Below are 114,540 nucleotides of genomic sequence, written 5' to 3'. Positions count from 1 at the left end.
GCTGCGTAAATTCACCTCTGCTGCACGGAGCAACTTCGGTTCGCCGCTTTGGATGATCGCCGTTAATAGGACATACAGCGACCGGTCCATCCGTGATCCGGCGAGAATTCGTTCTGTGACAGGATCAGGGCCAGGGGGGATGGAGCTGTCTGCTTCCTCCGGATCTTCAAATAGAGTGCGAAATGAAGTTGGGTGGTGAAAGAGCCAGGCTGGAGGGATTTTTAGCGTGGCGGCGAGCGATTCCAGCATTGAGGCGGAGGGGTCGGCTTCTTCAGCTTCAATGGCCTCGAGTGCCTGAAGCGAGAGAGACGATTGAGCCGCTAAATAGTCGGTCGAGTGGCCCCGCGAGATGCGCCAGGCCTGAATCTGTTGTCCAAGTGCCATGGCGCGATGATACTGAAGAGGGGCCGTCTTCGCAACCTCACTCCAGACTCCAGCGGCCCTGCGACGAACTTTCCTTGCAAATCAATAACTTATCGTTAATTTCGCCTACTGGAAGATGGGTGGTGAAATCAGGTATAATGCCGCTTCCAGTTTATTCTCGATTCAGTGAGGAGGCGTGCCATGTTAGGAACAGATATTCGCGGAATTCTCGCAGAGGAAGAGGAAGTGCAGCGACGCAAGGAAGCCTTGAAGTCGCTCCTGACCATGCGCTCCAAACAGTTGCGGGAGTCATTGCAGCAGCGGATCAAGCGGGCGCGGACGAGCGGCGACTGGATCCATCTTTCCGAAGAAGAATGCGCCACGCTTCACAAGCGGGAAAAACTTCATCTCAAGTCTCAGTTCGATAAGCTGCAGCATGAGCAGGATCGAACCAGAGGGAAGCTGACGGCACTGAAGCGAGCGAAGCTGCGGGCCCAACGGATTCGGGCTGCCGAAGCCGCGTCCGGGCGGAAACGCCGCTAAGGCCTCGTTGCTCACTGTGACGTATTAGCGTGGCTCTCCCTCTCCTGACGCGTGCGCAAGGCTCGTACATTCGGGAGCTCCTCCACGAGAGACGTGTGCGAGCTGCGGAAGGCGCCTTCGTAGTCGAAGGCGCCCATGCGGTGCGCGATCTCCTGACTCGGCACCCCGAACAGATTCTCACGATCGTAACGACCCAGGGGTACCTGCTCAAAGAAGTGGGGGACGACGGGTTAGCTCGACTCCCTGCCTCGGTACAGCAGTATTCCTGCCCTGATTTTCAATTCTCGAAATTATCTGACCTGGAAGCGCCGCAAGGTATTCTCGCCGTGGTGCGGCAGCCGACATGGGATGAAGCTGCGATTCTTCGGCAGCCGACGGTCCTGGGGATTTTCGGAGAGCAGTTGCAAGATCCTGCCAATGTGGGGGCTATTATCAGAACGGCGGCAGCGCTGAACGTAAGTGCCCTCTGGCTCACGCCTGAATCGGCTGATATCTATCAGCCGAAGGTGGTGCGTTCGACGAGCGGCGTCCTACTAGCGCTGCCGATTTTTTTCACTAAGGATGTGTCCTGGCTGATCCAACAGGGCTGTCAGATCTTCACGGCGGAAGTGGCAGGGGAGGGAACTGTTTCGATCGACGAAATTCACCAGGCGCCACGGAAACTGGTATTCGCGGTCGGCAATGAAAGCCGCGGTTTGTCAGCGCAGATCCGCACCCAGGCCACCACTCGATTTACCATCCCCCTCAGCCGCGACGTGGAATCCTTGAATGTCGCGGCGACCGTGGCCATCGCCACGTTTTATTTCTCGCGACTTCCCAAAGGGGAGTGAGCGCGCGCCTGGCGCAGGTCAAGCACCGTGGCGCCTTATAAACGCCAGTACGTCAAGGAGGGGGGGAGCTTGGCTTGGTCGAGCAAGCACTTCACATCAATGACCACTCCCTCCTGCTGACTCCGGAGGGGCTTGAGCAATTCCTGTAGGCTCATCTCTGCGTAGGAACGGTGGGACACAGCAATAATCAGTCCGTCGACATTCTTCAGATCGTTCCACGACTGCAGCTGAATGCCATATTCCGCGACCGCTTCTTTTGGTTCTGCGATCGGATCATGCACCAACACCTGGACCCCATACTCGCGCAACTCCTGAATGATATCGGGCACCCTACTATTGCGCAGATCCGGCACATTCTCTTTAAAGGTGAGGCCTAAGACTGCCACCTTGAGATCCTTGATTGGCCGGGGCAGTTGACCGAGCAGCTTGATCGTTTGCTCCGCAACGAACTTCCCCATGCCGTTATTGATGCGCCGGCCAGCCAGAATGACTTGCGGATGGTAGCCGACCGATTCAGCCTTGGAGGTCAGGTAGTAGGGGTCCACGCCGATGCAATGGCCGCCCACGAGTCCCGGAGAAAACTTCAGGAAGTTCCATTTGGTTCCTGCCGCATCCAGAACGGATTTTGTATCAATCCCGAGACGGTGAAAGATGAGCGCTAACTCATTCATCAGCGCAATATTCAAATCCCGCTGGGTGTTTTCAATCACCTTTGCTGCTTCCGCCACTTTAATGCTGGAGGCGCGGTAGATTCCCGCCTTGACCACGAGCTCATAGGTGTTCGCGACAATCTCCAGCGACGCGTCATCTTGGGCTGACACGACCTTGATGATCTTTTCGAGGGTATGTTCCTTATCGCCAGGATTGATTCGTTCAGGAGAATAGCCCAGCTTGAAGTCCACGCCGCATTTCATGCCAGAGGCCTGTTCAAGAATCGGCAGGCAGACTTCCTCTGTGGCTCCAGGGTAGACCGTCGATTCGAAGACCACAATCGCGCCTGGCGAGAGGTTGGCCCCGATCAGTTCTGATGATTTCCGTAGAGCCGTCAAGTCAGGCTGAAGGGCTTCATTGATCGGCGTGGGGACGGCCACGATGATGAAATCAGCCGCCTTGAGGTCGCTGGGCTGATAGGTGTATTGGACATCTGACGTCTTCAGCTCAGAAGGAGACACCTCGCCGGTCCGGTCGAGGCCCTTCTGGAGTTCTGCAATCTTGGCCTTGTTGATATCGAAACCGATTACACGCTGCTGTTTTCCGAACGCAACAGCAATGGGGAGGCCCACGTAGCCAAGCCCCACAACGGCAATCTTTCGCTCTTTCGCTTGAGGCATGAACCCCCTCCGTTGATTTTGCTCAGAATGGCAGAACGTTGGGTGTCCGTCAACGAAGTCGTTTTATTTCCTTCATTGCCGTGCCCCTCTGATTCGCCATCATCTGTGGCAGCGCCGTTTCGCTGCATGTGAAGGGTTGCCCTCGTAAGCTTAATGCACTATTCTCTTGACTGAGGAGTTCACGATACGTAACCGATTAATACTATGTACATACTTGGCATTTCTGCCTTTTATCACGACAGTGCCGCGTGCCTGCTGCAGGACGGCGAGATTGTCGCGGCGGCACAAGAAGAGCGGTTTACACGAAAGAAGCACGATCCGGGATTCCCGCGCCGAGCGGTTGAGTATTGTCTGGCTCAGGCCAAGATTGGCATCAAGGATCTGAAATATGTCGTGTTTTATGACAAGCCGTTCATCAAGTTTGAGCGGTTGTTGGAAACATACCTGGGATTCGCCCCCAAAGGCATTCAATCATTCCTGGCCGCGATGCCCGTCTGGTTGAAAGAAAAACTCTTTCTGCGGAACTTGCTGCAAAAAGAAGTGCTGGCCTGTTCGAGCGGCCTCGATAAGTCCGAATTGCCGGAGTTCCTTTTTGGCGAGCATCACGAGTCCCATGCCGCGTCAGCTTTTTATGCCTCCCCCTATGAACGGGCCGCGGTGCTCTGCATGGACGGGGTCGGAGAGTGGGCGACCACATCGGCGTGGCTGGGCGAAGGAAATAAATTGACCCCGCTATGGGACATTCCGTTTCCCCACTCGATCGGTCTGCTGTACTCGGCCTTCACGTATTACACGGGGTTTAAAGTCAACTCCGGTGAATATAAGGTCATGGGGTTGGCTCCGTATGGAGAGCCGAAGTATGTTAAGGCGATTTATGAACATCTGATCGATCTCAAGCCTGACGGCACGTTCAGAATGAACATGGAGTATTTCAACTATTGCACCGGCTTGACCATGACGAGCCGCAAGTTTGACGGCATATTTGGCGGCCGCCCTCGCAAGGCAGAGTCGAAGTTTGGTCAGCGCGAGATGGATTTGGCTCGATCCATTCAGGAAGTCACGGAAGAGGTCATGCTGCGGCTGTCGCGGACGATGCATCGTGAAACGGGAGTGGACTATCTCTGCTTGGCCGGCGGTGTCGCGTTGAATTGTGTCGGAAACGGGAGAGTGCTTCGGGAGGGACCGTTTAAGGGTATTTGGATTCAGCCGGCAGCCGGCGATGCGGGCGGGGCGGTGGGTGCTGCGTTGAGTGCCTGGCACCAGTATGAGAACAAGCCCAGGACCGCAGACAACATCCACGACAAAATGAAGGGGAGCTATCTGGGGCCAGCATTTAGCAATGAGGATGTCGAAGCAAGGCTGAAAACCCTTGGAGCGGTATATCGTCGGCTCGATGAGAAGGATTTGTATGGTCGGGTGGCCGATGAACTGGCGGCGGGAAAAGTCGTGGGCTGGCATCAGGGCCGCATGGAATTTGGGCCGCGATCTCTTGGCGGGCGTAGCATTCTCGGGGATGCTCGAAATACAAAAATGCAGTCCGTGCTGAATCTCAAGATTAAGTATCGTGAGTCGTTCAGACCGTTTGCGCCTTCCGTGTTGAGAGAGCGAGTATCGGACTATTTCCAGATGAACTGTGACAGCCCCTATATGCTGCTCGTGGCTCCGGTTCTTGAAAAGCGGCGCCTTCCATGTGATCCGGGACAGAAAGAGCTCTGGGGGATCGATTTGCTGAATGTGCCACGCTCGGATATCCCATCCGTCACGCACATCGACTACTCTGCCAGAATTCAGACGGTGCACGAAGAGACGAACCCCCGGTACTACCAATTGCTCAAAGCGTTTGAGGCAAAGACAGGGTATGCCACCTGTGTGAATACGTCGTTCAACGTGCGTGGCGAGCCGATTGTCTGCACGCCGGAAGATGCCTATCGCTGCTTTATGCGGACGGAGATGGATGTCCTGGTGATTGAGAATTATGTGCTGAGGAAAGAGGATCAGAAGCCCCTCGAAGGGGATTCCGATTGGAAGAAGGAATTCGAGCTCGACTAGCAGTTTATTGGTAAACTCATTGAGAAGGCTGGGTGGGGGAGTCAGTGCCAACCACGAACCTGCCCAGAATCATGTGCAGGCTGTTCAGAAAGGCTGTCCAGCAAGGCCGCAGCAAGCGAAGAGGCGAAGCGTACTCTCTGCTGTACGTTGAGCATCTGAGCGCCGTGAGAACGCCGCTGGCAGCCTTTATCAACAGCCTGCTAGCTGATCGGGGGATGGGACAATGGATCACGCAGCCACACGTAAAGAGCTACGGCAATTTGGATTGTTGGTCGGAGCGGTTTTTGCCGTGATCGGTCTTTGGCCGATTGTGTTTCGCGGGGAGCCGTTGCGCCTGTGGGCAACCGGAGTCGGAGGCCTGCTCATTATATGTGGTGGCGCTCTTCCCTCTATTTTGGCGCCTATTCATAAAGGGTGGATGTGGGTCGGGCATATTCTGGGGTGGATCAATACCAGGATTCTGCTCGGTATCGTATTCTATGCCCTGGTGACTCCAATCGGATTTATGTTCCGTCTCATGGGGAAGGATACGATGAGGCAGGCATTTTCTGAGTCGAGTACGACCTACAGAGTGGTCCGATCTCCGAGACCCCGTTCCCATATGAAATACCAATTTTGAGCCGAGGCTCGTCAACAGGAGGTGCGTATGGGCGATTTTGTGATGGAACTCTGGGCCTTCATGAAGGAGCGGAAAAAATTCTGGCTCCTTCCGATCATTATCGTGCTCGTACTCCTTGGAAGTCTGATTGTCCTGACCCAGGGATCGGCGGTTGCTCCGTTCATCTATACCCTTTTCTAGCAGGATGCTGAAAACGTCCGTCACCCGGAAAACGATGAACGATGAAACCGCTCGTCATCTCAGCGTTCCGCGTTCATCGTTCACAGTTCGGTTGTTCGCTTGCTGCGGCCTTGCTGGACGGCCTTTTTGAGCATTCTGCGATGATCCCGGCCCCAGCACCATACGGAAGATTTCAGCCATGTTTTCCATTTTAATCGAGTTTTTCCCGCAGCCTGCTAAGGGTGCCTAGCTGGTATCGTGGTTGATCAATGGGGACAGTGACGGACCAGCCCATGTGGGGCTCGGTCAGGTTATCCACAGCTCTCTCCCCACTTAAGAGGAATAGCGTAGTGCCTAGATCTTCACTATTGTTGTCGTTGTCGAGTGGGGCGCTGAGGACGACAGACCTATGAGCGGATTCGAGCACATAGTGCTAGGGGTATTACTCCCCAGTCTGCTGTCGCGCCACTGAAGGCGAGGGCACTTGTCGCTAACTGTTTGAGTAGAGCGCCGAACGAAACCAAATGTGCGTCAGCATTGCCATCCGGTCATCCATCGAGCCCGTGCTTGCCCCGCCATTTTCAAGGTTGGTTCTGCCAACTGAGCCACACAGGCACGGGCGGCACCATCAACATGCTGCGATGGTGCCAAGCGTAGAAACAGGCTGCAACGAAAAGTGAACTCACGATTTTTTGCTCAGTGGACATGTTTAGGTGATACTGTGTGTGAAATGCACCATGGGATGGGTACCTGTAGGAAATAGCGTACATATGATGTAGGGATTCTAGGAGGGGCGTTTCCCTTGCCGAACCTCCACCGGAAATTTTGATTTCGTATCTGTAAGTGAAAGAGCGGAGCTATGCCTCATATAGGCCCTATTGAGGGCACACAGGCGTTGACTCATACTGAAGAGGATAAGAAGGATTCTGCCATTGGCAGAATGAATAGCCGATTGACGCTTCAGCCTGGCAGGAGCCAAAAGCCCTTTCGCATTCTTTTCGTCTGTACGGGAAATGCCTGCCGTAGCCCCATGGCTGAAGGCATCGCTCGCCATTATGGAATGGGGCGGGTGGAGGTGCTCAGTGTCGGTGTGACGCCGGCTACCCTGGACCGGAGGGCCGTGCTTGCGATGGCGGAAATGGGTATCGATATTTCCAATCATGTCCCAAAAGGGGTAGGGGCTGTGGCGATCGGTGAGATGGACCTGGTGGTGACGCTTTGCGACTATGCCCAGGGGCTATTTCCAAGCGGTTCTCCGACCCAACACCGCCTCCATTGGAGCATCAAGGACCCCTATCGATTGTGGGGGCCTGACTGGCTTGTTCTGAAGACCTATCGATCGGTGCGCGATGACTTGACCCTGCGTATCCGTAACTTGCTGCTGGATTCCCGCGAAAAGAGCTCCGCTACTCAATCTTAATGGTGGTTCCTTTCGTGTCTCTTCCCAGTTCCGGCTCAACTGATCGGGCTTCAGCGCGCGTCGGGTTTGCCGGATCATGCTCGAAGTTTTCATGGCGTAGCCCGACGTGATGGAGCAACTCGTGGCCGCAGGTAGCCAAATCATTCATGGAACAGTAGATGGTCTGAGTGACGGGTGTGTAGCAGCCGATGATGGTGCCAAGGGCCACCGCCCCCTTGCAGGCCTGCTGAATCACTGCCAAGTCGTCGGTCAGGATTAACGAGCCCTTGGGGATCTCGTAGGTGCGCGTCTGGTGAGAGGTGCTACATCCCCACAGAGTCAGCAGCAGCACAATGTAGATAATCCTGGACGTCATAGTTGTGAAATCCGAGATCTGTTAGCGCGATCCTCAGTGTGAAAATGGACCTCCGTATCGGCGGCCCATTCCAAATGTAGCAGCCGAAAAAGCCTCTTTTGGCGACCTGGAAAATGGCGCAGCATCATCCACGTCCATCACATTTCAGGCGCGCAGAACCTGCAGTAACAGCGCGCAGCGCGCATGAAATTTTTTTCGATGTGCTGGAAATTGGCGGTACTGTCGTTCTGTTGCGGGAGGCCGTAGATTGATGCAGATTAGTGACGGTTTTTCTGGCTTGCTGGAAGCAGTGGCTGGGATAGGCGCAATACAAATGGGCATGTCTCTTGCCGTGGGTCGTGTGGCAGGGTGTCGGGGGCTGATTTGCGTTGAGAGGCGGAGACAGGCAAGTCTCGACCTCGTTCAGGAGGCGAGGGAGTCGTCGCCGCAGTGAGGCATAATTCTGCCGTCTACTGTCGTCGGGTCTGGTTGCATTTTCTCAATTTTTTGAGTTGTCGGAATGTGGCTGCAATGCAAGCTAGTTTAGCTTAAGTGATTGCGGGTATTTCTGTGGTAGAGATTAATTGTCAAGTAGTTGAAAGTACTCGGGTCTGTCAGTTTTTCCATTGTTTTTCTCTTGTGAATATTTCATAATCCGCGCCTGTTGAATTTGAAGATACTCAGGATGAGTGTGTAGCGGTTTTCGCTAGCCCTACGGAGGGGGCAATTATGCGATCAGTGAAGCAAATAGTCGCGGTGATGGTCATGGCAGCGAGTGTGTGTGTTGTGCAGGGAGCGGGAGCGGCCGACGAGATTACTCCCGTGGCAGCCCCTTTAAATCCTTTCTTGACCCAACAATCCCGCTTTACCAATGTGACATACGACATCTATCCATCTGGCTATGGCTTCGCTGTCCAGGAGCTAACGGAAGGTAATATTAAGGCAGGTCCGCTGAAGGTCCATCCGCATTTCGGCATGGCAGAAAACTACACGAATAACGTCACTCGGACGGATAATACGTTCGGTGGGAAGAAATCGGATTGGTACACGACCTATCAGCCTGGCTTGCAAATTCAACTACCTGTTTTGGGTCGGCATAAGATCATCGTGGATTATCGGGCCTATCTGGAACGATACAGCAGAGATGCCACGATGGATGTGAATGACCAGACTATGTCGCTCAACCCCATATTGATGTTTCCTGGCGGTTTGACCGTCAAGTTATTGGGCGAATTAAAGAACGGCCATGACTACCGAGGTTCTGCGACGTCGGCTTTGGGAGGCGGAACATCCGGAAGCAGCTCGATCAATCAGTTTTACAACAAAGAGTATGGCGGTGAGGTCACACTCAAGAGTCAGACCTATATTCAGGTACAGCATAAATATATCGATTATCAATTCACCGGCCCATTAGCCGGCACACGAGTCCCAGGGGCGGCTGGAGATATCAATACCCGGAATAGACAGGAGAAGTATGATGCTCTTGCGCTAGGAGGGCGTGTTGCTCCCAATACGTACCTGTATGTGAAGGGTCTGTATCAGCATGAAATTTATGAGGTTAACAAGGATTTGGACAGCACGACTTTGACCTTTGCCGGCGGTTCCACATGGGAAGGCCTGGCAAAATCAACCGGTTCGTTCGATATCGGCTGGCAGACGAGAACGATGGATCGTGCCAGCGACAGAGGAACCGGCGCATATGGTACAATGTACTTTAACGGCAATTTTTCATGGAAGCCGCAAGACCAGACCAAGGTGAATTTGAGTGTTTATCGCCGCACAAATGAAACCGTGTTGGCTGCAACCAGATTTTATACGGGGACTGGTACTACGTTCGATGTGAACCATGCCATAACAAAAAAATGGAATGTGACAGGGCAGCTTATGTACGAACATGATACTTATTCTGGGCCGACCACGGCGGATAATATGACGGCCGTCCGTGAAGATAGCTATCTGACATTCGGGGGTGGCCTCTGGTATCAGATTCAACCCTGGCTTGGTGCTCGCTTGAATTATCTCTATACGGAGCGTCTGTCCAACTTTATCAGTACACAATATAATGCCAACCAGATGATGGTGTCGCTGCAGGCACAGTTCTGAGGTGAGATGATGAAGGGGCGGGAATGGATTTTCGGAATGGTGGGTATGCTTATCTGCCTCTCCATTTCCATGGAGGTATTTGCCGCACCTAGAGATGGGTCTGGTGCAAGTAAGCCTGTTCCCAATAGAGACCGGTATCGTGATAGCGCGGTTGCCGAACAGGGGAGTACGCCCAATTCAGGTTATCGGGTGGGGGGCAACGATGTAATCAAGGTTCAAGTATTCGGTGAGGATGCGCTGACCACCGAAACCCGTGTTAGCGGCGACGGCAAGATCGTCCTCTCGTTACTGGGTGTGTTGGATATTCAGGGGCTGACCGTCAAGCAGTTGGAAGAGTTGATCGAAACCCGCCTTGCAGACGGATACCTCAAAGAGCCCCGTGTCAGCGTCTATATTGTCAGGTACCGCAATATCTTCGTGTCCGGTGAAGTGCGATCTCCTGGCGGCTATCCCTACGAAGATGGGCTGACGGTGTTGAAGGCTATCACGTTGGCTGGGGGGTTTACTGACAAGGCTTCGCAGGGGCGGACCAAGATCAAACGCAAGCGCACAAAAGCTGACGAAGAAGAGACCCTCTCGGTCAATCTCGACGATCCCGTCTTGCCTGACGACATCATCGTGGTGCCGCAAAGCTTTTTCTAATGAACAATCATCCCCCCTCTACCGATGGGTTTGTGTCTCCAGCGGAAACGCACCTTCGTGACTACATTCGCCTCATTCTGAAAAGAAAATGGGCCGTCCTTGGTCTGTGTGTATCCGTGGTAACAGGCACAGCCTTATATGTGTCGATGCAACCGCTAGTGTATGAATCGACCGTCAGTGTATTGGTTGAGCCAACGGGCCCCAATGTGATGTCCAAGAGCGTCGAGGAAGTCTACTCCCCGATGAGCATCAATATTGATTATTATAAGACGCAATATGAAATTCTTAAGGGCTATGAGATTTTTCGTATTGTCGCACGGCAATTAAATCTCAAGGACCATCGAGAATATACAGCGAAGCCGTTGGGTCGGCTTGAATCGTGGTATGGGGAGACGAAATCTTTCCTGGTAGACACTTTGGTGTCACTGGTGACCAGTCCGACCGGGCAGGATGTTGGCATACAGCAGGAAAGCCAAAATGAGCGAAAGCTTGTTGCGGCATTCAAAAAACACGTGACAGTAAAGCCGGTCATGAATAGCCGGATCATTCGCATATCCGTTGAGTCAATTGATCCTCAGCTTGCAGCCAATGCAGCCAATGCTATCGCTGCAGTGTATATCACCCGCTCGATGGAGATGAAGAGTGGAGCGGCAGAAGAGGCTACAAAATGGATTACGACACGCGTCGAGGAGCTTCGTAGGAAAGTACAGGAGTCTGAGCAGGCGCTGCAACTGTTTGCCAACCGCTATAGCCTGGTTAATATCGATGAGAAGAAACGGTTAGTGACGCAGAAGCTAGGGGATTTGCAGTCGCAATTGGTCCAAGCGGAAACCAAGCGTGTGGAGGCGGAGGCTCGCTTTAAGCAGATCGAGTCGGTGCTCGACAATCCGAAAGAGTTAGAATCGTCCAGTGAGGTGCTCAGCTCATCGTTGATTGCGAATCTTAGGAGTCAGGAGTCTCAAGTAGGACAAAAGGTTGCAGAACTGAACGAGAAATACGGCCCCAGGCATCCAACGCTCGTGCAGGCAGCCTCGGAACTAAAAGAAATTCAAGCCCGGATCCAGCATGAGATCAAGAAGGTTTACACCTCGGTAAAGGTCGAATACGAAGTGGCGAAGGGCCGTGAGCGCGTGGTGAGAAACGCGTTAGATCAACAGAAGTCTGATGTCATGGCGTCGGGGCAGCATGAGGTGCAATACGGCATTCTCGAACGGGAAGCCCAAAGCAATCGGCAGCTCTATGATATGTTTCTCAAGCGGATGAAAGAAACGGATATTGCCATCGACATCAGATCCAGTAATATTTACATATCCGACCCGGCCATCGTTTCGTTCTCCCCAATTAAGCCAAAGAAAACTACCACTGTGATGCTGGCGGCGCTTGTGGGCATTTTAAGTGGGCTCGCGTTAGCATTTTTCCTCGATTACATGGATAGCTCGTTTAAATCGCCTGACGACATTACTCACTATTTGCCTGGCGTGGCGTTTCTTGGTTTTTTGCCGATTTATCGCCCGGACAAAAAAGCATCTGGTGGGGTCGATTTGGCGGCGCATGAAGCTACCTACTCAATTTTTGCAGAACATGTCCGTTCGGTTAGGACTAGTTTGCTCCTTTCCGCCGCTGATAAGGCGCCGCGGTTGATTCTTGTGACGAGTGCGATGGCCGGAGAAGGTAAGTCGTCCTTTTCCATCAATCTGGCGGTTACCTTTGCGCAATTAGGCCATCCGACTGTGCTGATTGATGGCGACTTACGCAAGCCGCGCATCGCATCATCCTTGGGGCTGCAAGTCACAAAAGGACTGAGTCATTATCTGGTCGGCGAAGTGGGCCTTCAAGAGATTATCAAGCCGACCATGGTGCCGAATCTGAAATGTATTCCTTGCGGAGCGATCCCTCCAAATCCAGCAGAACTGCTCCAATCGAAGCACATGTCTGACCTCCTTGAGAACTTTAGAAAAGAGGGCGTTTATGTCGTCGTAGACTGTTCGCCTGTTTTGGCTGTGACAGACCCGCGAATTTTAGGCCCGCTAGTTGACGGCACGATTTTAGTGGTGGGTGCAACGAAGACACCTCGTCAAGCTGTCCGCATGGCAGCCAAGAGGCTGACCGACGGTCAAACGAGGTTGCTGGGAGTGGTGTTGCAGCGGCTGGCTGCCCGTGACCTTTCAGAGTACAGCGGCTATTACTCGTATTACGGTAAGGCGTACGGAAAGAAACCGTACGGAGAGAAGCCTGATGAGTCGTTGGTGAAACGTTCATAGCTGTCAACATTTCGTATGGCTGTGAATGAAGATAGTCGGTTTGTCTGGCGCGGGCTTCTCCTCCTCCTCCTGTGGTCTCCTATTCCATCAGGTTCGATCGCTCCCTTAGCGCAGGTGCTTCTAACTGGGGCAGTTTTCGTTCTGCTGGTTTATTTGCTCTTGCGCGTCGATTTTTCTTCCAATGATACAGCGAATAAACCCTTCCGTTTGATTCTGGCCTGCTGGATACTGGCTACCCTATTTGCATTTTTTCAAGCGGTCCCCTTGCCGTCTCAAATGGTGGCAGCTCTTTCACCATCCGTGCAGAGTCTCTATAGCTGGACAATTCCTGATTATCACGATGACCTGACTTGGCGGCCCCTCTCGACTACGCCTGGGGCGACGATCCAGACAGGCCTCCTGATCGGTGCTTGTGGGGCTGTATTTTTCCTGGTTGCTCGTCTAGCTAGGACTCGTGAACGGATTCATGCTTTGGCCTTGACCCTAGTTCTGATCGGCATGGGCGAATCCCTGTACGGACTTGCTCAGGTCGGAGGCTCCCTATCCAGACCGGCATCAGGAAGCTTTGTGAACCGGAATCATTTTGCAGCGCTCCTGGCGATGGCTCTGTGCGTGAGCGTTGGTCTACTGCTTTCCCGATGGCAGGTGGGTAAAGAGGGAACTGATGAATCGCGGGCGAAGGTGCAACTTGATCAGTGGGCGCAGGGGAGCCCGCTAGTTATCGCTGCTTTGACCATGTTGGCCGGCATCGTGTTTTCGTTCTCGAGAATAGGGTTGGTTGCCCCCCTTGCGATGTTGGCCTTGTTCGGGAGCCTCTGGCTATCTGGAGCTGTGCCTGGGCGCATTCGTCTTCTTGTAGTGGGAGCGGGGGTTGTTGCCGTTCTCCTCATGTCAGGAGCATGGGCTGCGCTTGAAGTGACAGTCGAGCGGTTTCAAATACTGGAAGTGTCCGATCGTCTAGCAGTAAGGGAAGGAACGTATAGGATTTTTCAATCCTTTCCGGCCGTCGGCATCGGGCTAGGTGGGCTTGTTGATAATTTGCCTCGATTTATACCAAGCCAGTCTGGGGAAGTTGTAGACCATAGTCACAATGAGCCCCTGGAGATCCTTGCTGAAGGTGGCGTGAGTTATGGCCTGCTCTTCATAGTTGGCCTGATGGCATATTGGGGCACATTGATACCGGCTTGGTTGGGCCGTCACGATCCTCTAGCCAGGGGATTAGGATTGGGTTGTCTTGCTGGCATGATGGCGATTCTCCTTCACAGCTTCGTCGAGTTTCCCCTACGAATGCCGTCAAATGCATTATATCTTTCTTCCCTGATGGGGTTGGGCTGGACGGTCATCCAACGACGCTCTGCGTCTTATGCCAGTGAGTCATCGCATAGTTATCCGTGTGGCGTTTCATTCATCCGTATGGTCGTGCTGATTGGTGCGCTAATAGGAGTTGGACTCAGCGCGGTGGCTGGCGTGGCAGATTTATTAGATAGAGCAGGGGACAATTTTATAATCAGAACTTCCAGGGCAGTGGGAGAAGAACGAGAAGCCCTCTTAGCCGAATCGTTAGTCATGTATAACCGGTCGGTTACTATTGAGCCCTGGCAGCCTTCTCATGCCTATCGACTAGGACGGGCCTATGAAATTAATGCGGTATCTGCTTCACCTTTCAGCACTTCAAGCCAAATTTTTTGGGCTTCTGCGGCCCAGGCCTATGGGCAAGCAGTTCAATCGCATCCGGCGAATGGTCGCTTACAAGTAGCTATGGCTTGGGCATCGCTCCAAAACGGTGACATCGATCGAGGTCGTCGCGCTGCTCAAGCAGCGCTCAAGCTGACTCCTGACGATCAAGAGGTGCAATTCGCGGTTGCGCGTTGGTACCTCACGGAGTGGGAGAGTTTGAACGAAGAAGATCGGCGTTTGACTGCGTCGCTGGTACAGCGAGGGGCCAGTGAGTTCCCCGAACGATACGTCGAGGCAGTCTGGCAGTCCATGCGCAGTCCTGGGCAAGTAAGGTCCATTTTACCTGGAGACTTACGAGTTCGACGCCTTCTTTTGAATAGGCTGACGGAGCAACAGTATTTCGCGGATCGATGGGCTGAGCAGGCAGACTATCCGGCTCTACGGTCGTCTTTGCCTGAGACTGGAGTTCGTGTTATGGCGCGTGGGCAAGTAAACAGTTGGCAAGAGCCTCTGGGTGGTGCTACTTCGATCGGCCCTTGGGCTGGGATGGTGGAGGGGTGGCTATCGGGAGGACTGACAGCCTCGTTGGATCTTGAGCTGCCACCGGGAGAGGTCGTCCTTTATATACCGATACAGGGGGAGGCGGCTGGTGGGGTCTGGCCAAGACTTAGTCTGACTCTAGGTGGAAATGAAATATTGGCACCGACAGTTTTAGGGGGAGGCTGGCAAAATTCCTTTGTTTTCTTGTCAACCCAAGGGGGAAAGTTTTCGTTGCAGGCGGTCTTGGGCAATGGTGCAGTCCTTCTTGAAAATGGTCGATTTATTGAACGCCGTGTTCGTCTTGGAGCGATCAAGATCTTAGCACCCGGGCATGCCCTTCGTGGTGGCTCTGTTCCGTTCTTCTTTTGGAAAAAGGCTGCGTGAGAGCAGTTCTGTATTGTGCGAAAAAATCGATCGCACAATAGTTCACATTACAAGGACGAAGTAGCATGTGTGGTATAGCGGGCATCTTCAAGGTGAATGGCCGTGTAACGGTCGATGATGTTTCGGCTGTTTTGAAGATGATGGATACGCAGGTTCACCGTGGGCCGAACGATTGGGGCCTCCTTCTACCTGATGAATCTCTTCACGATCCGCAGATTCGTGGACTGCTCGCCGCGTTTGATAAGACGCATATTCGAACCTACAGAGGGTCGGTCGACGCGCCGTCCGCCGTCCTGGGTGCCCGTCGTCTTTCAATTATCGATCTTTCTCCACGTGGGCGCATGCCGATGGGGAGTGCTGATGGTCGAGTCTGGCTCACCTACAATGGAGAAATTTATAATTATCGAGAGCTTCGGGCTGAGCTCATGCATCGAGGGTACGCGTTCCAATCGGACACCGACACGGAAGTTATCCTCCACGGCTACGAGGAGTGGGGCGCAGATGTCGTACAGCACCTGCAAGGAATGTTCGCGGTGGCTTTCTTCGACATTCGAGCAGTGGATAAGCCGGAACTTTTTCTCGCCAAAGACCGGTTTGGCATGAAGCCTCTTTATTGGGCCAGAAAGAACGGCACGTTTCAGTTTGCCTCGGAGGTGCGCGCGTTGATGGCTGGGGGGCTGATTCCTAATGAGCCAGAACCACGAGGCTTCCATGGATTTCTTGTTTTTGGTTCGGTCCCGACCCCATTTACCACCGTGCGAGATGTCTTTTCTTTGCCTGCTGCCCACTCTCTGCTCATAAATGAGCGGCGATACTCTTTCCCTACACCAAGCCGGTATTGGTCCATCCCGAAAAGTGGAGTCCTCTCGGTAGATTTTGGAGAGGCTGTGGCTGAAACTAGGCGTCTGCTTGCGGAATCAGTTGAGAGTCATCTCGTCAGTGATGTGCCACTTGGCGTGTTTTTATCCGGAGGATTGGACTCCTCGGCCATAACTGCATTTGCTGCAAAAAAAATGGCCAGTCCGCTGACCACACTCTGTGTATCGTTTGAAGAACAGGGGTTCTCCGAGGGGCATCATGCGGAACAAGTTTCCAGGGAATTTGGCTGTAAGCATATAGATGTGCGTCTTCGTGCGCGTGATTTTGTGGAAGAGATCCCCAAGATCTTAGCAGCTATGGACCAACCGACGGTTGACGGAGTGAATACGTATTTTATCGCTAAGGCTGCGCGAGAGGCCGGATTGACCGTAGTACTCTCAGGCTTGGGTGGCGATGAACTTTTTTGGGGGTATCCAGGGTTTCGCTCAGGGCCGCGTCTGTTCAATTGGGCAAAGCTTCCAGGATTGCGATTGGCAGCGGCGGGCGTTGGTGCGCTTAGCGCGAGGCTTGGGCTGGATCGATGGGAGAAGGCGGAATTCTTGCGTGAGGATGGGCCGATCGGAGCGTATTGCGCAATTCGTGGACTGTTTCCACCTCATCGTGCGGCTCGACTCCTAGGTGCTGGCCTGCTTCCTCTTATCGCCCCCGATATGCGTGGGCGATCTTTGTCTATGCCAGAGTATGCCCAGCTGGAGTTTGATTTGTATCTGCAGAATCAGCTGCTTCGTGATACCGATGTGTTTGGCATGGCACACAGTCTAGAAATTAGGGTGCCGTTTCTTGACCATCGTCTCGTTGAATTTGTTTCGGCGTTGCCAGAAGCGATCAAGACATCGAAGGTTTACAGCAAATACTTGCTCATTGCTTCGCTCGGCAAGGATCTCAATGCTTCGGTTTACACGCGCAGTAAAATGGGATTTACATTTCCATTTGAGCAGTGGATGAAGGAATATAGCGCGGACATTGCACGCCATGCTCAGTGTTCTTTTCCGATAGAAAAGTCCCAGGCTCGAGCTGTAGAGAGTGCGTTCAATAGAGGGCAGATGCATTGGTCTCGTCCGTGGGCCGTAGCGGTTCTGAAGGGACTGAGCAGGATTAGTGCATTGCCTGTATGGCGGAATCAAGCGGGCCTCAATCGGATTTTGTTATTGCTTCCAGAGGTATACCGTTCAAAGGGGGGTATACCTGTATTCGGTCAGGATCTGACTCGAGCGCTTGGAGAAGGTTTTCCTCAAAGCGAGCTGCGCGTGATCAGTGTCAATGATGATCTGCTGCCAAGCAACCATCCTGACTATAGTCGAGTCAATTTTATCGGGTGCGGTCCGAAGGGTTCGGTCTTTAGAAAATGGCGCTTTGCCTATAACGTGCTATGCGAAGTCTTGATGCGTCGTCCTAATATTCTTGTGTGTGGTCATATTAATTTCTCTCCCTTGGTCGCGCTCGTTTCATTCGTGAGTAATATTCGTGTAGTGCTTGTTACGTATGGGATAGAAGCATGGAATCCGAATGTGCTTCTTCGTATGGCGTCGAAGTGGATTCAGTATGTAGTCTCGATCAGCCAATACACTGCAACCAGGATGGAGGAGTGGGGCGTTAAGCGTGACCGAATGAGTATTGTTTTTGTTGCCGTTGATGGTGAGATATTTAGGCCTATTCGCAGGGGGAAGCTGCCTGACAGTCCGGTTCTTTTGACCGTTGCTCGGTTAGATGCCAGTGAGCGGTATAAAGGGGTGGATCGTGTCCTCAATGTCTTAGGGAAAGTTCGAGCCAGATCCCCTGGTGTTCGGTATATTATTGCGGGTAAAGGAAATGACTTGCCAAGGCTTGAAGCTCTTGCTCATGAGTATGGCGTCGCAGACTGTGTTGAGTTTCGAGGGTATGTGTCTGATGAAGACTTACCGGAACTATTCAGCGTTGCTGATATTTTCGTGATGCCATCTCAGAAGGAAGGGTTTGGAATCGTTTTTATCGAGGCGTTGGCTTGTGGTGTGCCGGTAATTGCGGGCAACTGTGATGGTTCGGTGGAGGCAGTTTTAAATGGCCGCATCGGTCTCTTGGTGGACCCTGATAAGCCTGCCGATCTTGAGCAGGGGATCCTGAGTTTTCTAGATAGGACGATAACCCCCAGGCTTTTGGATAAAGAGTACCTGAGGCGAGAGTGTTTGGATTCGTACGGTTTTGACCGATTTCGAGAAAATGTTCGCACGTCTTTTGAGAGGTTAAGTTGATCTGCCGCTCAGGTTTGAAAGTAAATGCGTATAACACTGGAATGAGAGAAAATGACGTCTGATCAAAAGTTGGATGTTAAGAGTCTGACGCACATTCGCGATCGGATATATGAAAGGTATCGGTCGAGGGGCGTGGGCGCGTATTTGGCGGATGATCGGGAGTGTCGGGCTCCGTATTTACGCCATCTCATTCGCAAGCATGTGCCTCCTTGCCGAGAGGTGAAAATCCTTGATCTCGGGTGCGGGAGTGGCACGCTTATTTATTTTCTGCGCGAGGCGGGCTATCACTGTGTGTCGGGGGTAGATTGCTCACCGGAACAAGTGGCTGCAGCCAGAGATCTAGGCATTGAAGGTATCCGCGAGGCCGACTTAGGCGAGGTTCTTCGCACTCTCGATGGTGAAGCCGTAGATGTGGTAATTGCTTTTGACGTGATTGAGCACATGACTAAGCCGGAGTTATTAGCGTTCGCGGATGAGGTTTATCGTGTTTTGAGGACTGGAGGCCGCTGGATTCTTCATGCACCAAATGCGGAAGCATTGTTTGGCTCGCGCGTACGTTATGCGGATTGGACCCATGAGCAGGCATTTACCAAGGAAAGCCTTGAGCAGTTGCTTAGGACTGTTGGCTTTAAGGAGATTCATTGCTATGAAGACGAGCCGGTCATCCATGGGTTCAAAAGCTTTATTCGCTGGTTGACATGGAAGGCCGTGCGATCTGTTCTCAGGGTTTGCTGGTTAGCTGAAACTGGGGGTACGGGGCGAGATGGTATTTTTAGTCAGAATTTGCTGGCAGTAGCAGGGAAGGAATAGTTGCAATGAACCAGGCTTTCTTGAGCTGGCCAATAGAGGGGTAGAGGATGTTTGAGGCCTGGTTATGGAAGCGTATTCGGTGGTCCCTTCGAAAGACAAGTTTGCCGATTAAGCCGACAGATCTCGTCCTTGATGTAGGGCAGGCAGTAACCCGCACCCGGCTGCAGATCTATTGCTAGAGTGGCACCTTGATCCTAAATATCGGCATGATGCTTTTGTCGTGGATCGGCCGGCTGTTTTAGCTGGCGCCTGTAAAATAGCATTCCGCGATAAAGCGCTCGATTACGTTATTGGGCCTCATGTTCTTGAGCATATGGGGGATACTGAGACCTTCTTGAAAGAAATGATGAGAGTCGGCCGAGCCGGGTATATCGAAACACCTAATGCGATATTCGAAATGATCGTTCCATAAGATGTTCATCTTTTGGAAATTATGAATGTGATGAAGCGCTTGTCATACATAAGAAACGAGCGGCTAGGCCGGACTCGTTTCTTAACGAGCTGAAGTTAGTTGAGCGATCTTCAGCATGGAGAAAATTTCCCTATGGCAATCCTGAGCTTTCCCATGTCAGTTACTTTTGGAAAGAGGAGATTAAGTTTCAGATAACCAATCCAGATATTTCATGTGACCGGTTTGTGGAGCCTGACTTGCAAGCGGTGGGTGAAAGGTTCGTTGCAAAGCGTTCGCCATTGCACAACCTCAGAAGCCTGGATCTTTTTATTCTGAGGTGGTGGTATCGGCTAAGAAAGAGATGGGCAGTTAATCTGGCAGAGTTGTTTGTCTGCCTGGAATGTCATGGGACGCTTGCAAGTGATCATGATTGGTCCTATTGCTCAGCTTGTGAAGTGCGCTATTCGAGGCGCCCGTTCCCTGATTTCAATTAACCTGTCCATTCGCGATCATCGGGTTAGTAGATTAATGGAGCTTGCGCTACAGTGTTGATCTCGATCTGCATACCTCATTATAACCGAGCCGAGTATTTGTTGGTTGTTCTTGATTCGATTAGGAGACAGGACTATGTGGCGGTTGAGGTCATCATCTCGGATGACGCATCTACCGATGAGTCCGAGCACGTGATTCCGGCGTATATCGCGAGTTTGAAGGGGCAATGTCCGGTCAGATTCCGTTATATCCGTCAGCCCAAGAATCTCGGTTACGATGCAAACCTCCGCGCATCGTGGGGGGCGGCAGAAGGCGAGTATCTCTTCACACTCGGGAACGATGATGCCCTTTCGAGTGAGAACGCGCTTTCACAGCTTGCGACTTTCCTCAAGCAGTTGAACCTCCCTGACGCAGTCTTTGTAAACTGTCACCCTTACGGGGCAGCTGGCCCAGTCGCGCGCCGTGCTCAGCGGACTGCTGTGATCGGGTCTGGTCCGAATGTGGCAGTTCGAACCTTTCGCTCTTTCAGTGTTGTCTGCGGCGTTGTCCTTAAGAATTCGTCGTTTAAGAGATTTGATACGAATAAATGTGATGGCTCAATATATGTCCAGATCTATATCGCTGCCAGGATCATTGCCGCTGGCGGGACTCTCGCGTCAATTGCAGAGCCTCTGGTAGCCATGAACGTGCAGATCCCAGGGAAGACAGTGAACAGTTATCTCGATGTTTTGGAACGAGATAACTGCAAGCTTACGCCAAAGACAGGAGGCCTGGATCAAGTAGGGAGAGTTGCCTGCGACGCGATTCTTCCTTTTGTTCAGGCACATGAGAGAGGACGCTACATTTTCTCAATCTACTGCCAGATTCTATGTTTTTCTTATCCGTATTGGCTTTACGATTATCGAAAGAATGGGGTCTACAAAGCGGCAGTGAATATGGCGTTAGGCTGTTTTCCTCCCCGATTGATTAAAATATCGAGAGTATCTTTGAGTACATGGATAGGCCTTCTTGCTGTCTATCTGGTAACTACATCAGCAGGTCTCCTCGTGCCTACTGGAATTTTAGAGAAACTCAAAATGCCTTTGTATAGATTGTCTAAGGCATTAGGATATTTAGGGAAGAAAAGTCTTTCCCCTTCTTGCGAATGACTAGCAAGAGCGAAAGGTGGGTACATTCCCCCAAGATCCTTTTGGTAGGCTCTAATGCACAGGGCTCACTTGAGAGTGCGTATTTCCGGGCATTAATTAAGGCTGGATTTTGTCAGACCGATTTGTTTGATGTAGGCCGTCTGACGTTTTCTATCCCTGGATCTCGAATCCCTGCACGTGTGTTTAATCGATCTGCACGGCTAATTTCAAGTTGGAGAATTGGAGCTAAACTGATCCAATTTCTATCTGCAAAAGGGAAATTATATGATGTTGTTGTCGTATTTAAAGGCGCAGAGCTCTCACGTTCTGCTCTTGACGCTTGTCGTTCGATTAATCCGAAGGCCCTGTGGGCCAATTATAACCCTGACGACCCGTTGAATGTGGCATCAAGAGGCTCCACAAACTCTCAAATCATCCGTTCGCTTAGCTTTTACGATTTCTATTTCACCTGGTCGCGACATGTTGCCTCCAAACTTGAAAAGCAAGGCTGTAAGAGAGTGGTCTATCTTCCCTTTGGCTACGACTCTGATTTCCATCGCCCCCCATCGGAACCGGTGGCCATTATTCCAGGGCGTGTGACCTTTGTGGGGGCATGGGACCCAGAGCGAGAATCAATTTTAACAGAGCTGGCAGATTACGATCTGCGAATATTTGGAAACAATTGGGATCGGGTTTCAAAAAACTCGCCACTTTTTCAGCGAATCGTGCCCCGCAACATATACGGGGAAGACCTATCAAGGGTGATGTACAGCTCATCGGTGTGCTTGAATTTGTTGCGTGCGCAGAACGTCGGTGCCCATAACATGCGCACGTTTGAAATCCCAGCTATGGGTGGCTTGATGTTGGCAACTCGCTCAGATGAGCAACATGAGTTTTTCCCTGAGGAAGCAGGCAGCTTAATGTTTGCAGACATTAAAGATCTCCGTGGGAAATTAGACAGGGCTATCGGAGATGAATCCTTGGCTCGACGGATACGTGATCGTGGCGCTGAGCTTGTTCAGCGTCATAGCTACACGGAACGTGCAAGGGATTTGATTCACATTATTTCCGCGTCGGCATTTTCATGAATGAACAGCTAAACATCCTTCTGTGGAGGAGCTGGATCCCACTCTATGAATATCCAGTCACTTTTTCTGCCTTGGCTAAGTATTCTATTGGGGGCACGTGCAGTCAACTGCTGTGGCATGCAAGAAACCTGACTCAGATGGGGCATCATGTGCAGGTCCTTGGCGCAACAAAGGAGGATATTGTAGAAGAGGCCGTTGATTTTGTCGGATCCAGTAACCAATCCGATCAGGAGCGATTGCTGGCATCTGGACGCATCCGAAGCCCTGATGTCATATTTCTGGAAGGGGCCTTTGCTGCGGCTGATTTCTTTAGGTCAAAGTTTCCCAAGGCGAAGGTTGTCCATATCGGGCAGAATATTGATCGTTACGGAAGTCACAAGGCATTTCAGGAAGAAACGGCCATTGATATTTATGCACTTGTCGGCCAAGGGCAGCTGGCAGAATACTGTGTCCGGTATCCCAGATTGCGTCATAAGTTTATGCTGATACGAAATGTGGTTCCATGGAACTGGCTGTATCAAGGGCTATCGAGGGTGCCGGTTGAGAATCGCATTGTGTGGGTAGGAGCTTGGACGAAGAAGGGGCTGCGTAGCTGGGCGGAAACGATGCAACGAGTGTTATGGGAGCATCCGTCTTATCGGTGGACGTTATATGGCCCTTGTCACGGGGCTCACATTAAGGCGGAGATTCCACCCTATATACTTAGAGGATTGCGATTCCGAGCAGGGCAGTTGTCAATGCACTCATTGCCCCTTGCCCAGTTGGCCAAAGAAATCAGCTCGGCCCGTGTTGTGTTAGTCAGTTTGGGAATTGAGTGTGGGCCAATTTCAACTCTCGATGCTCATGCAATGGGTCGGCCTGTTCTCTCAGGTAATGATATGGTTTATAAATATTGCAATCCTGAGGGGGCAGGGATTCGCGTGACCACGGCGGCAGAACGATATCAAGCGCTTATCAGGCTGATCAACGATCCTCTGCTAAGTGACGCGCTGGGCACAATGGGACAAGAATTAATTATTTCTGATTATGTGGAGAAGAATCAGAGAAACGATTTAAATCGGACATTGGGCTATTTGCGCGTTGTAGGTGCCTTAGGGGCAGTGAGCGCGTATACTCCACCAATGAAAATCGTTGAAAACGTTAATCACTTGGTAGACAAGATTAAAAGGAAAGTTCTTTCGATTGGGGTCAGTCAATCTCGGTGAAGATCCTTCACGCTCAATTCTCTCCTAAATTCTGCGCCGACAGCTTCTGGTCCCTGGTGGGCAACCTGGCGAGTGCCTCTGTTGGTCTTGTCGCAGTCAAAATTGTTACCAGTCTTGTTGGTGCCGATGAGTATGGGCAGGCAAGTCTCGTTCTAGGTGTACTTGCCTTGCTTAACGGTCTGCTTGTTGGTCCGCTCATGACCGTGCATCTTCGTGTGTACTTTGATTATCTGAAATGTGGAATGGCCAGTTGGTACGCGAGCACCTTCAACTGGGTGCTAGGCATTGCGGGAGGTATCGCACTTTTCATTTATCTGCTGGTGGCTCTGGCAGAGCGATCAAGGGGGGGCAGTGTGTATTTTCAGCTGGTTATTCCAGCTGCTGTGTTGATTCTCGTGCAACCGTTTATGAGTGCGACGACGAATTATCTGGAGGCTCATCGTCTTCAGAGACGACTTGCGATGACAAATATTTTCCTGAAAGGATTCTATCCCTTGGGCCTTGTGCTGTTGCTGGGCATGGCCATGCCAGGAGCAGATGCCGTTATCCTATCCCAGGGGCTTGCCATTCTTATTGTATTAGTTGTTTCGCGTTCGCCAAGTGGCCAGCGTGATCTTAATGAAAGGCCGGTGGATACGTGGAAGGAGTTGAGCAGCCTTAAGAATTCTTTCACCAGCTTTGGCTGGGCTCTCCCGCTCGGATATTTAGTTCACTGGGTGCTATCCACTGGAGACCGGTACTTGATTGAACATTTCATGACTCTGCGAGATGTCGGTATTTATGCAATGAATTATGGATTTTGGTCTCTGCCATATTTGATGCTGAATGGGTGGCTCGAAGTTTTAACCAGGCCGCTTCTGTATGACAAGGCTTCAGTGAATGATTGGCAGGGTGTGAAACGGGTGTTGCTATGGCGTACGGCGTGTGGTTTTCTCGGAAGCGTCTTGGGAACGGTGACTCTGTGTTTCGCAGGAGAAACAATTGCTGCGCTTATGCTCGGGAATAGTTACTGGATCGGTTGGCAGGTAATGATGTGCATTGCTACGGCCCACTGTTTTTATGTCGCGGGCTATTCGATTCTCCCTCTTTTTTTGGCGAGTAAAAGACCAAGGGGAATTCTAGTGGCGACCGCGGTGGCTGCAGTAAGCAATGTTCTGATCAATATCGTGGCTGTTCCTGCCTATGGCATGCTGGGTGCTGCCTTCAGCACGTTGGTGTCATATGTTATTTGGGCAGTAACGATAGCACTAGGCGCGCATTGGCTCATGCGTGGGCTACTCCGTCCAGTTCCTGTGCTGGCCAGTGGAGTGAATCTGTGACTGCATTTTCTCGTAAATGGAGGTTTCCATAGTGCTCACTCGACTATTTCATGCGCTCGCTAACCCGGAAAGTTTTTGGCGAGAACTGTTCCGATACGGGTTTCTCGCTAGGAGGTATGCGCCGCGCGATTGGTTTATTTTTCGGCACGAGGTGGCGAGAGAGTGCGCGATGAGGCGAGAACCGAAAGGTGGTCCTCCCGGGAAATTTGTGGAAGAGATTTTTCCTGATATAGCTAAGGCCGAAAGCCGAGTGAGTCTTGCCCGCCCCAATGCGTACAACCTTTCATGGGAAGAGGTCGTGACAATTTCATCTCTTGTTCAGATGCTTTCTCCAAAAGTCCTATTTGAGTTTGGGACGTTTGATGGTAGGACCACCCTGCATCTTGCGTTGAATTCGCCTGAGGCTGCCATGGTTTACACGATCGACAAAGAGAAAGGGAGATTTGATTTCGGCGCAGACACTCCGTTTTTTAAGGAGGTGCAGGTTGGTGAGTGCTTCTTGTCGACACCTGTGGAGAGTAAAGTCAAAATGCTGATGGGAGATTCCGGGGAGTTTGATCTTGCGCAGTTCAAGCGGAGGGTAGACTTTGTTTTTATAGATGCAGATCATTCTTATGCTGGCGTTATGCACGATACGGAGAAAGCGTTTGACATGATTCGTCCAGGCGGTTTGGTCGTTTGGCATGACTATCTGGTGATTGGCGATGTCACTAAGGCGATCGTACAGATCTGCAAAGGGAAGGCGCTCACGAGCTTGAAAGGGACAAGCTTGGTGGTGTGGCAAATGCCGCCAGTGTCATAATGCATTGTCAGAAAATGCCGCTCGTTACAGGTGTCACTTTTTTGAAATCAATGCCGTCGCTTCGGTTCTCAGTTTTGAGTTTTTTGAGCTGGGTTGCTGTGTTCGCGGTTATTGTCGGCACTGCACGGTGGAGAGGGTGATAAATGTCGTTAACTGCTTCGCAGTCGTGATTTTATTAATGCTTCATTGCCGAAGGATACTGATGTGAATTCGTAAGATCAGTTGTAAATATTTTATCCCATTGCTCCGCTGATAGCGTGAGAAGGTACATCGTGAAGCAATCATTGCATGGCCATGTAGAGCATCGGTATAAGCAGTGGTTTCTGGAAATAGTTTGGAACGATTGGCGCTCCCTGATTCCTCACGCAGGATCCAGGGGATATCGCTATGCAAAGCTTTTATATCAAATACTATTCTTTAGTGGTGTGCATGCGTTACTAGTTGTGCGCATCGGGAATCTTGGTTATCGGTATTACCTGTGGCCCGTGGCATACCTATGCCGGAAAATTCTTTACCATGTGTATCATGTGGATATTTGGGGAGAGACCTCGATAGGCCATGGTCATTGGTGGCCCCATCCTCTTGGAATCGTTTATAGCCGTCATGCCATCATTGGCTGCCGTGTTCGAGTGTTTCATAATGTCAGTATTATTAGTAGTCCATCGGGCATCCCGGTCATAGAGGACTTTGTTACTCTCTATGCAGGATGTTGTGTGGTAGGGAATGTCCGCGTCGGGCGGGGAGCGATCGTGGGAGCTCACGCAGTTGTTGTCAGTGATGTCCCTAAGTATGCCGTAGTTGTTGGCAATCCTGCTCGAGTAGTCCGATCTTGTCGAAGAAATGAAATAGATAGTGAGGATGATAAGTGGGAAGCGGAGTTTGGCTGTGGCGACAACAATAATGAAAATTCATAGGAAGTGTCATTCTGGATGAGAGTCCCATTCCAATGTTGCTATCACTGCTGATAATCACTGCTACGGGCATTTTGATTGTTAAGAGTCACGTGCAATCCTCATCGGGCGTGTGTATCGATATTGCGCGCCCACTGCCATTTTATGGCATTTTCTACTTCATGTATTACCTTCTTCCGTTTCTGATGTTGGCTCTGAGTGGGCAACTCCCCCATGAAAACCAGGTCTTTATAGCGTTGCTCATTTTCATTGGTTATGTAGCTTGCAGCATGGGAATGAAGTATGGCCAGTTTAGTGAAAACAAGATCATCTCTTCGACATGGCTGGGCCAGCGTGAAGCGCAGGTTCTCCTGGTATTCTGCGCTGTGGGCATCGGGTTAGTCGCATACGCGTATGTGTGGCGTGTCTCGGAAGGAATATTTTTCAATCAAGCGCGTTATTACGAGCAGGAGCGCACGATCGCCGCATCAGTTCGTGACGTCTTTGCGATGAATTTACAGTTGCCGATCATTCTTCTCCTTGGTTTTCTGTCCACTGTTTCCTGTCGAAACGTCAGGGTGCTATCTCGCGTACTTTTTTGGAGTTATGGGCTGGGCATTATCATGGTTCTGGTTTTATCTTCCCAGACCCGCCCTGCTATTACTGCGTTAATTTTTTTTCTTGTTGGCCTGAAGCATTACCGTAACATGATCGTCGGAGTCCACCATGCTTTGCTATTGCTGGCATTGTGTTTCTCTGTCGCGCTGGCTGTGCAAATGGTGCGACTTGGTGATGTCGAAGCGTTTGCATCTTCGGAGAATCAGTTCCTTTACGCAGTTAAGAACATTGGCTCGGGCGAGTTGAGCCGAATTGCTGAGTCGATGTCAGATGTTACGGAGCGGGTCAGTGATCGGGCTGGTGGGGGAATAAACTTTTTGTCTGATGTGATCGATGCGATCGATGCAGGTGAATCTCATTTGTATGGCGAGGGCATTGGTGTTTCTCTACATGCATTGATCCCTCGTTTTTTGTGGGAGGATAAACCCTCAGTTACATCCCCCCAACTGGTGGCGCAAGAGCTACTTAATATGCCGGTTTTGTTTGACACGGCACTGGGCCCAGTGACTCAGTTTTATATCGAGTTCGGTTGGCTAGGAGTGGCTATTGGCTATTTTTGTTTTGGTTGGCTCATGGGGAAGCTGACTTCGCGCATGGTGGAATCGCCTGGAGTTGGCATGTGGATCATTTTTTCATTTGTGTGGAGCTATTCGGTCAATTTGGAGCGCGAATTGGTTATAGGAATAATCGATATGTTTCGAAATGCTCTTTTTGTTTATGTGCCATACAGATGCATTATGTTTTTTTCTTCAGCGGGAAGTTCGACGCGATAAGCGAGGTTGTGTCGTGACCATGTTTTAAGTCGGGGGCTGGGGCGCCGTCTCCACAGGACGGCGTAGTCATGTAAGATTCAGTTTCAGCGGTCCAAGATGAAAAATTGATCTTGAAGCGAAGTCTTATCTGTTGGTCTGCCAGAATCTACCCACTACTTGCGTGATTAATTGTTGCGTGACAGCGACTGGGCCAGTATGGCGTATTCTTTGGACCTATGCAGGCCGTTCGTGAGGTCGAAGTTCTTAGGAACACTTGGGCCCTGCGTGTGCAGTTTTGCGGGTGCCGTTGCAAGGCAATGCTGGCGTAGCAGCCAGATAAGTCTCGTGCCAATTTGTCATGAATCCCAAGAATATGGGTTTTCCCCCTGTGAACGTCTGGCTCCGTGCCATGAGGTCTGGGCGTCCCGTGTTCGATTTGCCTCTGCTGGCCGTGCCAGGAGTATATTAGTCGCGGCGCTGGACCAGAGAGGTTATTGAGGATGCCAGCATGCGAGTAATCCACGTCGTCCCTGCGATTACAGAAGAAGCGAGCGGGCCTTCGTATTCTGTCCCACGTCTTTGCGAATCGCTGATTGCTGCAGGCGAAGATGTACGTCTTGCGACCGTAGGCTGGACGCGTATTTCTGCCAAGCCGGGGTATCTGATGAGTTTCCATTTGTGGTGGTGGTTTCGTCGTTTGGTGGTATCGCCGCAAATGTGCCGCTGGCTCAAGGAGGAAGTGGCATCGGGGAAAATCGACATCGTCCATAGTCACAGTCTTTGGACTATGCCAAGTATCTATCCTGGGCGTGCTTGTCGGTGTGGGCGCTCTCGACTCGTGGTTTCGCCACGAGGGATGCTCTCGCCTTGGGCGTTGCGTCAAAATGCCTTGCAGAAGAGAGTTTTTTGGCGGCTCTGGCAAGCGCCGGCCTTACGCCATGCAGCCTGTTTCCATGCGACGTCAGAAAGCGAATATGAAGATATTCGGAGGGTTGGCTTCACGCAGCCAGTTTGCATGATCCCTAACGGTATTGACGTCCCGATGCTTGAAGGAATGCCGAGTGGTGGTCGACGGAGGTTGTTATTTTTGGGGCGAATCCATCCCGTAAAAGGTGTAGATATTTTGTTGCGTGCCTGGCGGGCAGTAGAGGATCGATTTCCAGAGTGGGAGCTCCATGTCGCCGGACCAGGTAATAATCGCTATTTAAAAGAAATGCGAGCGTTGGTTGCGCAATTACGACTTGAGCGTGTTGTTTTTTGTGGTCCGCTGTTTGCTGAAGAAAAACTACGCGCTTATCGGGAGGCTAGCTTATTTGTATTGCCCACACATTCGGAGAATTTTGGCATGGCGGTGGCTGAAGCTCTGGCTGCGGGAACGCCTGTCATCGTGACCAAGGGCGCACCGTGGGGTGGGCTGGAGAAAGAGGGGGCAGGTTGGTGGATCGACATCGGCGTGGATCCGCTTGTTACCTGTCTTGAGCAAGCACTCTCTGCATCGCCCGAGCGGCTCAGGGAAATGGGCCGAGCTGGCCATGAGTGGATGAGGCGAGACTTTTCCTGGGATCAGATCGGTGCCCAATTCTTGGCAACATATCGCTGGTTACGTGATGGTGGCAGCATATTGCCGTGGGTGAGGCTGGATTAAGGCAGCGGGGAAGGGATGCATAATGAGATTTTGTGGTGCTCTGTGGTCCAGAGTTAAAGTTCACTGAGAGGGTTCTACCCCATTTCCACGGACGGTTGAATTAAGAGTTGCTCCCCCTGGTGCTGCTGATCGAGTCTCCGCCGCTGCCGGGGATTGTGCCAGCGCTCGATGTAATCAAAGATATCCGCTCTCGCCTCGGCTCTCGTCTGGTACTGCCGCCGATTGACCCGCTCCCGTTTGAGGACGCCGAAGAAACTTTCCGCCGCGGCATTGTCCGCACAACTGCCCACCGTGCTCATGCTATAGGTCACCTGGTGGGCCGCCAGGAACTGTTGGTATTCCGCCGAGGTAAACTGACCCCCCCGATCGGAATGGAGAATGACCGGGGTACGGGTGGGCCGCTGCCAGATAGCCATGAGGACGGCTTGGACGACCAGCTGGCAATCTTGCCGCGCACTCATGGACCAGCCCACCACGAGCCCTGAATACAAATCTAAGACGATACACAAGTACAGCCAGTGTTCGGCGGTTCGCACATAGGTGATATCGGTGACCCATTTGGTATTGGGCGCGGTGGCGGTGAAGTCTCGCTCCAAGTGGTTGCGGGTTCCAGCCGGAGGTGTCCCTGACGGCTTGGTGCGCCAGCGTCGCCGCTGCGGGAAGCCGCGCAAGCCAGCTCGGCGCATCAGACGGGCCACCCGGTGGCGCCCACATCGCTCACCGGCGTAACGCAGATCCTCCCAGATCCGCGGACTCCCGATAACGCCGTCGGAATCAGCATGGAGCTGACGAATCCGGGTGAGGAGCCGGGCGTTCGCCTGGTTCCGTGCACTCGGCACCCGCGTCGTCCAGCTATAATACCCGCTGGCCGACACGCGCAAACACCGACACATCAATCGGATGGGAAAGGCGGTGCGGCAGCGTTGGATCATCCGAAACTTCACTTCGACGCTCTCGCGAAGAACGCTGCCGCTTCTCGTAAAAAATCCCGCTCCTTCGTCACTCGGGCCAACTCGCGACGGAGCTGGCTCACCTCTTCATCGCGGGATCGCCCGTGGCCCACAAACGCCTGCTTGGGATCCTGCCGCAACTCGCGGCACCACCGTCCCAGGACATTTGACCCGATGCCTAGATCTGCGGCGATCTGGCTTACCGTCACCCCCGGTGCCTTCAGCATCGCCACCGCTTCACGTTTGTACTCGGCTGAAAACTTCCGTCGTGCTCCCATGACACCCCTCCTGGCTCATTATGAGCCGGAACCAGGTGTCCGTAAAAGTGGGGCAGAACCCAGCCAAGCCTATGGACGAATCTTGAAGAACGAGCAACAAGATCATGTAACCGTTCAATGTTTATATTGGCATGCTGAGAACGACTTGACTAGTATATTACATTAAGAGCATGATTTTAATGTATTAGGCAATTGATAGGCGCGGGCAGGGGGGGCAATCTATGAAGGAACTAATTCAGATAGAAAGCGCAGCTGAGCAGCTCAGTTGGATAAAGGGAGACATAAAGGAGATAAGGCGGGCGCGAGAAGCAAATCCTGAGAAAATTCTTTTTATCCATCCTCCAACCACAAGCAAGCATCCGGAACCACCTCTTGGCATTGCCTATCTCGGAGCATTTCTGGAGCAGTACGGGTTTCGCGTGACGCTTTTGGATATGGACCCTCTTGGCTTAACCGACGGAGATTTGAGGCGCGTCATTCGCGAAGGGCAGTTCCGTTTCGTTGGAGTATCTTGGATGACGCCTCAGAACCGTTTTGCGGAGAACATTCTAGCCATTATCAAGAGTATAGATCCCGACATCGTGACCATAGCTGGAGGTCCTCATCCTTCAGCGTTACCCGATGAGGTGGCTAGTAATCCGAACTGCGATTTTGTGGTATACGGCGAAGGAGAATTAACCTGTCTTGAATTGATGATGCGGTATGATGAGCTCTATCCAAATTTTAATTTTGTGGATGGACTGGTTTGGAAGGTTGGCGGCCGTACTCGTGTTAACGGGACACGTGCGTTGCTTCAGGATATGGATACGCTTCCTTATCCGTTATGGCGTGAATTATCTAGAGTCACGTATTTAGATATGCCTGTCTATCACCAGAAGGAAATACCAGTATTTCCGGTTATTACTGGAAGGGGCTGCCCGTACGAATGTGTGTTTTGCGATGAGGATTCCATTTGGAAGCGCCGCGTGAGGTTTCGCAGCATCCCCAATGTCATCGGTGAGATCAAAATGTTGCAGGAAATGTACGGCGCTCACACATTTAACATCCTGGACGATACTTTCACTCTGAAGAAGTCACGGATTAAGGAGTTTTGTGAGGCAATCCGGCAGCACTGCCCTGGCATTGAGTGGCGATGTACCGGAAAAGTGAACACGATATTTCCTGATATGCTTGCTGAGATGAAGTCGGCTGGGTGCAGGCTGATTGCCTATGGTGTGGAATCGGGCGATCAGAAGGTTCTAGATGCGATCAAGAAGAAGCAAACACTGGCCAGGGCCAAAGAAGCTTTTGCCATGACACGCGAAGCGGGCATCAGTTCGTTTGCCCTTTGCATGGTGGGCAATCTTGAGGAGAATTGGGAAAGCATCGAAAAGACCATCAAGTTTTTGGACGAGTTAAAGCCTGATTTTGCCTCTTGCTCAATCAGCACGCCTTACCCAGGGTCCCAGCTATACCCCATTGCTGAGAAAAATGGGTGGATTTGTGACAGCTACAGGGACTGGGAGAAATGGGTTCCCACGCCGCACAGTGTGCCGAATTATAAGCCAGTTTGCACAAATGGAATACTGAGCCAGGATGAGTTGCTGAAGGCCTACTATTACGTGAATCGACATATTGCTTTTTCAAGGCTGCGGGCTCGGTATGGGAAGTGCTATTATTTTAATCCATTGTTCGTTAAGCGTGAGATTATTTTCCGGTTAATAACCGCAGGACCGAAGGCATTTTTCCAAATGTTTTTCCGTTTAATTTTCACTGCGAAGATTAAACGAGAACCTACAATCGGAGGAGTCATTCTGCAGGATGAAGAAGGGAAGGTGCATGCATCTTCTTGCCTGTAGAGGTCTGTTATGTATTGTGAGTGGTAGAGTTTTTGTTGGATTCTATGAAGGGGAGCTAGGTGAATTTTAGGAAGCGTAGATAGCTTAAATTAATTTCGATGCAGGTATCGATGGCTCATCGAGACCATTCTGAGTTCAAGTTCGGTTGGGGCCGAAAATAGGCGAGTCCGCTGGAGAGAGGAGTGCAGGGAATGGAATCGAGCGAGAGTAAGAATAGGCGTAAAACGCCAGATCGTATAAGAGTTGAGCAGGGAACTGGATTGGCGTATTGTGAAGAATGTTCAACGGAAAATGAGCCCACAGCAGACGATTTTAAGATCAATTATCTTAAATGTGGTGGTTGCGGAGACATCATAAGTATTGCACATTTGGTCCAGTGATTGATCAGCTTGAGAGAGCTGTATGAGGTTCCCCTGAAATTTCGTCTTCCACGGGTGACGTATAATCGCAGTCACCATGAAAGGGAGGACGATGAAGATACCCGGCAGGAATACACCGCCGAGTTCAAGGCATTGGCGGTGAAGCGAGTCAACGATGGGCTGACAGCCGGAGCGGCGGCCAGGGAGTTGGGGTTGGTCGAACAAACCCTACGGAACTGGGTCAAGGCGGCCGCGGCCGGGACGCTCAATGGGGCGGGCGTCAAGGTGGTGACACCGGAGCAGATGGAGCTGTCACGATTGCGCGCCGAAAACGTGCGACTGAAGCGAGAGAACGAAATCCTAAAAAAAGCGACGGCGTACTTCGCAAGGGACACGCTGTGAAGTACGCCTGGATGGAGGGGCAGCGCACGGACTATACCCTGGACGAGATGTGTGTGGTCCTGGCGGTGAGCGAAAGCGGCTATCGCGCCTGGCGGTACGGCGGCACGCCGAATCGCACACGGCTGACGGATGCACAGCTGCTCGCGCTGATCCACGTCATTCACCAAGAACTCAAGGGCGCCTACGGCAGCCCGAGAATGGTGAGAGAACTGCGTGGACGTGGGTGTCCCGCTTCCAAGCCGCGAGTCGAACGACTGATGCGGGAACACGGTATTCGTGCGCGTCACAAGCGGCGGTACAAGGTGACGACGGACTCAAGCCACAACCTGCCGGTGGCGACGAACCGGCTGAATCGGAACTTCACGCCATCCGCCCCGAATCAGACCTGGACATCAGACATCACCTATCTGTGGACGGATGAAGGCTGGCTCTATCTGGCGATCGTGCTCGACCTGTTCAACCGCGAAGTGGTGGGTTGGTCGCTAAAACCCCGCATGACGGCGGACATTGTGACGGACGCGCTGACGATGGCGTGGTTCCGCAGGAAACCAGCTGTGGGGCTGATGCATCACTCGGATCGGGGCAGCCAATACGCCAGCCAACCGTTCCAGGACAAGCTGAAGGCCTACGGCATGGTCTGCTCCATGAGCCGCAAAGGGAATTGTTGGGATAACGCACCGACCGAAAGTTGGTTTAACAGTTTCAAGAACGAGCGGGTCCATGGGTTGCGCTATGCCACACGAGCAGCAATGACGACGGCGAGCTTCGAATACATTGAGGTGTTCTACAACCGGACGCGACGGCACTCGACGCTGGGCTACCAGTCGCCGATGCAGTTTCTGGATGCGTGGCGTCTGGCTCAACACGAGGGAAATCTGGTAGCCTGAACCCCGCCCGATGGAAGACGAAAAACAGAGGGAAGCTCAGTATGTAGCAGATGAGCTCATGCTCTTGGGCCGTGCTGTCCCTGGCATGTTACGCCGCCTAATCATTTTCTTGGTTGTCGCTCGCCATTCATTGCGCTCTGCTGAAGAAAACACAGCCAAGACAGGCTCAGATAGCATTAGGTCTTAAGTGTCAACCATTGGCCCATGTCGAAACATGTGCCGATTGGTCGGAGCGGGTTATTGTGTGTGCTTCCGCTGCTGCCGAGGGGCCATTTTGCACGAAGGAAACCATGGTGCTTCTAGTATAAGTGGATATACAGAGGTGAGAAGTGAGGATGCCCAACGCTCAAGAGTGGTCACGGATACTCAATTAGGGATGGTTCAGAACATGAAAAGTGGAGTCATTGCTCATGGCTGAAAGTAATAAGCAAGCAAGCAAGATTTGCATAGTTTCGTCATGTGGTGGACATCTCACCGAAATACGGGCGTTGAGACCTATATATGAGCGATATGAGTATTTTTATGTTTTGAACGATCGTGTGCTGCTGCCTGAAGATATGGCAGGTAAAACTTGGTTCATTCGGCACTCCGAACGGGACTGGCTGTTTGTTGTGAACTTGTGGGAAGCCTGGCGCATTTTGCATAAAGAGCGGCCAAGTATGATCCTGAGCGCGGGCGCAGGTCCAGTTGTGCCTTTTGCGATGATCGGAAAGCTATTCAAGATTCCCACGATTTTCGTCGAGACGTTTACGCGAGTGAGAGAGCCATCCTTAACTGGAAGAATTATGTGCCGACTTGCGGACCGATTCTTTTATCAGTGGAGGCCACTAGAGCGGTTCTTTCCCAATGGAGTCTATGGCGGACCTCTTGTATGATTTTTGTTGCGGTCGGGAATGGAAGCCAAGGCTTTTTGCGTTTACTGAATGCAGTCGAGATGCTTGCGGGGAATGGTCTGTTAGCGAGTGACCAGGTTTGCATTCAAGGTGGCAATAACCCCTCTTTTGTGCCGAAGTTTTGCAAGAAATATGACTTTCTTTCAATGGACCAATTCGCGAAATTCATCAGGGACGCCGATTTGATTATTGCTCACGCTGGGGCAGGCACGTTATTTCATGTTTTGCAGGCTAGAAAGGTTCCCGTGGTGATGCCTAGGCGTCGGCAGTATGGCGAACTTGTTGATGATCATCAGGTTGAACTGCTTCAGGCTCTAGCATTGGAAGGAAGGGTGGTTCCTGCTTATGAGCCTGAAGATTTACCTGCTGCGATTACAGAGGCTAGGCGTCGCAGCAAGCAACCGATGCAGCCTCCCCCCTCTCGCATGCTTGAGCTCGTAGGCCAAGCGATCACGGAGCTCATTGGAAAACGTTGAAGGTGGTTTTTGTCTTAATGTGCGAAAGCTAGAACTTAATCTGACAGTCAGGTAGAGTCCTCTCCTTCACGAAAGGAGTGAGGACGATGACCACCGAGCAGAAGATCATCCGGGCGAAGGTCGGCGTGTTGGAATTGGCAAAGCAACTCGGCAATGTCTCCAAGGCCTGTCAGCTGATGGGCTATAGCCGGGACAGCTTCTATCGTTTCAAGGAGCTCTATGAGACCGGCGGTGAGGCCGCCCTCCAGGAGATCTCCCGCCAGAAGCCGCTCCTGAAGAATCGTGTGTCGGCGGAGGTGGAAGAGGCCATTGTGCAAATGGCGATCGAGCAACCGGCCTGGGGGCAACTGCGCGTCGCCAACGAACTCCGCAAACAGGCCCTCACGATCTCCCCCGCCGGCGTCCGGTGTATCTGGCTCCGGCATGATCTGGAGACGATGCGGAAACGGCTCAAGGCGTTGGAGGCGAAGGTCGCCCAGGAGGGCCTGGTCTTGACGGAGGCCCAGGTCGTGGCGTTGGAGAAGGCGAAGGCGGACAAAGAAGCTCACGGCGAATTCGAGAGCGAATGTCCCGGCTACTGCGGCGCCCAAGATACCTTCTATGTGGGAACGCTCAAGGGCGTCGGGCGCATCTATCAACAGACGTTCATCGACACCTACAGCAAGGTCGGATTCGCGAAACTGTATGACCGCAAGACTCCAGTGATGGCCGCCGATTTCTTGAATGATCGGGTGCTGCCCTTCTTCGAGCAGCAGGAGATTCCCTTGAGCCGAGTGCTGACCGACCGCGGGACTGAGTACTGCGGGGCGCCCGAGCGCCATGAGTATGAACTGTACCTGGCCGTGGAGAATATCGACCACACGCGCACGAAGACGCGGCATCCCCAGACCAACGGGATCTGCGAGCGCTTCCACAAGACCATGTTGAACGAGTTCTATCGCGTCGCGTTCCGGAAGAAGATCTATCGGACGCTGGAGGAGTTGCAGGCCGATCTCGATGCGTGGATGGAGGAATACAACCAGCAGCGCCCGCATCAAGGCCGCTGGTGTTATGGCAAGACGCCGATGCAGACGTTCAGGGACAGTGTGTCGTTGGCGAAGGAGGAAATCTTAGCGGCGTAAACCCGGTGAGGACTCGCTGTCTGTCAGATGAAGTCTTGAGTTGTACACTTAATGCCTAAGACTGTGGATGCATCGGCAGCGTTGTCGAATGGTAGCCCCTGCTGCGTATTGGGCTCACTCCCATAACGTGCCTTTCATATGCTCGGTCCCCACGTCGACGCATTGTGCCTTGATGTTCGAATTGACAAGGCCTACGCTCCATGTCGAGCTTCGTCAGTAGGCTTTGATAAAGTGCAGTGCCGCGCGTAGTCATTTCTTTCCTGAATGGCCATGTTCCTCTCACAGCCTAACCACAGAAGAGAGTACCGGAAAAGCTGGGAAATTTGGCGAGCTAATTGATCTGGGCCTAGCACCGCATCGGTGCTTCGAGAGAATTTCTGTTTTTAGTTTCCGTTATACCTTACGGAATGTTGGTGGCAGGCTCATGCCTCTGATGAAGAGTTCCTGGTTGTGCAGTGATTGGGTTAGGCGGATTGGCGAGGTCATTATCATGAGCGTGATGATCTTCGCTGTATTTATGTTCCCCTGTTCAATCAGTCAGTTCATCTACCTTTAGTTTAGGATTTTCCTGTGGCCTACATTCTTGGCATCAACAGTTATCACGGCGATTCGTCCGCTTGTTTGCTAAAGAATGGCATATTGGTCTCAGCGGTGGAGGAGGAGCGCTTTCGTCGCATCAAGCACTGGGCGGGGTTCCCCTCAGAGGCAGTTCGCTATTGTCTGGCCGAGGCGAAAATTGGCTTGGACGATTTGGACCATGTGGCCGTCAATCAAAATGCAAAGGCCAATCTTTGGAGAAAGATCGGCTTTACCCTCGCTAAGCGGCCTGATTTTGGGTTGGTGATCGACCGTGTCAGGAATAAAAGTGAGCGCACCAATGTCCCTGCCCAGCTAGCATCACTATTTCCCGGACAGAAATTCACGGGCCAGGTCCATCATGTCGAGCATCACCTTGCGCACCTCGCCTCGTCTTTTCTTGTGTCGCCGTTCAAGGATGCTGTTGTTGTCTCGGTGGATGGATTCGGCGATTTTGCGAGCGCGGCTTGGGGTATTGGTTCTGGTCAGGATATTACAGTCGACGACAAAGTCTATTTCCCGCACTCTCTAGGGATATTTTATGAGGCATTGACCCAGTGGCTTGGCTTCCCCAATTACGGTGACGAATATAAGGTCATGGGGTTGGCACCCTACGGTGAGCCAAAGTTCATGACTGAGATGCGTCGCATTGTTCATTTGCGCGACGATGGTGCTTTCAGACTGAACCTGGATTTTTTTCGTCACCATAATGAGAAGGTCGAGTACGAGTGGGAGAACGGTGAGCCTAAGGTTGGGAGGCTGTTTTCCGTTGCGCTTAATGAGCTACTTGGTCCTGCGCGGCAGAAGGGCGATGAACTTACCCAGAGGCATAAGGATATCGCCCGGTCGGTGCAAGCGATGTACGAGGAGGCCCTCTTTCATTTGCTGCAGGTTTTGCATCGTAGGCATGGAGGCGAAAACTTGGCTTTGGCCGGGGGCTGCGCAATGAACTCGGTAGCCAACGGCAAGGTGTTGAGGAGTACACCCTACAAGCGGGTGTATATCCCCCCAGCGGCGGGCGATGCGGGCGGGTCCATCGGCGCGGCTCTCACCGTATGGCATACGTTTGGTGGCAAACGCGCATTTGTGATGGATCATGCTTACTGGGGGCCGCGGTTCGGCGAAGCCGAACTCCGTGAGAGGATAGGCGTAAGGGGTGAGGAGCTAAAGAAGCAGGGTTGCATCATTGAAGAGATCAAAGATGAAGGTGAATTATGCCTTCGGACAGCGCAGGAGATCGCGAAGGGAAAAGTCATCGGCTGGTTTCAGGGGCGTATGGAATGGGGACCCAGGGCCTTGGGAAATCGTTCGATACTTGGTGATCCGCGCCGCGCGGACATGAAGGACATCTTGAATCTCAAGATTAAGCGGCGTGAGTCATTCCGTCCCTTTGCGCCTTCTATTCTTCGCGAGGCCGTCCCTGCATGGTTCGAGACCGATGATGACGTACCGTTCATGATGCAGGTGTATCAAATTCGCAAGGGCAAGCGTCAGCTCATTCCTGCGGTCACTCATGTGGATGGGTCTGGCCGGCTGCAGACAGTCTGTCGTCATGCAAATCAACGCTACTACAGACTCATAGAGGCCTTTCTGGGCCTGACGGGGGTGCCTATTTTACTGAACACTTCGTTTAATGAGAACGAGCCAGTTGTCTGTTGACCTGACGAAGCCCTTGACTGTTTTTTGCGGACTCAGATGGATGTGTTGGTGCTGGGAGAGTTTGTGATTTCAAGGCGGGAATCCGAAGGCTAAAGGTGTCGGCTTAACGTATGCATGTGCTCTTCATTAATCGGTTTTTTTATCCTGACCAGTCAGCGACGGCACAGATGTTGACTGACTTGACTGAAGGGTTGGTGGCCCAAGGGTTTGCAGTCACGGTTGTGACCGGACGTGTTGGTTACTTGGGAGGGGATCAGAGTCTTCCCTCTGCTGATTCTTACAAGGGCGTCCGGATACAGAGGGTGTGGTCCTCGCGGTTTGGCCGCGGGTCTTCGTGTGGCCGGTTGATCGATTATCTGACATTTTACGTGGCATCAGCATGGACGGCGGCGCGAGCGAATGGTGTTAGTGTGGTGGTCGCGATGTCGGACCCACCCATGTTGTCGGTCCTGGCTGTACTTGTCGGGTGTTTCAAGCGATGGAAGGTGGTCTGTTGGCTGCAGGACGTCTTCCCAGAAATTGCGGTTCAAGCGGGGGTCCTGCCTGATGGCGCGGTGGCTCGGCTTCTCAAGCGGCTGGCACGTTGGTCGCTTCTGAGATCTGACAGGGTGATTGTCGTGGGCCGGTGCATGGAACGATATCTTCTTGGTTTTGGTGTTTCGCGCCAACGCCTTGCGTTGATTCCCAATTGGGCCGATGGCGAGATGCTAATGCCGGTGGTGGCTCAGGATAATTGGTTTAGAGCGAAACACAAGCTTGATGGCCGGATCGTAGTCATGTATTCGGGTAACCTGGGGGTGGTCCATGAGGCGCAGTCACTTCTTCCGATGATTCGTCATTTACGAGCCGTGCCGGAGGTGTGTTTTTTGTTTGTCGGCGAAGGGCAGGGTAAGGTGAGATTGGAGGAGTGTGTCGATCAGGAAGGTCTGGGGAATGTGATGTTCATGAGTTATCAGGCCAGGGAGCAATTGCGCTATAGCCTATCTGCCGGGGACATTCACCTGGTCACCCTCAGGAATAACATGGAGGGTTTGAGTGTGTCGAGCAAGATCTACGGAATCATGGCGGTCGGCCGTCCCGTCATGTTTATTGGGCCTGAGGGAAGTGAGGTGGCGCAGCTCATTCGGGAAACTGGTTGCGGTGAAGTTTTCGTCTCAGGGGATGGCGAGCGGATTGCCGTGGCCATCGTCGCGCTCGCCAGGGATCGTGAGCGGCGGGAATCCATGGGCTCGTCAGGCCGACGGTATTTTGAGACCCATTTAGATAAATGTATAGCGATAGAGAAATTTAAGGTCGTGCTGCAAGGCTGAAGGCTATGTATCGTGTCGGGTCAAGAAAATATAAAGCCTACCTGGTTGCAGGAGACGCAGCCATACTCTTGGGCGTCTTTTTTATGGCCATGGAATTTTGGTGGGATGTTGGCCCTGAGGGTTTAAGTGAATCCTTTCATTCAGGGTTCATTGTGCTTGTCGCATATGTTTTATTTTTGTTCCTGTTTGGCCTCTACAATATCCGCATGAACTATCGAGCCCAGAAAGCTTCCACAATGGCTGATATTAGCAGTGCTGTGCTGGTCGCTAGCATGGCACTCTCCGCGCTCTATTACATGCTGCCGGATGTGAAGCTGCCTCGTGGGGTGTTCTTGATTCAGACGATCTTTGCAGTTCCCCTGCTGTTTTTCTGGCGAACAAACTTTTGGCGATTGCGCGACGAGTCGCTGGTTCCCAGGAACGTTCTTATCGTCGGAGCAGGGGAGGCAGGTGCGACGGCGTTGAATATTCTGGAGCGGTTCCACTCGGAATATCATGTCGTGGGATTCATTGATGACGCACTGGACAAGCAAGCTCGGACCATTAATAATTATAAGGTATTAGGCGGTTCGGTGGCTCTCGTTACGCTTGTCAGGCAACACAGAGTCGAGGGCATTGTTGTGGCCGTGGTAGGCCAGAAGCAGGAGCAGCTCATTCAGGCTGCGCTGCAATGCCGAATGCAGGGCGTGTTTGTGTCCGATCTGTTGACATTGGGGGAGGAGCTGACGGGACGGGTGCTCTTGGAGCATGCCCGCGAGTCCTGGTTTGTCTTTTCGTCAGGATTTCTGATTTTGCATCAGCATACGTTTCGGCGTATCAAGCGGCTCCTCGATGTGCTTTGTGCAACGATAGGGTTGGTGCTGGCAAGCCCGATCATGCTGATCGCAATGGCCCTGATCAAGATGGAGACGCGTGGCCCAGTGTTCTACCGCCAGACTCGGGTGGGACAGAACGAGCAGCCCTTTACCGTGGTGAAGCTGCGGACAATGTGTGCAGACAGCGAGAAGGGATCCTTGTACACCGCTCAGAATGATCCCAGAGTTACGCGCATTGGGAGAATGTTGCGTTTATGGCGTATTGACGAAATCCCGCAGATGTGGAACGTGCTCAAGGGCGATATGAGTTTCGTGGGGCCGAGGGCCGAGTGGGAGCTATTGGTCAGGGAGTACCAGGATAAAATCCCCTATTATTCATTTCGGCACATGGCGAAGCCTGGCATTACTGGATGGGCTCAGGTGAACTATCGATACGGGAGTTCGGTGGGAGATGCGGTGAGAAAGTTGGAGTACGACCTCTATTATTTAAAGCATATGTCTGTCGCGTTGGATCTGAAGATTATTTTTAAAACTATCTCCGTGGTGTTATTGGGGCAAGGCAGTCGCTAGTTGGTTTATAATGACAGGTCGATCTTGATGTAAGGCGGAGCACTTACTTTAATACTTTCGGATAATTGACCGTCTGTGTTGGCTTGCGGTTCAAAGCGCTGTAGTATTCGTTGATATGTTGATGGTTGAGGAAATACTCATTCTTTATAGGGGGCTGGTGTGAAGAAAGCTCTCATATGTGGCATTTCAGGGCAAGACGGTGCGTACCTTGCTCAGTTGCTCTTGTCTCAAGGGTATGAATTGTGGGGGACTTCAAGAGACGCGCAGGTGGCGAACTTTTCAAATCTTAGAGCGCTAGGAATTTTAGAGCGTGTCAGTTTTCTGTCGATGGCGCAGACTGATTTTAGAAGTGTGCTGAATTGCCTGGTTCGTTCTGAGCCTGACGAGGTTTACTTTTTATCTGGGCCAAGCTCTGTGGGGTTGTCCTTTGAGCAGCCTGCAGAAAGTATTGAGAGCATGACTTTTGGTGTGCTTAATCTGCTTGAGGCGGTGCGGTTCCTTGGCCGGCCCATCAGGGTTTATCATGCCAGTTCAAGTGAGTCGTTTGGTGACGTTGGCCAGCAAAGCGCAAACGAACAAACCCCATTTAGGCCACGGAGTCCTTATGGCATCGCGAAGGCGTCGGCTCACTGGCTAGTGGCGAACTATCGCGAGGCTTATGGGGTTCATTCCTGCAACGGAATTCTATTCAATCATGAATCTCCGTTGAGACAAGCTCGATTTGTTACGCGCAAGACTGTTTCAGCCGCGTGTCGAATAAAGTTAGGGTCGGGGGAGCGTTTGCGTTTAGGCCGACTTGATGTCACTCGTGATTGGGGGTGGGCGCCAGACTATGTAGACGCGATGTGGCGTATGCTTCAGATTGATGTTCCTGGAGATTATGTGATTGCCACGGGGCATAGCTATACCTTGGAGCAGTTTGTGCAAGGTGTTTTTTCTCATCTAGGGTTGGATTGGCGTGAGTTTGTTGATGTTGATCCTTCGTTGTTTCGACCATCAGAAATTGCGCATAGTGCTGGGGACCCGAGCAGGGCAGCAGCTGATTTGGGTTGGACGTCGAGTGCGAATTTTTCTGAGATTATTGAGCGACTCGTGGTTGGAGAGTTGACGAAATAGTCGTAGTCCGTAAGCGCCTCTTAGTTTGAGACGGTTCAAATGGAGAACTTTCTGGGGGGTGACGTTAGCTTCTCAAGGGGTCGATGGGAAGTAAATGGAAAGGGCCGGAGAGGTGATCCTCTCCGGCCCTTTGTTGTTTCCGGATGAATGCTTGTTATGGCGTGCAGCCGAGTGGGAGATTTCCGCTGGGACTGACTACTGTGCATTTCGTGCTGGTCGTTCCCATCGTTTTGGAAATACCACCTCCGATTGACGCGACGACAGCGCTAACGGCAACGACGACCGCTGCTGCTTGAGCAGGAGCTGCAGCCGTTGCAGCCGTCGAAACGGCTGCGGCTGCTGCTTTAGCGGCGGCAGCGTTCGGAGCGGCAGCCACAGCAGCGGTAGCGGCAGCGCCGGCAATGGCGGCGGCGGCGGCCGGGGCGGCGGTAACGGCGGCGCTCGTAATGGCGGCGGCAGCGGCCGGGGCGGCGGTGACGGCGGCGCTTGTAACGGCAGCGGCGGCCGCGCTGGCGGCAGCGGCGTTCGGGGCGGCAGCCACGGCGGCGGTGACGGCGGCGCCTGTAACGGCAGCGGCGGCCGCGCTGGCGGCGGCGGCGTTCGGGGCGGCAGCGGTAGCGGCGGAGACGGCGGCAGCGGTCAGGGCTGCAGCATTGGCCGGATTCGCAGCTACGGCGGCTTTAGTGAGAGCTGCAGCTTGCGCTGGATTGGCCTTGATAGCAGCAGCCAGTGCCGCCGGGGTGCTGGCTGCCGTTTGAGCTATGGCTGCCCCTTCAAGCCCTGCAAAAGTTGGCAAGAGTAAGGCGCTGCATAGTAAGAAACTGCTGATCTGGTGATTCATTGTCGTCCATCTTTTCATGTGAAGCCTCCTTGCGTCATGCCTGACGCTGTGAACGTCCATACCTACTGGAACATACCAGCTAAATGGTATAAGTTTTTTCGTGCTGAGTGCAAGAAAATTACGGCAACCACGCGTGAGAATCAGGCGAAATATACTGAAAATGCCGAAGGGCTCGTTCAGGGCAGCCAGCGGGGTGAGGCTGGAACTCTCTAATGTTTTGAATGGGATGTGGTGCCGAGGGACAGAATTGAACTGTCGACACCAGCCTTTTCAGGGCTGTGCTCTACCAACTGAGCTACCTCGGCACGATTCACGGCAAGAAGAGCGAGGCACTGTTACAGGATCGATGGACAAAAATCAAGTCTCTGTCGGTTTATCCTCTGCAAGTGCCGACGGAACAGGCTGTGGCGGAGAGGGAGGGATTTGAACCCTCGGTAAGGGTTTTGCCCCTACGGCAGTTTAGCAAACTGCTGCCTTCGGCCGCTCGGCCACCTCTCCACTGTTCTCAGCCCTACGCGGGGTTCCCGATCATGTGCGATGCGGTCGATGATCGTAGGATAACCAGCAATCGAGCCGTGATCTTACCTCAGGCCATGTGGGAGGTACAAGCCATTCGCGAGGTGGAGCAAGAAAAACTCTTGGGGGAAACGGCGACGGTTCAGGCGTCCACTTGCTTGTTCCACTGAAGAACGATGGGTTTTTTTGCGAGCTGGACGAGGGAGGAGGAGAGGTTGCCGATGTAGTGCCAGGTTGTGGTGAGGCTGGTTGTGAGGTCCTGTTCCCACAGGGGGAGAGGGATGGCGAGGGTCTGTGAATGTTGGAGGCTCGTGGACTCTGAGTCCAGGGCCGTCATGCGGGCGAGGGGTGCCTCGTAACGGAGCTCTGAGTGGCTTGGTCTGATGACGCCGCTGAGGGTCAGCATGTGGAGTGCGGCTCGCTTCTGTTTCGTGCGGGCGTGACGCAACTTCAGATCATGGATTTTGGATGAGATGACGTGCATGGTGTCTTCCTTCTGTGTCCTGGTGGAGAGGTCGAGTGCTTACATCCAGAGGGTCTGGCGATGGGCCTCGTCTGGTTCCTGGGAATTCCAGCATTGCGAGCAGGGGGTGAAGGGGTTGTCGGTTTCCGGCTGCAGGCTTCCGCGAAGGACGAATTGATAGATATGGCAGCCGCAGAGAGGGCAGGTTTTGCTGTTGCGTTCCCGATGAATGAATCTGATCGTTCTCGTCTGTTTCTGCATCGGTTCCTCCTTCACGAAGTAGGGGGCACGAAGGCGCGCTGGCAGGTGATAGTGCCGCAGGGACGAGTTTTTGAACATACCGTAGAGGTAGGTGGGGCCGAACTAAAGAGGGGGTTCACGGTAAATCATCGCTAGCTCTGCACGTATAATACTGCTAGTAAATCAATGGATTGCGACTTATTTGCAATTCTTAACATTAAGTCATTGACGTGCGGGATGTTGCTCGTTGCTGAGCGGAGACTGCTGCTGTTGAGGTCAGGCGTGAGAGGGATTCTGGCAATGGGGTTGGGAGCAAAAGGCAGAGGCGTCGGCTGTTTCAGGCGCTGAATCGATCTGTGTGGTTTGGCGGAGGGGGCGAGATTTGAACTCGCGGACCCCTTGCGAGGTCTCCAGTTTTCAAGACTGGCGCATTCGGCCGCTCTGCCACCCCTCCACTTGAACTCATTCGCCCAGGAGCGCTTGTCATGTCAGCGCTCGGGCTGGCTCCCATCATAGCCTATTCTTTGCGAATCACCTCAAGCCCGCCCATGTAGGGACGTAAGACCTCCGGTATCGTGATGCTCCCATCCGGCTGCTGATAGTTTTCAAGGATGGCCACGAGGGTGCGGCCAACGGCCAGCCCAGATCCGTTGAGCGTATGGACGAAATCGGTCTTGGCGTCTTTTTTTCCTGCTGCGCCCTTATACCGGATGCTGCCTCGTCTGGCCTGAAATCCTTCGAAGTTGCTGCAGGAGGAGATCTCCCGATATTGGTTCTGGGAGGGGAGCCAGACTTCGATGTCGTAGGTCTTCGCCGCGGAGAATCCGATATCGCCGGTGCAGAGGGTGACGACCCGGTAATGTAGGCCCAAACCCTGCAAGATCGCTTCTGCATGGCCGGTGAGCCGTTCTAATTCCTCGTACGACTCGTCCGGTTTGGCGAAGACGACTAATTCCACCTTGTTGAATTGGTGGAGGCGAATGAGCCCTCTGGTGTCTTTGCCATAGGATCCGGCTTCGCGCCGGAAACAGGGGGTATAGGCCGTATACCGGATCGGCAGGGCGGTCTCGGCGAGGATTTCGTCACGGTGGAGATTGGTCACCGGCACTTCGGCCGTCGGGATCAAGAAGTAGTCTTCGTCCCGGAGGCGAAAAAGGTCCTCTTCAAACTTGGGCAACTGGCCGGTTGCGGTCATGCTCGACCGATTGACGAGGAGCGGCGGCAGGACTTCCCGGTAGCCATGCTGCGTCGTGTGCAGGTCGAGCATATAGTTGATGAGAGCCCGTTCGAGTCGCGCGCCAGCCCCGGTCAGGACCGCAAATCTCGCGCCGGCGATTTTCGCGGCCCGGTCGAAATCCAGAATGCCGAGGGCTTCGCCGAGATCCCAATGGCTCTGGGCCGGCGCGGTCAAGGTGGGCGGGGCTCCCCAGCGCCTGGCCTCTTGGTTGCTGCCCGCATCTTTTCCTGCGGGGACCGAGGCATGAGGGAGATTCGGGATGCGGAGATTCAGATCGGTCAGGGGCTCTTCGATGCCACGGAGTTCGTCTTCAATTGTCTTGATCCGTTCGCCGACCGCCTTCATGGCTGCCATGGCTGTGTCAGCCGGCTGCTTTTCGCGTTTCAGCTTGGCGACTTCGTCCGATCCTTTTTTGAGCTCGGAACGAAGCTGCTCGACCTGGCTGGTCAAGGCGCGACGTTGTTCGATCAGCCCACGGAGGCTGTCCCAGGGGACGTCGGCGCCACGGAGCCCCAGTTGTTCCCGGAGGCTGTCTAAATTGTCTCGTAAATAGCGTAGATCGTACATGGTTTCCTGTTCCAGAAAGCGGCTGGAATCTAACATCGGGGTAGGGGTTAGTCAATCGAGCGAGCGGTGGGATTCCACGATGATCGTGTGGTTCGTCCGTTGACAGGAGCCGGAAGATCGAGGACCATAGCCGCTGCCAGGCGATGAATCAACATTGGCCGCAGCTATTGCTGGAACGGAGAGGAAGGGGCGCGACGATGAAACATAATCCCGGTTTTCTGAAGCTGGTGGATGCAGCCAGAGCGAGGGTGAAGGAATGTACGGTGGCGCAGGCCAAGGAGCGGCTTGAGAGGGGTGAGGTGCAGCACTTTCTGGATGTGCGCGAGGACCATGAGTTTGCGAAGGACCATGCGAAAGGCGCCCGCCATCTTGGGAAAGGGATTATCGAGCGCGATGTGGAGACGCTCATTCCCGATAAAGAGGCGGCGATTGTCTTGTATTGCGGAGGCGGCTACCGGTCGGCTTTAGCCGCGGACGTGCTGCAGCAGATGGGCTATCGGAACGTGGTATCGATGGATGGGGGGATCAAGGCCTGGCGGGATGCGGGCTATCCGATGGAGTCGTGATGGGACCTCGGAGTGGCCGAGGTCCCATCGGAATGGTTACTTGCTGTTGGCCCGGTCGAACTCTTTGATCACTTGTTCGGTCAAATCGATGGTGTCTTTGTTGTAGATCACAATCTTGACCGTTTGTTCGCTGCCCTTGTCGAGGACGAGTGAGAATCCGCCTTTTTCCGCTACGGCTTGTGTGGCCGTGGCAATTCGCTTCATGTAGTCATCGACCAATTCCTTCTGCTTCCCCTGCAACTCCTGATTAAATTCCTGTGCGCGCTTCTGATAGTCCTGGATCTTTGCGCGGAACTGGGTCTCTTTTTCTTTCTTCTCGGTCTCGCTGAGCTTCGCGAGTTGATCCTTGAGCGTCTTTTCGGTGGTGCGCAACTCTTCTTCGTCCCGGGACAACAGCTTCTGTCTGGTGGTGACGTATTCCTTGAGCCCGTCCAGGGCTTTTCTGCCCGCTTTCGATTTTTCTAACACGGTCTGAGGATCGACGACGCCCATTTTGAAGGCTTCGGCAGCCTCTGCCGCAGGAAGAGAGGCGAGCAATAAAATGCCCGCGGCGGCCAAGGGGAGAGTGATTCGCCGCAGAATGGTTCCCATGGTATGCATAACAGGCGCTCCTTGTTGGTAAACGATGCGATCAATGAACGGTTGCGAGAATAACTGTGGGGGCAGGTCCTGTCAAGAGATCGGCCGCGGCAGGATGCTGAAAAAGCCCGCCAGCTTCGTTCTCGCCTCGAACGCATCCTCAACGTACCCCTGAGGGTACGCCTCCGGTGCGTTCATCGGCTGCGGCCTTGCTGACGAACTTTTTGAGCATCCTGCTAGACGAAGTAGCGGCTGGTGTCGAACCTATATTCGGTATTGTCGATCAAGCGGATGATGTGGTGGCGGAACTCCCCGGTTTCGTCCTTCTCGGTCAGGTCCAGCTCGCGCCCTTGCTCGATAGGGGTTCCTTGCGGATCGGTGATGACTTTGACCCATGGTCGTTCTGCCTGTTCTTTGTCTGCTGCCGGTTTGAGCACGACGGCCAGTTCGCTGGTCTCCAGCATCACCAGGCTGCCGATGGGGATGATGCCGACACAGTTGACGAACAGCTTGAGCAGCACCGGGTCGAACGACTGTCCGGACTTTGCGAACATCATGTTGAGGACTTTCGAGGGGGACATGGGTTCCCGTCGATAGACACGGGAGGAGGTCATCGCGTCGTAACAGTCTGCGATCGTGAGGATGCGGCCGGTCAATGACACGGTCCAGGGCACGGTCAGCTTCGGATAGCCGGAGAAATCCAGGTTCATGTGGTGTTCGAAGGAGGCAGCTGCCATACGGCCTGGTAGATTCGTGATGCCGCGCAGCTTAGACAGACTCAGGACTCCCTCCGTGGGATGACTGCGCATGGTCACCCAGTCATCATCGGTAAACTCGCCCGGCTTGTTCAGGACCTCCATAGGGATGGTGGATTTGCCCATGTCGTGGAACAGCGCTGCAAGGCCCAGGTCGGCCAGTTCCACTTTGGGATAGCCCGCGCGATTGGCCAGGGCAATGGAGAGCAGGGACACATTGACCGAATGGTTATGGGTGTACTGATCGTGGCAACGAAGGGTCGTGAGCCCGAGGATCGTGGCTTCATCATCCATCATGAGATCGACGATGTTTTGGATCGCCCGTTTCGCCTGTTTAAAACTGACGGTGCCCCCTTCACGGACCGATTGCGTCAGGGCTCCGATCGATCCTGCCACTTTGGCATAGCCGTTTTTGGCGGTCCGTTTCCGCTGTGTTTTGAGCGAGGCGCTATCCATGCCGGAGAGTCCCGCATTTCCGGTTGTTCCGGTTTCGTCCCGGACCTGCAGCTGCCGCGGTTCTTCGAGCTCGATGCCGGCGATCCCTCGTGCGGCCATTTCGCGCCGGAGGTCTTCGAGGGTGGTGTCGTCAGGCGTCAGGGCGACGAAGAGCGCGGCGAACTCACGCAGATCTTTCGCCTCTACGGTCAACGAGAAGGTGACTCCGCCGATCTTCCAGCTGTTCAGGGTGTCGATGATGCTGGTGGCCACGGCCATCTGCTGCGCGTTCACCTTCAAGTGGCTGTTCCCGAGAAAGAGGAAATCGTTTTGCAGACGGACGGCGATCGGCTGGTCGTGCGTCATGGTCTTGATCAGGGTCAGCATGGTCTCGACCGGTTTATCCAGCGCCGCGTTGGTGCGTTCGTACATGCGGGAGATCTTCATCAACACGTTCAACTGAGTGATTAGCTGAATGCCGAGCATGGCCATCTGCTGGTCCAGGATGTCTCCGGCCTCCGATCCTCGGGCGATTTTCTGCGACAGGGATTTTTCGTGCGTCAGAATCGGCCGGGCCTGTTCCTTCGCGGCGGGGGTCTGTTGGATCTTGAAATCACTCACGGCAGCGGCTCCTCACGATGATGCGGCCTGCTTGAGTTGTTGTCGTTGGGCTTGGGCGAGCGCGGCGGTGCAGGCTTGCCGGACGGCGGCGCTGCCTTTCTTCTGGCCCAGCTCCAGGGCTGCCACGGCGGCAGGGGTGCCTAGTTTCCCCAAGGCTTCGGCGGCGAGAGAAGCGAGCTCTTCTTTTTTCTTCCGGTTGATCCAGGACCATTCCGTGAGCAATCGCGTAAAGGACGGAATGATCTCCTCGCCGCTGGTGGCGCGCATGGCTTGGAAGATCGCACGTTTTTCGCTGAGGGGGCGATCCTTGAACGTGTCCGCCGAGACGATGGGAGACCAGGCGGAGTAGGGCGCCGTATATTGACCGCGTAGGAGCAGCTTGAGCGCTGGCAACCGCACTGACTCCTCGGTGTCATTCGCGAGCGTCACCAGTTTCGTCCCATTCCCGGAGGGGCGGAGGATTCCGATTGCCCGGATGACCTCCTTCCGCACCTGGACGTCCGGATAGAGGACCAGTTTTTCGATCGAATCCAATAAGCGCGGATTGTTCCATCTCAGGAGGATCGCGAGCAGGCTTCGCACATAACGGGGGCGGCGGTCCGACAAACCACGGAGCAGCGGATCCGGCTGGTCCTTCGCGAGGGCCTCAAGGGCGTCAGCCACGATGGCTTGATGCGCCGGCATCTCCAGATTGGCCAAGAGGGTGCAGAGGGCCGGGATGGCCGATGCCGCCATGGGCAGCAGCACCGTCGGCAATCCTTCTGTGGTGGCGTAGGGGGTCTTGTTTAAATAGGTTTCGATCATCGCGATCCGTTCAGGCCGGCCCAGGTTGTCGAGCAGGGATGCCAGCTGCTTCTTATGATCCTCGTCCAGGTCTGGCCGGATCTCAGCTGCGGCATGGAGCAGGCCCAGCACATTGTCCAGCACGGCCCATTTGCCATGGGCCGTCAAGGAGTCGAGGAGGTTGCCCCAGAGGTCGAGCAGTTTGGTCAGGATGGCAGGAGATCGCTCCGACGCCAGGATCGCGGTGAGCATGTCCAAGAGGTACGTCGTGTTGTCTCTGTGGCTCTCTGCCTCGATCTCTTTCGCCAGTTCGGCGAGTTCGAGGTCCGAGACCTCATAGCCCAGGTGACCGGACTGGGATCGGTTCGCCGGTCCGTTGGCGCCCCGTCCGGTTCCTTCTCCGGTTGACGTTCCGCCAGCATCGGCTCCCGAACCGTCTCTCCCTTCAAGTCCTGTTCCTGCTCCCTGTTTAATGCGGGCCTGTTCCCGATCCAGCAGGGCTCGCAAGCTTGCTTCCGATGCTTCCATCCTGCCGGCCGTCTGCAGCGCGAAGACATCTCCGCCGGTCGAGGCCTTGGCGATTTCTTCGGCTGTGACCAGGGTGATGCTGGAGAGGTTCTTGGCCCATAAGCGCGTGACAATGTCGTCATCGTCCTCGTCCGGGTTGAGGCTGCCCCAGAGCGCGTCAAGCAAGGCGGAGAGGTCTTCCAGTTGAAGCCCTTCGAGGAAGGTCAGTTCCCTGATGCCGTCGGTATAGAGTTTGAACGCGATATTCTCGTGGCCGGACTCCTGCTCGGACCGGTAGACGACGTTCCCGTTGACATAAAGTTCGGACCGTTGCACGAGAAACGCCAATTTCTGGTAGTGGTCGAGGTGAGCCGTGAGGGCTTCGAAGAGCTGTTGGAGGAACTTTTGCGCGACCGGGTTCGCCGCCCCGTAGGTCCGGCTGGATTTGGCGGTTTTGTCTAACAGAATGAGGAGCCGCTTGATGGAGGCCAGCTCGGGATTGGCTGGCTCTTTTGCTGGTGCGATCGGCTGTGAGCCGCCGTCTGTTTTCGGCTCGTCCATGTGCATATTCGTACCGTGGAGGTGAGGAATCGTCAAGGAAATAGCCGCTCTTCGCCTGCCTTCCGGCGATGAACGGCTGAGAGTTTTTCTCCCATCCAACGTGTGGAGCAGAGGGCATTGTGAGTCTGCACTGCGCGCCGGTAGAATCCGTCGTACGAGTCGTCTGAACGCCAATCGATGCGATGAAGAACATGACCCACATTGTCTGTTTCGGAGACAGTCTGACGGCAGGGTTTCAATCGCCCAGCGCCGACAATCCGCAGGGAGACGAGACTCCCTATGGAGGATTCCTGCAAGAATTGACCGGGCCTTCCGTGCGCGTGTCGATGAGTGGTCTCTGCGGGGAGCTGACCGGCGATATGGTGCGACGGTTTCGCTCGGCTGTGCTGGTCCATGAACCGGCCTGCGTGGTGATTCTCGGCGGCACGAACGATCTGGGCTGGAACGCCACGCCTGCGGCTATTCTGCGTAATCTTCTTCAGATGTATGAGCTGGCCGCCGCAGCTGGAGTTACGCCGGTGCCTGTGACCGTTCCGTCGATCAGGGTGGGCGACGACCTGTCCAGTGAGGAGGGACGCCGATGGTTGGCCGAACATCTCGATCGGCGGCGCCAGCTCAACGGGTTGATCCTCCGCTCTGCCGAATCGAAGGGGCTGGCAGCCTTCGATCTGTTCTCCGCCACAGCGGAGCCGGAGACGCAACAGCTGGCGGCCCGGTATTCTAACGACGGGCTGCATCTGACCACGGCAGGCTATCGGCTGATGGCAGAACGGTTATATCAAGAGGTCTTTGCTCCCCTGTTGGCGAGGAGACCGTGATGCGTGAGGTGACTGACCGGGACTTCGACCGTCTGGTAGCGCAGGCGGGATTACCGGTGTTGGTGGAGCTTTGGAAGCCTGGCTGCGGGAGTTGCCGCTCGTTGATGCGTGAACTCGAAAAGTTGGAGCAGCAGATGGCAGGCAATGTGCTGATCCTGACCATGAACGTCGAGGAGCAGTTCCAGATTCCCGCGGAGCTGGAGATCTCCTCCCTGCCGGCCTTGGCCTTCTATCGAGAGGGGATGTTCGAGCGGTTTATCGGCGGAATTGGGACATGCGAGGAGTTGCTTGCGCAGTTGCGGCTGACATGACGTGAGTCGCTACAGGGTCCGCCAGGCCCGTCCATCATTTTCAATGAGGCGATCGGCCTCAACCGGCCCACAGGTTCCCGCTTCATATTCAGGCAGCTCCCGCAATCCTTGCTGCTGCCATCCCTCCAGAATCTTGGTGATCCAGGCCCAGGAGGCTTCCACGGCGTCGCGTCGCATGAATCGGGAGGTATCGCCGGCCATCACGTCGTGCAGCAATCGCTCATAGGCTTCCGGAGACGGACGGCCGAAGACGTCACTGTATTGAAAGTCCATTTCGACCGCATGGGTCTCGGCTCTGGTGCCCGGCACACGCGAGACGATGCGAAGCGAGAGCCCTTCCTCCGGCTGGATGCGCAGCGCCAACACGTTCGGAGGTTGTGGCTGTTGCGCATTGGCGTTGAACAAAGTTTGCGGGATGTCTTTGAATTGCACGGCGATCTCGCTGGCGCGATGGGGGAGCGCTTTCCCGGTGCGCAGATAGAAGGGGACGCCGGACCAGCGCCAGTTTTCCACGAAGCATTTGATCGCGACATAGGTTTCTACCGTGGAGTCAGGATGAATTCCTTGCTCACGGCGATAGCCTGGGGTGGGTGCGCCATGGGTGGCGCCTTTACTGTATTGGGCGCGGACGGTGACCTGTTCGACATCCTGGTCGGTGATGGGCTTGAGGCAGCGGAGGACATCCATCTTCGCGTTGCGTATCACATCCGGATCGAGCGAGTGGGGGGGCTCCATTGCGACGAGGCAGAGCAATTGGAGGATATGGTTCTGCACCATGTCGCGCAAGGCCCCGGCTTCTTCGTAGAAACTGGCCCTGGTGCCGACGCCTTCCGCTTCGCTCACGGTGATCTGTACGTGGTCGATGTATTTGTGGTTCCAAATCGGCTCGAAGATGCAGTTGGCGAACCGGACGACCATCAAGTTCTGGACGGTTTCTTTGCCCAGATAGTGATCGATGCGGAAGATCTGCGACTCGTCGAAGACGCGTCCCGTGACCTGGTTGATGGCCTGGGCGGAGGCTAAGTCGCGGCCGACCGGTTTCTCGACGATGATACGGGAGTAGGCGGTCTGAGATCCCGGTTTCGTCACCAATCCTGCTTGCTCCAGTCCCTCGCAGACCGGCGCAAACGAACTGGGCGGAATACTCAGGTAGAAGATCCGGTTGCCGGGCAACTGTAGATTTCGCTCAATCTCTTCTGCTCGGGATTTCAGTCTGGCATAGGTGTTCGGGTCCTCATTGTCACCAGCCAGGTAAAAGAGATGTGGCGCGAAGTCTTTCCACTTGTCCTCTGCCAGGGCTTGCCGGGAATGGGCGACGACGCCGTCACGGACCGTGGCGCGGAATTCCTCGTCGGTCATCGGCTTCCGGCCTAGCCCGATCACCGCAGAGTGTGGCGGAAGGAGTCCGTCGAGGAGCAGGTTATAGAGGGCAGGAATCAGGCGTCGGCGTGCGAGATCGCCGGACCCGCCGAAGATGACGAGGGTGCAGGGTTCGACCGGGGGGATCGTCTCCTGTGAGGGGTTGATATCGATGCGCGGGATAATGGGGGCCATGGGTTTCTGCCTTACCGGCGAATCGCATGGCCGCCGAAGGCGTTGCGCAACGCGGCCAGCATCTTTTCCGCGAAGGACTCGTTTTGCCGCGATCGGAAGCGAGTGAATAATGCCGTTGCGAGCGTCGGGACCGGGACATCCTTCTCGATCGCATCGGCGATCATCCAGCGGCCTTCGCCGGAATCCTGCACGTACCCTTTTAACTGTTCCAGCCGGGGATCTTCTTTCAAGGCGCCGGCTGCCAATTCCAAGAGCCAGGAGCGGACGACGCTGCCGTGCATCCAAAGGTCTGCGATCTTGGCGAGGTTGAGCTGGTAGTCGCTCTTCGCCATCAGCTCGAAGCCTTCCGCATAGCCCTGCATCATGCTGTACTCGATGCCGTTATGCACCATTTTGACGTAATGTCCCGCGCCGACTCCTCCGACGTGAGCCCAGCCTTCTTCTGGCGCCAGCGTCGTGAAAATCGGCGCGAGCTGTTTCACGGGCGCCTCGTCGCCGCCGACCATCAGGCAATAGCCGATGGTCAGGCCCCAAATGCCGCCGCTGGTGCCGGCATCGACATAGTGGATCTGTTTTTTCTTGAGGTCCGCGGCCCGCCGCACATCGTCGTGGAATCTGGTGTTGCCGCCATCGATGACCGTGTCGCCAGCCTGGAGAAGCGCCGCGACGGCCTGCACGGTGTCTTCCGTTGGCGCGCCGGATGGGACCATGATCCAGACCGCGCGCGGGCCTTTGAGCTGGCCGACGAGGTCCGCAAGCGAGGACGCGCCGACGCAACCGACTCCGACGGCCTGTTTGACCAGATCTGCCGATCGATCATAGACCACCACGCGGTGCCGGTCACGTTGCAACCGGGTGACCATGTTCATGCCCATTTTCCCCAGCCCGATGAATCCGATGTCCATAGGAACTCCTTCTGGTGCGGTAATGGATAGCCTGGATCGAGCAGACGCGACCCTCAAGGAGGAGTCTATCCTCTTGGGGGCTTTGTCTCCATGAATAACTGAGAAAATACGTGCTAAGGCGGAACCCTGGGCGGCTCCGCGCTTCTGTCAGTCGATTCTGGCAGGATTGGGCACGTCCTTAAAGAGAAGATCGGCAAGATCACGGCCGATGTTGAGCCGCTCCGCTAGGGTGGCGGCAGTCAGGAACCGCCCGATCAGGTCGCCCAGCGTGGCATCACGGGAGGCGATGAACTTGAGCGAGTCCACCGGCGCGGTCAGCCAGAATCCCCGTAGCCGGAAGAAGGCGTTGATGGCGTCATCGAAAAACATCGACAGGAGATACTGCGCGGTGGCCTGCTTATCGGCTAGATCTCGGGCTTTCCCCAGCCAATGGAAACATTCCGCCTTCATGCGAATCTGTTCATTGATGCTGACGGGGGGCGGTCCCTGCCGGAACCGTTGGTTGGCGCGCTCAAGGAGTTTGGCGCCGATGCCTTCGTGATCGAAGAGGATGCGGGCTTTGCGGAGGAGAGACGGGAGGCGCGGTGAGTAGGGGAGGTCCTCCTCAAGCTCGCGATATCCGCGATACCGGATGTCGGCCAGACGATCGGCGACACGGACGATCTCGTGGCCGTCGGCCTGTCCCTTGACGAGCGCCAGGAGGTCGATGTCGCTGTGAGCCGTGATGGCGCGCCGCACGCTGGACCCCACCAGGATCACGCTGACGAGATCGCCTCCGCGGCGGCCGCGGACATGGCGCAAGGCGATGGTCACAAGCTCTTCGTATCCCGGTTCGACGATCGGGTCCGGCTGCTCCGGCGGTTCCGGCATGGCGAGTAGTTCGGCGTTCAATTCTTCTGACGTGGGGGTCGGGTGCGTGACGGGGCTATCCATGTTTAGGTTCCCTGTGCGAGCTGAATATGTTTCGGGAGCGATCCCAGCCAGTCTTCGAACGGTTGATCCGCATCGACGATGATTTCCAGTTTGCCATTGGGCAATTGCCGGACGAGGCCAGGGCTTTCCGGAGATAAGGGAATCTCCACCCACTCGCGGTTCAGGCCGAGCGAGTCGGTGAGCTCCAGGATCCGGCTGATATGTTTGAACGAGACAACGTCTAACGGCATTGGTACTCCATCAAGAGGCATTCTAGGTTTCAGTGGGGGAGGTGTCAATGAGCGGGCGATTCATTCTCCCAGCACACGGGCGAAGATCTCGCAGGCTTGATCGGTCATGGCGCTGGAGACATCCAGGTGGGTGACGGCGCGAAAACTGGTGCCGCCGAGGGCGTTGATCAAGAGCCCCTCCTGTTTCAGGGCTGCGACCAGCGCCGGGGGCGTCAGCCTGTGGCCGATGACGTCGAAAATGACGATGTTCGTATCGACGTCTTGCGGGCTGATCCTGACCGTAGAGATCTGTTGCAGCCGTCGCGCCATCTTCTTGGCATGGTCATGGTCCAGCTTCAATCGCGAGACATGGTGCTCCAGCGCATAGATGCCGGCAGCGGCCAGGATGCCGGACTGTCTCATGGCGCCTCCATACATCCGGCGCAGCCGCTTGGCCCTGTCGAGGAGCGTCAGATCGTTCATCATGAGGAGCGCGCCGGCTGGCGCTCCCAGGCCTTTTGAGAGACAGACCGACAGGGTATCGAAGTGCTGGGCATAGGAGGCAGGAGGCAGAGTGGTAGCGGCGATGGCATTGAACAGCCTGGCCCCGTCCAGATGCATCGGAATGCGATGGGTGCTTGCTGCGGCGCGAATCCGTTCAATCGTGGCCAGCGGATAAATCGTGCCGCCGCCGCTATTATGGGTATTCTCCAGGCAGATCAGGCCCGTTTGAATCGTGTAGGGGTCCGTGGGGCGGATGGCCGCTTCCACCTGCTCGGCTGAGATGAGGCCCCGGTTTCCCACGACCCAATGGAGCTGAACTCCGGCCAGCGCTCCTGCTGCTCCCTGTTCGTACCGTACGATATGGGCCTTGCTCTCGACGATGACTTCCTGGCCCGGTTGCGTGTGGAGGCGAATGGCGAGTTGATTGCCCATGGTGCCGGAGGGCACGAAGAGCGCGGCCTTTTTCCCGAACATCGCCGCCGCCATCTCTTGGAGGCGGTTCACGGTGGGATCTTCGCCATAGACATCGTCTCCCACCTCCGCGCTGGCCATGGCTTTGCGCATGGCGTCGGTGGGTTTCGTGACGGTATCGCTGCGTAAATCGATCATGAAATGTTCGTGAGCCTGCGTCACGTCCTTTGGTTCGGCGCATTCTAGCAAATTTTCTTCTTGCGCGGGAGACGGGGGCCTCGTCAGGATGCGGTCCTATGGCCTGGCTTCGTCATGTGCTCCCGTCGGTGATCGATGCAGAACCGGACGAAGCCGTCCCGGTGGGCTGGGCGTTCCTCTATTTCTTCTGTCTGCTCTGCGGCTACTACATCCTCCGTCCCGTGCGCGATGAGATGGCGATCGAAGGCGGGGTGCAGCACCTGCCCTGGATGATGACGGCTACCTTCGTGACCCTGCTGCTTGTGACGCCGCTCTTCGGGTGGCTCTCCGCTCGCGTGCCGCGGTATCGATTGTTGCTCACGGTCTATGCCTTCTTCGGCTTCAACCTCCTCGCGTTTTTCGTCGTGATGACGAGCCATCTCTCCCCCCAGTGGGCCGCCCGTTGCTTCTTCGTGTGGCTGTCGGTGTTCAATCTGTTCGTCGTGTCGGTGTTCTGGAGTTTCATGGCCGACCTCTTCACGCCCGCGCAAGGCATCCGGCTCTTTGGCGTGATTGCCGCAGGGGGCAGCATTGGCGCGATGGTCGGCCCGCTCCTGACCACCGGGCTGACCTATGTCATCCCGATTCCTTCGTTGCTGCTCATCTCGGCTGGCTGCCTGGCCCTGTGCGGGCTCTGCATCCACCGACTGGATCGCTGGGCGATGGCGCGGCCTGTTCGGGAGGTGCGTCAGTTGGGCGAACCGATCGGCGGCAGTATCTGGGCTGGGGTCAGGCTGGCGCTTTCGTCCCCTTATCTCCTGGGCATCTGTCTCTATCTCTTGTGTCTGACCACGACCGCGACCTTCCTTTATTTGGAGCAAGCGCGCTTGGTGAGTGAGCAGATGGTCTCTCCTCAGGAACGGACGCGTCTGTTTGCCCTTATCGATCTGGGCGTCAACGTGCTGACCTTTCTGGTTCAGGTATTCGTGACGAGCCGCTTAATGAGCCGGTTTGGATTGGCGTCGGCCCTCGTCGCGCTTCCGCTCGTGAGTGCCATCGGGTTCGGGCTGGTGGCAGTTTTGCCGATTCTGGCCGTCTTCATCGGCTTTACCATCGTGCGCCGCGTCGGCGAATATGCGATCGCCAAACCGGCTCGCGAGGTCCTCTTTACGGTGATGAGCCGGGAGGAGAAGTACAAGGCCAAGAACTTTATTGACACGGCTGTTTCGCGCGGGGGCGATGCGACGACCGGGTGGATCGTGAATTGGGTGAAGGCTCTGGGTGTTACGGCGGGGCAGATGGCTTGGGTTCTGATCCCTCTGTCGCTGTTCTGGGGATGGGTCGGGTGGCGCGTCGCTCGAAAAGAAGAGGACTTGCGATGCCGACGGATGTCTGACCGCTCTGCTTAGTTTGTTTACTGTCGGAAAAATCGCATGCTATAGTCTCCTGCTCGTCGCTTGTTGATTGTGCCGAATGATGTTTCACGTCTAACGTTTCACGTTTTACGAGGGTGAACATGCCTGAAGTTCCCGTTAAGCTTTACATTGATAAGCTGTTGAAAGACTGCCGTATTATGACGAGGTCTCTCGCGTTGTTGCCGGGCCCTGTCAAAGATAAGGCCCTGCGCGCCATGGCGGATCGGTTGGCGGCTGACGAAGAAAAGATTCTGGCAGCGAACGAAAAGGACGTGGATGCGGTCGGGAAGTCCTACGAGGCCGACGTCATGAAGGACCGGATGAAGGCCGCCGTCGCCCGCTTGCGCATGACCTCGGACGATATCAAGGAGATGGTCGATCGTCTCCGTTTGATTGCCGACCTGCCGGATCCGGTCGGCGCTGTGACCTCACGGTGGGAACGGCCTGACGGATTGCAAGTCAGCCGGGTGCGCGTGCCGATCGGGGTGATCGGTGTCATTTCAGAATTGAGCCCGCTCGTGACGGTGGAGTCGATTGCCCTCTGCTTTAAGTCAGGCAACCTCTGCGTATTTCGTGGCGCGCCTGAGTGGGGTCTGACGCAAGAGGCGATCGGGGTAGGCCTGCGCGAAGCCGCAGAGGAGAATGGAGTGCCGGCCGGTTCATGGGTCATCATCGAACGACCGGAAAAGGAAGTGGCGGTTGAGCTGATCCGGTCCGGCAAGAGCCTTGATGCGATTATCCCGCGGGGCGGGGCCGGCCTCCGCAAAGTCGTGGTTGAACAGGCGAAGATGCCGGTGCTCTGCAACGACGGGGGCCTCACGCATATGTACGTGGATGCCGACACCGATATGCCGATGGCGCAAAACGTGGCGATTAGTTCCAAAGTGCAGAAGGCGATTGCCTCGAACTCGCTGGATACGCTGCTCGTGCAGCAGGTGATCGGGCGGCAGTTCCTGCCTCCGTTGGTCAACCGCATGCTCGAAGAATTTAAGATCGAAGTCCGGGCCTGTCCGAAGACCATGGCCCTCATGGGGCAAATGGCGATGACCGGCCATGCCTCGATCATCCCGGCGAAGGAAGAGGATTGGCATACCCAATTCCAGGGGCGTGTGTTGGCCGTCAAGATGGTGGCGAACCTGGACGAGGCCTTGGCGCATATCGTGGCGCAGGGACCCTGTCTCACCGCCGTCATTGCGACGACGAGTTATGAGTCGGCCATGCGGTTCACGCGCGAAGTGGATGCCAGCGCAGTGTTCGTGAATGCCTCGTCCCGTCTCAATGCCGGCGACAGCTACGGGTTTGGCGCTGATATCGGTCTCAGCGGCTCGCGGCTCCATGCCAAGGGCCCGATCGGCCTGGAGCAATTGACCTGCGAAAAGTATGTGTCATTCGGGTCTGGCCAACTGCGGTATCCGCATCCGGTGCCGGAGGCGTACTTTGACGCCATCATGCTGAAGAGGCCGTAGGCGCCTGCTGAACAGGCTCTCCAGCTTCGTTCTCGGCTCATCGAAATCCTCAACGTACCCCAAGGGTGCGCCGCCGGTTTCGACTCACCTGCGGCCTCGCTGGAAAACCTGTTGAGCAGGCGGGTCGAGGCTGTATTCATGACTAACGACTCACGGTTGGCATCGCTCCATTCACACCTGGCTTGGTGGGGTCTTCGGCAGTTCACGTCGGACGAGGCCTACTTCCAGTGGCAGAGGGGATCCCTCTCGCCGGATGAGATCGCAACCTTACATCGACAGGTCGAGCAGAAACGTCGCGGATCGTCGATCGATGAGGTGGCGTTCTACGATGCCACGGCCCATCCGAACATTCTCCCGGTCCTCTATAGTCAACGGTACGACTATTATCTGGCGATCGGCCAGCGTGTGGCCGATCGCATCGGTGAGGCCCGTTCCATTCTCGATGTGGGCTGCGGCGTCGGCATCCTGACGACGTTCTATGCGAAACAATATCCGGACAAGACTTTCGTGGGGATCGACCGCTCGCCTGCTTCGATCGCCCGCGCGCAAGTGCAGGCTGCGGCGCGGGGTCTGACCAATGTGCGGTTCGATTGTCTCGATCTCGATCAGACGTCTTCCGCTGACTCCTACGATCTGATCCTTGCCACCCATGCCATCCTCCAGGCGGAACAGGATCCAGGCATCCCCAGTCGCAGTTGGAATACCTTCGAGCGTGCGAGTGAGAGTCAGCCACAAGCAGACTTTGAAAAGCGAACAGGGGTCGGCTCTAGGCTCGATCGCTTGAGCTCGCTGATTGCTGCCGACGGGCGCATGATCCTGTTTGAGAAAACCCGGCAGCTGGCTAGACGAGTCCCGCTGCAACGGGCCTTGGCGGCGCGAGGGTTCGGCTTGATCGAGCAGCCGGAGTTGATCCGCTATCGTCTGGTGGAGGAAGTGGCCGATGATGGGCCCTTCTATCTGTTGGGGCGGGGAGCGGCTCGGCAGTTTCACTGGGATGAAGGCCCGGAGCCGGACGAAGGCCCTCCCTTCGACCGAGCCAAACTGAAAACCGGTTCAATCGATTCAGGCGAGCCTCTCTATGAGAACCATTGGCCCTCCGCGCAGATGGTCTGGGAGCAACTTCGCGCAAAGCATCTCCTGAAAGAGACCACGAAGCAGGGGCCGGATGGTCGCCAACTGCATGCCGAGCTTGGTCGGGCAGAGGAGGGAGTCTATCTCTATTGCGCCAATACCTTGGATCAGCGTCAGCTGGTCCTTGTCGAGCCGGCCAGTAGGGCCATGCTGGAAGCTTACTATCAGGACATTGTCTCTAGCGCGCCGTAGTAGGATGCTGAAAAAGCCCGCCAGCGGCGTTCTCGCCTCGAAAGCATCCTCAACGTAGCCCAGAGGCTACGCCTCCGGTGCTTTCATCGGCTGCGGCCTTGCTGTCGGACTTTTTGAGCATCCTACTGGAAGGTTATTGTGTTGTGTCGCAATAGCTTTTCAATGCCTCGATAAATAGTTACAGGAGCCTACCTAGTTTACTTTTTCTTTCGATCGGTGCAAGCTCTTACCGGTCACAGGCCTTTCCCGTTCAACTGGGATGAGGTGGCTCATGGATACTAGTCTCCTTCCTCTCCCTTCCGTACTCATCGTGGACGATGAGCCGGACATCTGTACTGCCCTGGACGATTTCCTGAAACATGCCGGGTATGAGGTTCGTACGGTGCAGACCGGACGCGAGGCCTTGCGCGCAGTCGAAGAGGGACAGGTCGGAGTTGTGATTTTGGATCTTGGCTTGCCGGATCTGAGCGGCTTGGAAGTCCTGCGCGGGGTAAAGAAACTCGATCCCTTCCTTCCGGTCATTGTGCTCACCGCCTCCACGCAGGAGCATGATACGGTCGAGGCCCTCCACTGCGGCGCCTTCACCTACCTGACGAAGCCCTACAACTCCTATGAACTCCGGTTCACGCTCCGTCAAATCGCTGATGAGCAGCGGTTGGCCTCCAAGGCTGCGCAAGCCGAGGAGGACTTGAGCGCCAGCGAGGAACGGTTTCGCGCTGTGGTGGGCGCCACGCCTGACGCGGTCCTGCTGGCCGATGACAACGGAACCATCCTCTTGTGGAACCAGGCTGCCGCGCGACTCTTCGGCTATACCGAGGAGGAAGTGATCGGGCAACCGCTCACGTTGCTGATGCCGCCACGATACAGGGAGGCGCATCGGGCAGGCATGACGCGCTTGGAGGCTACCGGCGAGGCCCGTGTTATGGGACGGACGGTCGAATTGCATGGGTTGAAGAAAGACGGGACCGAGTTTCCGTTGGAACTGTCCCTGGGCAGCGGGAAGAACAGAGGCAGGACTTTTTTTAGCGGGATCATTCGTGACATTACGAACCGCAAGCAGGCCGAGGAAGCGAAGCAACAGGCGGAAGCGCGCTATCGGAGCGTCGTTGAAAATGCGGTGGAGGGGATCTTTCAGTCGACACCGGATGGGCGGTTTCTGATGGCCAATCCCAGCCTGGCTCAGATGCTGCGCTATGACTCGCCGGAATCGCTGGTTTCAACCGTCACGAATATCGGGCTTCAGCTCTATGCCGACCCCAAGAAGCGGGACGAGGTTCTGGCCGAGCTGAGCAAGTCCGGGGCCCTTCGTGGCTTTGACACAGAGCTGGCCTGCCGGGATGGCGGCGTCATTTCCGTGTCGGTGAACGCGCGGGAGGTGCGCGATCAGCAGGGAGATCTTCTCCATTACGAAGGGACGATCGAGGATATCAGTGAGCGAAAGCGTTTGGCGGCAGAGCTCCTGGAGGAGATTAAAGTGGCGGAGGTGACCCGTGCCCTGGGAGATATCGGTCACGACGTCAAGAATATGTTGATGCCGGTGCTGAGCGGCGTGGATCTTTTGAAGGAGGAAGTCCAGGAGATTCTCGATCGTTTAGTGGTGAAGGGGGAGGGGGCGCAGGCCGAGGCGCATCGGAAGGTGAGCGGTGAGCTGGTCGGCATGGTCGTCAATAATGCCCGCCGCATTCAGGATCGCGTGAGGGAATTGGCCGATGCGGTGAAGGGCGTGACGACGGCGCCGGAATTTAAACCCTGCCGGATCGCGACCTGTGTGGCCGACGTGATGACCTCGCTCCAGCGGTATGCGGCAGAGAAGGGCGTCGCGTTGCATGCCGAAGGTCTGGAGTTGTTGCCGGTCATTCAAGCGGATGAGCGCCGCTTGTTCAATGCCTTTTACAACGTGATCGATAACGCGATTCCGGAAGTCCCTCCCGGTGGATCCGTGACGGTGCGTGGACAGGTCGAGGTGGGAGCGGAGAGGCTCCTGATCTCCGTTGTTGATACGGGGCGAGGGATGCCCCCTGAGGTGCGGGACTCGCTATTTACCAGCCAGGTGATCAGCCGGAAAGCCGGGGGAACAGGGCTCGGCACAAAAATCGTGAAGGATGTGGTCAGCGCCCACAAGGGATCGATTGCCGTCGAGAGTGCGCTCGGCGTCGGGACCACGATCCACATTCGGCTTCCCCTCAACAGCGGGCGGTAGCGAACGTGTTCAGGCGCGCGGGACGTCTGCGCGCGCGCTCTGTTTGATGGCCAGGACGAGGAGGTCCTGGTCGCGAATCGCATAGAGAATGCGATAATCGCCTTCGCGCACCCGATAGAGATGGTCCAGGCCTTCAAGTTTTTTTGCGTCAGGGGAGCGAGGCTGATGCTTGATCGTCTGGAGCCATTTGGCGAGGGCCTTCCGGAGTGGTTTGTCGAGGGCTCTGAGTTGTTGTTCGGCAGGAGGGGCCAGCAAAATTGTGGAGAGCATGGGTACGCTCAGAGTCCTAGTTCTTTGAGAATGGTATCGAGCGACTGCGCGCCTTTTTTGTTGGCCTGGGCCAAGGCGGCTTTGGCATCGACGAGATCGATGCGATCTTCCAGATCTTCCAGGAACCGCAGATCCTCAATGGGCACGACCGCCGCCACGGCCCGGCCGCGCCGGCGCAAGAGCACACGTTCTTTGCCGAATGCCGCGCGATTGATCGCATCGGCGAACCCGTCTCGCTCCTTTTTGCCCTCTGGATTCCCCACTCGACACCTCCGCAGATCGTTCGATCGAATGATGCAAGCTGTACAGGGGGGAAGGGCTGAAGTCAATCGATGAACGAGCCGGATCTGGCCTATTTGCCTATTCCTTTTTTTTTACAATTGGGGTATATAGCTGGGGGCGGCGAGCGCGTCGCCTACTATATATAGTATCCACCCATTCATCAGAGGAGAGAACACATGGCCAAGGGTATGACGCAAAAGAAAGCGACCAAGAAGAAGCCAGCCACGACCGTGAAGGAAAAGCGCGCCGCTAAGGTCGCGAAGAAGAACAAATAATGCAATTCGCGCTTCGGCTGTTCCGATCCGAAGCACCAGCGAGGGAGTCCGTCAACGTGCATCGGCTGCAGGCCACGCACGCTGACGGTTCCGCATTTCATTCCCTCCGCAACCCCGTTTCCACACAATTACGACAATTAGGAAAAGTTGCAACCCTGTTTGTTCAGCCTGCGCCGCATTGGCCGGGTGACGCGGATGGTGCGATAGCGAATGTCCCTGTTTTGTTCCCGTACAGGTTCTGAACCGATGTTGATACCGTGGATTGCCAGAGTCTTATTGATCGCCTGCCTCGGCTGGCTTGCGCTGCCGTTTGAATTGGTCGCGTACCCGGCAACCTTGACGACGGCGATCGATGAAAAAGAAAGACGGCTGTTCGAGGTCCAGCGGGATATCGCCGTGCTCAAGGAAGCCACCAGATTGCGGCTTGAGGCGCAAGAGGCGCGCCTGCAAAAAGATCTGCAGCATCTGCAATCGCGAATCGAGGAGCAGGATGCGCAGTTTGCCGCGCAGCTGGCGGCGCAACTTGAGGCGCAAAAAGAAAGTCTGCAAAAAGATCTGCACGAGCTCCAGTCGAGGATTGAACAGCAAGATGGTCAGCTGGCCGATATCCATGCCGAAACGGGTCGCTTGCAAATGTTTCTCGTCATCTTCGCATCGTTCCTCACTCTGCTGGTGGCGGCCACGGGAGTGGCGACCTGGTATAGCGCGGGGACGAGGGCGCGAGACACGGTGCAGGCTTGGATCGCGCAGCATGAGTCCGAGCGGAACGATGGCGGCAGAGAAGCTCTGAGCGAGATCCGGGCCGATGTCGTGAGCGTCAGCCATGCATTGTTGGTTGCGGCGAGAGGCATGGCTGCCTGGTACAGCGCCGGGACGAAGGTGCAGGAGGCCGCGCAGGAAGCTGCGGAGGCGCGGATGGCGCGGCAGGAATCCGAGTCGAATGCCGCGGCACGCGAGGCGGCCAGTCAAGCGGCGGCCGATGCCGCGAAGGCCAGTCAAACGATCCAAGCGGGCCTGGATGAGATTGCGGCCAAGGCGGAGCAGGTTGCGCTGCAACTTCAGAAGAAATTGACCGAGACGACTCCCGTGGCGCCGACCCCCGAGCAGGTTGAAGTCCTCGATGCGCAAGAACGGCATCTCAAACAAAAACCCGAAAACGACTATACGTTTAGCGACTGGGAGTCCCGCGCCTACGCGGCCTACAGCGCGAAGCAATTCGATTTAGCGTCGAATTACTTCTTCCAAGCATCGAAAGTCGCCGCCACACCGGAGCAGGAGGCGCGCGCGCAGGTTGCGCGGGGTGTGATGCTGGCCGAGATGAATCGTAGCGAGGAGGCGATCGGGGCCTACGAATATGTCGTGACCAATTTTGGCGAGGCGACGGAACCGATTCTGCGTGAGCAGGTGGTGAAGGCCTGGCTCAATAAGGGCGTGGCCCTGGGCCGGCTGACCAGGAACGCGGAGGCCTTGGCCGCCTATGAGCAAGTGATCATGCATTTTGGCGAGGCCACCGAGCCGGTGTTGCGCGAACAGGTGGCTAAAGCCTGGCTCAATAAGGGCGCGACTCTGGGCCGGCTCACCAGGAGCGAAGAGGCCATTGCCGCTTATGAGCAAGTCGCAATTCGTTTCGGCGAAGCCACGGAGCCGGTGTTGCGCGAGCAGGTGGCGAAAGCGCTGTTCAATAAGGGCGTGGCCCTGGGCCGACTGACCAGGAGCGCGGAAGCCTTGGCCGCCTATGAGCAAGTCGTGATCCGTTTTGGCGAGGCGACGGAGCCGGTGTTGCGCGAGCAGGTGGTGAAAGCGCTGCTCAACAAGGGGGTGGCTCTGGGTCGGCTCACGCGGAGCGTGGAGGCGATTGCCGCGTATGAAGAAGTCATCTCCCGTTTTGGCGAAGCGGCGGAGCCGGTGCTGCGCGAAGGGGTGGCGAAAGCGCTGGTGAATAAAGGCGTCACTCTGGGCCGGCTCGCGCGGTACGAGGAAGCCATTGCCGCCTATGATCAAGTCGTGGCTCGTTTTGGCATGGCGCCGGAACTGTCCCTGCGCGAAGGGGTGGCGAAAGTGCTGGTGAATAAAGGCGTCGCGTTGGACCGGCTGGGCCGGAGCGAGGAAGCGACGGCCGTGTATGAAGACGTCGTGGCTCGTTTCGGTGAGGCGACGGAGCCATCCTTACGTGAACAGGTGACGAGGACGTTCAATAGCATGGGCCTTCACCTCTTGCGCCAGGCCAAACTTTCTTGGGACGACCGCGAGGCGCGAACGCAACTGCTGGCAACTGCGCGGGTGAATTTCGACCGCGTGCTCGAGCGGGAAGCGCAGAATGCCTCGACGCTCGGCAATTTGGGCTATCTGTTGTTCTTGAGCGGGCAACCGGACCAGGCGATGGAGTCGCTGCAATACGCGTTGACGTTGGGCGGCGAAGAACTCTATCGGGACATGGTGAAGGACGCTGAGACAGACACGGTGCCTGAAGATGCTGAGTTCAGGGTATTGCTGGATAGAATTTGGCTGGAAGATTAGCAGGATGCTGAAAAAGACCGCCAGCTTCGTTCTCGCCTTGAACGCATCCTCAACGTAGCCAGGGGCTACGCCTCCGGTGCGTTCGTCGGCTGCGGCCTCGCTGACGGTCTTTTTGAGCATCCTGCGGGATGCGTTCTCTCGGACCGTGGATTTCCCCCTTGCTGAGTATTATCCTCCCGCGAACACAGGACGAAAGCCGGACTTGGTCAGAATGCGAGAGACGGTGTCTCGCTGGTCCCCTTGAATCTCGATCCGGCCTTCCTTCACAGTACCCCCGGCGCCGCAGGCCTGCTGCATCTCCTTCGCCAGCCGTTCTTTTTCCGCGAGACTGATGCCGAGAAAGCCCGTGACGACAGTGACGGTCTTGCCGCCTCGGTGGGCGGTCTGACGGATGATATCCACTCGGCCACGGGATTTTTTTGGCGCAGGGGCTGCTTCGTCACTGTTGCTTGCCTCGGGCCGCTGGGTCGGTTCAAGTTGCACGGCTTGCTTCAGCGGTGCGAATGGGCTGGTCCAGACGATCGGTTCGCCACTTGTGGGAATGCGTTTTTTCTCTTTCATCGCTTCGCCCCCGTCACAGATCTGCCCCGCGCCCTGGCGTCAATGCCCGAATTGGGCTGAGGCGCTTTTCAGGACCGTCAGTTCCAGGTGCACGGTGTTCGTGCCATCCGCCATCCAGACCTGTCCTTCTTGAACGGTGCATTCCAGCTGCATGCTGGATTGTGCCAGCTGGGCCAAGGCACGGCTTCCATCCAGCGGCAGATTGATCACCGTCAGATTATGCAGACGGGCCAGGTTGGCCTGGTTCTTCTCCCACCATTGGTCGGCGCCGCGGCCTCCATAGGTATAGAGATAGACCTGTTTCGCTTTGCCGCAGGCCTGACGCAGGCTTTTTTCCTCACGCTGGCCCACTTCGATCCAGAGATCGATGGAGCCGGTCAAATCCTTTTGCCAGAGGTCCGGCTCGTCCTCCGTGCTGAGCCCGCGGCCAAAGGCCAAGGCCTCGTGCGCATGGAGCACAAAGGCCAGCAATCGCATCATCATCCGTTCATCGGTTTCGGATGGATGGCGCGCCAGGGTCAGCGTATGGTCCTGATAGTACTGGCGGTCCATGTCGGAAATTTGCAGGGCTGCTTTGAAAATGGTCGCGTTCGAGGCCATAGGGTCGTGGTTCCTGTGAGGGCTGAATGATGGAGCGGCTAGCAGCGGTCGTTCACAGATCTTTATAGGCGATGTACCAGCCTTCGACCCGTTCGCGCGCCCAGGGGGTTTTGCGGAGAAAGGTGAGGCTGGATTTCACGCTGGGGTCGTGAAGGAAACAGCGGATCGGGACCCGTTTCCCCATCTCTTCCCACCCATGCCGGGCGACCAATTCCTTGATGATGGTCTCCAGCGTGATCCCATGCAGGGGATCGCGGGGATGAGAGGTGGGCGGTGGTTGTGTCATCTGGTTGGGTGCTGCCGAGAGTTTTATGTTCGAGTCCTGCGACTTGCCGTGGATAATTTTACAACAAGTGAAGAGAGAAGTCCCGCCCTGTTGCTTGCCATTCCTCAGGGATTCGGAGACGAGGCAGAGGGGCCTTTGTCTGCCAGGATCTGGCGAGCCTCAGCTGCCGCACGGTCTTGGTTGTTCCGTGTTTGTCTGCGCCGGTCCAGCCACCAGGCCAGGAGGGGAAAGAGGGCAAAGGAACCAGGCGCCAGCAAGACGAGCAAGTAGGGGCTGAGGGTCGTCAGGCTGCGCAGGTGGACTTGCAGCTGTGCCCGCTCGGCTGGCGTCCAGCTGCTGCCATTCCGTTGCTTCATCAGCAACGGCAGCAATCCTTGAATCCCGCACATCTCAGCCCTGATCCGATCCCGTTCCCGGCTGAGGGGCGCATGAAAACATGAGGGGAGTGTCACAAGAATCCTTTCGAGGCGATCTGTCTATTGTGCCTGGGAGCGGTAAGAGGCTTGGGCTGCCGATTATACTCTGTCAACCTTGCTGAGTCAGGAAAGAACAGGGTTTCTGATTGTTCTTTCTCTGCCGGTCCAGGACCGGGCCCTCTATCGCTTCGTGGGAGGAAGGGCTGTGATTCGTTTGACGAGTTGAATGCCGCGGGATTTGGCGTCGCGAAGAATGGCCCGTCTGATTTCAGCAGGGAAGGCTTCCGGCGGATGGACGCCCGATTGCGTGCGGGGGAAATGTTTCACAAAGAGCGCCGCCATCTCCGCCGTCGCCCAGGCGATCGGTGAGCAGAGGAGCTTGCGCCGTCTGAGCAGGTGGAGGCTCGGCATCGTGGCGTCCCACCGGATGAGCGTAGGACGGCCCTGTTTCAGGCCTGTCACGACCACGGCTGCGGCAAATCGCGCATTGTGGAGAATGCCTCGATGGAGTAATTGATGCACCGTGCCTGGCGTCGGGGTCCTGGGGAACTGCGACGGCACCAGGCCGCGAGATTTTCGCAGTTTCCCTTGCCGATACCAGCGCCGCAGTTGATCGATGTCCGATCCGCCGATCTTGGCATCCATCGACCGCAAGGGGATCACCTGCGGCACCGTGACCACTTCATCCTGCGCCGCCAACACCACTCCCACTGGCCCGATCGGAGCCGGGAATCGAAAGATCTCCCGCCCGCCGAATCGCTGGCCCAGCGTGAAGTGGCCCTGGCGATAGAGGCGTGGCCGCGAGACCGCCTCATCGAAGGCGACTTCAGCCGACCATTGTGAGACGGGACTGTCGCTCTCCGTCGCTTCATATAGCCGGACCTGAACCGTCTCGACGCTGTCGAGCAGGTCCGCGCTGGCGGCGATGAGGAGGTTTGTGAGACCAGGCGCGATGCCTGCCGTGATCGCCGCCGTTCGCCGGATGTTCTGGAAATCTGTTGCGAAACGGAGCTGTTCCGCCTGAAAGGGATTCTCGGTCAGATGTGCCGCCATGTCGAGGTAGTGGGCGCGCAGGCGGACTGCGGCGCGCAGGATGATCTTATTGAAGACTGCGGGACAGGCGTTGATCAGCAGCTGCGTGCCCTGTGCGGCGGTGACGATGCCCTCGATATTGCGGGCGTTCACCTGCTGCACGGGAATCGCCGAGGTTTCGCCTAAGAATCGGCGGGCCCGCTCAGGGTCGCGATCCCCGCACGAAATGCGATGGCCTTGCCGTTTCAACAGTTGGATCAGCAGTGAACCGGTTGCGCCCACTCCCAGGACGAAGATCTTCATCGGGTGACGCCCGTTATTTTTTCTTGTAGACGTTCAGCCCGATCTTTTCTTCGCGGTCTGGAATGGTCACGTTGCCTTCCGTCGAGGCAATGATGGTGGTCTTGCCAGATGCGGAGGGTCCGAACTCTTTGGATAGATCCACCTTGATCGTCAAAATCGTTCCCTGGATCGTCATTTCTACGTTCTTCATATGGGGCCTCTTGGTGATGGATGAAGCGGGAATATGCATTGTTCGACTGTTGCAACCTGTACCGCGGGCGGGGGAGGAAGTCAATCGGGGCAGGGGTTCCAGGGCCTGGCTCAAGCCATTCCATCGGCACGGCCGGTTTTTTACTCGGACGAAAGGATCGGTTCATGATAGGGTAACTGCATGAATAGATCTAGGCACGTAACAGCGTTGATATTCGCGGTGCTGGTTTTTGGATGCACGGCCGGGGCTGGCGCAGCCGAAACCTCCGGCGACAATCAGCCCTCAGCCGGAAAGTCCAAACAGGACAACGGTAAAGGGCTGACGGTGGATGATCTTGGGCGTGGGCTGAAGAGCGCCGCGCGCAACATCGAGCAGGAGATTCCGAAGATCGGCCCGGCCATCGGGAGCACGTTTAAAAACCTCACGGGCAAAGGCTCAGGAAAGTCGGAGCCTCAGACCTCTGACAAGGACAAGAAGTAGCTCCCCACCGGCTGCTCAAACAGGTCGATCAGCAAGGCCGCAGCCGAGTGAAGATCCGAGGCGTACCCTTTGGGTACGTTGAGGGTCTGAACGAAGCGAGAACGAAGCTGGCGACCTGTTTCAGCAGCCGGTCAGACGTTGAAGCGGAAATGCATGACATCGCCGTCTTGCACCACGTACTCCTTGCCTTCCAGCCGCATCTTCCCTTTTTCCTTCGCGCCAGCCTCGCCTTTGCAGGCGATGAAGTCCTCGTAGCTGATCACCTCTGCGCGAATGAAGCCCTTCTCGAAATCGCCATGGATGACGCCGGCGGCTTGCGGGGCCGTATCGCCGACATGAATCGTCCAGGCGCGGACTTCCTTCACGCCAGCGGTAAAGTAGGTCTGCAGGCCCAGCACCTGGTAGGCCGTGCGAATCAGGCGGTTGAGTCCCGGCTCGGCCATGCCGGCATCGGTCAGGAACTCCAGCTTTTCTTCGTCTGAGAGCCCGGAGATTTCCGACTCCAGCGCCGCGCAAATGGCCACGACCGGCGCCCCTTCTCGTACGGCAAATTCTTCCAGGCGGGTCAAGAGGGGATTGTTCGCGAAGCCTTTTTCCGCCACGTTGGCCACGTACATGACGGGCTTGATGGTGAGGAGGCAGAGCGGCTTGAGCAAGGCGATCTGCGCCGCATCCAGCTTCATCGCGCGGGCCGGCGTGCCCTGGTTCAAACAGGCCGCCACTTGATCCAGCAGTTCGCCCAGTTTCGCCGCGTCTTTATTGCCGGCGCGCACGAGCTTTACGTTCTTTTCCTGGGCCTTTTCCACCGTGGTCAGGTCCGCCAGCGCCAGCTCCGTGATGATGGTGGCAATGTCGGAAATCGGATCGACTTTGCCCGCCACGTGAATCACGTTGTCGTCCTCGAAGCAGCGCACCACGTTCACGATCCCGTCGGTCTCGCGAATGTTGGCGAGGAATTGGTTGCCCAAGCCTTCGCCCTTCGAGGCTCCGGCCACCAGTCCGGCGATGTCGACAAACTCGGTGGTGGCATATTGCATCTTCTGCGGCTTGACGATGTCGGCCAATGCCTGCATCCGCGGATCCGGCACTTCCACGATGCCGATGTTCGGCTCGATGGTGCAGAAGGGGTAGTTTTCCGCTGCGATTCCCGATTTAGTCAGGGCATTGAAGAGGGTGGACTTGCCCACGTTGGGCAGCCCGACGATTCCGCATTTCACACTCATGATAATTCCTTCACATTAAGGGATGCCGTTTGAGTCGTACCGTTTCCAACGTGCCGTCGAGGCGGGGGGGGAGGAAAAGCGGATGGCCCATTCTACTGGGTCAGGGCCGGTCCGGTCCAGCCCTTCCATAGAGAAGAGCTGATGGCGTAGGGCCGATGGCTGATCGCGGGAGCGCGGAGCTGCGGGCCTGTGGAGAATGGGCGCGAAAACCCGCGCCGCGCCGATGGCGGGAACGAGGGAGGATATTAGGTTCTATACGTAATAGATTCATAGCGTGCTGCAAGAAAGTGGTATCAATTATTATCGAGTTGTGGTTTATATCGGCAGGTTCATTGTAAGGTGAAAATGAGGTGAAAATGTCAATGCTGGTGCCTTTTCGTGCCTGGCGAGTGACCAGCCAATTCGTTGCATTTATTTTTCCGGTCATTGTTCTGGTGGTCGGCTGTGCCGCATGGATGATCCATCAGCAGAACGTCAGCAGACTGCAAGATAAGCTGACGAAAAGAGCCGACAGCATCACGACGCAAATCCTGGCAGACCGGGACTACTACGCCAGCGTCATTGTCCCCCGGTTGATTCAGATGGGTGGTATCGTGGATGCGGATTATCGCCTTGCGCATGGACGATTTCCGTTGCCCGTGACGTTCGTTCAGGAAGTGTCGGATGCGATCGTCGCCCATGGCGGTTTATACAAGTCCCAACTCATCGGCCCGTGGCCGATCAACGAGCGCAAGGGCCTCTCGGACCAATTTCAGCGCGAAGCCTTCGACTATATCAGGAGTCATTCCGCAGAGCAGTTCTTCAGGCTAGATACCCTGGAAGGTCGTGCCGTGTTCCGGTATCTGTCGGCGGATCGTGCCACGGCCCAGTCCTGCCTCGACTGTCATAATAACCATCCCCTCAGCCCCAAACGAGATTTCAAGCTGCACGATGTGATGGGGGGGCTGGAGATCATCATTCCGGCAGACGAATATCTTCAAGAAGACCGCAGAGATTTACTGACGATCCTCGCGGGAGGGACGGTGTTCTGTCTCGTCTTATTCTCAGTGATCGGGATGACGGTGACGAGAACAATCAGTCAGCCGCTTGCCCGATTGGGTGATCGCATGGATAGACAGGCTAACGCGATTACCGGAGGGGTAAGCATTCCGAGCACGTGGCCGATTGGGAACAATGAACTGCTGCGCTTCACAGCGTTTTTTGATCAGATGCGGGCGCTTATTAGCTCCCAACAGAAGGCACTCCAGAAACGCGAAACAGCCCTCTGTGTTAAAAACGCCGGGTTGGAAGAAGAGGTCGAGCGCCAGGTTCACGCTCGCCTCAACTATGAGAAGCGTTTTCAGCTGGCAGTCAATTTCATCAATGATGCCATCATCTATATCGACAGCGAGGGGATCATTCAGTGGTGTAATCATAAAGCTGAAATGCTCATAGGGGAAGATGATTTGGCCGGGCGGTCCTTCTGGGCGGTCCTCACGCCTGAGTCCATGGCCAGGGCTCAAGGCCGGCTGGCTGCCGTGAAACGTGGAGATACGGTTCCCTCTCTCGTGGAGCTCGAGTTTGTCCAAAAGACGGGCGGGCTGTGAGTAGGGAGGCGAATATCGCCAGCGTACAGGAAAATGGACAGATCGTCGGGCGGGTACTCGTCTTGCGCGATTTTACTGAAAGACGACAGCAACCCAATTGAGCCGGCATATCCAGCAGGACGAGATCGTGGGCGCACACCAGATCCGGACTCTTTGTTCCTGCGTTCGTCTAATCCGATGAGGGAATAGTTTTTTCGATAGTTCTTCCTGATTTGCTTGCAACTGTTCTGGACAGGTTGAGCCACATCATTTATGATCCCTCGTGGTATCTACGGTGTATCAAAATTGTGACTGGGGGGTCGATGAGAGACAAGAAGGGCGCGCATTCGTTTACTCTGTCGATATCTCGTTGTTCCCGTCGACATCAAGAGGTGTTTGATCGCAGGGTGGCCGCCGCCGCTCGCCCAGTACAGGGTTTGGCCAGTCGAATCGTCATCGCCACCGCATGGATGGTCATCTTGGTGACAACGGCGGTCGTTCCTTCCGCCATCGCCCATCCCTATGAGGCCCATACGGACGTAGAATTTCGTCTCGGGGCGGGAGTGGTCTGCGGGACTTGTATCAATAGAGAAACCTCTCCCTGGAGAGGCAAAGCGACGGCGCAGATATTTGCCGATCGGCTTTTCCCCGTCGCTTCCATTGGGGAGGGGGCATTTGAGATCGGTCCCTATGTAAAGGGCGCGCTCCTTGACGGAATGAACATTCCGCAAGTCGGAGGCGGAATGGCCTTGGGGTATCAGTTGGGTAAGTATGAAGCACTCGTGAACGTCGGCGCCGCGTACGCGCCGGAGCGTATCGGCGAGGTCAGATCAACGGGGTTTTCTTCTCCCGGTCAGACGAAGCATACCTATGATCTTGGTTTTACGTTGCGGTATACCATTCAGCGCTATTTTCTTTCCGCCGGATATCAGCACAATTCCAATGGAAGAGATTTAGGGATTAACTTTGCCGGCGGCAAAGGCGCCAACCACGGATACGATAATGTGTTCGCTGGTGTTGGAATCCACTTCTAATCTGTTAGACTATCTCTAGGTTCGATCTCCGTCACGCGCCGTGACAGGTGTGCTGGCCAGCGCTTCCATTCCTGCTCCCTTCCGACTATTCGTAATCAGATACAAGGACGCAAACTGTGTACAGTGATTTTCTTTCCGCCTTCGGCCATCGCCAGCTGGTGCGGTCGTGAGTGAGCCGCTCTTGGTGAATTGGATTGAGGCAGGTGTGGCCTGCTCTGCGCGCTGGCGCTCGGAGTGGGGCTCGCCCGCGCCCACCCGCGTGGCCCTTGCCACTGACAAGATGACCGCCGACACAGCCTATCGCCTGGCCTGCGAGGGGAGCGCGCTGCTTTGGCAAGGCGACTTCCAGAATGCCAGACAGTTGCTGAATGCGATGGCGCGGCGAGTCGACCGCCATCCTCCCAAGCCTGGCTCGTCTCCGGCTGAGAGTTTCCATCTACATCGGCAGGCCCAGTCCCTTCGCGCCCGCGTCTTGGGGATGTTGCTGGTGGCGCTGGAAGAGGACTATGAAGTGCGCCTGCCCCGTGCGCCGGACCTGCGCCTGGCCTGCACCGAGGCCTATGGTCCTGCTGACGGGCGCACTCTGGTGTCGCTGCGCGAATTGCTGGGGCTGATCGGCGCACACGAATGGCGAAAGAAGGGCCTGGTGATCCCCGCGCTCGGTGGCCGTATTTATCCTCACTATGGTGTGTTTTCTCCGGTTCGCAGCGAGTATGTGGGGCTGGTTGCCGAGACACCGTTGCCGTCCCAGACGCGCGCCTTCGATATCGGGACCGGGACCGGCGTGTTGGCGGCAGTGCTGGCCAAGCGTGGCGTCGCGCACATCGTGGCCACCGACCATGATCCTCGCGCCCTGGCCTGCGCCCGCGAGAACCTTGCGAAGCTGGGACTCACAGCCAAAGTGGACGTCGTGCAGGCAGACCTCTTTCCTGAAGGCCGGGCGTCGCTCGTGGTGTGTAACCCGCCCTGGATCCCGGCGCGGCCCAGCTCTCCCATCGAGCATGCGATCTACGATCCCGAGAGCCGCATGTTGCGTGGATTCCTCAATGGCCTGGCCGCCCATCTGGAGCCGGGAGGAGAAGGCTGGCTGTTGCTCTCAAACCTGGCCGAGCATCTGGGGTTACGAACGAGAGAAGAGCTCCTCGCCGCTGTTGCGACAGCGGGCCTCAGAGTGATCGGCAAGATCAGTGTCCGTCCGACCCATCCCCGCGCCTCCGACCCGACAGACCCGCTTAGCGCCGCCCGAGCGGCGGAACTTACAACCCTCTGGCGTCTCGGCTCCCTCTAAGGGCAGAGACATAGGGACGTTCTTTATTCGCCGTTGTTACCACGCGTCAGCGGCCATGCGCTAAAAAATATTGAATGAGAAGAACTTGACCAGGAAATTCTCCTGGCAGTTGTGCTCTGGCTTCCTTGCCTCAGTTAGCGTCGCCTCATCTTGATGATCTTGGCGATTGCCGCGCCAGCCCCTGAGAATGCCACCACACCGATAGTCAGCTCGTTGACCGGCAGCTTGCCGGCGATCATGGCCAGGGTAAACAGAATCGCGACGCTTGCAGCGGCTCCTGCAATAATGTCCTCGGTGTCGAACGTCACCTTCCTCCGTTTTTCGACGACGGTGTCTTTCTCCGAGGTGGTCTGTGTGGCGGACTGTTCGTATGAGAATTTCTCCGGTTGAAATTCGCTCATGGTGTTGCCTCCTGTTCGTCGGAGTCTTGGCGACGATTGACCTCTGCCGCTAGATGTTCTTGCCTCTCTTGGGTTTCGTCCGCGCAGATTTCGCTGGCGTGCGGCGCGGCGGGGGCTCGACGACCCATTGTTTTTCCTTGCGCTGAAGAATGGCGAGGGGAATAAGCGCGCTGGGCTCGCTCTGCGTGAGCCGGTTGCGTGGAGGCCCCACGGGCTTTCCTGGTGGGATGTGGCTCAGAGTGGCTTCATAGCCCTCTTCTATTCTGGCGCATTCAACCGGATTTCCCCCACTTGATGGTTCACCAGCGCGCGCGGGAGTCGGTTCAGTCTCCGTTTCAACATAGCCGATAGACACGAGCAGTCGATCACTTTTCTGGGGTAAGGGGCAGTCAACGGCCGAGGGCACGCAAACCTCTCGTCCCCAGCCATCGATCGCATAGCCAGCGCTGATTTGGATGGACCTGCCATCATCCTTTGTCGTGACTGATAATCCTGACACAATTCCGAAGCCGAGAGTGTGGAGGTTCCGGAATTGTTGCTTGCTGCGATGGTAGGTTTGTTCCGCCTCAAAATCGCTCGCAGTTAAAAGGCGCCCAGAGAAATATCGATTTCGCGAGAACACCATCCGGCGGATCATCAGGTACCGCCTTTCGTGGAAGGGGAGTGGGAGCTTGATGGTAGGGCGCGGCCATGTTCGTGAGATGGTTCCTGGACAGGCGTCATGTTGAAGCTCCATGTTCTATCGTGCGCGTTGCGCTGAAAAATGTTTCGGTCGCTGCTCCGTTTGCCTAGGATTTCGGCTTGAGCAATTTCGCGAGGTCGGCGAAGGGCGTGAAGGTGGATGGTCGCTCGGCCTCATGGCTCGGCGGCGGCTCGCCGGACGCGGCCGCCACTTGATATCGCTGGTGCTCGTTATCGTGGCAGTAGAGGCAGAGCAATTCCCAGTTGCTCCCGTCCGGAGGATTGTTCTCGTGGTTGTGATCTTTGTGGTGGACCGTGAGCTGGTTCAGCTTCTTACTGTCGAACTCCCGCCCGCAATGGGCGCAGAGCCAGGGAAAGAGCTTGAGCGCGTGTTCTCGATGGGCCTGGTCGTGCTGAGAGTGGCTGCCTCTGGTCATGCGAGCCTCGTGTGGATGGGGACTCGTTGCCGAGCGATTCTATAACAAGTCGGAATGAAAGCCCATACAGGCCGCGAAGGGGGATTGGCCCTGTGACAGGCCGGTGCTTATTTCACAGTGGCAGTTTGCCTGAGGGTAAAGATCCCCACTCCTCTGGTCACTTTCACTTGCCCGACACGGTTCAAGCGAGCCACTTCTTGAAAGAGCTCGTTCCAGGTGAACTCAGGATAGCGAGCCACGATGGATTCGAACTCGCATTCCAGGGGGCCTTGGAGCATGTCGAGGATCCGGTCGGTAATGGGTTTCTGTAGGGCCATGGGGATTGCTCCTTCTCCACTGTGCGCCTCTGGTAACGAGTGCGCAGAGCGATATCGGTGGTGGAACGGCGGAGACTGGAGAATCGATCGCGTGAGGAAGGACCGGGACGCGCGAGGGATGAGACAGTCGGCGTCGCTGAAACGCCTGGATTCATGCTACGTGCGAAAAGACCGCCCGTCAAGCTGCCGTATTCATGTGCGCTCGTTCGTCGCACCACACGCACGAAACAGACCGAAGACACCAGATAAACCAGCTCTCCGCCACACGCCGCGAAAGGGTTCCGTGCATATATTTCCCCTTCCCGCTGGCGTTACACGCGACGACCTTGAATGACACGAACCAGAATTACCACGATCGCGATGACCAGGAGAGCATGAATGAATCCGCCCATGGTGTAGGAGCTGACAAGCCCAAGAATCCAAAGGACAACCAAGATAATTGCAAGGGTTTCAAGCATTGTATTTCTCCTTTTGCAATAAGTTGACGAATCGTAGATCGAACGGCCTACTGTCGCCGCACTAATGAATCTGCCGGGGCCATCCGAGCAACAGACCAAGGTGTCCGCAGTAAGCTATTTGAGGCACTCTACTACAAAGTCGTAGTTGTATCCATCGCGTAGTAGACAATGTGGGTGTTTGGTGCGGAGGGGGTGGAGAGAAGTGCGAATAGCATCTGTCTTATAGCTGATGGCAAGAGTGAGTGGGGATTGGCGTGGCTGGCTGGGCTCGCTCGTTCGTCGAATCACACAAGCCAGATAGACCAAACGAACTAGCTCTCTGCCACGCGCCGTGAAATGTTGGGGGCAGAGGACCTGACTCGTAAGCTCGGCATGGCACTAATTAATAATGCCAGTGTGCACTATTGAGCAGACGAGCCCTCCCCAAACTGAGACACTACCAGCATGGTCGAGAGACTATGTTCGCCGTGAGGTGCATCGTGAGACAGGCTTCTCTTGCGCTGAGTGTAAGCCTTGCGGGCTCTCCCCCTATCGGTTTGTCTTGTGATTCGGACAAGCCGGGTAGTCTTGCAGCGAAGACCGGTACGGTTGTGAGTGCTCCCATGCCTCAGGAGGTGCTTATGTCTGTGGTTGATTTGTCTCCTCAGGCGAACAATGACGCGGGGGTCAGCCAATACAAGCATAGTCACATCGCTGTCGTGGCCAATTGGTTCCAGGTAGCTCTCAAGGTCGATCTGACGCTGGTCGAAGCCCATGATAACTTGGGGCTCAGGCTTGACGAGATGGGACAATATGAAGAGGTGGCCGTTGTTTTCAGGCAGGCCGCAGCATGGTGCCCGCAAATCCTGCCATCAGGATGCATCGATTCTCAAGAAATGCCCGGGAATAGAGGCGTCGAATAGGCTCGTGATGTGGCTCATCGGGTATTATGCAGAGGTTCCAGCAGGGTTGTATCGAGTACACCACTGAGGGGTAGGGAACAGGGTTTGTCCGAATCCTTGTTTTATGACTCTCAATAAAGGAGGCATACCATGGCGGAAAAATCATGCGCGCATCCGACCTGTACGTGTCCGGCAGAGCCGGGGAGGGAATTTTGTTCGTCGAATTGCCGAGAGGCAAAATCAGGGGGACCCTGCCCCTGTGCCCATAAGGGGTGCGGCAGTAAGCCTCAGTAGGTGAGCGTTCACAGGTTACACACAATTATCACAGACGATGAGGTGCGTATGTCGTGGTCAAAACATACATGCGGTAGGGCTCCCCACTCACTCTCCACCCGAAGGTGGGTCGGGAATGCCCCTCGACTGGTGGCCATTGTCATTTTGAGCGTCCTTTCGGCACAGGCGGTTTCCGTTTTTGGTTTTCCACCCGCTCCGCCTGAGAGCGGTGGTGAGCCAACTCCAGGCAAAGTCCCCGAGAAGCCGTTGGAGCCTGCTGTTCCACCCAGTTCTCCGTCCCGGATCGATCCGGGCATCCAACATGTGCCGGAGCAACACGGAGATCCCCGCGCTGCCGTGAAACCGCCCAACATGGATCCAGGCATATCCACGAATCCTGACGTGGCACCTCCCGCAGAGAAGGGCGGTGGCGGAGCCCCGCAAGGGAAACCACACGTTCGATAATGAATGGAGTGGCCCACAAGAGGAGCAGTGAAGCGTGGTGAACTCGGGGAGTCGCGTGTCGAATCATGTAGTTCCTTGGGCAGGCGGGGCCGCACTGAACAAGCGTACGGCCCCACGAGATTAGTGTAGCTAGTGAGAGATTTGTATTGTCTGGTTCGTTTGTCGAGCAAGGAAACCAGGTGAATCAGCTTCCCGCCACGCGCCGTGACCGCGAAATAGTTTCAGTCTTTTCCCTGTGGACCCAATGGTCACGACTCAGGCCTGACCTCAAATCATGACCCTTGTATATCGAAATCGGCGACGGGAAAGGTGAGGGAGATGTCGGTTAAAGAGGGTCCCTTGGTGAGAAATTTTCCTATTGCTTGCGTCGGCGGTTCAGCTGGTGGCCTCGACGCCTATATTCGGCTATTGCAAAATCTTCCGGCTGACATGGGTGTAGCGATTGTCATCGTGAATCACATCACAAGCATGCCTACCCACCTCCATGAAGTTCTTCCTCGCTTCACATCTATGCCGGTTACTCTCATCACGGAAAGTTTGTTAGTCGAGCCGAACCATGTATTTATCATCCCTGAGAATCGTGATTTACACGTCCTGAATGGAGAGTTTCGCCTCAAGCCGATATCAAAGCCTCGAGGCTGGCCTGACGTCATTACGGTATTCCTGCAGTCACTGACCGATTACTGGGACGGCAAGCTGATTGCCGTTATTGTTTCTGGCTATGATGGCGACGGGGCAGCAGCGCTGTGCGGCATCAAAGCAATAGGCGGCATTACGATCGCGCAGAAGCTGAGTACGGCGAGTCAGCCGGACATGCCGGAGAGCGCAATCGCCAGTGGGTGCATCGATTTTGTCCTGTCGCCAGAAGATATCGCGAAGGAAATTGTGCGAATTGCGCGTGCTGAAGACAGTAAAGGAGATCGTCCAGAGTAAAAGGATCTGGATAAACTAGCCGTGGTTTCGTGGATAATTTCAAAGTGGGACAATAACCCGCGGAAGAAGAAAAGGGGCCAGCTCAGCCTGTGCCATTTTATATTCTCGGAAAGACCAGATAAACCAGATGCACCAGCTCCCCGCCACGGCCGTGAAAGGGGGCTGGCCCTGTGGCATGGCCGGTGCTTATTTCACAGCGACAGTTTGCTTGAGGGTAAAGATCCCAACCCCCCTGGTCACTTTCACCTGCCCTGTGCGGTTCAAGCGAGACACTTCTTGAAAGAGCTCATTCCAGGTGAATTCCGGATAGCGAGCTACTAAGGCCTCGAACTCGCATTCCAGGGGGACTTGGAGCATGTCGAGGGTCCGGTCGGTAATGGGTTTCTGTAGGGCCATCGGGGTTGCTCCTTGTTCCGCTGTGCGCGTGTCGTGACGAGTGCGCAGAGCGACATCGGTGGTGGAACGGCGGAGACTGGAGAATCGATCGCGTGAGGAAGGACCGGGAAACGCGAGGGATGAGACAGTCAGCGTAGTTGAAACGCCTGGATTCATGCTGCGTGCGAAACGACCGCTCGTCAAGCTGCCTTATTCGTGGACTCTCGTTCGTCGCACCACACGCACGAGACAGGCCGAAGACACCAGATAAACCAGCTCCCGCCACGCGTCGCGAAATGGGTTCTGGCACTCTTTGCACTTAAGCGATGTTTGACACCGTTTAATTTTCTCATGATAATCGTTGCCGGCTGAAAAGTGTGGAGGGGGAGACTAAGATGCGTGTAGGACTTTTGACGACCTCAATCGTGGCGTTGTGTCTCTGGGGTTGTCAGCCAGCCAGGAATGAAATGAACACGCCGCCAACTCAGCCGTCGGCTTCTCTCGCGCAGTTGGCTGCTCGGGCGGGGTTCAGGGTTTTCGACTTTCCGCGGGATACTTTCAAGCCCGGCACAATCACCCAAATAGATTCAACCGGGAACATTGTCAGAACCCCGGCCGGGTCGTTGCAGGAGTGCCAGGAAGTTCAAAGGGGCAAGGGGAATGAGGCGTCGCTCAAGGTGCATCGAGGGAAAGGCCCCAGTGGCAACTTTGAGGCGCTAGACACGAGCGGCGCGCAAGTCGACTTGCAAATGCTGGAGCAAATTCTGCCGGTCCATTTTGGCGCAACGGCAAAATCAGCAGCGTACGTGGTGATGAAGGTTCCCTCCACCTCGTCGGAGTATCTCGGCTCGATTCAAATCGAAAAATGGCTGGCCGATGAGTGGGAGAAGCTGCCTGAGGCATGCCGGAATGCGCTCACGGACCCCGGAAAGGCCATCGTGGACGAAGTGCTGTACGCAGACAAAGGATTTGAGCTGAGCTTTTTGACCGCCGATTTAAAGGCCATGGATTTAGCCGCCGTTCCGTTCGAGCATCTTGTCAAGGCCGGCGCAGAAGTCGTAGGCGCGCGCATTGAGGCCAATCGCATGACATTCAAAGCGGATCTTCCATATTGGTATACGCTCTATCGTTCGTGCCGGTACTTCGACCCGGCACGTCTTACGGAAGAAGCCTACCGCCGATGCGTGAGGGAATTGCCTGTGGCCTCCAGGCAGCCGATTGTTACGGAATCAGTCCGCAGGCTGAAGAATCAATATGCGGCAATGCTGGAAGCGAGTTACGCCCGTGAATTGTCAGTGGATGAGTTCAAAGCGATCGACTCCGTTATCGATTTTCAGTTGGCAATCGATCCGCGTGACGGGCATGGATGGTATTACCGGGGCGAAGTGCAGAGGCTGCGATACAGAAAAGACCGAAACGGGGCTGGTTACCTCGGCAGCCACAGCCATTTTTACAAATACGCCAACTCCCTTGAAGTCGTGTCCCGGGAAGGCCGCGCCAGGCCTTCAGGATGTGCTGATGACGAAAACGGCTATTGCACGGAACGCACGGCGTGGGTAAGTAATTTGCTGGCGTTGGATTTCTACCGCATGGCTCTCCTCAAGCCTGAGGAGAAACGCAAGGGAGATTTATGCCAGGCGGTGAAACACGCAGAAGGGGTGCTCAAATTGCGCAAGCAAGGATTTCGCGATCCCCTGCAGGGTGTACCGACGCAGGATCTTCTCGACGAAGCGCGTAAACAGCTGGCTGGACTCGGTCCCTGTCCGTGAGGTAAGCCTCAGGAGGTTGCCAGCATCCGCGTAAGCCAGATGATCTTCCTTTGCGAACGACGAGATATGAGCGACGAACGACAAAGATTTCCTGGCTGGCCTTGCCCGTTCGTCGAGTCACACTAACTCGACAGACTGGATAGACCAGACGAACCAGAAAGACCAGTGGGCCTAGTTTCCCGTCACGCGGCGCAGTACGCGCACCCGCTCCCGGCCTTCGCGACCGGGAAAGGCCACATCCGGCACATAATCCTCGACGATGTCGTAGTCCTTTGCAAAGAGCGCTGTTAGATCAGCCTCGCTGAAAGGGAAGGGAGGCCCCACTTCACCAGGGCCGAGCGCCGGATTAATGAACCAGACCCCGATCAGCAAGCCTCCACGACGCAGCGTGAGATCGATGCCACGCCGGTAATCGGCGCGAAGCGACGGAGGCAGCCCGCTCATGCAGGTATGTTCCAGCACTACATCATAGGCGCCGCGCATGGCCTCCGGCGGATCAAACAAACTTCCCGTCACGAAGCGCTCCGCCAGATGGGGATACTTCGCGCGCGCCTCCGCGATCCCAGTCGGCGCGATGTCCAGCCCCGTTGCATCCAGCCCCTGCTCCACCGCTAGCGCCACCTCATGCCCGCGGCCGCAGCCAGGCACCAGCGCACGCCCACGCACCGGATGACGCGCCAGATACTGCTTCATCGCCGGAGCCGGGGCGCCTTTATCCCAGAGCACCTCGCCTTTTTGATATTTTTCATCCCAGTTCATGCGCTTCATCTAACGGAGTGGTCAGTGCGAAGTCAATCAGGAAGGGCAATCGCCTCCTCATGGAGTGCCCGGTGCTCATCATCCGAAGTCTGATTGGAAGAGAGGATTGGAAAGTAAAAATTACCGCGACGCTGGGATTGGAATCGACGATGCGGAGGCGAGGAAGGCCAAGGGCGCCGCCAGAAAAGTAGCCTCTCCCCCTCTTGTCCAAGATAACTTTTTGCCAAAGCGATCTTGGACAGCAGTGAGCCTCTCCCATTTTCTTGTCCGCATACCGTGGTTACGCCGCTCCTGATTCAAGCGACGATCCGTTGCGCACGAGCACGATCTTGCCTGTGACGCCTCCCGTCCCGAGCAACTCGTGCGCCTGTCTTGCCTCGGTAAGGGGAAATCGCCGCGCGATCAGAGGCTTGATCTTTCGCTGTTGAAGGAGGTCAAGTAGAGCGATCAAATCCTGCCGAAACAATGCCAGTCTCAGTCGTTTAAGCCACTGGATGCTGTAGGGGACCACCCGTTTTCTGCCCGGGAAAAGCCAGCCACCGGCAATATATAACCCGAAGATGGCGATTCCGCGAAAGCGGTGACGCCCACCTGAATGACCTGAAGCCAATCGTCCTCCACGTAGCGAGCCAGTAAGGCCATAGGCCACGACCGTCCCGCCAGAACGCAGAGCCTTGCGGGAACGCCAGATATGCGTGCCACCGATGCTGTCAAAGACAACGTCCACGCCCTCGCTCGTGAGGCGATGAATTTCTTTCACGAAGTCCTGACGCTCGTAATCAATTGGGATAGCGCCCAGGTTGGAAACGACCGACGCCCCTCGCGATGAACAGGTACCGTACATCTCCAGTCCGGCCAGGCGCCCAAGCTGCAAGGATGCCGAGCCAACCCCACCTGCCGCGCCGTGAATCAATACGCGCTGGCCCGGTCTGACGTGAGCCGAACGATGCAGCATCTGGTACGCCGTGACGTAGTTCAGAATGAGGCTGACAGCTTCAGCGGCGTCCAGCCCAGATGGCACCGGAACCAGTTCACGTTGCGGCAGGCAGACGAACTCTGCGTACGCACCGCTGATCGGCAGCGCGGCAACGATTTGGCCTGGTTCGATTCCAGAGATACCGTCGCCGAGCCGATCCACCGCGCCCACCAGATCCCATCCCGGCGTGAAGGGCAGCGGGGGCGTCTCGGGATGAATGCCCTCGCGCATCATCAGGTCGGGCAAGGAGACACCCGCGGCCAGCACTCTCACCCGCACTTCACCGTCCTTCGGCTCGGGGCACTCTTCTTCAATCACCCGAAGTTCTTCGGGACCGCCGTAGTGATTGACGATAATGCGCGTGTGTTTCACGGACCGCTTCCTAGTCTGCCGGACGTTCGACCTTGTGCGGCGTCACTATTGAGTCTACCGACCGGCTAGCTCCCGCATAACTTAGAGCAGCGTGCGCCGGGAAATGGGGCCTGACACTGTGGCTATCCGAGGAATGTTGGCTTGCAAGACCTGACCACGTTTCTTTCATTTGACTTGCGCCATTGGGCGATTCTTTCTTTCAGCTCTTCCTGCGTGAGAAGCCGTCCCTCCGCCACGTCCTGAAGACCCTTCTCCACTTGTTGCTTGAAGAACCGCTCTTCCATGATCGCGCCGGTGGTTACATCGTCAGGCAGTTTCTGAATCATCGCGAGCGCTTCAGCTTTGGCTTTTGCCATGCGGGTCTCCTCTCGGCTGGTTCGTGCGATTAGGCTATGCCCGGATGTCCAAAAATACAAGCCTGATTCAGGAAGCCTATGCGGCGTAGTCAGCGGGTGTGCCAAACAAGGGGAGTCGTCCGACGCGACGGTTCAGGACGTGATAGGCGAGGTCTCCAGCAGCAAGGCGTGGGCGGCGTGGCATGGGAGAATTTCTAGCGAAATCGTCGCAATCCTGTCAAGAAAAAGACTCACGATTCATTTTCTTGTCCCCCATCTTTTATTGTGGCGTCATGGGTATGTCTTTCCCTGTGTATTTATGATTTGTTTGATTCGCTCTTGCCAGTTTCGCGTTGCCTCACGATCAATGCCCATATCTACCCATTCAGGCTGAGTTACCATTCCTCCTAACAATGGCCCTAGGAATGCCATCATCACATAAGTATTTTCGTGTTCTTGCGTTACCTGCCGTTCTACACGCACTGTTACCGTAACTGGTTGAGTATCCATAACGTGCACCACCGTTCGCATTCTTGCGCATGGCAATGAACCTCCTCGCGCCAGCCCCGCCCAGCACGTATCTATAACGGTCCATATTGATCGAATTTCCCCTGTATTTACACTGTCATACTCGAGGGTATTTATTTTCTGAATAGCGCGGGCAATTTCTCGTATCGTGCCTTGGTAATCCATCGTTGTATTCAGTACTACAGGCACAGATTCATCATGTCGTATATTGCCTCCCGTGGGCCCTATTGCGCACCCTGAAATAACGATCAAAAACATACCGAATGTTATTAACTGCCTGAATGCAACTATCATGAGCACCTCACAGCCATGAAGAGAGGAAAGGGTCGGGAGTCTTTGTCTCAGAATCTTTTCAGTCGTCCTCGTGACCGAGCGTCGATTCCATTCGAATCGCTTTGCAATTTGCCGTACTGACCTTCCCCTCAAAACTACACCATTGACCGAGCACCGCCCATGTTTCGTCAATACAATAGGCTCTTGTGTGAGCGGTCAGCAAACATGGAAAAGTACCGGGCTGCCCCTGCCTTTCCCTCCCGCTCTGATCGGCTTTAGGCCGATGCCAATGCGTCTTTCACGCGCCGAACCTTGATCTTTCCAACCTGTTTCTCTACCTGCGCCAGATCGTAGGCTGCCTGTATCCGTAACCAGGTTTCCGCGCCGCCGCCAAATGCTTTTTCTAGCCGGATCGCCATTTCGGCGGAAATCCCGGCCTTGCCGCTGACCAGGTTATTCATGGCCTGCCGCGTGACACCCAGCGCCTTTGCTCCTGCTGCTATGGAGAGCCCGAGCGGGTCGAGGCAGTCATGCCGCACCGACAATCCTGGGTGGGGAGGGTTTTTCATACGCATCGTTGGGCTCCTTAATGGGTCTCACAAAGGCCAAGAGCTTTCGGTATGTTACGTTTTCTAGCCTGGCAGGTCTATGCCTTGAATGTGGATGAAGCGGTTCTGCCGCTGATGCGGGATCTTATGATGAGAGCGAGGGAGGTGTCAGGGGGGTAGGCCTCCACAGAGCTGATTATGCTCCTTGAGCATACCGCGGACCCATCTTGAATAAGGACGGGACAGATCGTTCCGGACGTTGGACGGCCTCTCTCTGAAATGCTAGGATGCCGTTATGCTGATTACCACTGGAACAGTCCATGGCGGGACGATCAAGGTCGATGCGAAGAGTCTGCCTGAAGGAACGGTTGTGACGGTGCTGGCCTCGGAGGGGGACGAAACATTCGAGCTCCTTCCTCAGGAGGAGGCCAAGCTGCTCGCGGCTATCGCAGAAGCCGAGCGAGGAGAGACGGCAAGCGCGTCGCAGGTCTTGGCGGGATTAGGTGATATATGAGCAACGTAGAAGCCATTGAACAACAGATTGCGAAGTTTTCTCCCGCTGAGCTCGCGGCGTTTCGTCGGTGGTATGCGGCGTTCGACGCAGAGGCCTGGGACCGTCAGTTCGAGGCCGATGTGAAGGCTGGCAAGCTCGATGCGTTAGGCGAGGAAGCTCTCCGTGCATACACCTCCGGCCAGTCGAAACGACTTTAATCCATCACGCCTCACCTGATTTTTGGACCTGTTACAACGTGCTGCCTGCCTCGATCCGCGAACAGGCTGATCACGCATTTGAACTTCTGAAGGCAAACCCCAGGCATCCGTCGTTGCATTTCAAGCAAGTGGGCCGGTTCTGGTCGGCCAGAGTTGGACTTCAGTACCGAGCGGTAGGGGTGGAAGCACCGGATGGTATCGTTTGGTTCTGGATCGGCACACACGCAGAGTACGACAAGCTCATTCGGTCGTAGCCGCAGCGCGGCTATGGAGAATAGTCGCGCCATTCCCGCCCTTGAATATCCTTCTTCCGCCCTCGTACAATGACGCTTCTCTGCCCTAACCATTTGGCATTCTGAGGATTTCAGGGTGCCGGTACGATAGGAGAGCAGGCCGGCATGCGCATTGAGTATTCGAAGGGCGAACGGGCCTCCAAAGAGCTGATTCTGCTCCAGCGGCAAGCTTCCGAAGCCAGCAGCGGCCGGAAGATGAAGGTCATGTTGATCTTCCCGCCGGACTGGTTCCCCTCTGAACCCTATCTCAGCCTTCCCTCCCTTACCGCCGTCCTTCGTCAGGCCGGCCATACTGTTATCCAAAAAGACATCAACCTCGAAATGTGGGACTGGTACTTCAGCGAGGACTTCCTCAAGAGGGTCCTGCGCCGGGTGCCGCAGCAGCTCGACCGACTCCGCAAGCTCTCGAAGAAGCGCGACCTGAGTGACGCCGAGATGGATTTGCAGCTCTCCCTCTGTGATTTGAGCCGCCAGCGGATCGATGAATTGATCAAGAAAGCGGAGAAGGCCAAGGCGATCATCCGAGGGGAAGTCTTTTACGAAATCGATCAGTTAGAGTGGGCTATCAATGTCTTCCGTGAGGTTACGTCCGTTATCTCGATGGTCTATGCCCCGGCGCGGATCTGCATGCCGCCGATGGAGACGGATCTGTCCTATAAGGTCTTCGTCTCCTCCGAGGTCATGGACGCGGTGAACGATACCCAGGTGAATATCTATCGCGATGTGTTCGAGCAGCTGGTGAAGCCGGCCATCGAAGAAGAACAGCCGGACGTGATCGGCATCTCAATCGTCTTGCAGCAGCAGATGTTCTCCTCCATGACCTTCTGCGCCCTGATTAAGCAGCACTTCCCCCATATCCATCTGACGATCGGCGGGAACACGGTCACGCGCCTGCGCGATGTGCTGCCCCAGTCGCCTCTGTTCCAATATTTCGATAGCGCTGTGGTCTATGAAGGGGAGACGGCTTTCGTGCAGCTGGTGTCGGCTGTGGGGGCTAAGCGGAGCCTGGCGGACGTGCCCAATACGATCTACAAGGACGAGACCGGCGTCCATGTGTCTGCCACGAGCTACGCGGAAGACATGCATGCGCTGCCTCCGCCTGATTTCGACGGGCTGCCGTTGGAGAAATACTTTGTGCCGACGAAAATCCTGCCCTATCTGGCGACGCGCGGTTGTTATTGGGGCCGCTGCGAGTTCTGCGACCATGGCGAGGGCTATACGGCTGGTTATCGCACGAAGAAGATTCAGGACATTCTGGGGGAGATCCGGCATCTGCGCGATAAGTACGGGGCGAAGCATTTCCACTTCACCGACGAGTCCTACCCACCGGCGCTCTTTCGCAAGTTGGCTCGTGGCTTGATCGAGACCAAGATGGACATCGTCTGGACGACCCACATGCGGTTTGAGAAGAGCCTGCTGGAAGATCAGGTCTGGCAGGATGCGAAGGACTCCGGCTGCAAGTATCTCCACTTCGGCTATGAGTCGGGGAACGAGCGGGTGCTGAAGCTGATGGACAAGGCCACGACGACGGAGATCATGACGAAGCACTTAGAGCTCACGGCCAAGGCCGGCATCTGGAACCATTGCATGGGCTTCTTCGGCTTTCCCGGTGAAACGAAGGAAGAGGCTTGGTCTTCGGTGGAGTTTCTGGAGCAGAACAAAGACCATGTGCATTCGCTGGGCTTCGGCACCTTCGACCTGGGGCGCCACAACCCTGTGGCGAAGAACCCGGAGAAGTGGGGCGTGACCGCCTATAAGAACTCGGAATGGGACCTGGCTCTCGACTATTACTACACGGTGAAGAACGGGATGAGTATCGAAGAGGCGGAGCGGGTCTTCGAACAGTTCGAGCGGAACCATAATCCCGGTTGGGACCTGCGGCTCTTCATCCGCGAATACATCTTCCTCTACATCGCGAAGTTCGGCTTGGAGAAGTTGCAGGATCTGCAGTTCAAGGCGGCGAAGATTGTCAGCGTGGCCCCATCATTAGCTGGAAAAATGTGACGTTGAATAGTGCTGAGTTCTGGGTGCTGAGTGCTGAGTGATCTGAAGAGACGCTTCACGAATGACGATGAAAGAAACCACGCATGAGTAGCTCAGGACTCGTACAAATCCAAGGCTTGGCTCCGATCAAGCAAGAGGATCGGAAGCAGTCGAAGGTCATGCTGCTGTTCCCACCTGAGTGGGTGCCGACGGCTCCCTATCTGGCCTTGCCTTCGTTGACGGCGGTACTCCGCGAAGCGGGCCACAAGGTTGTGCAGCGCGACATCAATATCGAGATGTACGACCATTTCTTCACGATGGAGTTCCTGATCTGGGTGAAGGCCCGGCTAGGGATGCAGCTCAAGCCCCTTCAAGATAAAGAGAAGGCCGGGACCCTGACCGAGCAGCAGGCGCATCAGAAATCCGTGGTGGAGCAGGCCTATGCGGTGGATGTGTTCGATCTGGCGGAGCGGGCCGAGGATGCCAAGCTGATCGTGCGGGGCGAGCGGTTCTATCAGGCTGAGAAGCTGGAAGGGGCGCTGAACTGCTTCCGCGAGGTGATGCATTACATTTCCGCTGCCTATTATCCCGCCTCGATCGTGTTCTATCCGATGGAAAGCAACCTGGGCTATCGGCCCGGCGTCTCGAAAGAGGTCTTTGCCTGTCTGGACGATGAACAGGTGAACGTCTATCGGGATATCTGCAACCAGTTGGTGATGCCGGCTGTGGCGAAAGAGAAGCCGGACGTGGTCGGGATCTCGATCGGGACTCAGATGCAGCTGCTGGCTGGCCTGACGTTCTGCAAGATGATCAAGGAGACCTTCCCCCACATCCATGTGGTGGTGGGGGGCAATGTCATCACGAGATTGCAGGAAGAGCTGCCGAACCAGGAACGGTTCTTCACAGAGCTCTTCGACTCGGCCATCCTCTATGAAGGGGAACATGCGCTGCTTTGGTTGATTGAGGCCTTGAACGGGGAGCGGCTTATCGCCTCCGTGCCTAACTTGATGTATCGCGATGAGTCAGGCCTCCACCGGAATCTGGAAGTCTATACGGAGAAGACGACGTCGCTGCCTCTGCCGGACTTCGAGGGGCTGCCGCTGGAGAAATACTTCGTGCCGGAGCTGATCATTCCCTACCTCGCGACGCGCGGCTGCTATTGGGGCCGCTGCACGTTCTGCGACCATGGCCAGGGCTACTTCGATCAATATCGCGGTGTGCCGGCTCAGCAAGTGATCGAGCAGATCAAGACGCTGCGGGACAAGTACCACTGTAAGCACTTCCTCTTTTCTGATGAGTCGTACCCGCCGGCCCTGTTCAAGAAGGTGTCGCAACTCTTGGTCGAGCAGAACGTCGGGATCAAGTGGACGACGCTGATCCGGTTCGAAGAAACGCTGCAAGACCAGGAGATCTGGGACCTGGCGGCGAAGGCCGGCTGCTGCACCCTCTATTACGGGATGGAGTCGGCGAACGAGCGGGTGCTGAACCTCATGGACAAGCATGCCAAGAAGAGCGTGATCCAGAACAACCTCCATCAGGCGGCCAAGGCGGGGATCTGGAACCATGTGATGGCTTTCTATGGCTTCCCAGGCGAGACGAGGGACGAGGCGCTGGAGACCCGCCAGTTCGTCATCGACAACCAGCCGGTGATCCATTCGGTGGAGCTCTTCTACTTTGTGGCCTATCGCCATACGCCGATGGTGCGGAACCCGGAGAAGTTCGGCATTACGATCCACAAGCAAGAGGACTACGATCTGCCCCTGGACTATTACTACACGTTGAACGATCCGAGCACGCTCTCCTGTATGGATGCGATGCAGCTCTGCGAAGAATTCTACAAGAACGACTTCCAGCCCTGGGCCGTGCGGGTGAATTCCCGCGAGCACGTTTTCCTCTACATCTCCAAGTTCGGGACGAACCAGCTGCCGCAGATCTATGCCCAGCAGACGCAGATCCTTGGCTCGCCGGACGGTGTGTCAGGCCTGGTTACCTGGCCGGTGGCACAGTCGGAGGGGGATGAAGTTATGGCCAGAGTCACGAGCCACGATGCGGGTTAGCAGGATGATCAAAACGCCAGGTAACAAGGCCGCAGGGAGTACGGTGACTGAGGCGTACCCTCTGGGGTACGTCGCAGGGAGACGTACGACTGAGAACGCAGTTAGGTGGCGTTTTCATCATCCGGAACTAGCACGGCGGAGAGTAGGGCGTAAGCTGCTTCGATGAGTGTGGTCATCTCTTCGGCCTTCTTGTAAGACTGCATGTACTGTTTGGGGTTGTTGGTCAGATTTGCGTAACGGGCGGAGTTCCAGGTATGGAGCAGCGCTCGCCTGGTCTGCTCAAGGGTTTCGGGGGTGATGGGGAGGGTCAGTCCCAGTACCTCCAATGCGTGGTTCACGTCTTCTTGGGTTACCTCGGCCATAGGGCAAGTCTGACAAACGTGATATAAATCTGTCAAACGATGCCGACGCAACTGCCCATCCTTCAAGCCGTTCCCATCTTCACGAACAAAGACTATCGTGAGGTCCTGCGCAAGGAAATGGACGCGGGCAAGATTCCGCTCAGCCTGGGGCGCGATTGCCCGGTGAAGTGCGAGTTCTGCTACGAGCTGGACCATTCCTACCGCGAAACGCTCGATCCTCCCAAAACCAGCGACGAGGATTGGAGATACATCCTCGACTACATCAGCAAGAAGCCCACGGACCCGAAACAGTTTTGGTGTCTGGGCGGCAACGAATATATGGAATGGACCGATCTGTTCCTCCATCCGAAGGCGATGGAGTGGGTCGAGGACTTCCTCACCTATACGGACAAGAGCATCCAGTTCTTTACCGTGGGATATGTGCATGTGCCGAAGATCCATCAGCTCGTGGCGCAGTTCCCTGGACGGATCAACTTCGAGCTGTCGGTCATTACCCTGAGCGACTACCGCCAGAGGTTGATGCCCCATGCCCCCTCGGTCAAACATGTGCTGAAAGTTTTGGATGGGCCGGCTGTCTCGTCGGCCAATTTTTACGCCTTCGATGAACACACGATGTCGAAGGATGCGGCCTTGATCTCCTCGATCAATAAGGACTGCGTGCTCTGGATGGGGACCCTGACGCCGGTGCGAGGTTTGAAAGAGGAGACGTCGAATCTGATGCGGCAGGGGCGGAAGCATCTGCCGGGGGAAGCGCTGCGGATCTATGAGGCGGGGCTGCCGAACCTCCAGACGATCCATACCGAATCCTATGCGACGGCCTTTCTCAACCGGAAACGGATCGTGAGCAGCTTTGATTCGTTGGAGCTGGAAAAGAAGGATACGGTCGTCACGGCTGCGAGCGTCCACAAGGTCCTGACTCTGTACCGGAAGAACCGCGCCAAGTTCCTCTATGTGCCGAACGCGCTGCTGAGTGGCGATTCGGACTGTACGGTCCTCTTGACCTTCGACGACATCGCCCGCAGGCTGACCAACCAGAAAATAATCCATATCCCCAAGTGCATTATGCAGTCGGGCCGCGGCCCCTATAGCGATATCACGGGGGTGACGCTGGAGCAGTTTGCGAAGAAGACCGGCGTGACGGTCAAGGTCCTGCACAAGATCGATACGAGATTTGCCAACGAGCTGCTCTACCGGAACGGCTCGCTCCAGAACTTTGTGGAGAATTATCTGCGGAGTCCGATGAGGCAGGAGTTTGAAGCGCTTCCGCAGCCTGCGTAGCAGGATGCTCGCATCGTCTGTGCCTTGCGGGCGACCTTTTTGAGCATCCTGTAAAAATGTTCTATAGTGTGTGTCACAGTCGTTGCTCCTCAGCCTGCTAGGAGGTCCGAATGCCTGAGCGACACCAGCTCAAATTTTATCAAGCCGATGTTTTTACTTCGCTGCCGTTCGGCGGGAACCCGGTTGCGGTTTTCCCCGAAGCGCAGGGTCTCGACGATGATCAATTGCAGCAGATCGCCCGGGAGATGAATCTCTCCGAGACGGTCTTCGTGTTGCCGCCGACGGACCCTGCGGCCGTTGTGCGCCTCAGAATTTTCACCCCGACACAGGAGATTCCCTTTGCCGGTCATCCAGTGCTGGGGACCTTTTACGTCTTGGCCCAGCTCGGGCTGATTGCCATCACCGATGGCGTGACTCGCGTGATGCAGGAATGCAATATCGGCCTCTTTCCCGTCGAGATCCATGCGCAAGAGGGGCTAATTACCCGGGTGGTGATGACCCAGCCGAAACCGCTGTTTCTCGGGTCGGTGGAGGATTCGGACGATCTGTTCGACATTGCAAAGGCTCTGGGCCTGTCGAAAAACCAGATCACCGATACGAATCGGCCGGTGATGGTGGTCTCGACCGGACTACCGGTCTTGATTGTGCCGGTGCGGACCCTCACGGCCGTGAGGTCGATCGTGCCGGACGCTGCGGCGATTATCGAGGTCTGTGGGCGGGTCGGCGCCAACGGCATTATGGTCTTTACGAGCGTAACGGTGGAGGACCATGCGACAGTGCATACGAGAATGTTTGCGCCTTCGATCGGCATCCTGGAAGATCCTGCCACAGGGAGCGCCAGCGGAGCGATGGGCGCTTATTTGGTCCATAATGGGCTGGTGGAAGTGGGGCCGATGACGGAACTCATCGTCGAGCAGGGCTATGAGATCGCTCGTCCGTCCCGCATCCTGGTCCAAGTGGAATCGGAGGACGACGCGATCCAGACGGTGAAGGTGGGGGGGCAATGTGTGATGGTGGTCAAGGGCACATTGGCCTTTTAACCGCAGGATGATGAAAACGCCATCTAACGGCGTTCTCGGTCACATGTCTCCCTGCGACGTACCCCAAAGGGTACGCCTCAGTCACCATGTTCCCTGCGGCCTTGTTATATGGCGTTTTGATCATCCTGCAGGTGTGAGAACTGGGCTTTCGGAAACCAGTTAGGTGACACGCCGTTCGACGAACAATAGTTGGCTGACCGCTTGAACCAAGGAGCCCTATGAAAGCTGTAATCTTTCGTGCGCATGGTGGACCGGATAAACTTTCCTATGAGGATTTTCCGACGCCGACTCTCGGTCCGGAGGATGTGCTAGTTCGGGTGAAGGCCTGTGCGTTGAATCACCTGGACATCTGGGTCAGGGAAGGGAATCCGGCCTATCCCATGCCGCTGCCTCATGTATCCGGGTCGGATGTGGCAGGGATCGTGGAGCAAGTCGGTCCTCACGTGGAGGGGGTCTTGGTCGGGCAGCGGGTCTTTATTTCGCCAGGGATCAGTTGTTGGCGCTGCGAGGCCTGTCTCGCCGGGCGAGACAACTTCTGCCGCTCCTATGGACTGCTTGGCGCCATAGTCCATGGAGGCTACGCCGAGTATGTCAAAGTTCCCGTTCGCAATGTGCTGCCGATTCCCGAGAACCTGTCGTTCGAGCAGGCGGCGGCCTTTCCGCTCGTGTCGGTGACCGCGTCGCACATGCTGTTTGCCAAGGCCGGGCTGCAGCATGGTGAAACGGTGCTCATCATGGGCGGCGGTAGCGGAGTCGGAAGCATGGCGATTCAAATGGCTAAGCTGGCTGGAGCGAGGGTCATCACGACCGTCGGGTCCGATGACAAGATTCCCAAAGCGGTGATTCTTGGCGCGGATGCGGTGATCAACCATGCGACGGAGAAGGTTGCGGAGCGCGTGAAGCTGCTGACCGAAGGGCGCGGCGTCGATGTCGTGATCGAGCATATCGGCCCGGTGGTGTGGGATAGCTGTCTGGAATCGCTCGCGAAGGGCGGGCGGTTGGTGACCTGTGGCGCGACGAGCGGGGGAGACGTGCAGCTCAACCTGCGCTATGTCTTTGCCCGCCAGCTGACGATCAAGGGTTCCTACATGGGCACTCGTGCAGAACTCGTGAAGGCGGCGGAGCTCATGGGCCAGAAGCGCTTGATATCGGTGATCGACCGCACCTTTCCGCTTCAGGAGGCTCGCGCGGCGCAGCTGTATATGCTGAGCCGGAAGTTCTTTGGCAAGATCGTGCTTACTGTTTGACGGACGTTGAAAACGGCTTCCGGCTGCGTTCTCGGCTCATCAAAATCCTCAACGTACCGATTGAGATTGTCGGAGGTCGGAAGTACTGGAGGGGTTTTTCCGTTCGCCAAGAACCATTGTACAGGCGAACGGCCCACACGAAGTGCGGTCGGTACCTCCTCAGGTTTTGATTCGCCTGCGGCCTTGCCGGAAGACCGTTTTGACCATCCGTAGGGAAAGTCGTAGGAGTGGTGCTCTTTCCTGAGAGCCTATCTGTAACCGAAAGGAGTCAGCGATGTCCACCGTGGCAAAGATCATGAGCAAGCACCCCAAGACCGTGGGCCCTGGTGTGTCGATTGTGAGCGCGGCGAAGAAAATGAAGGCTGCGCGGGTCGGCTCGCTGTTTGTGAAGAAGGGGAAGAAGCTGGTCGGGATCCTCACCGATACGGATATTGTCCGCCGCGCTGTTTCGTCCAACAAGCCGCTCGGCAAGATGACCGTCGAGATGGTTATGACGACCCCCATTTGCACGATCGAAGGGAGTGAGTCGGTGAACGATGCGCAGGACATGATGGGCGACCTGGGTGTGCGCCATCTCGCTGTGACCAAAGCCGGGGAGATCGTGGGAGTCGTGTCGGTGCGGGATGTGATGATGTTTTATAAGCGCTATGCGCAGTCCGAAATTTCACCGGAGGTGAAGTACTCGGAACCAAAGATCGGGCAGGACTGAGGAAAGTGCTGGGTGCTGAGTCCTGAGTCGCTGAATCCATCTCAGCACTCACGTCGCAGCACTCAGCACTATTCTATTTGCTGAGTTCTTTGACGAGGTGGCCGAGCTCTGGAAGGATGAGTTTTTCCATCGCCATCCGGACGGCGTTTTCGGAGCCGGGGGTGGAGAACAGGATGCGGCCCTTGATGATGCCGGCTGTGGCGCGGCTCATGATGGCCGGGGAGCCGATGTCCATATAGGTTAGGTAGCGGAAGATTTCGCCGAATCCCACCAGCCGTTTTTCCAACATTGCATCGACCGCTTCGAAGGTTGAGTCCCTCTTCGAAATGCCGGTGCCGCCATTGATGATGATGGCCTGGACGGCATCGTTTGTGAGGCCTTCTTTGATCCGGTCCGTGATTTGGGCCGGCTCATCCTTTACTAAATGGTAGACCACGACTTCATGCCCGAACTGCCGGAGCAGTTTGTGGATGGCCTGTCCGCTGGTATCGGTGTCGGGGGTTCTGGTATCGCTGCAGGTAATGACCATGCACCCAATGGATTTGGGTGCATGGGATTTGTGCTCTTGGTGTGTGGCGCTGGCCATGGTTCAGGAGGGAGTCCTTACTTCCAGACTGAATCAGGGTTCAGCGTGGCGGCCGGTTTTCCGCCCTTGATATGTTCATCGATGATGGTCGCGACGTCTGCTTCCGTCACCTTGGAGTACCAGGTAGCGTCAGGATAGACGACGACGGTCGGGCCCTGCTCACAGGGGCCGAGGCAGGAGGAGCCGCTGACGATGACGTCGCCAGGAGTCACACCCTTCTGCATGAGGCCCATGTTGAAAGCCATGAGGAGGGAGGCCGATCCGGCGCTGCCGCAGGATGGCTTGGGGTGTCCCGGAGGACGGGAATTGGTGCAGACGACGATGTGATATTTCGGCTTTGGCATGGATTCTCCTGGTTAAAAGAGCGAATGGCTTATAGCTTATCGTATGAGATCGGATCTGAGTCTGCACCATCAGTCAGTGCCTATTCCGGTCCCGCCATCAGCTATATGCTATCGGCCATAGGCTCTTGGTTTATTGCGCTGGAACGAACGACTTCCACATATCGAGAGCCTCTGTCGGCAGCTTCCAATGCTTGACGCCCTTCATCACCCAATCGAGATAATGGGCTTTGGGTTTGAACTTGCCGATCGGGGTGGCGGCATAGGTGGTGACGAGCATCTTCTCCCCGGCTTCCGTTAGCACGGTGACTTGGACCTGGCGAAATGCGCTTTGGGGGACGTCCTCTTCGAATTGGTCCATCAGCTTGAGGTCTTCGTCGGTGACTTCGAAGACCGCGCCCCAGACCTGTTCCCCTGGTGAGGGGGCCACGCTGGCGAGGCCGCAGCGCCATTGCGCGGACCAGCGGCAGAACTTGATCGTGTGTTCTGGGAGGGTGGCCAGCAGGAGGAACTGATGTTCCGGCGCGCGACGTTTTAGTTGTGTGGGGTTGAGATGGTCCCCGTAAAGAAAGAATTTCATGGGTGCTTCACCGCCCAAGGGTACATGTCTGTCGACTGGAGCAATATTTGTAGCATAACCACTTTCACCCGCACAAGCACAGGCCGGGCGGTGATTTGAGGAGATGCGCGCTGTTTGACATCGTGCCGCCGCTCTTCCTAAGATGCAGCGCGTCTTTTTTTACGAACCTTGTTCACAGGATGGCTATGTCAGAGAATCGTTTCTCGTTTTCGGTCGTGAAAGTCATTCATTATGTGGTCGTGGCCCTGCTCGCGCTGGGCGCTGCCTACTATATTTGGTTGAAGCCTCCGGCGCTCAATCCCATCACCGATCCCCGGGGTGCTGAGGCCCTCGCGCTGGTGCAAACCCACCGGGCGCAGGGCTATCCTACGATTCTTCAGGCCATGACGGAGCATGTGCGCTCGATGAGCGAACGTAACCGGGTCGCCCGGCTGGGTGAATGGCGGGTAAAGCCGGTGGAGGGGGATCTATACGAGGTGCGGGTCCAGTTGCGAGACCAAGGGGTCACTGGGCAATGGTTCGAGCGGGAATTCATTTGGCATGCCAATCTCTCGTTGAAGAAGGTCAATGCCGCGTCGCTTCCCGCCGATGGTATTACGCCTAAAGAGCCGGATCCCGAACCGACGGGTTTGCCAGCGCCTCCCTTGCCGTTCGGTCCTAAGTATTAAAGTTCTCCGGCAGTGCGACCTGTACCTGATTTCCTTCGATCCGCACGAGACAGCGGGCGACGGTGATGTCAGGATTCTCCGGTCGTTCCCCTGTGCGCAGATTGAATTGCCAGCCGTGCCACGGACATTCGACGAGACAACCATCCAGATGGCCTTCGCCCAGCGGTCCTCCCGCATGGGGGCAGGTATTGTCGACGGCGTAAAACGATCCCTCGACATTGTAGAGCGCGATCCAGATCCCTTGGACCTGGACGGTTCGTCCGGTTCCCGGGGGAATCTCCTCGACCGTCGCGACGGTCATAAACTCAGGCATGGCGCTGATCCTTCTTTTTTGCTGATCCCGGAAGATTGGTATCTTCCCGAGACCATTCAATGTCTTGATTTCGAGTGAGGCTTATGGCATAGACAGAGGTACGCATCTGAAGACGAAACCCAGGCCTTCTCGCAGAAGGAGCCTCGGTGAGGGATGAGGTTGCTGCATGGAAATGACTCTCCTGCTCAACGCGACGTACGAACCCCTGAGGGTCGTGCATTGGCAAAAAGCGATCGCGCTTCTCTGGCAGGGTAAAGTCGAAGTCCTCGAGGTCTACGACCGAGAGGTCCACGCGGTGTCGATTTCCTTCAAGCTTCCCTCCGTCATGCGTCTCCTCAAATTGGTCCGGCTCAAGGATGCCCACCGGGCGGTCAAGTTCTCCCGCATCAATATCTTTACGCGAGACGGCTATGCCTGCCAGTACTGCCGGCACAAGTTCCGGACCGAGGAGCTGACGTTCGATCATGTCGTGCCCATCGCGAAGGGTGGACGCAAGACCTGGGAAAACATCGTCACGGCCTGCTGGCGCTGCAACAACCGAAAGAGCGGTCGCACGCCCGATGAAGCCGGCATGAAGCTCATGAAGAAACCGATCAAGCCTCGCTGGAGTCCCACTGTCACCATTACCATCGGGATCAGGAATGCGCCGGAAAGCTGGCGCGACTATCTCTATTGGAACTTGGAATTGGATGCCGACCCCGCAGAAACCTAACCAGGCTGTTGAAACAAGCTTTCAGCTTCGTTCTCGCCTCGAAAGCATCCTCAACGTACCCCAGAGGGTACGCCTCCGGTGCTTTCATCGACTGCGGCCTTGCTGAAAACTTGTTTGAACAGCCTGACCGTTATTCTGTATTCGTCAGTGCACCGTATCTAAGATAATTTCGAAATCCCGTCCGCCAGGCAGCGTCGGGTTCTTGGCATAGCGGCCTTCGATGTCGCCTGGCTGTGCCGGGCCTGCCTGTCCATCCCGATCCAACCGGGCCATCACATCCAGCATCCCGCGCAATTCAGAGCCCTGCACCATCACATCGGCGTTGGTGAGCTCAAAGGCTACGGGGAACTGCGGGTTTTCGATCCGCTTGGCCGCGACGGGCCTGGCGCCGCCGGGCCTTTTGACGATGACGAACAGGACATCGGTGGGGCGGACCTGATCGGCCAGGGCCTGCGTGATCATGACGCGACCGGCAATCACGGCTTCGCCGCTTTCCGGGTCGCAACTATGGGCCAGGCCAAGCCAGGCTGCCATGGCGGCGAGACCGATAATGCTGCCAGCCAGTCCAAGTGTACGGAGGTTGTATGCGGCCATGGGTACGGTTCCTTTGCGAAGGTGAAGGGTGCTAAACCCGCCTATTATAGCGGGGGGCTGTAGAAAAGGGGAAGGCACGGTTTACGCTGCAAAACAGGGTGTGTATGATAGGCCCACTATTGTGAATTGGGAGGAACTATCATGGCTGCAAATTCTGGCTATCCGTTGTCTCTGGATGTGAAAGGTTACCCGGTGCTGGTGCTCGGGGGAGACGAGGAGGCTGCGGAAAAGACTCAGCAGTTGTTGGCGGCAGGGGCGAAAGTGATCGTGGTGGCTCCGTCGCTCAACGACACGCTCAAAGAATTGGCTGCGTCGGCGAAAGTCGTGCACCGTGGGCGCCATTTCCGAGACACGGATTTGGAGAGCGCGATTCTGGTCATGAACATGGTTCGCGGGGATCGTGATTTCGCCAGGGCGCTGTTCGCGAAGGCGCGCGAGAAGAAATTCTTGCTCTGGTCGGTCGATCAGCCGGAATCCTCCACGGTCAGCATGCCGGCGGTTGTGGCCTGTGGCCATTTGCGCATCGCTATCAGCACGAGCGGAGTGGCCCCGGCCTTGTCCGGTTTTATGAAAGAAGATATCGAGAAGATCTTCGGCGACGAGTTTGCCGTCTTTGTGGAGTGGGTTGGCCAACTGCGTGAGCAGACCAAGGCGGATGCGCCGGATTTCGAGAAACGCCGTGATTTGTTGCGTGAGGCGCTGGACGGGTTCCGCCTATTGGGCAAGATTCAGTATCCGAAAGTCTGGCTGGATGAACGGGCCAAGCTGAATGTGGCGTCAGGCGTGAAGGGTGAAGCGTAAGGCGTAAAAGGCAAGACGTGAAACAGAAGACGTAAGACGTCTGGCGAAGAAGGAAAAGGGGACTGCCATGGTTCTGCTCGAATTCAGTATGTCGCCCTTGGGCAAGGGAGAGAGCGTGGGCAAGTATGTGGCGCGCTCGCTCGATATTATCGATAAAAGCGGAGTGGATTATCGCTTGAACCCGATGGGGACGGTGCTCGAAGGGGAATGGGACGAGGTCTTTGCCGTCGTCAAGAAATGTTATGACCGCATGAAGAAAGATTGCGGCCGTATCTCCTGCACGATCAAGGTCGACTACCGGAAAGGCCGGGCGGGGCGGTTGCAGAGTAAAGTGGCGAGCGTCGAGTCGAAGCTGAAGCGGGCGATCAAGCAGTAAGGCCCGCTGCCGTTATCCGTCGGTTTCCGTTTTCTCTGAAGAGGCCGGGTCGGCGCCCTGCCGACACCGGTCAAGGTGGCGCCGATGCCTTGTCTTCCTTCAGAGCCCCACGTGCGTATCGACATCGTCACGCACGATATTCCCTACATGACGCGATGGAGGATGCGATGAGTTCTACTCACGCGGAGATCCAGCTGCTGCCGAAGGACCGCACGATTCTTGAGCGGGAGGTCATGGAGTTCCGTCCGTTCGGACTGGACGAACAGGGCCACACGATCCGAGATCTGAGCGGGATGAGTATTCGGGCCGCCATCGTCCATCTCGATAAGTCGTTGTCCCGTGAGCGGGGGGCCGTCGCCGGGAGGCAGGCGGTGCTGGAGCTGTGCCGGCTGTTGAATCAGCGCATCAAGGATCCGGTCTATTATGTGACGCTGGAGTTTCTGAAGAATGCCTGGAACAGTTATTCCTACGAGTTCACGGCCTACCTCTACGAATTCTGCGAGCGTCTTTCCGGCGATTCTCGATTTGTGTTTCGGGCCGGGATGGAGAAGGCGTCTCCGATCATGCAGGTGCTCGCCAGGCCGTTTTCGCTATCGCAGATTTACAGCATGTTTCCCTATTTCGGAAATAAGTTCGCGTCCGGTTCGATCGAGTGCCGGGTCGGCGAGGTGACGGCGAGCTCCGCGGTCCTGGCGATGAAGTATTCCGACCGGACCCTTGATCAGTTCGGCCCCTATCGCCGGCGGTGCGCGCATCTGATGTGCCAGGCGGCCCAAGGCATTATGGCGGCCGTGCCGGTTCGCGTGCATGGTCTCCCGCCCGCCACCCTGACGGAACTGTCGTGCATCGCGAACGACGACGAGTGGTGCCAATGGGCGATCCGATGGTCCGCTGCGGGGGAGGGGCCCTGGAGCCGCAAGATCTGGCAGGTGGCGGAGAAGCCGGGAGCAGATCAGGCGCCGGGATCGGGAGCAGGTGTGCAGGAACCGCTCGAGCACGTTCCCGCGAAAGAGGCCGTCCGCGACCGAGGGGGCTCGGCGCTGTCGTTCGCTGTAACGGTGGGCGGCGCACGATCGAAGCGGCATATGCCATGGTATGTCTGGAGCGCGCTCATCGGACTGGCGCTGGCCGTCGGCCTTCGCACGTTGAACGCCTCGGTGAGCGTCGGCGAAGTCCTGCTGATCGGATTGGCGCCGCTGCTGGTTGCGGAAGCGCTGCTCAACCGCCGTCTTCGGGTCGAGAGCCAGCAACGCGAAGCCTTGATTCATGAACAGATCGGTTTCGTGGAAACACGCCATGAAGAGCTGCGCGAAGCCTACCTGGCGCAGGAGCAGACGCGCGTCGAATTGCGCCGAAAGGTAACGCAGCTGACGGCGCTCCATCGAGCCGGCTTGTTGTTCGGCTCGACGTTGGATCGCGAGGCCTTGATGCAGAATGTCTTGGAGACCCTGACCTGCGATCTCCAGTACGACCGCGCGATGATTTCCTTCTACGATCCGGTTCGCCACGTCGTCGGGGATGCGCGGGTGCGCGGCGTGTCGCCCGAGGTGCAGGCCTTCGCGCGCGCGCGTGAGATTCCCGTTACCGACCCCCTGAGCCCGGAAGGCATCGTGCTGTTGCAGGGGCAGCCGGTGCTGATCGGGGATGTGCGGGCGGTGTGGGGTCGCCTGCATCCATTGAATCAACAGCTGGCCCTCCTGACACAGACCAAAGCGCTGATCGCGGTCCCCTTGAAAGTCAAAGGCCGGATTTTCGGAAGCCTGACGGTCGATCGGATACAAGAACATAGTCTGGCCCATGACGACCTTGAGCTGATGATGACGGTTGCCCATCAAGTCGCGATCGCGCTCGATAATGCCTCTGCCTATGAGCAAATCGAAGCGTTGAATGTGGGGCTGGAAGCCAAGGTGCGTGAACGTACAGCTGAGCTGGAGCAGGCGGATCGCTTGCGGTCTCAATTCCTCTCACATGTCTCGCATGAGCTGAAGACACCCTTGACCTCGATTAAGGGGTTTTTGCAGAATCTGCTGGATGGATTGACGGGGCCGCTCAACGAGAAACAGCAGCGCTACTTGTCCCGGATGCAGGAGAATGCCGACCGGTTGATCCGCATGATCGAGGATTTGCTCGATCGCACGAGGATTCAGTCCGGGCGGTTGGATTTGACGCCGGGCGAGATCGATCTGGGTCGTTGTGTGGCGGATGCCGTCGAGCAGTTGCGTCTGTTGGCCCAGGCCAAACGGCAGACCTTGGAGACGATCGGTCTGCCTGTGCCGCTGATGGTCTGGGCGGATCGGGATCGGCTGATCCAGATCGTCACGAATCTCGTCCAGAATGCGGTGAAGTTTACTCCGGAGGGCGGCAGTATTATTGTGATGATCGGACAGGAGACCAAGACGCTTGCCCGCGTGTCCGTGCGCGATACCGGGCCCGGCATTCCGAAAGAGTTGCTCGGTCAGATTTTCGATCCGTTCTTTCGTATCAAACAGGTCAGGGCCGGAACGAAGGGGCTCGGCTTGGGTTTGTCGATCGTGCGCACGCTGGTGGAGTTGCAAGGCGGAACGATCATTGCGAAGAGCGACGTGGGGCAGGGAGCGGAGTTGTTGTTTACGGTTCCGTTGCTGCCCATGGCGGTGGCGCAGCCAGTTGGTGCAGCGGCGGAGGCGGCGCATATCCTGGTCGTCGATGACGATTCGGACATTCGCCAAGTGCTGCAAGATTATTTTCGAGGCAAGGGGTATCGCGTCCAGGTGGCAGTCGACGGAGTATGTGCCTTGGAAGCCGTGCGGGCCGACACGTTCCAGGGGATCATTCTGGATATCGGCCTCCCTTCGATGGATGGGATGGAGGTGCTCCGGCAAATCAGGAGATGGGATCAGCAGACTCCGATTGTGATGGTCACTGCGTCCGGCTCCAAAGATCTGGCGGTGCGCGCCATCGGCATGGGGGCACAGGCGTATCTGCTCAAACCCTTCGCTGTCGATGAACTGCAACGGATTGCCGACCATTGGTTTCGGCCATTCGAGCGATCGCCAGCGGAACCTTCCGCGAGCGAACCATGCACGGGCGAGTGAACGAGGGGGCGCGATGGGGACGAGCATGTTGTCTGGGCAGTGGCGCCAGGCTGGATTCTCGCAGGGGATGTGGATGCGCTGGATGGTCCTGGCATGGTTGTGTCTGAGCTGGTTGCCGGAGATGGCCTTAGCCCAGGTGCCCCGTATTCAAGGGCAGGGAACCGCTGCCTCTGCGATGGGCAATGCCTTTTCCGCCCAAGCCGACGACCCCTCGGCGCTCCATTACAACCCAGCCGGAATGACGCAGTTGCGAGGCGTTCAATTCATGGCGGGGGCGCTCTTTGCCGGAGGGTCCACGAACTTCACGAGTCCGACTGGCGCGACGGCTCGTGGCGACCGGAACGGGAGCGCCGCCTGGCCCCCTCCCACGCATCTGTTTATCACGGCGAACCTGAAAGACATTGGGCTGACGGCTCTGGGCGATTTCACGGCTGGAATCGGGGTGACGGTGCCCTTCGGCTCGCTGACCCGCTGGCCCAACGACGGCCCCTTCAAGACCGCCACGACCTTCAATACCATGCCGCTGCTGGATATCAAGCCGACCATCGCCTACAAGGTGACGGAGAACCTCTCGCTCGGGCTGGGCGCGGATATTTATACCTTTAGCGGGCTCATCGGCGAAGGCCAGCTTGAGAAACATTCGGTTTCCTCTGCCGGAGTGAAAACGGAACTCGCGGGGAAGGACACGGCGGCTGGTTTCAACGCCAGCCTGCTGTATACGGCCCTACGCAATCCCGATGGCAAGCCGGTGGCGAATATCGGTCTCGTCTATCGCAGCCAGGCGACGCTGCATTTGACCGGGGCCTTATTGAACGATGGAGCCAAAGTTTCCGATGCCAGCTCCACTTTCGTTTTGCCCCAAATCATCACGGGGGCGATTGCAATCTGGCCGGTCCGGACCAGTGAGCGGGAGTGGAAGCTCGAACTGGATGTGGACCATGTCGGGTGGAAATCGGTGCGGAATCTTGATGTGAGGTTGGGGACAGGGGCGACGATTGCCAAGCCGCAGAATTGGACCAATACCTATGCGGTGATGGTTGGAACCGAATATAAATGGCTGGCGCTGGAGTCGCTCCCACATTGGGATGTGGCGCTGCGGGCCGGCTATACCAATCAGCAGAACCAAATGCCTGATGTGACCTATGATCCAGGGATTCCCTCTTCGGATCTCCACATCGTGGGGGGAGGAGTGGGATTGCTGTGCAAGGAGCAGGGCTCGTTTCTGGGGCTGATGCGCTGCGGAGACCTCGGTGTGGGCTGGCTCAAGCCGAAAGCGATCGGTCTCGACCTCTCCTATCAAGTGGCGTTCTACGAGGACCGCACGGTGGCGGGCAATCGCAACCCGACTGTCAATGGCACCTACCAGACGATGCTCCATAACGGGAGCCTGTCGATTCGCGTGATCTATTAGCGGATGGGCTGGAGCCCTTGCGTCAGGCCGATTCGTAGAGGCGTGGAACGCGGGAGCCGATCCCGCAGAGGACTTCATAGGGGATCGTGCCGATCAATCCTGCCACTTCATCAGCTCCGATGGATTCTGTTCCCTGCTGACCGATCAGAGTGACGGTCTCGCCGATCTGCACCGAGGGGAGGTCCGTGACATCCACCATGATCATGTCCATGCAGACCAGCCCGACGATCGGGGCGCGTGTGCCTTGAATCAACACAAACCCGCGATTGGAGAGCAGCCGGCTGTAGCCGTCTGCGTAGCCGATGGGGAGGACCGCAATCTTCGTCGGCCGCTTGGCCACGAAGGTTCTGTTGTAGCTGACGGTTCCGCCTTGTGGAATCGTTCGCAGTTGGGCGATTGTGGTTCGCAGCGAGAGGACTGGCGTGAGCGCCGGCGTGGGCACTGAGTCCGGCAAGGTGTGATAGCCATAGAGCATGATACCGGGGCGCACGAGCGAAAAGTGGGCCTCGGGAAACCGGACGATGGCGGCGCTATTGGCCGCATGCACCAGGGGCAGGGTGAGGCCTCGTAGGCGAATCTGCTCCAGCATGGCATGGAATGCGCCAAGCTGTCGTTCCGTGAAGGCACTGTCTTCTCCATCTGCGTCGGCCAGGTGGGTCATGACTCCCTCGACCTGGAGGGGGCTCCGCAAGATCTGGTCGTCGAGAATGGTTGGCAGCTCGTCCATGGAAAGCCCCAGCCTCCCCATGCCTGTTTCGACCTTGAGATGAATCTGGTAGAGGGCCGGATGAGCACGAACGGCCTTGGCCAGGGCGGGCAAGATGCGCCCATCGCTCACGACCGGTGTTAATCGGTGAGCTACCAGGTCGACGATCTGTTCCTCGAAGAGCGCGCCGAGAATGAGGATCGGAGCGTTGAGGCCGGCTTGGCGGAGTTGGATGCCTTCATCCAGGGAGGCGACGGCAAATCGCTCGACTCCCTGCCTGGCCAGCGCTTGCGCGATAGGGACAGCCCCGTGCCCATAGGCATTGGCCTTGACGATCGCCAGGACCTTGCAGGAGGGGGACAGATACCCGGTGATACACGAGAGATTGTGGGCGAGCGCCGCGAGATTGACGGTGGCGTAGGTAGGTACCAAGGTGGAAATGGCGGTCAGACTTCCATGATTTCGTGTTCTTTTTTCTTGACCACGTCGTCGACTTTTTGAATGTATAGATCGGTCAGCTTCTGGGTGTCGATTTCGGCTTTCCGCAGATCGTCTTCGGTGAGCTTGGCATCCTTTTGCAGTTTCTTCAACTCTTCGTTGCCATCTCGACGAAACCCTCGCACGACCACTTTTGTATCTTCGCCGTGCTTCTTGCAGATCTTACCGAGGTCTTTGCGGCGCTCTTCGGTAAGGGGCGGCAGGGGAATGCGAATGATCTTGCCGTCGTTGGACGGGGTGACGCCGAGGGTTGACCCTGCCAGGGCCTTTTCAATTTCCTTGATGAGGGCGGGCTCCCAGGGTTGGATCGTGATGAGGCGCGCCTCCGGGGTCGAAATATTGGCCACCTGCTTGAGCGGGGTCATCGTGCCATAGTAGTCCACCCGCACACCGTCGAAGAGGGCCACAGAGGCTCGTCCTGTTCGCAGGCCGGCTAAATCGCGCTTGAGATGTTCCAGCGCGGACTCCATCTTTTCCGTGATTTTCTGGTGTATGGCGGCAGGATTGGACATGCGAGACTCCCGGGAAAATTAACGACGATCTGGCGTGACGACGGTGCCGATCGCTTCGCCTATGGCGACGCGTTTAAAGTTGCCTTGCTCTTTCAAGTTGAACACGATGAGCGGCAGATTGTTATCCATGCAGAGGCTGATGGCCGTGGCATCCATCACCTTTAAGTTCTGATTCAAGATCGCAAGAAAAGAAATGGTCTGATACTTCGTGGCGGTGGGGTTCTTGACGGGGTCGGCGTCGTAGATGCCGTCGACCTTGGTCCCCTTCATGATGACCTGGGCGCCGATTTCCATCGCCCGGAGCGCCGCGGCAGTATCGGTCGAAAAGTAGGGATTCCCCGTGCCGCCGGCGAAGATGACGACGCGCTTCTTTTCAAGATGACGAATGGCCCGGCGGCGGATATAGCCTTCGGCTAACTGGCGCATTTCGATCGCGGATTGGACGCGCGTCATTACGCCGATGCGCTCAAGCGCGTTTTGCAGGGCCAGGGCATTGAGGACCGTCGCGAGCATCCCCATGTAGTCGGCGGAGGCTCGCTCCATGCCGGAGGCGCTGGCGGCAATGCCCCGGAAGATATTGCCGCCGCCGATGACCACGGCGACTTCGATGTCGAGGGCCACGACGGAGGCGATCTCCGTCGCGAGGCCCTCGAGAATGGAAGGCTGGATGCCGTAGCCCTGCTCACCGGCCAACATCTCTCCGCTCACTTTGAGGAGGATGCGCCGATAGTTCGCAGAGCTCATGCTTCGCCTAATTGATACCGGGTGAAGCGGCGGATGTTCATGTTCTCGCCGATTTTGGAAATCTTCAAGGCCAGAAGGTCTTTGATCGTGACGGAGGAGTCCTTGACGAAGGACTGCTCGATCAGACAGCTCTCCTGGAAGAACTTTTCCAGTTTGCCTTCGACGATCTTCGGCCATGCGGCCGGGGGCTTGCCCATTTCCTTGGCCTGTCCCTCGTAAATCGCGCGCTCTTTCGCGATGAGGTCGGCGGGAATCTCTTCCCGTTTGACGTAGGAGGGTTTTCCGGCGGCCACCTGGAGAGCCAGGTCGTTGACGAAGGATTTGAACTCTTCGTTCCGGGCCACGAAGTCGGTTTCGCAATTGACTTCGATGAGCACGCCGATTTTCCCGCCCATGTGGATATAGGCATGAATGAGGCCCTGGTTGGTCTCGCGGCCGGACTTTTTGAGCGCCGCGGCCAAACCCTTTTGGCGCAAATAATCGATCGCTTTTTCGATGTCGTCGCCGTTCTCGGTGAGCGCTTTCTGGCAATCGAGGAAGCCGGCGCCGGTTTTCTCTCTCAGTTCTTTGACAAGCTGACTTGATCCAGCCATACGTGACGGTCCTTTTCAGTAAACAGTGAGTGCCTTCGTTGACGCGCGCGGTGCCGGCCCTTATGAGGCCGGCGTGCTCGCGAGGCTCATGGCTGCGGGTTTGCCGCCGGCCACAGGCGCTGGTTTGAAATCCGCTTCTTCGCGCTGTGTCCGCAAATTGGCGCCTTCGATGCAGGCGTTGGCAATGAGGGACGTGATGAGCTTGATGGAGCGAATGGCGTCGTCGTTTCCAGGGATCGGGTAGGTGATGTGGTCCGGATCGCAGTTCGAGTCCAGGATCGCGATCATCGGAATCTCCAACCGCTTTGCTTCCTGCACGGCCAGGTGTTCGATGCGTGTGTCGAGGACGAAGACCGCTCCGGGAACGCCGCGCATATCCTTGATGCCGCTCAGATACTTTTGCAGTTTGACGATCTCTTTCTGCATCTTCATGATTTCTTTTTTCTTCAAGCCGTACTGGCTGGGGTCCGCCAGCTTGGCTTCCATCTTCTTCATCTTGTCGATGCTCTTCCGGATGGTCTGGAAGTTCGTGAGCATGCCGCCCAGCCAACGCTGGTTGACGAAGAACATGTTGGCGCGAAGGGCCTCTTCTTGAAGGATTTCGGCAGCCTGACGCTTGGTCCCGACAAACAGGACCGTCTGGCCGGCGGCGACGGTGTCGCGGACGAAGGCATAGGCCTGCTCCATCCGGTTCAGGGTCTGCTGAAGGTCGATGATGTAGATGCCGTTGCGTTCGCCAAAGAGGAATTTCTTCATCTTCGGGTTCCAACGATTCGTCTGGTGTCCGAAATGGACGCCTGCTTCCAGCAATTCCTTGATCGAAACCACTCCCATGCCTTCACCTCCCCTCAAGACTTGCAGAGCGCCCGCTGACGCAGGCGAGGGGGACTGGCCCCCTTATTCTCAAGTCGAGCGACGTCCAGAGACGCCGATACGAATTTGATACGGTTCCTCAACGCACGAAATTATGCGAGGAGGAGACAGTCTCCTGACTACTAAAGCCTTGGAACGTTAGCATAATGCCGCGGAGATTTACAAGCGGTGGGATGGAATTATGCCCTAGGATCGGTAGCTTGCGTTAATGCTGACATAGTCGAACGACAGGTCCGTCGTCCACATGTGGGCCTTTTGCTTACCCTGCCCCAGCCCCACGGCAATCGTAAATTCTTTCTGGCGAAAGACTTTCGCGATCCGGCTCTCTGCACCGAGTCCGAGTCCCATCCCGTGTTGCACCATCGGGACCCCGCCAAACGAGACATTCAGCTTGGAGGGGATGATCGGGACCCCGGATCGGCCAATGGCGGCCATCACGCGACCCCAATTGGCATCCTCGCCAAAGAGGGCGGTCTTGACCAGGTTCGAGGTGGCAATGGTTTGGGCGACCTGCCTGGCCTGCGCCACGCTGGTGGCTCCGGCCACCTCAATCTTTACCACCTTGGTGACGCCCTCGCCATCGCGGCAGATTGCCAGCGCGAGCGCTTGGCAGGCCTCGGTCAGGAGCAGGAGGAACCGCCTGAAGGCGGCCGTGCCTTCTGTGATCGTGCGATTCTGTGCCATGCCGTTTGCCAGGCAGAGGACCGTATCGTTGGTGCTGGTATCCCCATCGACCGAGATGCAATTGAAGGACTCGTTGGCCGCCAGACTGAGGGCCCGTTGGAGGGCGCTTTTCGTGATGGCGGCGTCCGTCGTGAAATAGCCCAGCATCGTGGCCATATTGGGATGGATCATGCCGGAGCCCTTGGCCATCCCCCCGATGGTAATCAAGCGCCCGCCGATGGTGTCTTGCAGCGCGATGGATTTCGGGCGGAGGTCGGTCGTCATGATCGCCTTGGCTGCATCCGGGCCTCCATGCTCGCTGAGCTGCATGAACAGCTGCGGGATGCCCTTGACGATGCGATCGACCGGCAAGACCCGTCCGATCACGCCGGTGGAGCCGATGAAGATCTGCTCAGTGGGAACACCTAATTGTTTCGCGACCAATGAGGCGGTTTTCTTCGCCGCCGCCAATCCCTTGGCGCCGGTGCAGGCATTGGCATTGCCGCTGTTGACGAGAATGGCTCGACCGATTCCCTTGCGTAGATGCAGGCGATCGACGATGACCGGCGCGGCAACGACCTGATTCTTCGTGAAGACGCCGGCGATGGGACCGCTCTGTTCCGAGACGACGAGCGCCAGATCGAGCAGGCCTGGCTTCTTGATGCCGCAGTGGATGCCGGCTGCGCGGAACCCTTGCGGGGCGGTGATGCCTCGGCGTGGAACGGTGGTTACGGTCTTCTTCGTCTTCATCGTGACAGAGACATCCTGTTCGAGAGGATTAGGGATAGGCTGCGGGAGCTGTCAGGCCGGTCTCTTCGGGAAGCCCCAGCATGAGGTTCATGGCCTGAATGGCCTGGCCTGCAGCGCCCTTCACCAGATTGTCCAAGGCGGCCACCGTAATGACGGAGCCTGAGCGGGAGTCTAGGTAGACCCCGATGTCGCAATAGTTGGAGCCCTTGATGTAGCGCGGGTTCGGCATGATGCCGTCCTGGACCCTGACGAATTGTTCGCCTTGGTAGAAGGTGCGATAGAGATTCCGCAGGTCGGCCAGCGGCATCGGATTCTTCAGCTTGCAGTAGGCCGTGCTCAAGATGCCGCGGTTCATCGGGACGAGATGCGGTGTGAAGGTGATGATCGGTTGTGTTGCAACCGTTCCTGCCGACTTCAAGGCGCGGCCGAGCAACCCGCCCAATTCCTGTTCGATTTCAGGAATGTGGCGGTGCTGCCCGATCTTGTAGGGCTCCAAGGATTCATGGGCTTCCGGAAAATGGTAGGGGAGGGCCGGGCTTCGGCCCGCGCCGGAAATGCCGGATTTTGCATCGATGACCACGCTGTGCGGTTGCACCAGATCCTGGGCGAATAATGGTGCCAGCTGCAAAATAGCCGCCGTCGGGTAACAGCCGGGTGAGGCCACTAATTTTGCTTTGGCGATGGCGGCGCGATGTAGTTCCGGCAGTCCGTAGACCGCATTCTTCAGCAAGTCCGCATGGGTATGGGGGGTCTGATACCACTGTTCATAGATAGCTGAATCTTTGATCCGATAGTCGGCGCTGAGGTCCACGACGAGTTTGCCGGTGTTGAGACAGGCGGAGACCGGCGCCAATGATTTGGTGTGGGGGAGGGCCAGAAAGACCGCGTCGACCTGGTCTGCCAGCGCTTCCGGTGAGAGCGCTTGAAACGAGAGCGACACCAGGCCCGCCAGGCTTGGGAAGACCGCTGCCACGGGCGTTCCGGCGGACTTCTCCGACGTGACGGCATGGAGTTCGAAATGGGGGTGGAGCGCTGCCAGGCGGACGAGTTCCGCTCCGGCATAGCCGCTGGCTCCTGCGATGGCGACGCGTATCTTCTTCATCTGTTTCACCTGTTGCGCACCCCACAGGCACAAAAAAAGGGAAGGCATGGAGCCTTCCCTTTTTCTGACTGTGGCTCCGATATTTATCGCTTCGAGTACTGGAACTTCTTTCGCGCGCCCTTCTGTCCGTACTTCTTCCGCTCTTTGACGCGCGAGTCGCGTGTCAGCAAGCCTTCCTTCTTCAGGGGCGTACGGAGAGGCTGGTTCAGTTCCACTAACGCGCGCGCGATCGCATGACGCAGGGCGCCGGCTTGGCCGACCAATCCGCCGCCATGGACCGTGGCCTTGATCGAGTACTGCCCGACGACGCCGCCGATTTCAAGCGGGAACTGGATGATCTGCCGCAAGGTCAGGCGCGGGAAGGCCTGCTCGAGCGGTTGATCGTTGATCGTGATGTCGCCCGCCGTCCCGGTGACCCAGGCTCTGGCGATTGCGCACTTGCGTCGTCCGGTCGCATATTGAGTTGCTGCTGCCATGCTACAACGTCTCCTTCTTCGCTCTCGGTGATGATTTACAGAGTAATGGGTTCCGGTCCCTGGGCCTGATGCGGATGAGTGGGCCCGACATAGACGCGGAGTTTCTTGGCCATCCCATTCCCCAGGGGGGTCTTGGGGAGCATGCCTTCGATCGCTTTCGTCAAAATGATCGTGGGGTCTTTTTTGAAGATGTGCTGCGCCGTCGCGGTCTTGAGTCCGCCCGGGAAGCCGGTATGGTGGCGATAGAGCTTCGTGGTCATCTTGTCGCCGGTCATATGGATCTTCTCGGCATTCACGATCACGATATGATCGCCCATGTCGACATTCGGGGTAAAGGTCGGCCGGTGCTTGCCGCGCAACATGCCGGCAACGCGGGCTGCCAGGCGGCCCAGCGTTTTCCCTTCTGCATCCACGAGATACCACTTCTCTTGCACGTCTAAAGGCTTTTGTTGGTAAGTCGACATTGTTCTTTCGCGCTCCTTCGCTAACGAGTGAATCAGGTTTCTTGTACTTCCGGTGTGCCGATATTCTTCGATTCGAGTTTTGACAGCCAGGCGTCGAGGTTCGTAGTGCTCCGCCGCGTCAGCACGTCCTGCGTGATGTAGATCGGGCAATGAGCCCGGAGCGCCAGCGAGATCGCATCGCTGGGCCTGGCGTCGATCGTGCGTTCCACGCCTTTGTTGGCGACATAGACCGTCGCATAATACGTGCTGCTCTTCACGTCTGCAATGACGACCCGTTGGATCGTGACGTTCAAGTGCTCGGCGAAGCTCTTGATCAAGTCATGGCTCATGGGGCGCGGTGTGATCATGGCATCGAGCGCAAGCTTAATGGCATTGCCTTCCGCCGCGCCGACCCAGATCGGGAACGTGTCGAGGGCGTCATCCTGTTTCGCCAGGACGACAATTCTCGTGTCGGTGTTGGCCTCTTCGAGGATGCGGTCCACCCGGTATTCAACCAGGCCTTGTTCTTTGGGTGGATTGACGGTGCTCATGCTCAATTAGGAGTCCAGCTTGCCGAAATCTTCCGGCTTGAGATTTTCCAGCCACTGTTCAAGCTCTTCGGAGCTTTGTTTTGTGATCACGGTATCGTTGGCGAACACCGGCGCATTGGACCGAAGCGCAAGGGCGATGGCATCGCTGGGCCTGGCGTCGACGGTGTATTCGGAATCTTCGTACATCAAATGAATCTTTGCAAAGTATGTGTGTTCTGACAGATCCGTAATCACGACACTGATGACCTTCGCATTATACGCATCCAGGAACGACTTCATGAAGTCATGGGTCATCGGTCTGGGCGGTGTGACGTTTTCCATCGCCATGCTGATGGAGCCAGCCTCTGACTTCCCGACCCAGATGGGGAGCATGTCGGAATGCTCTTCGTCGCGTAGCACCACAATATACGCGTTGTTATAAGGGTCGAACATCAACCCCTTTATATGCATCTGTGTAATCACGACAAATCGATTCCTTTTCCTCGCCTTTGTAGTCGTGAGGAGATGCTGATCGTCCAGGTGGAAGGATCAAGAAGGAAACAACTTAACATTTTTGAAGTCAGCCTGTCAACGAAGCCTGCGAGATCGCTGGAGAAATTCATGGGGGCTTTTGTCACGCAGGCCTGCTTGGAGCCCTGTCGCCCAGCGAGGGGCCGTAGGCTTAGGCTTGCGGGCGAAAGTTTTGCTCGATCTTCGCGGTGTCGGCCTGTTCTCCGAGCTTCAGAAACGCTTTCATCTGCTT

The 114,540-nt window shown here is 56.1% G+C and carries 109 protein-coding genes, 3 tRNA genes and 4 pseudogenes (2 of these 116 only partly in view); 60 read left to right on the top strand and 56 right to left on the bottom strand.

Going from position 1 to position 114,540, the window contains the following annotated elements:
- Positions 1–384, bottom strand: partial view of a helix-turn-helix domain-containing protein gene (locus tag NT179_02585; GenBank protein ID MCX5720899.1) — the 5' portion only. Its footprint begins 78 nt before the window's first position; 384 of the gene's 462 nt are visible here — the first part of the coding sequence; its start codon is at positions 382–384; the stop codon falls past the left edge of the window.
- A 180-nt stretch (positions 385–564) separates the two neighbouring features.
- On the opposite strand from NT179_02585, the gene NT179_02580 reads away from it, so the two are divergent.
- Together NT179_02580 and NT179_02575 are read left to right on the top strand one after the other, a co-directional pair.
- On the top strand, positions 565–906 hold the full coding sequence (locus tag NT179_02580; protein MCX5720898.1) for a hypothetical protein: 342 nt from the start codon (positions 565–567) through the stop codon (positions 904–906).
- 95 nt (positions 907–1,001) lie between these two features.
- Positions 1,002–1,736 carry an RNA methyltransferase gene (locus NT179_02575; GenBank protein MCX5720897.1) on the top strand — a complete coding sequence of 245 codons (735 nt, stop codon included), beginning with the start codon at positions 1,002–1,004 and terminating at the stop codon, positions 1,734–1,736.
- A gap of 35 nt (positions 1,737–1,771) precedes the next feature.
- Here NT179_02575 and NT179_02570 read toward each other — a convergent pair whose 3' ends face one another.
- Positions 1,772–3,067, bottom strand: coding sequence for a nucleotide sugar dehydrogenase (locus tag NT179_02570; GenBank protein MCX5720896.1), 1,296 nt, complete (start codon positions 3,065–3,067; stop codon positions 1,772–1,774).
- Positions 3,068–3,271: 204 nt separating this feature from the next.
- Between NT179_02570 and NT179_02565 the strand changes: the two genes are divergently transcribed.
- From NT179_02565 to NT179_02550, 4 genes are all read left to right on the top strand, one after another.
- The gene (locus NT179_02565) at positions 3,272–5,116 is read left to right on the top strand and encodes a carbamoyltransferase (protein ID MCX5720895.1); all 1,845 of its coding nucleotides are present in this window, start codon (positions 3,272–3,274) and stop codon (positions 5,114–5,116) included.
- Between the two features lie 223 nt (positions 5,117–5,339).
- Positions 5,340–5,735: an SxtJ family membrane protein gene (locus NT179_02560; protein ID MCX5720894.1), complete on the top strand. Its 396-nt coding sequence runs from the start codon at positions 5,340–5,342 to the stop codon at positions 5,733–5,735.
- Positions 5,736–5,762: 27 nt separating this feature from the next.
- A complete protein-coding gene (locus NT179_02555; GenBank protein ID MCX5720893.1) occupies positions 5,763–5,915 on the top strand; it encodes a DUF5989 family protein in 153 nt (50 codons plus the stop codon).
- Between the two features lie 919 nt (positions 5,916–6,834).
- Positions 6,835–7,314: an arsenate reductase ArsC gene (locus NT179_02550; protein MCX5720892.1), complete on the top strand. Its 480-nt coding sequence runs from the start codon at positions 6,835–6,837 to the stop codon at positions 7,312–7,314.
- Here the strand turns inward: NT179_02550 and NT179_02545 are convergent.
- Positions 7,301–7,669 carry a hypothetical protein gene (locus NT179_02545; protein ID MCX5720891.1) on the bottom strand — a complete coding sequence of 123 codons (369 nt, stop codon included), beginning with the start codon at positions 7,667–7,669 and terminating at the stop codon, positions 7,301–7,303. The genes NT179_02550 and NT179_02545 overlap by 14 nt on opposite strands.
- Positions 7,670–8,377: 708 nt before the next feature.
- On the opposite strand from NT179_02545, the gene NT179_02540 reads away from it, so the two are divergent.
- From NT179_02540 to NT179_02470, 15 genes and pseudogenes are all read left to right on the top strand, one after another.
- Positions 8,378–9,751 (top strand): outer membrane beta-barrel protein, encoded by a 1,374-nt coding sequence (locus tag NT179_02540; GenBank protein ID MCX5720890.1) that lies wholly within the window; start codon positions 8,378–8,380, stop codon positions 9,749–9,751.
- Positions 9,752–9,757: 6 nt separating this feature from the next.
- Positions 9,758–10,393, top strand: a complete 636-nt coding sequence (locus NT179_02535) for a polysaccharide export protein (GenBank protein ID MCX5720889.1) — start codon at positions 9,758–9,760, stop codon at positions 10,391–10,393.
- A gap of 242 nt (positions 10,394–10,635) precedes the next feature.
- Positions 10,636–12,654, top strand: a complete 2,019-nt coding sequence (locus NT179_02530) for a polysaccharide biosynthesis tyrosine autokinase (protein MCX5720888.1) — start codon at positions 10,636–10,638, stop codon at positions 12,652–12,654.
- 15 nt (positions 12,655–12,669) lie between these two features.
- Positions 12,670–15,255 (top strand): O-antigen ligase family protein, encoded by a 2,586-nt coding sequence (locus NT179_02525; GenBank protein MCX5720887.1) that lies wholly within the window; start codon positions 12,670–12,672, stop codon positions 15,253–15,255.
- 65 nt (positions 15,256–15,320) lie between these two features.
- Positions 15,321–18,362, top strand: coding sequence for an asparagine synthase (glutamine-hydrolyzing) (gene asnB / locus NT179_02520; protein MCX5720886.1), 3,042 nt, complete (start codon positions 15,321–15,323; stop codon positions 18,360–18,362).
- Positions 18,363–18,413: 51 nt separating this feature from the next.
- The gene (locus NT179_02515) at positions 18,414–19,172 is read left to right on the top strand and encodes a class I SAM-dependent methyltransferase (protein MCX5720885.1); all 759 of its coding nucleotides are present in this window, start codon (positions 18,414–18,416) and stop codon (positions 19,170–19,172) included.
- A 936-nt stretch (positions 19,173–20,108) separates the two neighbouring features.
- Positions 20,109–21,203, top strand: a complete 1,095-nt coding sequence (locus NT179_02510) for a glycosyltransferase family 2 protein (GenBank protein ID MCX5720884.1) — start codon at positions 20,109–20,111, stop codon at positions 21,201–21,203.
- A 179-nt stretch (positions 21,204–21,382) separates the two neighbouring features.
- Positions 21,383–22,270, top strand: a complete 888-nt coding sequence (locus NT179_02505; protein ID MCX5720883.1) for a glycosyltransferase — start codon at positions 21,383–21,385, stop codon at positions 22,268–22,270.
- Between the two features lie 137 nt (positions 22,271–22,407).
- Positions 22,408–23,475: a glycosyltransferase gene (locus NT179_02500; protein ID MCX5720882.1), complete on the top strand. Its 1,068-nt coding sequence runs from the start codon at positions 22,408–22,410 to the stop codon at positions 23,473–23,475.
- Positions 23,472–24,794, top strand: coding sequence for an oligosaccharide flippase family protein (locus NT179_02495; GenBank protein ID MCX5720881.1), 1,323 nt, complete (start codon positions 23,472–23,474; stop codon positions 24,792–24,794). The genes NT179_02500 and NT179_02495 overlap by 4 nt, the downstream gene beginning before the upstream one ends.
- A gap of 208 nt (positions 24,795–25,002) precedes the next feature.
- Entirely contained in the window at positions 25,003–25,596 is a 594-nt protein-coding gene (locus tag NT179_02490) for a class I SAM-dependent methyltransferase (protein MCX5720880.1), read from the top strand.
- Between the two features lie 629 nt (positions 25,597–26,225).
- Positions 26,226–26,354, top strand: a pseudogene (locus NT179_02485) (hypothetical protein).
- A pseudogene (locus NT179_02480) lies at positions 26,328–26,420 on the top strand (chloramphenicol acetyltransferase). Before NT179_02485 ends, NT179_02480 begins: the two co-directional pseudogenes overlap by 27 nt.
- 122 nt (positions 26,421–26,542) lie before the next feature.
- Positions 26,543–27,877: a hypothetical protein gene (locus NT179_02475; GenBank protein MCX5720879.1), complete on the top strand. Its 1,335-nt coding sequence runs from the start codon at positions 26,543–26,545 to the stop codon at positions 27,875–27,877.
- A gap of 487 nt (positions 27,878–28,364) precedes the next feature.
- Positions 28,365–29,501, top strand: a complete 1,137-nt coding sequence (locus tag NT179_02470) for a glycosyltransferase (protein ID MCX5720878.1) — start codon at positions 28,365–28,367, stop codon at positions 29,499–29,501.
- 74 nt (positions 29,502–29,575) lie between these two features.
- Here NT179_02470 and NT179_02465 read toward each other — a convergent pair.
- A protein-coding gene (locus tag NT179_02465; protein MCX5720877.1) for an IS3 family transposase occupies positions 29,576–30,729 on the bottom strand; the annotation gives its coding sequence in 2 pieces (ribosomal slippage) (positions 29,576–30,480 and positions 30,480–30,729; 1,155 coding nt in all).
- Positions 30,730–30,950: 221 nt separating this feature from the next.
- On the opposite strand from NT179_02465, the gene NT179_02460 reads away from it, so the two are divergent.
- The 8 genes and pseudogenes from NT179_02460 (at position 30,951) to NT179_02425 (ending at position 42,751) form a co-directional block, all read left to right on the top strand.
- Complete coding sequence (locus NT179_02460) at positions 30,951–32,567, top strand: cobalamin-dependent protein (GenBank protein ID MCX5720876.1); 1,617 nt, start codon at positions 30,951–30,953, stop codon at positions 32,565–32,567.
- A 512-nt stretch (positions 32,568–33,079) separates the two neighbouring features.
- Positions 33,080–34,215 (top strand): IS3 family transposase gene (locus tag NT179_02455; GenBank protein MCX5720875.1). Its coding sequence is split into 2 segments (ribosomal slippage): positions 33,080–33,287 and positions 33,287–34,215, totalling 1,137 coding nucleotides; the frame shifts between segments, so codons are not numbered across the junction.
- Between the two features lie 871 nt (positions 34,216–35,086).
- The gene (locus NT179_02450) at positions 35,087–35,584 is read left to right on the top strand and encodes a glycosyltransferase (protein ID MCX5720874.1); all 498 of its coding nucleotides are present in this window, start codon (positions 35,087–35,089) and stop codon (positions 35,582–35,584) included.
- 86 nt (positions 35,585–35,670) lie between these two features.
- Positions 35,671–36,705, top strand: coding sequence for an IS481 family transposase (locus NT179_02445; protein ID MCX5720873.1), 1,035 nt, complete (start codon positions 35,671–35,673; stop codon positions 36,703–36,705).
- 570 nt (positions 36,706–37,275) lie between these two features.
- A pseudogene (locus NT179_02440) lies at positions 37,276–39,033 on the top strand (carbamoyltransferase).
- A 74-nt stretch (positions 39,034–39,107) separates the two neighbouring features.
- The gene (locus NT179_02435; protein MCX5720872.1) at positions 39,108–40,250 is read left to right on the top strand and encodes a glycosyltransferase family 4 protein; all 1,143 of its coding nucleotides are present in this window, start codon (positions 39,108–39,110) and stop codon (positions 40,248–40,250) included.
- A 5-nt stretch (positions 40,251–40,255) separates the two neighbouring features.
- Complete coding sequence (locus tag NT179_02430) at positions 40,256–41,635, top strand: sugar transferase (protein ID MCX5720871.1); 1,380 nt, start codon at positions 40,256–40,258, stop codon at positions 41,633–41,635.
- 159 nt (positions 41,636–41,794) lie between these two features.
- A complete protein-coding gene (locus tag NT179_02425; protein MCX5720870.1) occupies positions 41,795–42,751 on the top strand; it encodes a GDP-mannose 4,6-dehydratase in 957 nt (318 codons plus the stop codon).
- A gap of 154 nt (positions 42,752–42,905) precedes the next feature.
- Here NT179_02425 and NT179_02420 read toward each other — a convergent pair whose 3' ends face one another.
- From NT179_02420 to serS, 7 genes are all read right to left on the bottom strand, one after another.
- Positions 42,906–43,610 (bottom strand): hypothetical protein, encoded by a 705-nt coding sequence (locus tag NT179_02420; GenBank protein ID MCX5720869.1) that lies wholly within the window; start codon positions 43,608–43,610, stop codon positions 42,906–42,908.
- A 211-nt stretch (positions 43,611–43,821) separates the two neighbouring features.
- Positions 43,822–43,897, bottom strand: a tRNA-Phe gene (locus NT179_02415).
- Between the two features lie 100 nt (positions 43,898–43,997).
- Positions 43,998–44,090, bottom strand: a tRNA-Ser gene (locus NT179_02410).
- Between the two features lie 160 nt (positions 44,091–44,250).
- Complete coding sequence (locus tag NT179_02405) at positions 44,251–44,592, bottom strand: hypothetical protein (GenBank protein ID MCX5720868.1); 342 nt, start codon at positions 44,590–44,592, stop codon at positions 44,251–44,253.
- A gap of 39 nt (positions 44,593–44,631) precedes the next feature.
- Positions 44,632–44,832, bottom strand: a complete 201-nt coding sequence (locus NT179_02400; GenBank protein ID MCX5720867.1) for a hypothetical protein — start codon at positions 44,830–44,832, stop codon at positions 44,632–44,634.
- A gap of 343 nt (positions 44,833–45,175) precedes the next feature.
- Positions 45,176–45,265 (bottom strand) — tRNA-Ser (locus tag NT179_02395).
- 63 nt (positions 45,266–45,328) lie between these two features.
- The gene (serS, locus tag NT179_02390) at positions 45,329–46,615 is read right to left on the bottom strand and encodes a serine--tRNA ligase (protein ID MCX5720866.1); all 1,287 of its coding nucleotides are present in this window, start codon (positions 46,613–46,615) and stop codon (positions 45,329–45,331) included.
- Between the two features lie 197 nt (positions 46,616–46,812).
- Here serS and NT179_02385 point away from each other — a divergent pair, with 197 nt between their 5' ends.
- Positions 46,813–47,181: a rhodanese-like domain-containing protein gene (locus NT179_02385; protein MCX5720865.1), complete on the top strand. Its 369-nt coding sequence runs from the start codon at positions 46,813–46,815 to the stop codon at positions 47,179–47,181.
- Between the two features lie 36 nt (positions 47,182–47,217).
- On the opposite strand, the gene NT179_02380 is transcribed toward NT179_02385, so the two are convergent.
- The 3 genes from NT179_02380 to NT179_02370 all read right to left on the bottom strand — a co-directional run bounded on the left by NT179_02380 (position 47,218) and on the right by NT179_02370 (position 51,422).
- Positions 47,218–47,781, bottom strand: a complete 564-nt coding sequence (locus tag NT179_02380; GenBank protein MCX5720864.1) for an OmpH family outer membrane protein — start codon at positions 47,779–47,781, stop codon at positions 47,218–47,220.
- Positions 47,782–47,996: 215 nt separating this feature from the next.
- Positions 47,997–49,571, bottom strand: a complete 1,575-nt coding sequence (locus NT179_02375; protein ID MCX5720863.1) for an HD domain-containing protein — start codon at positions 49,569–49,571, stop codon at positions 47,997–47,999.
- Between the two features lie 12 nt (positions 49,572–49,583).
- Complete coding sequence (locus tag NT179_02370; GenBank protein MCX5720862.1) at positions 49,584–51,422, bottom strand: HEAT repeat domain-containing protein; 1,839 nt, start codon at positions 51,420–51,422, stop codon at positions 49,584–49,586.
- A gap of 191 nt (positions 51,423–51,613) precedes the next feature.
- On the opposite strand from NT179_02370, the gene NT179_02365 reads away from it, so the two are divergent.
- Positions 51,614–52,240: a GDSL-type esterase/lipase family protein gene (locus NT179_02365; protein ID MCX5720861.1), complete on the top strand. Its 627-nt coding sequence runs from the start codon at positions 51,614–51,616 to the stop codon at positions 52,238–52,240.
- Positions 52,240–52,551, top strand: a complete 312-nt coding sequence (locus tag NT179_02360) for a thioredoxin domain-containing protein (protein ID MCX5720860.1) — start codon at positions 52,240–52,242, stop codon at positions 52,549–52,551. The genes NT179_02365 and NT179_02360 overlap by 1 nt, the downstream gene beginning before the upstream one ends.
- Before the next feature lie 9 nt (positions 52,552–52,560).
- On the opposite strand, the gene zwf is transcribed toward NT179_02360, so the two are convergent.
- The 5 genes from zwf to NT179_02335 all read right to left on the bottom strand — a co-directional run bounded on the left by zwf (position 52,561) and on the right by NT179_02335 (position 57,265).
- Complete coding sequence (gene zwf / locus NT179_02355) at positions 52,561–54,105, bottom strand: glucose-6-phosphate dehydrogenase (protein ID MCX5720859.1); 1,545 nt, start codon at positions 54,103–54,105, stop codon at positions 52,561–52,563.
- 11 nt (positions 54,106–54,116) lie between these two features.
- The gene (gene gnd, locus NT179_02350) at positions 54,117–55,010 is read right to left on the bottom strand and encodes a decarboxylating 6-phosphogluconate dehydrogenase (GenBank protein ID MCX5720858.1); all 894 of its coding nucleotides are present in this window, start codon (positions 55,008–55,010) and stop codon (positions 54,117–54,119) included.
- Positions 55,011–55,157: 147 nt separating this feature from the next.
- Positions 55,158–55,943: a hypothetical protein gene (locus NT179_02345; GenBank protein ID MCX5720857.1), complete on the bottom strand. Its 786-nt coding sequence runs from the start codon at positions 55,941–55,943 to the stop codon at positions 55,158–55,160.
- Between the two features lie 2 nt (positions 55,944–55,945).
- A complete protein-coding gene (locus NT179_02340; GenBank protein MCX5720856.1) occupies positions 55,946–56,173 on the bottom strand; it encodes a hypothetical protein in 228 nt (75 codons plus the stop codon).
- Positions 56,174–56,233: 60 nt separating this feature from the next.
- Entirely contained in the window at positions 56,234–57,265 is a 1,032-nt protein-coding gene (locus tag NT179_02335) for an aminotransferase class I/II-fold pyridoxal phosphate-dependent enzyme (protein ID MCX5720855.1), read from the bottom strand.
- A 98-nt stretch (positions 57,266–57,363) separates the two neighbouring features.
- Here NT179_02335 and NT179_02330 point away from each other — a divergent pair, with 98 nt between their 5' ends.
- From NT179_02330 to NT179_02310, 5 genes and pseudogenes are all read left to right on the top strand, one after another.
- Complete coding sequence (locus NT179_02330; GenBank protein MCX5720854.1) at positions 57,364–58,653, top strand: MFS transporter; 1,290 nt, start codon at positions 57,364–57,366, stop codon at positions 58,651–58,653.
- Between the two features lie 107 nt (positions 58,654–58,760).
- Positions 58,761–60,125, top strand: coding sequence for a glutamate-5-semialdehyde dehydrogenase (locus NT179_02325; protein MCX5720853.1), 1,365 nt, complete (start codon positions 58,761–58,763; stop codon positions 60,123–60,125).
- Between the two features lie 138 nt (positions 60,126–60,263).
- Positions 60,264–61,448: a class I SAM-dependent methyltransferase gene (locus tag NT179_02320; protein ID MCX5720852.1), complete on the top strand. Its 1,185-nt coding sequence runs from the start codon at positions 60,264–60,266 to the stop codon at positions 61,446–61,448.
- Positions 61,449–61,719: 271 nt separating this feature from the next.
- A pseudogene (locus NT179_02315) lies at positions 61,720–62,058 on the top strand (response regulator).
- Between the two features lie 45 nt (positions 62,059–62,103).
- The gene (locus NT179_02310) at positions 62,104–63,648 is read left to right on the top strand and encodes a PAS domain S-box protein (protein ID MCX5720851.1); all 1,545 of its coding nucleotides are present in this window, start codon (positions 62,104–62,106) and stop codon (positions 63,646–63,648) included.
- Between the two features lie 9 nt (positions 63,649–63,657).
- Here the strand turns inward: NT179_02310 and NT179_02305 are convergent, their stop codons facing one another.
- Both NT179_02305 and NT179_02300 read right to left on the bottom strand, forming a co-directional pair.
- On the bottom strand, positions 63,658–63,918 hold the full coding sequence (locus NT179_02305; GenBank protein MCX5720850.1) for a type II toxin-antitoxin system RelE/ParE family toxin: 261 nt from the start codon (positions 63,916–63,918) through the stop codon (positions 63,658–63,660).
- An 8-nt stretch (positions 63,919–63,926) separates the two neighbouring features.
- The gene (locus NT179_02300; GenBank protein MCX5720849.1) at positions 63,927–64,181 is read right to left on the bottom strand and encodes a type II toxin-antitoxin system Phd/YefM family antitoxin; all 255 of its coding nucleotides are present in this window, start codon (positions 64,179–64,181) and stop codon (positions 63,927–63,929) included.
- Positions 64,182–64,721: 540 nt separating this feature from the next.
- On the opposite strand from NT179_02300, the gene NT179_02295 reads away from it, so the two are divergent.
- Complete coding sequence (locus tag NT179_02295; protein ID MCX5720848.1) at positions 64,722–66,992, top strand: tetratricopeptide repeat protein; 2,271 nt, start codon at positions 64,722–64,724, stop codon at positions 66,990–66,992.
- A 168-nt stretch (positions 66,993–67,160) separates the two neighbouring features.
- Here the strand turns inward: NT179_02295 and NT179_02290 are convergent, their stop codons facing one another.
- The 6 genes from NT179_02290 to NT179_02265 form a co-directional block, all read right to left on the bottom strand.
- Positions 67,161–67,553: a translation initiation factor gene (locus NT179_02290; GenBank protein MCX5720847.1), complete on the bottom strand. Its 393-nt coding sequence runs from the start codon at positions 67,551–67,553 to the stop codon at positions 67,161–67,163.
- 39 nt (positions 67,554–67,592) lie between these two features.
- Positions 67,593–68,153, bottom strand: coding sequence for a YaeQ family protein (locus NT179_02285; protein ID MCX5720846.1), 561 nt, complete (start codon positions 68,151–68,153; stop codon positions 67,593–67,595).
- A gap of 52 nt (positions 68,154–68,205) precedes the next feature.
- Positions 68,206–68,439 (bottom strand): VF530 family protein, encoded by a 234-nt coding sequence (locus NT179_02280; protein MCX5720845.1) that lies wholly within the window; start codon positions 68,437–68,439, stop codon positions 68,206–68,208.
- Between the two features lie 104 nt (positions 68,440–68,543).
- Positions 68,544–68,891: a hypothetical protein gene (locus tag NT179_02275; protein ID MCX5720844.1), complete on the bottom strand. Its 348-nt coding sequence runs from the start codon at positions 68,889–68,891 to the stop codon at positions 68,544–68,546.
- Positions 68,892–69,035: 144 nt separating this feature from the next.
- Positions 69,036–70,190: a saccharopine dehydrogenase NADP-binding domain-containing protein gene (locus tag NT179_02270; GenBank protein MCX5720843.1), complete on the bottom strand. Its 1,155-nt coding sequence runs from the start codon at positions 70,188–70,190 to the stop codon at positions 69,036–69,038.
- Between the two features lie 13 nt (positions 70,191–70,203).
- Complete coding sequence (locus tag NT179_02265; GenBank protein MCX5720842.1) at positions 70,204–70,380, bottom strand: hypothetical protein; 177 nt, start codon at positions 70,378–70,380, stop codon at positions 70,204–70,206.
- A gap of 180 nt (positions 70,381–70,560) precedes the next feature.
- On the opposite strand from NT179_02265, the gene NT179_02260 reads away from it, so the two are divergent.
- Positions 70,561–70,860: a hypothetical protein gene (locus tag NT179_02260; GenBank protein MCX5720841.1), complete on the top strand. Its 300-nt coding sequence runs from the start codon at positions 70,561–70,563 to the stop codon at positions 70,858–70,860.
- A 131-nt stretch (positions 70,861–70,991) separates the two neighbouring features.
- Here NT179_02260 and ychF read toward each other — a convergent pair whose 3' ends face one another.
- A complete protein-coding gene (ychF, locus tag NT179_02255) occupies positions 70,992–72,083 on the bottom strand; it encodes a redox-regulated ATPase YchF (protein ID MCX5720840.1) in 1,092 nt (363 codons plus the stop codon).
- Between the two features lie 356 nt (positions 72,084–72,439).
- On the opposite strand from ychF, the gene NT179_02250 reads away from it, so the two are divergent.
- From NT179_02250 to NT179_02240, 3 genes are all read left to right on the top strand, one after another.
- The gene (locus tag NT179_02250) at positions 72,440–73,669 is read left to right on the top strand and encodes a DUF3365 domain-containing protein (GenBank protein ID MCX5720839.1); all 1,230 of its coding nucleotides are present in this window, start codon (positions 72,440–72,442) and stop codon (positions 73,667–73,669) included.
- A 371-nt stretch (positions 73,670–74,040) separates the two neighbouring features.
- On the top strand, positions 74,041–74,682 hold the full coding sequence (locus NT179_02245) for a hypothetical protein (GenBank protein MCX5720838.1): 642 nt from the start codon (positions 74,041–74,043) through the stop codon (positions 74,680–74,682).
- Positions 74,683–74,848: 166 nt separating this feature from the next.
- Complete coding sequence (locus NT179_02240) at positions 74,849–75,970, top strand: class I SAM-dependent methyltransferase (protein ID MCX5720837.1); 1,122 nt, start codon at positions 74,849–74,851, stop codon at positions 75,968–75,970.
- Between the two features lie 134 nt (positions 75,971–76,104).
- Here the strand turns inward: NT179_02240 and NT179_02235 are convergent, their stop codons facing one another.
- The 5 genes from NT179_02235 to NT179_02215 all read right to left on the bottom strand — a co-directional run bounded on the left by NT179_02235 (position 76,105) and on the right by NT179_02215 (position 78,264).
- A complete protein-coding gene (locus tag NT179_02235; protein MCX5720836.1) occupies positions 76,105–76,371 on the bottom strand; it encodes a hypothetical protein in 267 nt (88 codons plus the stop codon).
- Positions 76,372–76,420: 49 nt separating this feature from the next.
- Entirely contained in the window at positions 76,421–76,582 is a 162-nt protein-coding gene (locus tag NT179_02230) for a hypothetical protein (GenBank protein ID MCX5720835.1), read from the bottom strand.
- A gap of 577 nt (positions 76,583–77,159) precedes the next feature.
- Positions 77,160–77,489: a YajD family HNH nuclease gene (locus NT179_02225; GenBank protein MCX5720834.1), complete on the bottom strand. Its 330-nt coding sequence runs from the start codon at positions 77,487–77,489 to the stop codon at positions 77,160–77,162.
- Positions 77,490–77,596: 107 nt separating this feature from the next.
- On the bottom strand, positions 77,597–77,806 hold the full coding sequence (locus NT179_02220; GenBank protein MCX5720833.1) for a hypothetical protein: 210 nt from the start codon (positions 77,804–77,806) through the stop codon (positions 77,597–77,599).
- Positions 77,807–78,117: 311 nt separating this feature from the next.
- A complete protein-coding gene (locus NT179_02215; GenBank protein ID MCX5720832.1) occupies positions 78,118–78,264 on the bottom strand; it encodes a lmo0937 family membrane protein in 147 nt (48 codons plus the stop codon).
- Between the two features lie 626 nt (positions 78,265–78,890).
- On the opposite strand from NT179_02215, the gene NT179_02210 reads away from it, so the two are divergent.
- Both NT179_02210 and NT179_02205 read left to right on the top strand, forming a co-directional pair.
- Positions 78,891–79,166, top strand: coding sequence for a hypothetical protein (locus tag NT179_02210; protein MCX5720831.1), 276 nt, complete (start codon positions 78,891–78,893; stop codon positions 79,164–79,166).
- A gap of 1,035 nt (positions 79,167–80,201) precedes the next feature.
- On the top strand, positions 80,202–80,816 hold the full coding sequence (locus NT179_02205; protein ID MCX5720830.1) for a chemotaxis protein CheB: 615 nt from the start codon (positions 80,202–80,204) through the stop codon (positions 80,814–80,816).
- Between the two features lie 186 nt (positions 80,817–81,002).
- Here NT179_02205 and NT179_02200 read toward each other — a convergent pair whose 3' ends face one another.
- Complete coding sequence (locus NT179_02200; GenBank protein ID MCX5720829.1) at positions 81,003–81,212, bottom strand: hypothetical protein; 210 nt, start codon at positions 81,210–81,212, stop codon at positions 81,003–81,005.
- A gap of 446 nt (positions 81,213–81,658) precedes the next feature.
- On the opposite strand from NT179_02200, the gene NT179_02195 reads away from it, so the two are divergent.
- The gene (locus tag NT179_02195; GenBank protein MCX5720828.1) at positions 81,659–82,960 is read left to right on the top strand and encodes a hypothetical protein; all 1,302 of its coding nucleotides are present in this window, start codon (positions 81,659–81,661) and stop codon (positions 82,958–82,960) included.
- 171 nt (positions 82,961–83,131) lie between these two features.
- Here the strand turns inward: NT179_02195 and NT179_02190 are convergent, their stop codons facing one another.
- From NT179_02190 to NT179_02175, 4 genes are all read right to left on the bottom strand, one after another.
- Complete coding sequence (locus NT179_02190; GenBank protein MCX5720827.1) at positions 83,132–83,719, bottom strand: methyltransferase domain-containing protein; 588 nt, start codon at positions 83,717–83,719, stop codon at positions 83,132–83,134.
- Positions 83,720–83,999: 280 nt separating this feature from the next.
- Positions 84,000–85,067, bottom strand: a complete 1,068-nt coding sequence (locus NT179_02185) for a medium chain dehydrogenase/reductase family protein (GenBank protein ID MCX5720826.1) — start codon at positions 85,065–85,067, stop codon at positions 84,000–84,002.
- 122 nt (positions 85,068–85,189) lie between these two features.
- Positions 85,190–85,423 (bottom strand): hypothetical protein, encoded by a 234-nt coding sequence (locus NT179_02180; protein MCX5720825.1) that lies wholly within the window; start codon positions 85,421–85,423, stop codon positions 85,190–85,192.
- Positions 85,424–86,478: 1,055 nt separating this feature from the next.
- The gene (locus NT179_02175) at positions 86,479–86,778 is read right to left on the bottom strand and encodes a HigA family addiction module antitoxin (GenBank protein MCX5720824.1); all 300 of its coding nucleotides are present in this window, start codon (positions 86,776–86,778) and stop codon (positions 86,479–86,481) included.
- Between the two features lie 268 nt (positions 86,779–87,046).
- Between NT179_02175 and NT179_02170 the strand changes: the two genes are divergently transcribed.
- The 5 genes from NT179_02170 to NT179_02150 all read left to right on the top strand — a co-directional run bounded on the left by NT179_02170 (position 87,047) and on the right by NT179_02150 (position 91,795).
- The gene (locus NT179_02170) at positions 87,047–87,265 is read left to right on the top strand and encodes a hypothetical protein (GenBank protein ID MCX5720823.1); all 219 of its coding nucleotides are present in this window, start codon (positions 87,047–87,049) and stop codon (positions 87,263–87,265) included.
- The gene (locus NT179_02165; GenBank protein ID MCX5720822.1) at positions 87,262–87,462 is read left to right on the top strand and encodes a hypothetical protein; all 201 of its coding nucleotides are present in this window, start codon (positions 87,262–87,264) and stop codon (positions 87,460–87,462) included. Before NT179_02170 ends, NT179_02165 begins: the two co-directional genes overlap by 4 nt.
- The gene (locus tag NT179_02160) at positions 87,462–87,716 is read left to right on the top strand and encodes a hypothetical protein (protein ID MCX5720821.1); all 255 of its coding nucleotides are present in this window, start codon (positions 87,462–87,464) and stop codon (positions 87,714–87,716) included. Before NT179_02165 ends, NT179_02160 begins: the two co-directional genes overlap by 1 nt.
- A 144-nt stretch (positions 87,717–87,860) precedes the next feature.
- A complete protein-coding gene (locus tag NT179_02155; GenBank protein ID MCX5720820.1) occupies positions 87,861–89,759 on the top strand; it encodes a radical SAM protein in 1,899 nt (632 codons plus the stop codon).
- An 83-nt stretch (positions 89,760–89,842) separates the two neighbouring features.
- Entirely contained in the window at positions 89,843–91,795 is a 1,953-nt protein-coding gene (locus NT179_02150) for a radical SAM protein (protein MCX5720819.1), read from the top strand.
- A gap of 101 nt (positions 91,796–91,896) precedes the next feature.
- Here NT179_02150 and NT179_02145 read toward each other — a convergent pair whose 3' ends face one another.
- Positions 91,897–92,157, bottom strand: a complete 261-nt coding sequence (locus tag NT179_02145; protein ID MCX5720818.1) for a hypothetical protein — start codon at positions 92,155–92,157, stop codon at positions 91,897–91,899.
- Between the two features lie 39 nt (positions 92,158–92,196).
- Between NT179_02145 and NT179_02140 the strand changes: the two genes are divergently transcribed.
- From NT179_02140 to NT179_02125, 4 genes are all read left to right on the top strand, one after another.
- Positions 92,197–93,435 (top strand): hypothetical protein, encoded by a 1,239-nt coding sequence (locus NT179_02140; GenBank protein ID MCX5720817.1) that lies wholly within the window; start codon positions 92,197–92,199, stop codon positions 93,433–93,435.
- A gap of 110 nt (positions 93,436–93,545) precedes the next feature.
- On the top strand, positions 93,546–94,475 hold the full coding sequence (locus tag NT179_02135; GenBank protein MCX5720816.1) for a PhzF family phenazine biosynthesis protein: 930 nt from the start codon (positions 93,546–93,548) through the stop codon (positions 94,473–94,475).
- A gap of 218 nt (positions 94,476–94,693) precedes the next feature.
- Positions 94,694–95,722: a zinc-binding dehydrogenase gene (locus tag NT179_02130; GenBank protein ID MCX5720815.1), complete on the top strand. Its 1,029-nt coding sequence runs from the start codon at positions 94,694–94,696 to the stop codon at positions 95,720–95,722.
- 274 nt (positions 95,723–95,996) lie between these two features.
- On the top strand, positions 95,997–96,431 hold the full coding sequence (locus tag NT179_02125) for a CBS domain-containing protein (GenBank protein ID MCX5720814.1): 435 nt from the start codon (positions 95,997–95,999) through the stop codon (positions 96,429–96,431).
- Between the two features lie 73 nt (positions 96,432–96,504).
- Here the strand turns inward: NT179_02125 and NT179_02120 are convergent, their stop codons facing one another.
- The 3 genes from NT179_02120 to NT179_02110 form a co-directional block, all read right to left on the bottom strand.
- Positions 96,505–97,017, bottom strand: coding sequence for a MogA/MoaB family molybdenum cofactor biosynthesis protein (locus tag NT179_02120; protein MCX5720813.1), 513 nt, complete (start codon positions 97,015–97,017; stop codon positions 96,505–96,507).
- A gap of 17 nt (positions 97,018–97,034) precedes the next feature.
- Positions 97,035–97,361, bottom strand: a complete 327-nt coding sequence (locus NT179_02115; GenBank protein MCX5720812.1) for a (2Fe-2S) ferredoxin domain-containing protein — start codon at positions 97,359–97,361, stop codon at positions 97,035–97,037.
- 130 nt (positions 97,362–97,491) lie between these two features.
- Entirely contained in the window at positions 97,492–97,938 is a 447-nt protein-coding gene (locus NT179_02110) for a gamma-glutamylcyclotransferase (protein MCX5720811.1), read from the bottom strand.
- A gap of 185 nt (positions 97,939–98,123) precedes the next feature.
- On the opposite strand from NT179_02110, the gene NT179_02105 reads away from it, so the two are divergent.
- The gene (locus NT179_02105) at positions 98,124–98,606 is read left to right on the top strand and encodes a hypothetical protein (GenBank protein ID MCX5720810.1); all 483 of its coding nucleotides are present in this window, start codon (positions 98,124–98,126) and stop codon (positions 98,604–98,606) included.
- On the opposite strand, the gene NT179_02100 is transcribed toward NT179_02105, so the two are convergent.
- Entirely contained in the window at positions 98,596–98,919 is a 324-nt protein-coding gene (locus tag NT179_02100; GenBank protein MCX5720809.1) for a Rieske 2Fe-2S domain-containing protein, read from the bottom strand. The two genes, NT179_02105 and NT179_02100, sit on opposite strands and share 11 nt — an antisense overlap.
- Positions 98,920–99,085: 166 nt before the next feature.
- On the opposite strand from NT179_02100, the gene NT179_02095 reads away from it, so the two are divergent.
- Positions 99,086–99,631, top strand: coding sequence for an HNH endonuclease (locus NT179_02095; protein MCX5720808.1), 546 nt, complete (start codon positions 99,086–99,088; stop codon positions 99,629–99,631).
- 144 nt (positions 99,632–99,775) lie between these two features.
- Here the strand turns inward: NT179_02095 and NT179_02090 are convergent, their stop codons facing one another.
- Positions 99,776–100,225, bottom strand: a complete 450-nt coding sequence (locus NT179_02090) for a hypothetical protein (GenBank protein ID MCX5720807.1) — start codon at positions 100,223–100,225, stop codon at positions 99,776–99,778.
- A 141-nt stretch (positions 100,226–100,366) separates the two neighbouring features.
- On the opposite strand from NT179_02090, the gene NT179_02085 reads away from it, so the two are divergent.
- From NT179_02085 to NT179_02070, 4 genes are all read left to right on the top strand, one after another.
- Entirely contained in the window at positions 100,367–101,026 is a 660-nt protein-coding gene (locus tag NT179_02085) for a bifunctional precorrin-2 dehydrogenase/sirohydrochlorin ferrochelatase (protein ID MCX5720806.1), read from the top strand.
- A gap of 67 nt (positions 101,027–101,093) precedes the next feature.
- The gene (locus NT179_02080) at positions 101,094–101,402 is read left to right on the top strand and encodes an MTH1187 family thiamine-binding protein (GenBank protein ID MCX5720805.1); all 309 of its coding nucleotides are present in this window, start codon (positions 101,094–101,096) and stop codon (positions 101,400–101,402) included.
- 167 nt (positions 101,403–101,569) lie between these two features.
- Positions 101,570–104,476 carry a response regulator gene (locus NT179_02075; GenBank protein MCX5720804.1) on the top strand — a complete coding sequence of 969 codons (2,907 nt, stop codon included), beginning with the start codon at positions 101,570–101,572 and terminating at the stop codon, positions 104,474–104,476.
- Between the two features lie 13 nt (positions 104,477–104,489).
- On the top strand, positions 104,490–105,887 hold the full coding sequence (locus NT179_02070; GenBank protein MCX5720803.1) for an outer membrane protein transport protein: 1,398 nt from the start codon (positions 104,490–104,492) through the stop codon (positions 105,885–105,887).
- Positions 105,888–105,909: 22 nt separating this feature from the next.
- Here the strand turns inward: NT179_02070 and alr are convergent, their stop codons facing one another.
- The 12 genes from alr to NT179_02010 all read right to left on the bottom strand — a co-directional run.
- The gene (gene alr / locus NT179_02065; protein MCX5720802.1) at positions 105,910–107,025 is read right to left on the bottom strand and encodes an alanine racemase; all 1,116 of its coding nucleotides are present in this window, start codon (positions 107,023–107,025) and stop codon (positions 105,910–105,912) included.
- A gap of 14 nt (positions 107,026–107,039) precedes the next feature.
- Complete coding sequence (gene frr, locus NT179_02060; GenBank protein MCX5720801.1) at positions 107,040–107,603, bottom strand: ribosome recycling factor; 564 nt, start codon at positions 107,601–107,603, stop codon at positions 107,040–107,042.
- A gap of 18 nt (positions 107,604–107,621) precedes the next feature.
- The gene (gene pyrH / locus NT179_02055; GenBank protein MCX5720800.1) at positions 107,622–108,347 is read right to left on the bottom strand and encodes a UMP kinase; all 726 of its coding nucleotides are present in this window, start codon (positions 108,345–108,347) and stop codon (positions 107,622–107,624) included.
- Positions 108,344–108,940, bottom strand: coding sequence for a translation elongation factor Ts (gene tsf / locus NT179_02050; protein ID MCX5720799.1), 597 nt, complete (start codon positions 108,938–108,940; stop codon positions 108,344–108,346). The genes pyrH and tsf overlap by 4 nt, the downstream gene beginning before the upstream one ends.
- A 60-nt stretch (positions 108,941–109,000) precedes the next feature.
- Positions 109,001–109,774 (bottom strand): 30S ribosomal protein S2, encoded by a 774-nt coding sequence (rpsB, locus tag NT179_02045; GenBank protein MCX5720798.1) that lies wholly within the window; start codon positions 109,772–109,774, stop codon positions 109,001–109,003.
- A gap of 225 nt (positions 109,775–109,999) precedes the next feature.
- Positions 110,000–111,226 carry a bifunctional glutamate N-acetyltransferase/amino-acid acetyltransferase ArgJ gene (gene argJ, locus NT179_02040; protein MCX5720797.1) on the bottom strand — a complete coding sequence of 409 codons (1,227 nt, stop codon included), beginning with the start codon at positions 111,224–111,226 and terminating at the stop codon, positions 110,000–110,002.
- Positions 111,227–111,254: 28 nt separating this feature from the next.
- A complete protein-coding gene (argC, locus tag NT179_02035) occupies positions 111,255–112,328 on the bottom strand; it encodes an N-acetyl-gamma-glutamyl-phosphate reductase (GenBank protein ID MCX5720796.1) in 1,074 nt (357 codons plus the stop codon).
- A gap of 83 nt (positions 112,329–112,411) precedes the next feature.
- Entirely contained in the window at positions 112,412–112,804 is a 393-nt protein-coding gene (gene rpsI, locus NT179_02030) for a 30S ribosomal protein S9 (protein ID MCX5720795.1), read from the bottom strand.
- 35 nt (positions 112,805–112,839) lie between these two features.
- Positions 112,840–113,268 (bottom strand): 50S ribosomal protein L13, encoded by a 429-nt coding sequence (gene rplM / locus NT179_02025; protein MCX5720794.1) that lies wholly within the window; start codon positions 113,266–113,268, stop codon positions 112,840–112,842.
- Between the two features lie 32 nt (positions 113,269–113,300).
- On the bottom strand, positions 113,301–113,798 hold the full coding sequence (locus NT179_02020; protein MCX5720793.1) for a bifunctional nuclease family protein: 498 nt from the start codon (positions 113,796–113,798) through the stop codon (positions 113,301–113,303).
- A 6-nt stretch (positions 113,799–113,804) separates the two neighbouring features.
- Positions 113,805–114,260, bottom strand: coding sequence for a bifunctional nuclease family protein (locus tag NT179_02015; GenBank protein MCX5720792.1), 456 nt, complete (start codon positions 114,258–114,260; stop codon positions 113,805–113,807).
- A 199-nt stretch (positions 114,261–114,459) separates the two neighbouring features.
- A protein-coding gene (locus NT179_02010; protein MCX5720791.1) for a Fe(2+)-trafficking protein crosses the window boundary here: on the bottom strand, positions 114,460–114,540 show its 3' portion. 198 nt of this gene lie beyond the right edge of the window; the window shows 81 of its 279 coding nt (coding positions 199–279); its start codon lies beyond the right edge, outside the window; its stop codon occupies positions 114,460–114,462.

The organism is Nitrospirota bacterium, from assembly GCA_026387665.1.
In the GTDB taxonomy this organism is placed as follows: domain Bacteria; phylum Nitrospirota; class Nitrospiria; order Nitrospirales; family Nitrospiraceae; genus Palsa-1315.
The sequence above is the reverse complement of the archived record's forward strand: the minus strand, read 5'-3'. Positions and strand labels throughout refer to the sequence as shown.

Bases quoted from the DNA above. Each gene is read 5' to 3' on its own strand.
- NT179_02565 (MCX5720895.1), top strand. From the start codon at position 3,272: ATGTACATACTTGGCATTTCTGCCTTTTATCACGACAGTGCCGCGTGC.
- zwf (MCX5720859.1), bottom strand. From the start codon at position 54,105: ATGGCCCCCATTATCCCGCGCATCGATATCAACCCCTCACAGGAGACG.
- asnB (MCX5720886.1), top strand. From the start codon at position 15,321: ATGTGTGGTATAGCGGGCATCTTCAAGGTGAATGGCCGTGTAACGGTC.
- NT179_02200 (MCX5720829.1), bottom strand. From the start codon at position 81,212: ATGGCCCTACAGAAACCCATTACCGACCGGACCCTCGACATGCTCCAA.
- NT179_02405 (MCX5720868.1), bottom strand. From the start codon at position 44,592: ATGCACGTCATCTCATCCAAAATCCATGATCTGAAGTTGCGTCACGCC.
- NT179_02270 (MCX5720843.1), bottom strand. From the start codon at position 70,190: ATGAAGATCTTCGTCCTGGGAGTGGGCGCAACCGGTTCACTGCTGATC.
- NT179_02165 (MCX5720822.1), top strand. From the start codon at position 87,262: ATGAGCAACGTAGAAGCCATTGAACAACAGATTGCGAAGTTTTCTCCC.
- NT179_02335 (MCX5720855.1), bottom strand. From the start codon at position 57,265: ATGATCGATTTACGCAGCGATACCGTCACGAAACCCACCGACGCCATG.
- gnd (MCX5720858.1), bottom strand. From the start codon at position 55,010: ATGGACATCGGATTCATCGGGCTGGGGAAAATGGGCATGAACATGGTC.
- NT179_02140 (MCX5720817.1), top strand. From the start codon at position 92,197: ATGCCGACGCAACTGCCCATCCTTCAAGCCGTTCCCATCTTCACGAAC.
- NT179_02435 (MCX5720872.1), top strand. From the start codon at position 39,108: ATGTTGACTGACTTGACTGAAGGGTTGGTGGCCCAAGGGTTTGCAGTC.
- NT179_02110 (MCX5720811.1), bottom strand. From the start codon at position 97,938: ATGAAATTCTTTCTTTACGGGGACCATCTCAACCCCACACAACTAAAA.
- NT179_02265 (MCX5720842.1), bottom strand. From the start codon at position 70,380: ATGAAGAACGTAGAAATGACGATCCAGGGAACGATTTTGACGATCAAG.
- NT179_02400 (MCX5720867.1), bottom strand. From the start codon at position 44,832: ATGCAGAAACAGACGAGAACGATCAGATTCATTCATCGGGAACGCAAC.
- NT179_02095 (MCX5720808.1), top strand. From the start codon at position 99,086: ATGGAAATGACTCTCCTGCTCAACGCGACGTACGAACCCCTGAGGGTC.
- NT179_02085 (MCX5720806.1), top strand. From the start codon at position 100,367: ATGGCTGCAAATTCTGGCTATCCGTTGTCTCTGGATGTGAAAGGTTAC.
- NT179_02145 (MCX5720818.1), bottom strand. From the start codon at position 92,157: ATGGCCGAGGTAACCCAAGAAGACGTGAACCACGCATTGGAGGTACTG.
- NT179_02220 (MCX5720833.1), bottom strand. From the start codon at position 77,806: ATGGCCCTACAGAAACCCATTACCGACCGGATCCTCGACATGCTCCAA.
- pyrH (MCX5720800.1), bottom strand. From the start codon at position 108,347: ATGAGCTCTGCGAACTATCGGCGCATCCTCCTCAAAGTGAGCGGAGAG.
- NT179_02150 (MCX5720819.1), top strand. From the start codon at position 89,843: ATGAGTAGCTCAGGACTCGTACAAATCCAAGGCTTGGCTCCGATCAAG.
- NT179_02340 (MCX5720856.1), bottom strand. From the start codon at position 56,173: ATGCCGTTAGACGTTGTCTCGTTCAAACATATCAGCCGGATCCTGGAG.
- NT179_02235 (MCX5720836.1), bottom strand. From the start codon at position 76,371: ATGAGCGAATTTCAACCGGAGAAATTCTCATACGAACAGTCCGCCACA.
- NT179_02295 (MCX5720848.1), top strand. From the start codon at position 64,722: ATGTTGATACCGTGGATTGCCAGAGTCTTATTGATCGCCTGCCTCGGC.
- NT179_02250 (MCX5720839.1), top strand. From the start codon at position 72,440: ATGTCAATGCTGGTGCCTTTTCGTGCCTGGCGAGTGACCAGCCAATTC.
- NT179_02125 (MCX5720814.1), top strand. From the start codon at position 95,997: ATGTCCACCGTGGCAAAGATCATGAGCAAGCACCCCAAGACCGTGGGC.
- ychF (MCX5720840.1), bottom strand. From the start codon at position 72,083: ATGAGTGTGAAATGCGGAATCGTCGGGCTGCCCAACGTGGGCAAGTCC.
- NT179_02500 (MCX5720882.1), top strand. From the start codon at position 22,408: ATGGGGCATCATGTGCAGGTCCTTGGCGCAACAAAGGAGGATATTGTA.
- argJ (MCX5720797.1), bottom strand. From the start codon at position 111,226: ATGAAGACGAAGAAGACCGTAACCACCGTTCCACGCCGAGGCATCACC.
- NT179_02330 (MCX5720854.1), top strand. From the start codon at position 57,364: ATGGCCTGGCTTCGTCATGTGCTCCCGTCGGTGATCGATGCAGAACCG.
- NT179_02325 (MCX5720853.1), top strand. From the start codon at position 58,761: ATGCCTGAAGTTCCCGTTAAGCTTTACATTGATAAGCTGTTGAAAGAC.
- NT179_02540 (MCX5720890.1), top strand. From the start codon at position 8,378: ATGCGATCAGTGAAGCAAATAGTCGCGGTGATGGTCATGGCAGCGAGT.
- serS (MCX5720866.1), bottom strand. From the start codon at position 46,615: ATGTACGATCTACGCTATTTACGAGACAATTTAGACAGCCTCCGGGAA.
- NT179_02075 (MCX5720804.1), top strand. From the start codon at position 101,570: ATGAGTTCTACTCACGCGGAGATCCAGCTGCTGCCGAAGGACCGCACG.
- NT179_02470 (MCX5720878.1), top strand. From the start codon at position 28,365: ATGCGAGTAATCCACGTCGTCCCTGCGATTACAGAAGAAGCGAGCGGG.
- rplM (MCX5720794.1), bottom strand. From the start codon at position 113,268: ATGTCGACTTACCAACAAAAGCCTTTAGACGTGCAAGAGAAGTGGTAT.
- NT179_02450 (MCX5720874.1), top strand. From the start codon at position 35,087: ATGATTTTTGTTGCGGTCGGGAATGGAAGCCAAGGCTTTTTGCGTTTA.
- NT179_02445 (MCX5720873.1), top strand. From the start codon at position 35,671: ATGACCACCGAGCAGAAGATCATCCGGGCGAAGGTCGGCGTGTTGGAA.
- NT179_02180 (MCX5720825.1), bottom strand. From the start codon at position 85,423: ATGGCAAAAGCCAAAGCTGAAGCGCTCGCGATGATTCAGAAACTGCCT.
- NT179_02155 (MCX5720820.1), top strand. From the start codon at position 87,861: ATGCGCATTGAGTATTCGAAGGGCGAACGGGCCTCCAAAGAGCTGATT.
- NT179_02120 (MCX5720813.1), bottom strand. From the start codon at position 97,017: ATGGCCAGCGCCACACACCAAGAGCACAAATCCCATGCACCCAAATCC.
- NT179_02135 (MCX5720816.1), top strand. From the start codon at position 93,546: ATGCCTGAGCGACACCAGCTCAAATTTTATCAAGCCGATGTTTTTACT.
- NT179_02535 (MCX5720889.1), top strand. From the start codon at position 9,758: ATGATGAAGGGGCGGGAATGGATTTTCGGAATGGTGGGTATGCTTATC.
- NT179_02580 (MCX5720898.1), top strand. From the start codon at position 565: ATGTTAGGAACAGATATTCGCGGAATTCTCGCAGAGGAAGAGGAAGTG.
- rpsI (MCX5720795.1), bottom strand. From the start codon at position 112,804: ATGGCAGCAGCAACTCAATATGCGACCGGACGACGCAAGTGCGCAATC.
- NT179_02560 (MCX5720894.1), top strand. From the start codon at position 5,340: ATGGATCACGCAGCCACACGTAAAGAGCTACGGCAATTTGGATTGTTG.
- NT179_02305 (MCX5720850.1), bottom strand. From the start codon at position 63,918: ATGCTCTCCACAATTTTGCTGGCCCCTCCTGCCGAACAACAACTCAGA.
- NT179_02365 (MCX5720861.1), top strand. From the start codon at position 51,614: ATGACCCACATTGTCTGTTTCGGAGACAGTCTGACGGCAGGGTTTCAA.
- NT179_02080 (MCX5720805.1), top strand. From the start codon at position 101,094: ATGGTTCTGCTCGAATTCAGTATGTCGCCCTTGGGCAAGGGAGAGAGC.
- NT179_02460 (MCX5720876.1), top strand. From the start codon at position 30,951: ATGAAGGAACTAATTCAGATAGAAAGCGCAGCTGAGCAGCTCAGTTGG.
- NT179_02555 (MCX5720893.1), top strand. From the start codon at position 5,763: ATGGGCGATTTTGTGATGGAACTCTGGGCCTTCATGAAGGAGCGGAAA.
- NT179_02475 (MCX5720879.1), top strand. From the start codon at position 26,543: ATGTTGCTATCACTGCTGATAATCACTGCTACGGGCATTTTGATTGTT.
- NT179_02205 (MCX5720830.1), top strand. From the start codon at position 80,202: ATGTCGGTTAAAGAGGGTCCCTTGGTGAGAAATTTTCCTATTGCTTGC.
- NT179_02175 (MCX5720824.1), bottom strand. From the start codon at position 86,778: ATGCGTATGAAAAACCCTCCCCACCCAGGATTGTCGGTGCGGCATGAC.
- NT179_02100 (MCX5720809.1), bottom strand. From the start codon at position 98,919: ATGCCTGAGTTTATGACCGTCGCGACGGTCGAGGAGATTCCCCCGGGA.
- NT179_02345 (MCX5720857.1), bottom strand. From the start codon at position 55,943: ATGGATAGCCCCGTCACGCACCCGACCCCCACGTCAGAAGAATTGAAC.
- NT179_02525 (MCX5720887.1), top strand. From the start codon at position 12,670: ATGGCTGTGAATGAAGATAGTCGGTTTGTCTGGCGCGGGCTTCTCCTC.
- NT179_02550 (MCX5720892.1), top strand. From the start codon at position 6,835: ATGAATAGCCGATTGACGCTTCAGCCTGGCAGGAGCCAAAAGCCCTTT.
- NT179_02225 (MCX5720834.1), bottom strand. From the start codon at position 77,489: ATGACCAGAGGCAGCCACTCTCAGCACGACCAGGCCCATCGAGAACAC.
- argC (MCX5720796.1), bottom strand. From the start codon at position 112,328: ATGAAGAAGATACGCGTCGCCATCGCAGGAGCCAGCGGCTATGCCGGA.
- NT179_02290 (MCX5720847.1), bottom strand. From the start codon at position 67,553: ATGAAAGAGAAAAAACGCATTCCCACAAGTGGCGAACCGATCGTCTGG.
- NT179_02215 (MCX5720832.1), bottom strand. From the start codon at position 78,264: ATGCTTGAAACCCTTGCAATTATCTTGGTTGTCCTTTGGATTCTTGGG.
- NT179_02115 (MCX5720812.1), bottom strand. From the start codon at position 97,361: ATGCCAAAGCCGAAATATCACATCGTCGTCTGCACCAATTCCCGTCCT.
- NT179_02090 (MCX5720807.1), bottom strand. From the start codon at position 100,225: ATGGCCGCATACAACCTCCGTACACTTGGACTGGCTGGCAGCATTATC.
- NT179_02320 (MCX5720852.1), top strand. From the start codon at position 60,264: ATGACTAACGACTCACGGTTGGCATCGCTCCATTCACACCTGGCTTGG.
- NT179_02370 (MCX5720862.1), bottom strand. From the start codon at position 51,422: ATGGACGAGCCGAAAACAGACGGCGGCTCACAGCCGATCGCACCAGCA.
- NT179_02190 (MCX5720827.1), bottom strand. From the start codon at position 83,719: ATGAACTGGGATGAAAAATATCAAAAAGGCGAGGTGCTCTGGGATAAA.
- NT179_02420 (MCX5720869.1), bottom strand. From the start codon at position 43,610: ATGAAAAGATGGACGACAATGAATCACCAGATCAGCAGTTTCTTACTA.
- NT179_02070 (MCX5720803.1), top strand. From the start codon at position 104,490: ATGGGGACGAGCATGTTGTCTGGGCAGTGGCGCCAGGCTGGATTCTCG.
- NT179_02515 (MCX5720885.1), top strand. From the start codon at position 18,414: ATGACGTCTGATCAAAAGTTGGATGTTAAGAGTCTGACGCACATTCGC.
- NT179_02130 (MCX5720815.1), top strand. From the start codon at position 94,694: ATGAAAGCTGTAATCTTTCGTGCGCATGGTGGACCGGATAAACTTTCC.
- NT179_02105 (MCX5720810.1), top strand. From the start codon at position 98,124: ATGTCAGAGAATCGTTTCTCGTTTTCGGTCGTGAAAGTCATTCATTAT.
- tsf (MCX5720799.1), bottom strand. From the start codon at position 108,940: ATGGCTGGATCAAGTCAGCTTGTCAAAGAACTGAGAGAGAAAACCGGC.
- NT179_02260 (MCX5720841.1), top strand. From the start codon at position 70,561: ATGAATAGATCTAGGCACGTAACAGCGTTGATATTCGCGGTGCTGGTT.
- NT179_02570 (MCX5720896.1), bottom strand. From the start codon at position 3,067: ATGCCTCAAGCGAAAGAGCGAAAGATTGCCGTTGTGGGGCTTGGCTAC.
- NT179_02285 (MCX5720846.1), bottom strand. From the start codon at position 68,153: ATGGCCTCGAACGCGACCATTTTCAAAGCAGCCCTGCAAATTTCCGAC.
- NT179_02545 (MCX5720891.1), bottom strand. From the start codon at position 7,669: ATGACGTCCAGGATTATCTACATTGTGCTGCTGCTGACTCTGTGGGGA.
- NT179_02280 (MCX5720845.1), bottom strand. From the start codon at position 68,439: ATGACACAACCACCGCCCACCTCTCATCCCCGCGATCCCCTGCATGGG.
- NT179_02020 (MCX5720793.1), bottom strand. From the start codon at position 113,798: ATGAGCACCGTCAATCCACCCAAAGAACAAGGCCTGGTTGAATACCGG.
- NT179_02530 (MCX5720888.1), top strand. From the start codon at position 10,636: ATGAGCATCAATATTGATTATTATAAGACGCAATATGAAATTCTTAAG.
- frr (MCX5720801.1), bottom strand. From the start codon at position 107,603: ATGTCCAATCCTGCCGCCATACACCAGAAAATCACGGAAAAGATGGAG.
- NT179_02195 (MCX5720828.1), top strand. From the start codon at position 81,659: ATGAACACGCCGCCAACTCAGCCGTCGGCTTCTCTCGCGCAGTTGGCT.
- NT179_02430 (MCX5720871.1), top strand. From the start codon at position 40,256: ATGTATCGTGTCGGGTCAAGAAAATATAAAGCCTACCTGGTTGCAGGA.
- NT179_02360 (MCX5720860.1), top strand. From the start codon at position 52,240: ATGCGTGAGGTGACTGACCGGGACTTCGACCGTCTGGTAGCGCAGGCG.
- NT179_02385 (MCX5720865.1), top strand. From the start codon at position 46,813: ATGAAACATAATCCCGGTTTTCTGAAGCTGGTGGATGCAGCCAGAGCG.
- NT179_02170 (MCX5720823.1), top strand. From the start codon at position 87,047: ATGCTGATTACCACTGGAACAGTCCATGGCGGGACGATCAAGGTCGAT.
- rpsB (MCX5720798.1), bottom strand. From the start codon at position 109,774: ATGGGAGTGGTTTCGATCAAGGAATTGCTGGAAGCAGGCGTCCATTTC.
- NT179_02380 (MCX5720864.1), bottom strand. From the start codon at position 47,781: ATGCATACCATGGGAACCATTCTGCGGCGAATCACTCTCCCCTTGGCC.